We start from the raw sequence: 115,343 nt of genomic DNA, 5'->3' as shown, positions 1-115,343 counted from the left end.
GGTGCTTTCTTCTTCCACTTCGCTGGTCAGCAATGCCAACAGGGTGGCGGCATCGGCGTTCAGCAGGCGTTCAGCCTTGTTCGCCAGCAGCAGGTCACCCAGGTAATTCAGCACCGCCAGCGGTTGCTGGTCGGCTACGGACAGCGTCAGCAACAGCGCCACTTGCTCGCCGTTTTCGTCAAACGCCTGCGCCGGGCGGCTCAGGGTCGCCGCGCTGGTCAGATTGCCTTCGGTGCTGTCGCTCAGCCAGATGCCCTGCCCGAGATTCAACGGCCGACGGGTAATGACGTCGCTGACGAACTGTGCGTTGACCGCGCCGATTTTCTGCAGACGGCCCGCGTTCAGCGCTTGCAACGTCATTAGGTTATCTGCGGCTACGTCGAGTGCGATCAGCGAAGCGTCGAACTGGAATTCAGCCGTCTGCTTTTCGCCCATCAGCAAGCTGCGCAGCTCTTCGGATGAGGTGGTTTTCGCCATCTGTTCGGCCACGCTGTCGTCGCTCAGGACGTGCGTCAGCTGACGCAGCAGCGCCAGGTGTTCATCGGAACGGGCGGCAATGCCGATCACCACATACGCGGTTTGACCTTCACCCCACTCGATGCCCTGAGGGAACTGGAAGACCTGCACGCCGGTATTCAGCACCAGATCTCGGGTATCGGTAGTGCCGTGCGGAATGGCAATGCCGTTGCCCAGGTAGGTTGAGGTTTGCAGCTCACGCTGCAGCATGCCGTCTACATAGGCGGCGCTGACGCAGCCGGCCTCGGTTAGCCCGGCGGCCACCTGGCGGATAGCGTCCTGTTTGCTGCCGGCGGCAGCGCCCAGGTGGATGTCTTGTTGTGATAACTGGAACATGATTCTCCTCTCCTGCTGAATTGAATCGTTTCAGCTTTATTGAGAAAAAGGAGCGTTATCGACACGAAGTCATTGCGGCAATAACGCTGAAACGTTTCAATCAGTGTGTGAGTAGCCCAGACTGAAAGCAAGTTTTCTCAATTTTGATGTGATAAATTTTTGACCTTACGCACACTTTGGCCTATGGGTTATCCGCTACGGCGCAAAAGTGACATACTGTGCTGAAACTTTGCTGACGGAGAGAAGCATGACTGTAGTCGCGGGCGTAGGCGTAATCATCGTTAATGCGCAGGGAGAGATCTTGCTGGGAAAACGCTGCGGTAAACACGCCCCTTTCTGGTCAATTCCCGGTGGACATCTGGATGCCGGCGAGACGTTTGAACAGTGCGCGCAGCGTGAGATCGCCGAAGAAACCGGGTTGATCATCGCCCCGCCGAGCCTGATCGGCATCAGTAACAATCTGCAGACCTGGCGTGCCGAAGGAAAGCATACGGTATCGGTATGTATGGTGACGCAACATCCTGGCGGTGAGGCGCAACTGAAAGAACCGGATAAATGCTCGGAATGGCGCTGGTGTTTACCTGAGGCGCTGCCGGAGCCGCATTTTGAAGCCAGCCGCAACGCCATCCATCTGTGGCTGACCGGCCAATGCTATTTACCGACAGCCTCATTATTGCCGACAAAATAACCATTTCCCATTCAGGGTTTTCATACCCTGTCCGTGATGGCGCTTGCAAGGTCATAATCCCCTGTAAAAACGCGCTATGTAATACAAAATATAACGCTAAAATATTCCCCGAATGGCCTTTTTTCCACTAAAAATAACCCTATAGGGTTAGATGTTTTTACCGATAAACCTTATACTTAATCTGGTTAATTGGCCTTTGGCCAACACCTTTTAGGGAAAAGTTTTCCTTGGTATTTCATAATTATAAGTGGGTTCAATATGAACAAAAAACTAACGGGCTGGGCAACAAAGCGCCGGTGGGGATGGCTGTGGCTACTGCTGCTCGGCATTATCCTCGGCGCGGCGCTATTGGCGGGCACCGCCACCGTGTTCCATAAAACCAGCGACACCACCTTCTGCGTTTCCTGCCACACCATGCAACAGCCTTTGGCTGAATATCAGGGCAGCGTTCACTTCCAGAACACCAAAGGCATCCGCGCCGAATGCGCCGACTGCCACGTCCCGCATGAACCGCTCGATTACCTGTGGACCAAAATCCGCGCGGTAAAAGACATTTACGGCGAAATGGTCGGCACCATCGACACGCCGGAAAAATACGAGGCGCACAAGCTGGCGATGGCCCAGTCGGTGTGGAAAACGTTGAAAGAAAACGACTCCGCCACCTGCCGCTCGTGCCACAGTTTCGACGCCATGGACATCACCGCCCAACGGCCTGAAGCGCGCATTCAGCACCCGGTCGCCATCAAACAGGGCGAAACCTGCATCGACTGTCATAAAGGCGTGGCGCATATCCTGCCGGACATGAGCGGTGAAACTCAGGCCGGCGCCGCCGAACTGGCGAAGGCGGCGGCGGAAACCTCACCTACCGCCACCACACTGTACACCATCGCCACCGAGCCGTTCTTCCTGCAGCCGGACGACAGCCACAATGCCGGTAACCTGATGCCTTCCACCGAAGTTCAGGTGGTGAAACAAGACGGCGACAAAGTGCTGGCCAACGTCTCAGGTTGGCAACAGGACGGCGTGAGCGAAGTGTTTTATGCCGCGCAGGGCAAACGTATCCTCAGCGTGCTGTTGGGTGAAGACGCCCGTAAATTATTGAAAACCGGCAATACTCTGACAGACGCCGAAACCGGCCTGGTATGGCATCAGGTTTCACTGCAGGTCTGGCTGCCACGTAAGCAACTGATCGACGATCAGCAAAAAATCTGGCGCTACGCGGCGGATATGATGTCGGCCAACTGTACCGGCTGTCACGGCCTGACCGCCCTCGATCGCTTCAACGCCAACCAGTGGATCGGCGTGATTAAAGGCATGGCTCCACGCACCTCGCTGACGCAGGAACAGCTGCGCGTTCTGACACAGTACGTGCAGAAACACGCCAGCGACATGGCACCTGCCGCACCAGCCAAGCTTTAAGGGAAAAGCGCAATGAGCAAATATCAACAACATCCGTTAACAATGAGCCGCCGCCGCTTCCTGACCGGCGCCACCGCGCTGGCCGCCGCACCGCTGCTGGCGGGCCTGTGGCCTAAATCTGCGCTGGCGCAAGCCATCAGCCAGGCATTACCGCAGTTTGTGGTACTGCGCCAGGCGCAAAAAGGCATTCTGACCGGCGCGCACTGGGGCGCTTTCGAAGCCATAGTGCAAGACGGCAAAATGGTCGGCGTACAGCCGGTGAAAGACGATCCTTATCCGAACGAGTTGATCACCATGGCGCCCTTCCAGGTGCATGCCGAAAACCGCGTCAAATACCCGATGGTGCGTAAAAGCTGGCTGGAAGGCGGCCCCGGCAGCCGCACTGAACTGCGCGGGCGCGACGAATGGGTGCGCGTCAGCTGGGACAAAGCGATTGAGCTGGTTTGCAACGAGATCACCCGTTTGCAAAAAGATCACGGCCCGCAGTCCATCTACGCCGGTTCCTATGGCTGGAAGAGCGTCGGTATGTTGCACAACAGCCGCACGCTGCTGCAACGCCTGATGAACCTGACCGGCGGTTTCCTCGGCTATGCCGGTGACTATTCTACCGGTGCGGCGCAGGTGATCATGTCGCACGTAGTGGGTTCGATGGAGGTTTACGAGCAGCAAACCGCCTGGCCCAACGTGATTGAAAACAGCCAACTGGTGGTGATGTGGGGCTGTAACCCGATGATCACGCTGAAAAACAGCTGGAACGTGCCGGATCACTACGGCCAGACCGGTTTTGAGGCGTTGAAGAAAAAAGGCACCCGCGTCATCAGCATCGATCCGGTGCACAACGACAGCGCCAAATTTGTCGGCGCGCAGTGGATTGCTCCGCGCCCTTATACGGACGGCGCCATGCTGATCGGCATCGCCCATACGTTGCTGACCGAGAAACTGCATAACCCAGACTTCCTGAAAACCTACACCGTCGGTTTTGACAAGTTCCAGGCCTATCTGCTGGGCGAACACGACGGCATGCCGAAAACCGCCGAATGGGCTGCGGACATTTGCGGCGTAGATGCCGCAGTGCTGCGCCAACTGGCGCGCGACATGGCGAAAAACCGCACCATGATCATGGGCGGCTGGGGCATTCAGCGTCAGCATCATGGCGAACAGCAACATTGGCTGTTGGTCACGGTAGCGGCCATGCTCGGCCAGGTTGGCCTGCCGGGCGGCGGCTTCGGTTTCAGCTATCATTATTCCTCCGGCGGCAGCCCGACGGCGAAAGGCGGCATTATTGCCGGTATTTCCGCCGGCAATTCTCCGAAGAACTCCCCGTCGCCGATCCCGGTGGCACGCATTGCCGAATGCCTGGCCAACCCCGGCAAGACCATTAACTTCAATGGCGCGCAGGTTACCTACCCTGAGGTGAAAATGGTGTACGTGGCGGGCGGCAACACCTTCCACCAGCATCAGGACACCAATAACCTGGTCAAAGCCTGGCAACGGCCGGACACTATCGTGGTGAACGAACCCTACTGGACCGCCACCGCCAAGCACGCCGATATCGTATTGCCGGCCACCACCAGCTACGAGCGCAACGATCTGGAAATGGGCGGCGATTATTCGCAGCTGTACGTGTTCCCGATGCACCAGTGCGTGCCGCCGCAGCATGAGTCGCGCAGCGATTTCGATATCTTCGCAGCGATGGCCGCCAGGCTGGGGGTTCAGGATGCCTTTACCGAAGGCAAAGATGAAACCCAGTGGCTCAAAGGCATGTACGACGACATGAAAACCCAGGCGCGCGCTGCCCGGGTAGCTCTGCCGCCGTTCGACATGTTCTGGCAATCCAACAACTATGTGCGTTTCCCGGTGCCCGAGGCCAATACCCAATGGGTGCGCTTCGCCGACTACCGCGAAAATCCGCTGCTGAATCCGCTGGGCACACCGTCCGGCAAAATCGAGATCTACTCCGACGCCATCGCCAAAATGAAGTATCAGGACTGCCCGGGCATCCCGACCTGGATGCCGCCTCACGAATGGTATCGCGGGCCGGAAGCGGTGAAGTACCCGCTGTCGCTGAACACAGCGCACCCGATCAACCGGCTCCATTCGCAACTCGACAACACGCCGCTGCGTAAAAAATATGCGGTAGCGGATCGGGAAGCGATTGTGATCCACCCTCAGGATGCCCAACTGCGTGGTATCGCCAATGGCGATTTGGTGCGGGCGTTTAACGATCGCGGCCAGATCCTGGTCGGTGCGGTGGTCAGCGAAGACGTGCGCCCCGGCGTGGTGCGCATCAGCGAAGGCGCCTGGTTCGATCCGGCCGATCCTTCCCAACCGGGGTCGCTGTGCAAGAACGGCAACGTCAACTGCCTGACCTTCGACGTGGGTTCCTCCAGCCTGGCACAAGGCAATTGCGGACAGATGGCTCAGTTGCAGATTGAGAAGTATCAGGGCCCGGTGCTGAAAAACACCGCACACGCCGTGCCTGTAGGCGCGTAAACTGCCAGACAGGGCGGCGGCAACGTCGCCCTTTTTACTTAGCCTTATCCAAATAAACGTTTTTTACTGCCAGGAAAAATGAAACCGCTTTTTGTTTTTTTGTTCTTTCTTGATAAATGGGCGTATTATTCACCCGACCTCCTTATCATTCCGACCCTTTACTGACCTCTATGCCTACATCGACTGCGGTAACGCGACGCTCGCCCGATCTCACTTCGCTGGCCTTTCTCGTCGTGGCTTTTCTCACCGGGATTGCCGGTGCCTTACAGACCCCCACGCTCAGCCTGTTTCTGGCGACGGAAGTGCAGGTACGTCCTTCGATGGTGGGCCTGTTTTTCACCGGCAGCGCCGTCATCGGCATTCTGGTCAGCCAGTTTCTCGCCCGCCGCTCGGATCAAAAAGGCGACCGCAAGTCGCTGATTTTCCTCTGCTGCATGCTGGGCGCGCTGGGCTGCGTGCTGTTCGCCTGGAACCGTAATTATTACCTGCTGCTGATCGTGGGCGTGATGCTGACCAGTTTCGGCTCTACCGCCAACCCACAGATGTTTGCCCTGGCGCGCGAACACGCCGATCGCACCGGCCGCGAGGCGGTAATGTTCAGCTCAATTTTGCGTGCGCAGGTTTCCCTCGCCTGGGTAATAGGCCCGCCTATCGCCTTCGCGCTGGCATTGGGCTTTGGCTTTAAGGTGATGTATCTGGCGGCGGCGGCGGCATTTATCCTGTGCGGCGCGCTGGTGTGGAAAATGCTGCCATCAATGCGTAAAACGCAGGTGACAACCCGTGCCACGCTGGAGGCGCCACGCCAGAACCGCCGCGATACGCTGCTGTTGTTTATGGCCTGTACCTTTATGTGGACCGCAAATGGCATGTATTTGATTAATATGCCGCTGTATATGGTGCACGAACTGCAACTGTCGGAAAAGCTGGCCGGGATACTGATGGGCACGGCGGCCGGGCTGGAGATACCGACCATGCTGATTGCCGGCATGGTGGCCAAACGCTTCGGCAAACGTATGTTGATGCGCTGTGCGGTGGTGGCGGGCCTGCTGTTTTATTTTGGGCTGTTGTTTATCACCGGCACCTGGCAACTGATCGCCCTGCAACTGCTTAACGCGGCGTTTATCGGCGTGCTGGCGGGGATCGGCATGCTCTATTTCCAGGATTTGATGCCCGGACAGGCGGGTGCAGCCACCACCTTGTTTACCAACACCACGCGCGTGGGCTGGATTATTGCCGGTTCTGTCGCCGGCGTGGTGGCGGAGATCTGGAGCTATCACGCGGTGTTTTATTCCGCGCTGGCGATGGTTGTCGGCGCGGTACTGTGCCTGTGGAAGCTTAAAGACGCTTAAGGTGCAGTATCCGCTTCCAGCTTGATCAGGTAGATCAATGCCTGGTCGCGGTGGTCATGACACATCTCGCGGCTGGCCTGCAGGCTGCCGCACACTTTGGGCCGCATCGGCGAGTGGAACAGGCCGCAGCGCAGTTGCTCGCTCAGATGAATGCAGCGGGTATTGGCGGGCTTGCCGTTGGGCATTCCGGGGATAGGGCTGGATATTGAAGGCGCGATACAACAGGCGCCGCAGTCGGCACGACAGTCCATCAGCGAGTCTCCCGGTGGGCTGGCGGAATTGAAGCGCGACAATATCAGCACGGCTCATCCGCCGCCAGCATAATCCGGCTTTACCCGCCAATCTTTACACCCTACCTTCATAGCTACAAAGCGGCCATTCGCGCACAGGTTAAAAATACGCCATAAATTGTCCAATTAACGCCAATTAATGCATGAAACAAGCGTATTCGCGGCTTTACATGCACCAATCTCACATGTACCATTGAGCTAGTACAAAAGAACTCACGGCCGACGCGGCCACTCAGGAGCAAAAATGTCCACGGACACCATCCAGAAGCTAGCCCGCCCTTCGGTACTCGGCGGCGCGATGATCATTGCAGGCACCGCCGTCGGCGCCGGCATGTTCTCCATTCCCATCGTCACTTCTGGCGTGTGGTTCAGCGGCTCCGTGGCGCTGTTGATTTATACCTGGGCCTGCATGCTGGTTTCCGGCCTGATGATCCTGGAAGCTACACTGCATTACCCAAGCGGCGCCAGCTTCCATACCATCGTCAAAGATCTGCTGGGCAAAGGCTGGAACGCCATTAACGGCATTTCCATTACCTTTGTGCTGTACATCCTCACCTACGCCTACATTTCCGCCGGCGGCTCGATCATCGCCCACACGCTGGAAGGCATCGTCGGTGTCGGCCAAACCACCGCAGGGCTGGTGTTTGCCATCCTGGTGGCGTTTATCGTCTGGTTGTCGACCCGCGCCGTCGATCGCCTGAGCACCATTCTGATCGGCGGGATGGTGATCACCTTTGTGATGTCGGTGGGCGATATGTTCACCCACGTACAACCGGCGGTGCTGTTCAACCGCGGCGATGATCAGGCCAGCTACCTGCCTTATGCACTGGCGGCGTTGCCCTATCTGCTGACGTCGTTCGGCTACCACGGCAACGTGCCGGGGTTGGTGAAATACTACCAAAAAGACAGCCGTGCAGTGGTGCGCAGCCTGGTGTACGGCACGCTGCTGGCGCTGGCTATCTATATCCTGTGGCAGTATGTGATTCAGGGCAACATCGCCCGCGACGCCTTCAAACAGGTGATTGCCGAAGGCGGCAACATCGGCAGCCTGCTCAAACAAATGGGCAACGTCTCCAGCAGCCAGGCCGTTGGCCAATTGCTGAACGCCTTCTCTTATATGGCGCTGGCCAGTTCATTCCTCGGGGTGTCGCTGGGCCTGTTCGATTATCTGGCGGACTTCTTTAAATTCAGCGATGACACGACCGGGCGCAGCAAAACCGCGCTGGTGACTTTCGCGCCGCCAACGCTGGCCGCCCTGCTGTTCCCGAACGGCTTCCTGTACGCCATCGGCTTCGCCGGGCTGGCGGCCACCATCTGGGCGGTGATCGTGCCGGCGATGTTGGCGCGCGCCAGCCGCCGCCGCTTCCCTCAGGCGCAGTATCGCGCGCCTGGTGGCCACGGCATGATCCTGTTCATCATTCTGTTCGGGGTGATCAACGCCGCCGCCCATCTGCTGGCGTTGCTCGGCCTGCTGCCGGTATTTCAGTAAATCCGCTCAGGGGATGGCATTCGTCATCCCCTTTCCGTCACTGTTTTTGCGCGATCTGCTTGCCTGAAATCGGCGGCGCGAGTAACTTGTCGCAACTTCCCAAATACTCTTCATTGCAGGTTACTTTATATGGCAAAGGCTAACGAAATTAAGCGCGGCATGGCGATCAATTACAACGGCAAACTGCTGTTGGTGAAAGACATCGATGTGCAAAGTCCAAGCGCACGCGGCGCCAGCACCTTATACAAAATGCGTTTCTCCGACGTCCGCACCGGGCTGAAGGTAGAAGAGCGTTTTAAGGGCGACGATATTCTGGACACCATTTCCCTGTCTCGCCGCAAGGTGAACTTCTCTTATATCGACGGGGAAGAATACGTGTTCATGGATGACGAGGATTTCACCCCGTACATCTTCAAGAAAGACCAGATCGAAGACGAGCTGCTGTTTATTCCCGAAGCCGGCCTGCCGGGCATGCAGGTGCTGACGCTGGACGGCCAGGTGCTGGCGCTGGAACTGCCGCAGACCGTGGATATGGAAATTGTCGACACCGCGCCGGGGATCAAAGGCGCCTCCGCCAGCGCCCGCAACAAGCCGGCCACCATGGCGACCGGCCTAACCATTCAGGTACCTGAATACCTCAGCGCCGGCGACAAAATCCGCATTCATATTGCGGAGCGCCGCTATATGAGCCGCGCAGACTAGTCAATGCTCAGGGGCCAATCATTGGCCCCTGTTTTTTATGACAAAGTGGCATCCCTGCGATAATAGCGGGCGCGGCGTGCAACTCCCCTATCCAGTAAATCCTTCAGAGCATTGCCCGCAAGTTTGGAAAACCAAAACGTTACGGCAATTCAGGGAAGAAACGGCGCTTAAGCGCCAGTTCAACGCCGCGCAGCTCCGCCAATCCTTTCAGCCGACCAATCGCCGAGTAACCCGGATTGGTTTTTTTCTTCAAATCATCCAGCATCTGGTGCCCGTGATCGGGACGCATCGGGATCGGCCGGCGATCGCCCGCCTGATGACGCCGTTGCTCCTCGCTGAGGATCGCCTCAATCACCGCAACCATATCCACGTCGCCCTGCAGATGGGCCCCCTCATGGAAACTCTTCGGATTCTCTTCGCGGCAGGTGGCGCGCAGGTGGGTGAAATGGATGCGGTCGCCGAAGGTGTTAATCATCCGTACCAGGTCATTATCCGCACGCACGCCGTAAGACCCGGTGCACATGGTGAAACCGTTATAGAGGCTGTCGACGGTCTGCTTCAGCCACTGCATGTCCTCAATGGTGGACAGGATACGCGGCAGGCCTAGGATCGGCCGCGGCGGATCGTCCGGATGCACCGCCAGACGCACGCCTGCTTCCTCCGCCACCGGTACAATGGCGCGCAGGAACACCGCCATATTTTCGCGCAATTGCGCCTTGTCGATCGCATCGTACTCCGCCAGGCGGGCGCGGAACTGATCGAGCGTGTAACCCTCTTCGGCGCCCGGTAGCCCGGCGATGATATTGCCGGTCAATGTGTTTTTCTCCGCTTCGCTCATGGCAGCGAAATGGGCGGCCGCCTGCGCCTGCTCTTCCGGTGTGTAATCCTGGTCTGCGCCGGCGCGCTGCAGGATATGCAGATCAAAAGCGGCGAAGGCGATGTGATCGAAACGCAACGCTTTCGAACCGTCGGGCAGCAGGTACTCCAGATCGGTGCGTGTCCAGTCGAGAATCGGCATAAAGTTGTAGCACACGGTATCGATACCGCAGGCCGCCAGATTACGCAGCGACTGCTGGTAATTGGCGATATGCCGCGGGTAATTGCCGCTGTGGGTTTTGATCTCTTCATGCACCGGAATGCTTTCCACCACCGACCACACCAGCCCTTTCTCCGCCAACAGCGCCTGACGCGCCTTGATCTCATCGATCGGCCAAACTTCGCCATTCGGGATATGGTGCAGTGCGGTGACGACGCCGGTGGCACCGGCCTGGCGCACATCGTCAAGAGAGACAGGATCGTTCGGCCCGTACCAACGCCATGTTTGTTCCATTGTTTATCCTTGTAAAAATCGCCGGAGGTTGCCGGTTGGTGATCAAGACCGCTCAAACCCGGCAATCTTGTTATACCAAACGAGATAGATATCATTTATCTTTTACCTTACTCCGTCGAGGCGGGTTGTCAAAACAGAAATCGCGCTGGGTTGATCCACTTCACGAATCTGGCTTATTTTGGACTGAGCAATTTTATTGATGCGCAGACAGCCTTACACTGGCGGCAGAGAGCCCGCACGGTAAAGGCTGAAAGCAGCCTCGCATGCCGCCCGAAAAACTGGTCCGATAGCTTTTGCAAAGCTACCGGCCAGCACTTTTTTACTCAGCTTTGGAGCCTTGAATGAAGACTATCGCCAACTCGCCGCTACCGGATGCGGTCCAGCAACCGCGCTACGATCGCCGCGCATTGCAAAGCCGCATGGTGCATATCGGATTTGGTGCTTTCCACCGCGCCCACCAGGCGTTGCTTACCGACCGGGTGTTGAATCGCCAGGGCGGCGACTGGGGTATTTGCGAAATCAGCCTGTCTGGCGGCGTGCCATTGTTCCAGAGCCTGCGCTTGCAAGAGCATCTGTACAGCGTGCTGGAGAAAGGCGCGACGGGTAATCAGGCTATCGTGATAGGCGCAGTGAATGAAAGCGTGCACAGCAAGCTGGAAGGGATCGAGGCCGTGCTGGAAAAGCTGGCGGAACCTCAGGTGGCGATCGTGTCGATGACCATTACCGAAAAAGGCTACTGCATCGAGCCGGGCAGTGGAAAACTGGATCTGCAACACGAGGCGATCCGTGCCGATCTGGCCAATCCAGGCCAACCGGCCACCGTTCCCGGCATTCTGGTGGAAGCGCTGCGTCTGCGTCTTGAACGCGGCCTGCCCGCCTTCACCCTGCTCTCTTGCGATAACATTCCGGAAAACGGCCATGTGCTGCGTAACGCAATAATCGGATTGGCGCAGGAGCGTGACGGCATGCTGGCCGAGTGGATAGCCCGGCAGGTCAGCTTTCCCAGCACCATGGTCGACCGTATTGTTCCGGCCGCCACGCCGGAAACGCTGGCTGACATTGCCGCCGCTCTCGGCGGTGTCCATGATGAGTGCGCCATCGCTTGCGAACCCTTCATTCAATGGGTGGTGGAAGATAATTTTGTCGCCGGTCGCCCGGCCTGGGAACTGGCCGGGGCGCAGTTGGTCGACGACGTGCTGCCGTTTGAACAGATGAAGCTGCGCATGCTGAACGGCAGCCATTCGTTCCTGGCCTATCTCGGTTATCTGGGCGGCTATCAGTACATTAACGACTGCATGGCCGACGAGTCTTATCGCCGCGCCGCCCACCACCTGATGCTGGCAGAACAGGCGCCGACCCTCAGCGTCAGCGGCATCGATCTGGCCGCCTACGCCGCGCAGCTGATCGAACGCTACAGCAACCCTGCGCTGCAGCACCGCACCTGGCAAATCGCCATGGACGGCACGCAAAAACTGCCGCAGCGCATGCTGGATTCAGTCCGCTGGCATTTGCAGCACGGCGGCAGTTATGCCGGTCTGGCGTTGGGCGTCGCCGCCTGGATGCGCTATGTCAGCGGTGTGGATGATGCCGGCCAGTCTATCGACATCCGCGATCCGCTACTGCCTGTACTGCAGCAAAGGGTGGCCGCTACGCCGGACGACGAACAGCGGGTTAAGGCGCTATTGGGGTTGAAAAGCGTTTTCGGTGAACAGTTGCCGGCCGAGGGGGAATTTGTGGCGGCGGTAACCCGCGCTTACCTGTCGCTGCGCGATCGCGGGGCACGCCAAACGGTGAAAGAGTGGGTTGCGACTCAACTGGCCTAAGGAAATGAAAACCATGCCGGGCAAGCTGCGTCCGGCATGGTCGGATAACTTAACGATAAACCACGGTCATGACGGCCAATTTTTTCTGTTGATCCACCCACTGCATTTCCGTCGTGCCTAAATTCAGTGGAAGCTCTTTGCGTGAAACATCGAAGTGCGACAGGGTCTGTTGCCCTTGATAGTGTTGCCCATTGCGGTAACATTTCGTATTGGCCGTTGAACCGGCGATATCCACCGAGCAGGGGCTTTCTACGACAGAACCAACAAAATGAATAACCCCGCCAGTGGTTCCGGCATGGCCTGCCGCCATCCATGAAAACAACATTCCTGCGATCAAAACTAACCGAAAGATGTTCATGGCAACCTCACTTTTGTTAACTCAATTTAAACATAGAGGACTTTCTTAGGAATAATCGCAAGGTAAGGGGGGTTATTTGATGGATATTCCAGCCATTAATAGCGTAAAAACAAGCTACTAACTGCCTGCATACCTGTCTAATAGCGGGTTTTTGTTAGGAATTTTCCGAGCACCAAACGTGGATTTCACCGGTTAAATAACGCATTTTAACGTATTGAATTTGTGACCTGGCGCAGGTTAAACACACTCACACACAGTCAGGCGGCACAGCTTAATTATCGCCCCCTGGACTTTATCAACATCAGGAATCATCAATGACCAAAACCAACCTGATCACCGGTTTTCTCGGCAGCGGTAAAACCACCACCATCCGTCATCTGCTGGCCAACAAGCCGGAACACGAGCGCTGGGCGGTGCTGGTGAATGAATTCGGTGAAATTGGCATCGACGGCGCGTTGCTGGCGGACAGCGGCGCAGTGCTGAAGGAGATCCCCGGCGGATGCATGTGCTGCGTAAACGGTCTGCCGATGCAGGTTGGATTGAATATGCTGTTGCAGCAAAGCAAGCCCGACCGGTTACTCATCGAGCCGACTGGCCTGGGCCATCCGAAGCAAATCCTGTCGTTGCTGACGCAGGACAGCTACGCCGGCTGGATCGATCTGCAGGCCACGCTGTGCCTGTTGGACGCTCGCCAACTCAGCGAGCCGCGCTATCGAGAAAATGAAAACTTTCGCGATCAACTGGCGGCAGCCGACATTATCCTGGCCAGTAAAAGCGACACCTATCAACCGCAGGATCTGCTGGCCTTGCAACAGTGGGCGGCGCAAGATCCCCGCCAGCGGCCGCTTTATCCCATAGAACAAGGCCAGGCAAATGTAGATTGGCTCAACCTGCCTCGCACGAATCGCACAGAATTACCGGATGCGCAGCATCATCATAGCCATGCCAAAACTCAGGGCCTGGCCGCATTGCGGCTGCCGGAAACCTCGCGTTGGCGACGGGCGCTCAATCAGGGCCAGGGGTTTACCAGCTGCGGCTGGATTTTTGATGCGGACACGGTATTCGATACCATTGGCATCATGGAGTGGGTGCGGCTGGCGCCGGTCGAACGCGCCAAAGGCGTGGTCCGCATTGCGGAAGGCACGTTGTTGATTAACCGCCAGGGGCAGGATCTCAATATCGAAACGCGCCCTGTCGCACCGCTGGACAGCCGCATTGAACTGATCCACAGCGACAATGCTGACTGGAACGCCCTGCAATCCCAATTGTTTAACATTCGTTTAAGTTAGAATCTTTACCGTTAGCACCATTTTATTTTTAGACTTACAACAGGTTATGTCATGACACGCCGCAATTTACCCTTCATCATTTTCTTCAATTTACTGGGCATTGCGCTGTTTCTGTCCTGGTTCCTGCCGGCTAACCACGGTTACTGGTTTACTCTGGACTCAGCGATTTTCTTTTTCTTCAACCGCCATCTGGCGACCGATCCCGGCTTTCTGCACCTGGTGGCCATCACCAATAATCGCGCCTTCGACGTGATTTCCCTGATCGCCATGGGGCTGCTGTACCTGTATTTTTATCTCAAGCAGGATGCCGTCGGCCGCCGTCGTTTATGGGTCACCGGCGTTGTCATGTTGCTCACCGCCGTAGTGCTGAACCAGCTTGGGCACCTGTTGCCGGTAAAACACCCCAGCCCGTCGCTCAGCTTCGAGAATATCAACCGCGTCAGTATGCTGACCGGCATTCCCACCAAAGACGCCTCCAGCGACAGCTTCCCCGGCGACCACGGCATGATGCTGATGATTTTTACCTGTTTTATGCTGCGCTATTTTAACCGCCGCGCTTTTGCCGTGGCGTTGCTGATCACGCTGGTTTTCTCACTGCCGCGTGTGATGATCGGTGCCCACTGGTTCACCGATATCGCCGTCGGCTCACTGTCCGTGGTGTTGGTGGGCGTCAGTTGGTGCCTGATGACCCCACTCAGCGACAAGCTGATTAACGGGTTGAACCTCATGCTGCCCGGCAAGCACCGCCCCACCCAGTCATAACAAATCGCTATGACCCGCAGGAGGCCCACAGCCTCCTGATTATTTCCGCGCCGCCTTTTGTCTATTTCCACATCAGCGCGTTAACGCTTTCGTCACCTGATTTCACGTAAAACCAACACAACGGGTAATCGGCGTTTTTTATATGAAGTTTTACATTATGTTACATCACAAATTCATATAAAAAAGGACAGGAAAAGGCTCGCAATCCCTGATTCGTTGCGGTAACCTCGGATGCGTTTGTGCCTGGTTTACCTCGTTTCAGCATTAAATCCGTGAAAAATGTGCGTTCCGCCACGTTTTCAGCGGTAAGCGATTGTCGGGGCAGCAGGTGCAGATTAGGCTCGTTTCGTTTGGCATTTTCAGGTAGCGACTTTCGTCGTTAAGGACTTCAAGGGAAAACAACAACAATGGTCAAATCTCAACCGTTTCTGAGATATTTTTTGCGGGTAGTACCTGCAATTGCCGCAGCGGTAATGCTCTCCGCGTGCAGCTCGACTCACACTTCGAACTTGAATAACGCACAAACTGAGATGCATGCAGTTAATGACAAAAACGGTCTTTTACTGCAAGCCTCTCAGGATGAATTCGAAGCAATGGTCCGTAACGTTGACGTTAAGTCAAAAATTATGGATCAGTATGCAGACTGGAAAGGTGTTCGCTACCGTTTAGGCGGTGAAAGCAAGCGCGGCATTGATTGCTCGGCGTTTGTACAACGCACCTTCCGTGAACAGTTTGGTATGGATTTACCGCGTTCTACCTACGAACAGGAAGACCTCGGCAAGAAAATCGTGCGTACCAAACTGCGTCCTGGCGATCTGGTGCTGTTCCGCGCCGGCTCTACCGGGCGCCACGTCGGCATTTATTTAGGTAACGATCAATTCGTTCATGCCTCTACCAGCAGCGGCGTGATGATTTCTAATCTGAACGATAACTACTGGAATAAACGTTATCGTGAAGCCCGCAGAGTGCTGACCAGCAGCTGACGGCGCAAAATACCTGATTGTCCTGAATACCAAACGAGCAATAAAACGCTGCCCCCGGGCAGCGTTTTTTTTATCCCTAACGTTACGCTGATAAAAAACTCACCTATCATCATCAAATACAATTAAGCGTTTGTTAGCGGATTACCCTGCGTAAATAACGATGAATAATGACTGCACCACCACCATTGGGATATATTAAGCGATCACTCGATAACAAAAACAGAATGATACGCCGTGCTCAGGGGGCAAAGGTTTATGGGCTTGAAAAGGGCATTTGCACGCCATGTTTCGCACAGACGACGCAGCCTGGCTAAAAGCAGCATTGTCGCTCTGGTATTTTTTATCCTGTTTACGGGCATCACACTCCTCCTGATTAATCACCAGCGCACACAATATCAACGCACGGTAGAACAACGTACACAGAAATTCACCCTCGAAAATCTGGATAGTCTGACGGAAATCATGCTGCAATTGATGCCGTTGACGGAACGCTCCTGCGCGTCCAGCCAGCCGGATATTACCTATCAGGCGGCGTTTAATTCCGGCGTGCGGAGCTTCTTGCTGGTGAAAAACGGTTTTGCCTATTGCTCCTCGGCTACCGGCAGCATGATGCTGGCACTGAAAAATATTTATCCGGAAATCGATCCGCGCCAGACGCGGGATCTCAAACTGCAGCAAGGCACCCCTCTTGTGCCGGGAAAACCCGCAGTAGCCGTCTGGTTGCGTCATCCCGGAGAGGAAAACACCGGCGTGTTGGCGACCCTGGATATCAACCTGATGCCCTACCTGCTGTTCGCTTCGCGTGACGCACGCACACCCGGCATTGCCATTATTCTGGGCGATCGCGCCCTGACCACCTTCAGCCCGAACCTGATGCCGGTGGGCCAGTTGCCGAACGATCAGGCCGATCGCTTAGCCATCCCAGGCACGCCGATGACGATTCTGTTTTATAACGAAACGCTGACGCCCAATGATATCCGCCTGACCCTGTTGGGCAGCCTGGTGTTGTCATTGATGATCGGCGTCCTGTGCTACTACATGCTGCTGCTGCGCCAAAGCCCGGAGCGTGCGTTGATGCGCGGCATCAAGCGCAATGAATTCTTTATCGAATACCAGCCGGTGTTCCATACCCGCAAAGGCGCCGTCGCCGGGCTGGAAGCACTGATCCGCTGGCAGCATCCGATTGAAGGGCGTATCCCGCCGGACCTGTTTATCCCCTACGCCGAAAGCGAAGGGCTGATTGTGCCGCTGACGCGCCATCTGTTCCGCCTGATCGCCGAAGACGTCCCACGCCTGGCGACGGTGTTGCCAAAAGGCGCCAAACTGGGTCTGAACATCTCCCCTTCCCATCTGAGCGCCCCCTCCTTCCATCAGGACGTGTACGAACTGCTGGCGCAACTGCCCAGCGACTACTTTACGCTGGTATTCGAGATAACCGAACGCGGCATGGTAGAGGAAGCCAACGCGCTGGCGGAGTTTGACTGGCTGCACCAGCAAGGCATTGAAATCGCCATCGACGATTTCGGCACCGGCCACAGCGCGCTGATTTATCTGGAGCGCTTTACCATGGACTATCTGAAAATAGACCGTGGTTTCGTCAACACTATCGGTCAGGATACGGTCACCGCACCGGTGTTGGACGCAGTGATCTCACTGGCTAAAAAGCTGAAAATGCAAACCGTGGCGGAAGGCGTGGAAACCGCCGAACAATTGCACTTCCTGCAGGAACGGGACGTTAACTTTATGCAGGGGTATTATTTCAGCAAGCCGTTGAGCATCGACAACTTCGTGACATTCTGCACTAACCAGCAGGTCTTTGATTATCAGGCGCAAAAAGCCTGATCTTTACATTACTTCACCCTGCGGCGCGGCAGTGAATGTTATGCTGGCCGCAGACTTAACCGACTTATCAGCAGGAGCTTACCGTCAAGATGTCCGTGCGCGTTTTTGCTGCCCTGGTGCTCTCAGCACTGAGTTTTGGCCTGCAGGCCGAAACCCTCAATGAAAGTTACGCTTTCGCCCTTCTCGGTGAGCCGAAATACGCCACCGATTTCAGCCATTACGACTACGTCAATCCGGCCGCACCGAAAGGCGGCGACGTGCGGATGGCGGCGATCGGCACTTACGATAACTTTAACCGTTACGCCTCGCGCGGCGTACCCGGCGAACGCACCGACGCACTGTATGACTCGCTGTTCACCACCTCGGACGACGAAATAGGCAGCTACTATCCACTGATCGCCGAATCTGCCCGCTTCCCGGCCGATATGCACTGGGTGGAGCTGGACATTAACGCCCGCGCCCGCTTCCACGATGGCAGCCCTATCACCGCAGCCGACGTCGCCTTTACCTTTAACAAGTTTATGACCGAAGGCGTGCCGCAATTTCGCGTGGCGTACAAAGGCATTAAGGTAAAGGCCATCTCCCGCCTGACGGTACGCATCGAATTCCCGCAGCCGGATAAAGACAAGCTGCTTGGGCTGTTTGGGCTGCCGGTGCTGCCGGAGAGTTTCTGGAAAGATCATAAGCTGAACGAGCCGCTGGCAGCGCCGCCGCTTGGCAGCGGCCCGTATAAGGTCGGCAGTTACCGCCTCGGCCAATACATTACCTATCAACGGGTACGCGACTACTGGGCGGCCAACCTGCCGGTCAATCGCGGCCGCTTCAACTTCGACAGCATCCGCTACGACTACTATCTGGATGACAAAGTGGCGCTGGAGGCCTTCAAGGCCGGTGCCTACGACTTCCGCATCGAGGGTTCGCCCAAAAGCTGGGCCACCCAATATCAGGGCGGCAACTTCGCCCGCAACTACATTGTCAAACAGGATGAAACCAACCAGTCGGCGCAGAATACCCGCTGGATGGCGTTCAATATGAAACGCCCTCTGTTTGCCGATCGGCGCGTGCGCGAGGCGATCACGCTGGCCTTCGATTTCGATTGGATGAACAAGGCGCTGTATTACAACGCTTATCAACGTACCAACAGCTATTTCCAGAATACCCCCTACGCCGCCAGCGGCTATCCGGATGCTGCCGAACTGGCGCTGCTGGCGCCGCTGAAGGACAAGGTACCGCCGGAGGTGTTCACCAGCATCTACCAGCCGCCATCCTCCGACGGCAGCGGCAGCGATCGCCAGAACCTGCTGAAAGCCACCCAGTTGCTCAAGCAGGCCGGTTGGGAAGTGAAAAACCAGCAGTTGGTGAACAGTAAAACCGGCAAGCCCTTTACCTTCGAGCTGATGTTGCTGAGCGGCAGCAACTTCCAGTACGTCTTGCCGTTCCAGCACAACCTCAAGCGGTTGGGGATCGAGATGCAGATCCGTGAAATTGACGTCACTCAATTCACCAAACGCATGCGTGACGGCGATTTCGACATGATGCCGACGGTCTATCTGGCAATGCCGTTCCCGAGTTCTTCGCTCCAGACGAACTGGGACTCCGAATACATCAATTCCAGCTGGAATACTGCCCGCGTCACCGATCCGGCGGTCGATAGCCTGGTGCGCAACATCCTGCGACACCAGGGCGACGAAAAAGCCCTGCTGCCGCTGGGTCGCGCGCTGGATCGGGTGCTGACCTGGAACAGGTTCATGCTGCCGATGTGGTATTCCAATCACGATCGCTATGCCTACTGGGACAAGTTCTCCACGCCGGCGATCCGTCCTGCTTACGTGATTGGCTTCGACAACTGGTGGTTTGACGTCAACAAGGCGGCGCGTTTGCCGGCCCAACAACAATAAGGGGTCGGCGATGGCGGCTTATCTGATTCGCAGACTGTTGCTGATTATTCCCACCCTGTGGGCGATCATCACCATTAACTTTTTCATCGTGCAGATCGCGCCCGGCGGCCCGGTCGATCAGGCCATTGCCAACATCGAGATGGGCCAGAGCAGCGGTTTTGGCGGCGGTGGCGCAGGTGAAGGCCTGGGGCACGCGCGGATCGGCGTCGGCAGCGCCACGGATAGCCAGTACCGGGGGTCGCGCGGGCTGGATCCGGAAGTGATTGCCGAAATCACCAAACGCTATGGTTTCGACAAACCGCTGCATGAGCGCTATTTCACCATGCTGTGGAATTATATGCGTCTCGACTTTGGCGACAGCCTGTTTCGCGGCGCGTCGGTGATGCAACTGGTGGGCCATAGCCTGCCGGTTTCCATCACCCTGGGCCTGTGGAGCACGCTGATTATCTATCTGGTGTCGATCCCGCTCGGTATCCGCAAGGCGGTGCATAACGGCAGCGCTTTCGATATCTGGAGCAGCACGCTGATTATCATCGGCTACGCCATTCCGGCCTTCCTGTTCGCCATTTTGATGATCGTGCTGTTCGCCGGCGGCAGTTACCTGGATTGGTTCCCGTTGCGTGGCCTGGTATCCAGCAACTTCGATAGCCTGTCGTGGTATGGCAAGATTACCGATTATCTGTGGCACATCACCCTGCCGGTGCTGGCGACGGTCATTGGTGGTTTCGCCACCCTGACCATGCTGACCAAGAACTCGTTTCTTGACGAGATCCGCAAACAGTATGTAGTCACCGCGCGCGCCAAGGGGCTGGACGAGAACAAAATCCTTTATCGCCACGTATTTCGCAATGCCATGCTGCTGGTGATCGCCGGCTTCCCGGCAACGTTCGTCAGCATGTTTTTCACCGGTTCATTGCTGATTGAAGTGATGTTCTCGCTCAACGGGCTGGGGCTGCTGGGGTATGATGCCACTCTGCAGCGCGACTATCCGGTGATGTTCGGCACGCTGTATATTTTTACCCTGATTGGCCTGCTGTTGAATATCCTCAGCGATATCACCTATACCCTGGTCGATCCGCGCATTGATTTCGAGGCCCGCCAATGAGCCGCTTAAGCCCGATCAACCAGGCGCGTTGGGCGCGTTTTCGCAGTAATCGCCGCGGTTACTGGTCACTGTGGGTTTTCCTGGTGTTGTTTATCCTCAGCCTGGCCGCCAACCTGATCGCCAACGACCGGCCGCTGCTGGTGCGCTACGAAGGCCGCCTGTACCTGCCGTTCATGATCAATTACAGCGAGACCACCTTTGGCGGTGAGCTGAATACCGCCACCGATTACCAGGATCCTTTCGTAAAACAGCAGATCGACCGCCACGGCTGGGCGGTTTGGCCGCCGATTCGCTTCAGTTACGACACCATCAACTTCGCCACTGAGGTGCCCTTCCCCTCAGCCCCCTCGCGCCATAACCTACTGGGTACCGACGGTAACGGCAGCGACGTGCTGGCCCGCGTGCTGTACGGCTTTCGCATTTCGATGCTGTTCGGGTTAGCGCTGACGCTGTTTTCCAGCGTGATCGGCGTTTGCGTCGGCGCGATGCAAGGCTATTACGGCGGGCGTTTTGACCTGTGGGGACAACGCTTTATCGAGGTGTGGTCGGGCATGCCGACGCTGTTTTTGATCATTTTGCTGTCGAGTATCGTACAACCCAATTTCTGGTGGCTGCTCGGTATCACCATTCTGTTTGGCTGGATGAGCCTGGTAGGCGTGGTGCGCGCCGAGTTCCTGCGCACCCGCAACTATGATTACATCCGCGCCGCACGCGCTATGGGGGTGCCGGATCGGGTCATTATGTACCGACATATGCTGCCCAATGCGATGGTGGCGATGCTGACCTTCTTGCCGTTTATCCTCTGCGGTTCCATCACCACGCTGACCTCTCTCGATTTCCTGGGCTTTGGCCTGCCGATCGGCTCTCCGTCGCTCGGTGAACTGTTGCTGCAAGGCAAAAACAACCTGCAAGCGCCATGGCTCGGCATCACTGCGTTCCTGGTGTTGGCGGTGTTGCTGTCTTTACTCATTTTTATCGGCGAAGCCATACGCGACGCCTTTGACCCCAGCAAGGCGCATTGATATGGCTAGTACTCCACTGCTTTCAATTCAGGATCTCAGCGTCGCTTTCCGTCAGGGAGAGCAGTTGAATCAGGTGGTCAACGGCTTGTCGTTGCAGATAGAAAAAGCGGAAACGTTGGCCTTGGTGGGTGAGTCCGGCTCCGGCAAAAGCGTGACCGCACTGTCGGTGCTGCGGCTGTTGCCTTCGCCGCCGGTGGTCTATACCGGGGGGGATATCCTGTTCAATGGTAGCTCGTTGCTGCATGCGCCGGAAGCCGAATTGCGCAAAGTGCGCGGCAACCAGATTTCGATGATTTTTCAGGAGCCTATGGTGTCGCTCAACCCATTGCACACCATTGAGAAACAACTGGCGGAAGTGTTGGCTTTGCACCGTGGCATGCGGCGCGACGTAGCGCGCGGGGAGATTATTCAGTGTCTGGATCGCGTCGGTATTCGCAACGCCAAAGGCCGGTTGAAAGACTATCCGCATCAGCTCTCCGGCGGCGAACGCCAGCGGGTCATGATCGCCATGGCGGTATTGACCCAGCCAAAACTGCTGATTGCCGACGAACCGACCACTGCGCTCGATGTGACCATTCAGGCGCAGATCCTGCTGCTGCTGAAAGAGCTGAAGCAAGAAATGGGGATGGGGCTGCTGTTTATCACTCATAACCTGAATATCGTTCGCCGCCTGGCGGACAATGTGGCGGTGATGCGCAACGGCCAATGCGTAGAGCAGAACAGCCGGGCGGGCCTGTTCAGCCAGCCGCAACATCCCTATACCCAGCAACTGCTGGCAGCGGAAAATGTCGGCGATCCTCTGCCGTTGCCGGCGGACGCCGCCCCGCTGCTGAAAGTGGAAAACTTGCAGGTCAGTTTCCCGATCAAGCGCGGCTTGTTGCGCCGCACGGTTGACCATCATTACGCGTTGAAAGGACTGAGTTTTGAGCTGAAGGCCGGGGAAAGCGTTGGATTGGTGGGGGAGTCGGGGTCGGGTAAAAGCACCACCGGGCTGGCGCTGCTGCGTCTGTTGAGCGCCAGCGGCGCTATCTGGTTTAACGGCCAACCGCTGCACCAGTTCAGCCTGAAACAGATGCTGCCGTACCGCAGCCAGATACAGATCGTGTTTCAGGATCCCTACTCCGCGCTGAACCCGCGACTGAGCGTGTTGCAAATTATCGCCGAGGGGCTGGAGGTACATCAGAAATTGAGCGCCGAACAGCGTGAACAAAAGGTGATGGAAGCCTTGCAAGAAGTGGGGCTGGATCCCGCCCTGCGCCACCGCTACCCTACCGAGTTTTCCGGTGGCCAGCGCCAGCGCATTGCTATCGCACGGGCGCTGATTCTGCAGCCGCAGTTGCTGATTCTGGATGAGCCGACCTCATCGCTGGATAAATCGGTACAGGCGCAAATCCTGACGTTGCTGAAATCTCTGCAACAACGCCATCGGCTGGCATATCTGTTCATCAGCCATGATTTGCAGGTAGTACGCTCACTGTGCCATCAGGTGATCGTATTGCGCCAGGGAGAAGTGGTTGAACAGGGCGACTGCCAGACGATCTTTAACTCGCCTGCCGCCGCTTATACGCAGCAGTTGTTGCAGTTGGCCGATTAGCGGCGGGGGTCAGAAAGGATATTGCGCGCTCAGTGGCTCGGCGATGGCGGCGCCAACGTTTTTTAACCGGCATAAGGTAGCGCTTTCATCGCTGCGGTGCACAAACAGGCAAGCTTCCCCTTCCCACTCCACGATGGCGCAATCGACCTGAATCTCCTGCAAAGACAGCTTAAGCTGTTGCATAACCTGCCAGGCGTCCGCCCCTTCATGGCTGAGCAGTTTCAAGCCAATCAGATTGTTATCTTCGTCTATCCCGCTAAGCGGAATCGGTTCAACCTTGATGCCGGTAAAACCTGATAGCCAACGATAACTTTGCGGCAAGCGATGCACTACCGAAAGTTGGATACTATCCACATGAAATCCCTAGTTTGAAAAGTGAAACAGTTTTTACCTGACAGGGTAACTAAGTTATAGCCGTTGAGAACCGACTCTGCCGAGTGTACATGTTATTTAAATGTAAAATTTGTCACAACTTATTAACCGTACCCTGCGCTTGCTGATATCGTGCTGTTTTGGTGCGCCGCACGGTGTCATTTCACGGCATTTTGCGACTCAGCTCGCATTTTTGCGTTATATGTAACCCTTTCCCGCCACGATCTCAACTCTTTTTTCTTGCAATGCGGTTACTTTTCACTCTTTATAATTTTACATTGCAGAAACATTTAACTTCGCCCTTCAAGGTAAAAAATCGATTTAATTCATTGATTTTAAATAGACAAAACAAAAATCAAACACCCCATCCCGGCAAAGATACCGTGCGGAACCTCTGTAATTATCGTTTCTCAACCTGCGCTTTTTTTAACAAAAAGCACACAGATTGCACGCCAAGCATTTAATTAGCGTACTTATATTTAGCAACAAAATCTGCATTGCCAACGGGATTGATGAGAGTGCGCTGAAAAGAATGGAATAACCCAGGCTCAGCACTAAGCCGGCCTGGGTTATTCAGAGATAAATCGCGGAAGGATCAGGCAAGGTTGCTGCGTGGACGGCTGGCATACAAATAGAACAGCACCGCTACGATACTGCACAGCGCCATGGAAGAGACCATCGGCCAGGCGCTCTTGCCTGGCGCCATCGACAGTACCGCCCCGACCAGAGCGCCGATGCTGAAACGCAGCGTACCGGCCAACGAGGACGCCGTACCCGCCATATGCGGGAAATCATCCAGGATCACCGCCATGGCGTTGGACGAAATCATGGCGATGCAGCCCAGATAGACCGCCACACCGAGCACCAACGCCCAGAAGCCCAGGCCGATGGCACTCACCGCCAGCAACCACAGCCCCATCGCCAACTGAACCAACAAGCCCAGCCGGAACATTTTGATCGCCCCCCGCCGCCGTACGTTGCGGCTATTGACCAAAGTTGTCAGGAACAAAAACACGATATTCAGCGCAAAGTAGTAACCAAAATGCTGCGGCGAAACGTTATTCAATTCGATATACACGAACGGCCCGGCGCTGAGGAACGAGAACATGCCGGCGAACGAGAAGGCGCTGGCCAACATATAACTCAGCACTCGCTTGTGGCGGAACAGCGAAGCAAAATTGCCCAACGTGGTGCGCAGATGGAATTTCTGCCGCCGCTCTTTCGGTAGCGTTTCTTTAATAAAGAACGCCACCAGCAGCGAACCGATCAGCGCCGCTGCGCCCATGGTCCAGAAAATCGCATGCCAGCTGAACCACAGCAGCAGCGCACCGCCGATCATCGGCGCCAGCAAGGGTGCAATGGTCATCACCAGGATGACAAACGACATCATGCGCGAAAACTCGTCCTTGGTGAACATATCGCGCATCAGGGCGTTAATCACCACGCTGGCCGCCGCCGCCGACAGGCCGTGCAGGAAACGCAGGTTGATCAACTGCTCGATCGACTGCGCCATGGCGCAAGCGCCGCCGGCAATGGCGAAGATCAGCGTCCCCCACAGGATCACCGGCTTGCGCCCTATGCTGTCCGACATCGGCCCATAGAACAGCTGCCCCAGGGCAAAACCGAGCATATAGGCGCTGAGCGTCATCTGCACGCTGCCCGACTCGACGCCGAACTGCTTGGCTATCACCGGCATACTGGGCAGATACATGTCGATAGCCAGCGGCATCAGCATGGAAAGCAGGCCCAGAATAAAAATCAAACCGAGGTGAGATGACCGGTTCTGTTGCACGTTCAACGATTCCTTAATCAGCCGCAGCCGTTAGTCCTGCAAATGTGGTGCGCCCACGCTGGCGATTTCTTCTTCAGTCAGCGGGCGGTATTCGCCCGGAGCCAAATCTTCATCCATCACGATGGCGCCAATCCGCTCGCGGTGCAGTTCGACAACCCGGTTGCCAACCGCCGCGAACATGCGTTTCACCTGGTGATAGCGCCCTTCGCTGATGGTCAAACGCACCAGAGTGTCTTCAATTTTTTCCAGTTGTGCCGGACGGGTCAGATCTTTTTCATTATGCAACTGCACGCCTTCGGCAAACTGCTGTGCGGTATCTTCCGCCAGCGGATGCTCCAGCGTGACCAGATAGGTTTTCTCACAATGATGTTTCGGTGAGGTGACGCGGTGCGACCACTGCCCGTCGTCAGTCATCAGCACCAGGCCAGTGGTGTCGATATCCAGCCGACCGGCGGCGTGCAATTTATAAGCGACCGGTTCATCGAGGAAATACAGCACCGTCGGGTGATCGGGATCGTCCGTAGAGCAAACGTACCCCTGAGGCTTGTTGAGCATGAAATAGCGTGGGCCGCTCAGCTGCTGCAGCGGGTTGCCGTCAAACGCCACCTCCTGCTCCGGGGTCAGTTTGACAGCCCCGCTCTTCACCACTTCACCGTCCACGGTGACGCGTTTTGCCCGAAGTTCACGCGCTACCAGCGCGCGGCTAACACCTAACTGCTGAGATAAAAACTTGTCCAGTCGCATTGAATCTGCTTTGCCTGTCGTTGTTATGATCGCATTGATCGTATTGCTAAAATATGACGCCCGCCGTTGCACCAGGTGCAACAGGGCAGGTTCGGAGAGGGGGAAACAGCGATTACTGTGACGGGAGTATAGCGGCGGAAACGGCCCCCTGACAGAGGTAATTTCCGCACTTCTCGCACCGCATGCGCTCACAAGGCATAATAATAGAAATTTTTTAGCCGCCTGAGGAGTAAAATGTCACTGTTTCTGTGGGTTCAGATGTTGCAAAACATGTTCCCGGCGGCCCATTTCAACCAACGGCGTTAATTCATGGCCTTTACTCTACGCCCCTACCAACTGGAAGCGGTCGAAGCCACCATCAAACATTTCCGCCAGCATTCTCAACCGGCGCTGATTGTGCTGCCGACCGGTGCAGGCAAAAGCCTGGTGATCGCCGAACTGGCGAAGCGCGCACGCGGCCGGGTATTGGTGCTGGCCCACGTGAAAGAGCTGGTGGCGCAAAACCACGCCAAATACTGCGCCTACGGGCTGGAGGCGGATATCTTTGCCGCCGGGCTGCAGCAAAAAGACAGCGCCGGCAAAGTGGTGTTCGGCAGCGTACAGTCCGTGGCGCGTAATCTGCCGTTGTTCGACGGCGCATTTTCCCTGCTGATTATCGACGAGTGCCACCGCATCAGCGATGACGATGACAGCCAGTACCAGCAAATTATTCAGCACCTGCAAAAATCCAACCCGCAGTTGCGGCTGTTGGGGCTGACCGCCACGCCTTACCGGCTGGGTAAAGGCTGGATTTATCAGTATCACTACCACGGCTTTACCCGCGGCGATGCCGGCAGCCTGTTTCGCGACTGCATTTATGAACTGCCGCTGCGCTACATGATCAAGAACGGTTATCTGGTGCCGCCGGAACGGCTCGACATGCCGATTGTGCAGTACGATTTCAGCCGCCTGGAGGCCAGAAGCAACGGCCTGTTCAGTGAGGTAGACCTCAACCGCGAGCTGAAACAGCAAAATCGCATCACACCGCACATCATCAGCCAGATCGTCGAATATGCCGAAACGCGCAAAGGGGTGATGATTTTCGCCTCCACCGTTGAGCATGCTCGTGAGATCCACGGCCTGCTGCCGGCCGGTGAGGCCGCGCTGGTCAGCGCCGAAACGCCGGCCGCCGAGCGGGATGCGTTGATTGAGGCGTTCAAACAACAACGGCTGCGCTATCTGGTCAACGTGGCGGTGTTGACCACCGGCTTTGACGCGCCGCATGTCGATCTGATCGCCATTTTGCGCCCCACCGAATCCGTCAGCCTTTATCAGCAAATCGTCGGCCGCGGGTTGCGGCTGGCTCCCGGCAAAGAGGATTGCCTGATCCTCGACTACGCCGGCAACCCGCATGACCTGTTTACGCCGGAGGTGGGCGTCAGCAAACCGCACAGCGACAGCCAGCCGGTACAGGTATTTTGCCCCGGCTGCGGCTTCGCCAACCTGTTCTGGGGAAAATGCACCGAAAATGGCGACATCATCGAGCATTACGGCCGCCGCTGCCAGGGCTGGCTGGAAGACGATGATGGCCATCGAGAACAGTGCGACTACCGCTTTCGTTTCAAGAGTTGCCCGCACTGTGGCGCAGAAAACGACATTGCTGCGCGCCGCTGCCACCAGTGCCAGGAAGTGCTGGTCGATCCCGACGACATGCTGAAAGAGGCGCTGAAACTGAAGGACGCATTGGTTCTGCGCTGCGGCGGTATGGAGTTGCAAAGCGGACGCGATGAAAAAGGCGAGTGGCTGAAGGCCACCTATTACGATGAAGACGGCACCAGCACCAGCGAGCGTTTCCGCCTGCAAACGCCAGCACAGCGCAAAGCCTTCGAGATGCTGTTTCTGCGCCCGCATCAACGCGCGCCGGGGGTGCCGTTCAGTTGGCAAACCGCAGCCGACGTGCTGGCCCAACAGACACTGTTGCGTCATCCGGATTTTGTCGTGGCGCGCAAACGTGGGCAATTCTGGCAGGTACGGGAAAAAGTGTTCGATTATCAAGGCCGCTTCCGCCGGGCCAACGAGCTGTATTGATGCCCGCATCGCGCAGATTCGGGAGGTTTCCATTGCCCTGCCGACGGCTTTCCGTTAAAATGCCGCCCGCTTTAGCTGGGTTCGCCCGGTGCTAAAGTGGTTTATCGAACCTGTTACTGGGTCGCCTTAACAGGGTAAATTTTCTTTTAAGAGAAAAAACAATGTTCACTATCAATGTACAAGTACGTAAAGACCAGGGTAAGGGTGCGAGCCGCCGCCTGCGTGCAGCTAACAAATTCCCAGCTATCGTTTACGGTGGCGAAGAAGCTGCAGTTTCCATCGAATTAGACCATGATTCTGTAAAGAACATGGAAGCTAAACCAGAATTCTACAGCGAAGCAGTAACTCTGGTTATCGACGGTAAAGAAACCAAAGTTAAGGTTCAGGCTGTACAGCGTCACCCGTTCAAGCCAAAACTGACCCACATCGACTTCGTTCGCGCGTAATCGCAACGTATTCGAGCTTTTCGGGACGCCGAAGTAGAAAACGCCGCAATTGCGGCGTTTTTTATTGTCTGCGATTCGGCAAAGGTTACTTGTTGCCGCCGTTTAACCGGCGTTGCAGCTGATCGCGCAGGTTCGGCGGCGTGCCCTTAATCGTCAGCGTATCCGTTGCCGCATCCCAGAACACCCGTTCTCCCAACAGCATGGCGTCAAAGTTCATGCTGATGCCGCCGCCGCTGCCGGCGAACTTGGTCAACTGGCGCAGAGTGCCGCGATCGGCCGGGAAGCTGTCTTCCAGTTGATAGCCCTGTTCGCTGGAGAATTGCAGGAAATCTTTCTCGCCCACCGGCGCGATCTCTTTCGACAGTTCCTGCAGCTCGATTTCCTCGCCGGCCTGCAGCTGTTCGTTGCAATAGCTGTAAACCTGCTGGCGCACCGACTGGCGCTCATTTTTATCCAACTGGGCGTCGGCGCAATAGTCGTCAACCGCCTGCAGCAAGCCCCGGTTCTGCGCTTTGGTGTCCAGCCCTTCGGCCGCCGCCAGGAAATCCATAAAGAAATCGGACACCTTGCGCCCCACCCGGCCTTTCAGGAAGGTCAGGTAACGGGTGGACTCCGGGTTGGTTTCCCATTCGGTCAGATCGATGCGCGCCACGATATCGGCGTGGTTGATGTCCAGATAATGGGTGGTGTTGATATCCAGCTCCTCGTTAACGCGTGAACTGTTGCGGCTGTTGAGCACCGCAATCAGCAAGTACTCTGTCGACAGGTAGCGGTACTGGCCGAACAGCACCACGCCGCCTTCGGCAAACGGGTACTTGCCCAGCTCATCGCGCAGACGGCCGGTTGCCGCGCGACTGAAGGCCAGAAAATCCTTATCGTCCTTGCGGCAGGTGCGCAGCGCATCCGCCAGCTCACTGCCTTCATTGAACAGGCCATAAGCCTTGCTCTTGGCACTGTAGACACGATGCAGTTCCTCCATCATCTCTTCCACCGCCGCATTGGTGGGAAGAAGAGAGTCGCGCAGCACCACGTCCAGCGTTTGTTCGTCGCGTTTTACCAACTGGTGCAGAGCGATCTGGTCGATATCCAGACTCATGATAAATCCTCCTGTTCTTTGAGCGCGTATTCAAGCACCGAAGGCTTCGCCCTGCAACTGTAAAGCGGGATCGGCAAACGATCGTTACCTTAACGGCTACCACGCTATAAAAGAGCGGAAAATCACGGCTCTATACGGTAAGATATGGGACTTTGTCAGGCTTTGAGCGCAATTTTTATGCCACAATCATCCCGTTACAGTGACGAACACGTTGAACAACTGCTCTCTGAGCTGGTCAATGTTCTGGAAAAACACCATACTCCCACCGATCTTTCTCTGATGGTGCTGGGCAACATGGTAACTAATCTGATCAACACCAGCGTTGCTCCCGCGCAGCGGAAGACGTTGGCAAGATCGTTTGCAGAAGCTCTGCAAGCTTCTATTCGTGAAGACAAAGCGCATTAATAATTAATTATGGTGACAAACCGTCAGCGTTATCGTGAAAAAGTCTCCCAGATGATTAGCTGGGGGCACTGGTTCGCCTTATTCAATATTCTGCTCGCCCTCGGGCTGGGCAGCCGCTATCTGTTTGTCACCGACTGGCCCTCCTCCCTGTTGGGCCGGGTTTATGCCCTGGTCAGCTTGCTGGGGCATTTCAGCTTTATCGTTTTCGCCGGCTACCTGTTGGTGATATTCCCGCTGACCTTTGTGGTGATGTCACAGCGGCTGCTGCGGCTTATTTCCGCCGCGCTGGCCACGACCGGGCTAACGCTGTTGCTGGTAGACAGCGAAGTGTTCACGCATTTCCACCTTCACCTTAACCCGGTGGTGTGGGAACTGGTGGTCAACCCGGATCAAAGCGAGCTGGCGCGCGACTGGCAACTGATGTTCATCTGCGTGCCCGTTATCTTCCTGGTGGAGATGTTGTTTGGCACCTGGAGCTGGCAAAAGCTTCGCAGCCTGAACCGCCAACACTTTGGCAAGCCGTTGGCCGTGCTGTTCATCAGCGCCTTTTTTGCCTCGCACCTGATTTATATCTGGGCCGACGCCAATTTCTATCGCCCGATCACCATGCAGCGAGCCAACCTGCCGCTTTCCTACCCCATGACCGCACGTAAATTCCTTGAGAAACACGGCCTACTCGATCCACAAGAGTATGAGCGCCGTTTGGTGCAGCAGGGTAATCCGGAGGCCGTAGCGGTGGAATATCCACTCAACGATCTCAGCTACAACGACAAAGGCAGCGGCTATAACCTGTTGATGATCGTCGTAGATGGCGTTCGCGCCCAGGATATGACGAAGGATATGCCTGCCCTCACCCGCTTCGCGCAGGAAAACGTTCGCTTCAGCGATCACTACAGTTCGGGCAATCATGCAGATACCGGCCTGTTTGGCCTGTTCTACGGCATTTCGCCGACCTATTTGGACAGCATTCTCGCCGCGCGCAAACCTTCTGCCCTGGTGAACGCACTTAGCGCCCAGGGTTATCAGTTTGGCCTGTTCTCGTCCGACGGCTTTAACGCCAGCCTATATCGTCAGGCACTGTTGACCGACTTCTCGTTGCCGACGCCAAGCAGGCAAAACGATGCAGTCACCACTCAACAATGGCAGAATTGGCTGGCCGATCAGAACAACAAGGCTCCGTGGTTCTCCTACATCAACTTCCGTGGCGCTGAACCGGCAGCCAATGAAAAAACACCGGCCCCGGCCGACTTTATTCAACGTTACCGCGCCGGTGCGCAGGATGTGGACACGCAGATTGCGGAGGTGCTCAGCACGCTGAAAGCCCGTGGCGTTCTGGATAAAACGGTCGTGGTGATTACCGCAGAACACGGCGTTGAATTTAATGACAGCGGCAAAGGCTACTGGGGTGCTGGCAGCAGTTATAACCAACAGCAGCTGCAAGTGCCGCTGGTTATCCACTGGCCGGGTACGCCAGCTCAGACCATCAATAAGCTGACCGGCCATAACGATGTGATGCGCACGCTGATGCAGCGTTTACTGCACGTTAAAACGGCCCCTAACGATTACTCGCAAGGTGAAGATCTGTTCACCGCACAGCGCAAGAATAACTGGGTCGCCACCGGTGATAACAACCTGTTGATCATCACTACGCCAACACAAACCCTGGTGCTGGACGGCAATGGCACTTATCGCGCGTACGATAAAAACGACAAAGAAATAAAAGACGAGAAACCGCAGCTTACCCTGCTGTTGCAGGTGCTGACTGACGTTAAACGCTTCATTGCCAACTAACTGCTTAAAATACAAGCAATCAGGCGCTGCTACTCTTGCATTGATTTTGGTTAAGGGTAGTATAATTTGCCATAGCGTCGGCATGTAGCGCAGCTTGGTAGCGCACCGTCATGGGGTGTCGGGGGTCGGAGGTTCAAATCCTCTCATGCCGACCAAACATCCTTAAAGAAACCAACCCTTTGCGGTTGGTTTTTTTATGCCTGCAATTTGTATGTAACGCCCCCCGGCAACCCCATCTACATAACAATAGTCAGTGCCAAATTCAGACATTGCCCCTGTAAACTATCTAAATATGCCATGCTATACTGACAAAAATTCACCTGAATATGGGTAGTTGTTAATGAAATATTGTTCAGAGGGGCTTGCCAATGCAACCTGCTAAGAAATGGTCGCAGGAGCTGGAAGGGTTACGTGGTCTGGCTTCTTTATGGGTCGTTTTGGGCCATATCTGTATATTAACCAGCTTTCGCTTCCCCATACTTTCAGATCCTGGAATCGGGGTTGATCTATTCATCTTGCTTTCTGGCTACCTGATGGCTAAAAATTATGTGGAGCGTAAAGAGAAAGAGCCCTGGACTGAAAGTGCAACCTTCAAGAAATTTTGGCTACGCCGTTTCTTCCGTATTGCCCCGCTTTACTATGTATTACTCATTTTTGCTATTGGTTTTGGCAGTTATTTTGGTGAAGCTCGGGAAACCATCAGCAGTTTTTATAGCGCAACCCAAACTGATAGTTCGCGCTATAGCGATAACTCGTTCTTAAACATTTTTACCCATGTAACGTTTATGTTTGGCTTTCTGCCAAGTTTTTCATTTAATACCGTGCTGCCAGACTGGAGTATAGGGCTGGAAATGCAGTTCTATTTCCTTTTCCCATTCATAATGTTAGCAGTAATGCAGTTAGGCTTCGCGCGGGCCTGTTTGACCGTGATTGCACTGTGCATGATTGCTAAACAGTTGTTGCCTAATTACTTTTCCTCGTTCCCTATGCCATCAATGATACTGATAAAGTTGCATCTTTTTATAGCTGGCATGTTTATTTCTGAAGCTATACGCGGAAAAAGCTTTAAATATGTGTTTTTTGCCTTGGCCACAGCTTGCGTCAGTATTTATATGCAAGATAGTTTTAACAAGATCCGTTTTCTGGCTGAAATTGGCATGCTCTTGATGTTGGCTACGATTCTTTGGCCAAGAGTTGAAGGAAGTCTCTGGGCCAATGTACTGCGTTTCCCTCGCTGGATACTGACCAATAAGATTAGCGTCTTTATGGGGGATGTTTCCTACTCTGTGTATCTGCTGCATCTGTTAATAGTTCTTCCTGTCATCGCTTTCCTGCTGTCAAATCCCCAATTTTCCGGGTTGCCTTCCATAGCAAGATTTATGACTGCATCTATTATCATTTTACCCATAACTTATGGGGTTGCAGTGTTTCTCTATAAATTTATCGAAAAACCGGGTATCAAACTGGGCAAAACAATTATTAGCCGTAAGCTGACCAAAGCCATTGTCTTGCCGTAAAAACAAAGGTAGATGATTCAATATCCCCCCCTGTAATATGTACAAGGGGGGGTAGATAAACCCAGTAAGTTTTCTCCCAATCGATGTCGGTTTAACGATACTGATTAAAAAAATGAAATAAAAAACCCCAGCAATCATTTAGATTGCTGGGGTTTAAGACGTGCTAAACGTCAGTATAACTTAATATGGTGCCGGCTACCGGAATCGAACTGGTGACCTACTGATTACAAGTCAGTTGCTCTACCAACTGAGCTAAGCCGGCTAAATTTGGCGGAAGGACAGAGATTCGAACTCTGGGAGCTGTTACACTCGACGGTTTTCAAGACCGTTGCCTTAAACCACTCGGCCATCCTTCCAATGGGCGCAGATATTAACGATACCGTTATGAAATGTCTACCGTTTCATGCAAAAAAATGCAGTAAAAAGCGCGTTTGCTTAAACTTCATGCGACTGGCGGTTAAAAAATGAAAAACCCCGCCCAAGCGAGGTTTTATTGTTCAGCGCAATGGGGCTTATTTAGGCTGAGAATCGTAGTCTGAACAGGTCTGATATCCTTTGTTCATCACGTGACCGGTGTCGCTGTAACTGACAAAATAGGTTTGCACTTTACCGTCGCGCGGCGCCACAGCGTAGGTGTCGCATGTGCCCTTCGCATTAACCAACGTTGCAGAAGTTGACGGTGGGCCGGCAATTGCCCGCACCTGCTGTTTTGTCATCCCTACTTTTACATCGCTTACCACAGGTTCCTTCACGTAACTGGCGGCCCTGTCGTAAGCGGTACAGCCGGCAAGAATGGAAAATGTCGCGGCGGTGCAAATGGCTAAAACCAGCTTATTAGTCATGGCTTGTCCTCTTGATGTACGTTTATTGTACTCTAAGTGTAGAAGAGGAAAGGCTTTTCTACAAACGTCACTTTGTCGATAGGTGCGGTTCACGTCGCCGCGCCATCAGAAACCGTAATAGATCGCACAGTAAAAAGGCCAACAGGCTAACGCCCATCACCGGCAGGCAAACGCCCAGTAGCAACGTGAGGCTGACGATCAGCAACAGCGGCCCTTTGGGCGTTTTGCGCAGCAACATAAAGGGTGAGCGCAGCGGTTTACGCACTGCCCGAGTGGGCCGGCCGCGCCACCACATCAAATACCCCATCACCACCATCGCCACCAGCCCGGCAGCGAAGGCCACCAACACCAGCTCATTTACCAGACCGAACAAGATACCCATATGCAGATCGATACCCCAGCGCGTCAATTTGGCTGCCAGCGGATACTGTTCGAACCTGACCAGATCAACGATCGCCATCGTCGCGGGATCGATTGCCACGGCATCAACCTGCGTCGGCCACCGGCGATCGATCTCCATCACCGCCCAAGCCTGGCCCGCCGTTGCCGGTTGCCTGATTTCAACCCTGCCGGCATCAATGCCTGCCGTACGTGCGACAGCCAGCGCTCTGTCATACATGGCACTGTCCTGAGGCGACTCAGCCATTGTCATGTGCATCTTGTGGCCACGGTGTTCGGCATGATCATCAGCAGGCAGTGCGCTCTGCCCACCCACTGCCGTAGACAACGAGGGGGTCGCCCAGCCCAGTTGCTGTCGCAACACGCTGATATTCTCACCGGCCCACTGCGACCAGGTCAGCCCGGTGGCGGAAAAGAACAACAGGCCGATGAGCAACAGCACGCCGCTTTTCTCATGCAGCCAACGTAAACCTTTACGCCCTGGCCTCGTCTGTTTGCGCTTGCGCGCGCCCCAGAGCATCAATCCCCCGAGCGCCGCAATCCACAGCCAGGACGCTGCCAGCTCGCTATAATTGCGACCAAAATCCCCCAGCAGCAAACTGCGATGAAATTGATCCAACCAGGTGCGCAGCGGCAATATGCCACTGGTGCCATAAACCGTCATTGCGCCATGCGTTTGCGCGGTCACCGGATCGACAAACACCGCCAACCGTTCAGAGGCCTTTAATCCCGCAACGTCAAACAACACACGAGTATTCTCGCCTTCGCCAGGTGACGGCCTCACCGCCGAAAGCGAAGCCTGCTGCGGTGCTGCCGCCTGAGCGGCGGTTATCTGGCGTTCTAACGGCAGCGTCGGCCCGGTGCTGTCGTTAAATAGCTGCTGGGCATACAGGCGGGATTCAATTTGCGGCGTCAATGCGTAAAATATTCCACTCACTGCGGCAATAAGTAAAAACGGCCCCACAAACAGACCAATATAGAAATGAATCCGCATCATCAACGGAATAAACCAACTGCAGGTGGTTACCTGCTGATTAATATTCTGCGCAGCCGCAGGCGACGCAGAAGTGCGTTCAGACATGATAGGTTATCCGTGGTCAAATAGAATAATGGCGAAATCTACCCGAATTATTTTCATTTAACAAACAGATTTCTTCTCTGTTTAGCTTAATTCTCATTAATGTTACAATGCGGGCACAATTACCGTCATCATCAATCATTTCTCCTCTGACTCTGGAAGACCTTCCTGGTGAAACTGTCCACTCAACATATGCGTACTCTGGCCTGGCTGGGCTTATTCGCTATGTTGATGGTTTTCATCGCGCCGTCCATCTCCTCGCATCTCTCGAAAAACAATATCAATAACATAGAGATGACTATGAATATGCCGATGAGCGGGGAGCATGACGAGCATATGGCGATGATGAATCATCAGCCAGAGGACAGCCCGCCCGCAGGCCACGGCATGGCGGATATGGCCTCCGGCGCCTGTTTTGACCTCTGCGGCTATTGCAGCCTGTTACATCACAACCCGCCGCTGATGGCCCTGATACCTGCGGCACCGCCCCTGTCGATTCAATGTGCCCCCCGTCTCATTCACGCTATTTACCTCGTTATTACTCTGGCCACCTTTCCATTTTATCAAACACGCGCCCCACCGTTATTTCCACCTTCAGCACAGCCACTTTAATTTATATGCTTATTTATTCAGGCAGGGTTTATTACGCCCGAAATAAAATAGCCTAAAACGTAATTAACTTTTACTTTCCAGATTGAAATCCCTTCAATTATTTCTGCGCACAGGTTAGAACTGCGGCCCTATTATCAGTAAACGCGATCAGAAGCCAAAGTCACTCAGGGCCGGAATATCATCCGGTCGGCGGCCAAGCGGCCAATGGAATTGACGATCCTGCTCACGGATCGGCATATCGTTGATACAGGCATGCCGGTTAATCATCTGGCCGTCCGGATTAAACTCCCAGTTCTCGTTGCCAAAGCTGCGGTACCAGTTGCCAGAATCATCGCGCCATTCATAGGCAAACCGCACTGCGATACGCGCGCCATCGAACGCCCAAAGCTCCTTAATCAACCGGTACTCCAGCTCTTTAGCCCACTTGCGCTGCAAGAACTTGCAGACCGCCTCCCGGCCATCAACGAACTCAGCCCGATTGCGCCAATGGGTATCTACAGAATAAACCTGAGATACACGTTCAGGATCGCGGCTGTTCCAGGCATCCTCCGCCAAACGGACTTTCTCGATGGCTGATTCACGGGTAAATGGCGGTAACGGGGGTTTAATGCTCATTGTTCACCTCTGGGCTTGGGATTAAGTAGACAGGTTTGTCTACTCAATTAAGCTAGCGCATGTAGACAGAGTTGTCTACAATCGATCCGATAAATAATTCATGAGGTGCTCTGATGTCTGTTACAACCAGCATTTTGCCTGCGCGCCAGCGTATCCTGCTGACGGCGCACGATCTGTTTTACCGTGAAGGTGTACGAGCGACCGGTATCGATCGCATCATCAGCGAATCTGGCGTAACAAAAGTGACGTTTTATCGGCACTTCCCCAGTAAGAACGATCTGATCGCAGCGTTTTTAGCCTATCGCCATGAGCAGTGGCTGGCCTGGTTTAACCCATCTCTGGAACGGCATGTTGCAGAGCAAGGCAATGTGCTGTCTGCTTTAACGCCCTGCCTTGCTGAATGGTTCAACGACCCGCACTACCGCGGTTGCGCTTTTATCAATACGGCGGTGGAATTAGCGGATATGCTGCCGGAAAGTCTGAACATCGCACGGCAGCACAAAGAGCAGATGGCCGACGCAATTGCACGCCACCTGCCTGTCGGCCCGCGGCAGGAACAGCAAGCGGCAATGCTGGCGATGTTGATAGACGGGGCGATCGTCAAAGTGCAAATTGAGCAGCAACCACAACAGACATTGCTGCTGATGAGTGGAATGCTTGAGGCGTTGGCGCTAGCCTGGCTCGATCAATAATTGGCCCAGATCCCCGGCGTCACCAGCTCCAGCAGGTGGCCGTCGGGATCGCGGAAATAAATACTCTCCCCGCCGTGTTCCCAGGTCATCCGCCCTTCTATCTCTATACCATGCGCCGTCAGATGCTGCTCCCAATGCGGTAACTGTTCTTTCGCCACCGCCAGCCCGATATGCAATGGCCCGTTGCCGTCATGCGGAGGAATATACCCTTCCGGATAATGGGCCCCCTTAAGCGAGTCGCCTTCAATAAACAGCAGCAATACGCTTTGTTCGCCCACGTTGTAGGCACGAAAACGCTCGTTGGCCACCATCGCCGGCAGCTTTAACACCTGTTGGTAAAAAGTGTCGGCGCGTTCGATATCGCGCACATACAGGACCGTTTCAATAACCCGATCTATGCTGAGCTCCATACTAACCTCCTGAGGTGTCTATCTATATAGGTAGAGCTTAGTCACACAAGGGGGCAGTGAAATAGCAATCCGTGCCGGGCAAATATCCATTTGTGCCTAATCGCAGGCAAAAAAAACGCGACCCGAAGGCCGCGTGGTCACTTTCACACTTTGTTGCTTAGAACTGGTAAACCAGACCCAAGGCAACCACGTTGTCGGTGTTGATGCCGGCAGCTTTGGTGAAATTGTTGTCATCCAGAAGGTTGATTTTGTAATCAACGTAAGTGGACATGTTTTTGTTGAAGTAGTAAGTCGCACCCACGTCAACATACTTCATCAAATCCTGATCGCCGTAACCTCGGTCGATGTCCTTGCCTCGCGACTGGAGGTAAGCCACGGACGGACGCAGGCCAAAGTCAAACTGGTACTGTGCAACAACTTCGACGTTTTGCGCTTTGTTGGCGTAGCCGTAAACAGTGCTGCCACTGCTGCCGAAACGGGTAGCGTTGTAAGACTGGGTGTACATCGCCGCCAGGTAAACGTTGTTGGCGTCATATTTCAGACCGCCGCTGTAGGCTTCGGCTTTATCGCCACGGCCTAGGATGTTGCTGTAGTTGCCGTTCATACCATTTTGGTCGTTCGTACGATCGGAAGAGAAGTAAGCGGCTGCAGCGCTGATGCCATAGCCCAGATCGTAGGACGCAGACATGCCATAACCGTCACCGTTCTGCGCCAGCACGTCGCGACCGTTATTGGATTCGGTCGCGCTGTCATTTTTACCTTGGTATTGCAGGGCAAAGTTCAGGCCATCGACCAGGCCGAAGAAGCCGGTATTACGGTAGGTCAGCACGCCGTTGGTGCGCTGGAACATGAAGTTATCTGCACCGTAGGTGTCACCGCCGAACTCCGGCAGAACGTCGGTCCATGCGCCGATGTCATACAGTACGCCATAGTTACGGCCGTAATCCAACGAGCCGTAGTCGCCAAATTTCAGACCGGCGAAACCGACACGGGTAAAGTTATTGTTATCTTCGCTTTCCGCACGATTGAGGTTCGCCTGATATTCCCACTCGCCATAACCGGTCAGTTGATCGCTGATTTGGGTTTCGCCGCGCAGACCAAAACGCATATAAGACTGGTCGCCGTCGGAATTCTTGTTGTCGGAGAAATAGTGAAGACCATCGATTTTACCGAACAAATCCAGTTTATTTCCGTCTTTGTTGTAAATTTCCGCCGCGCCTGCAGTGCCTGCAACCAGCAGAGCGGGTACTATCAGAGAGAGTACTCGAAGTTTCATCGTTATTATCCTCATTAATTATGTCGAGCTATGGCCACTGCCCTTCTGAGCATTATTAGCACGACTGTGCATTACCATTCTGGTAACAGGGGTTATATTAATCCAGAAAGAAAATGATACCAAGTACCCAATAGTGTTTCATTATAATTAACAAATGATTCGAAATGTAAATATGCGCGAACTTCCACAAAACATTACAGACAAAACAAATACAGCACATAATGATAAAAAATACATTAATTGATATAAAATCATGTAGTTATACAAAAATATAAGAAAAAAAAGATAGCCATACAAAAGTAATCGACAATAAGCACATTGTGCCAAAAGCATCCCATCCAACTGGCGCTATAATTGCGCCGCTATCATCATTATTTTCATTATTACCTTCATTATCTATACGATAATTTTTATCCATTTCGACCGGCTTCTGGCCGGTTTTTTATTTATTCATGCACCGACACCCTCCTTCAATCGCATTTTTTGCCAAGAAATAATAACCCATCGATATCATTACCCTAATTAACTGCAGCACAAATCGCTAACATTTCTCATTGGCTGCAGTTTAATCGCATTATTTAAAAAGTATTCGATTGCTTAAATGGCGTTTTTTTTTCAGCACGACCTACGCTCAACCCATTTGTCTACCAGACAGCAAAAATACCCTGCAACAAGAAGACGGTCGAAGATATTTCAATCCGATGAAACGCTATAGCAGCCCCCCCCGCCCTGGCCGATGCCCCCCGACGGCAGCGCGAATCCTTTCGACCCGGATCGCGGATTGTGATAAAAACAGTCCATTACTTTCAATCAGCACTTCCATAACAGATTCTGATGCCCACATGACTTCTACCCTGTGCAATGAACAGCAAAAACCCGGTGTCCCGGCACAGATTGCCACGCGCCTGGCCTTTTTTGTCGCCGGTTTCGGCATGGCCGCCTGGGCGCCGCTAGTGCCCTTTGCCAAAGCACGTATCGGTATTGATGATGGGTCGCTGGGTTTGCTGCTGCTGTGCATCGGTGCCGGTTCCATGCTGGCCATGCCGCTGACCGGTTATCTGACCGGTAGGTTGGGTTGCCGACCGGTGATCCTGCTCGCCGGCCTGGCGTTGTGCATTGATTTACCCTTGCTGGCGCTGATGGACAGCACCGGCGGCATGGCGCTGGCCTTGTTGCTGTTTGGCGCAGCTATCGGCATGATCGACGTAGCGATGAATGTGCAGGCCGTGGTGGTCGAGCGTGCCAGCGGCAAGGCGATGATGTCCGGCTTTCATGGTTTCTTCAGCGTCGGCGGCATAGCCGGTGCCGGCGGTGTCAGCGTGGTGTTGTGGCTCGGGCTGTCGCCCTTGTTGGCAACGCTGATTATCGTACTGACCATTGCAGCCCTGCTGGCGCTCGCCAGTCGCAATTTACTGCGCGAGAGCGGTGGCGAAGAAGGTGGACCCCTGTTCGTGCTGCCGCGCGGCTGGGTGATGTTTATCGGCATCCTGTGCTTTATCATGTTCCTGGCGGAAGGTTCAATGCTCGACTGGAGCGCCCTGTTCCTCACCACCCTGCGCGACGTAGCAAGCAGCCAGGCCGGTTTAGGCTACGCGCTGTTTTCCATTGCCATGACCATCGGCAGGCTGAATGGCGATCGCGTGGTGAACTCCCTGGGCAGGTATAAGGTGCTGTTGCTCGGTAGCCTCTGCGCGGCCATTGGCCTTAGCCTGGCGATTGTCTTCAACAACGCGATGATTTCGCTGGTTGGCTTTATGCTGGTTGGATTGGGCGCTTCCAACGTGGTGCCGATCCTGTTCAGCGCGGCGGGCAACCAGCATGATATGCCGGCAAACCTGGCCATCGCTTCAGTGACCACCGTAGGCTATGCCGGCATTCTCGCCGGGCCGGCGCTGATTGGCTTCATCGCCCAGTTCTTCAACCTGACGGTGGCTTTTGCCTGCGTCGCCGTATTACTCCTGGCGGTTACCGCCAGCGCCAGAGCCGTAACCCGTTGATTCAGGAATGTGCAGTCAACTATGCAAAACAAACAACTGACGATTAGCTCAAGCAATATTACCCGCTTCTTCCTGTTATTTACCGTCCTGCTGACGATTGCCATCGGCCTGTATGGCTACAACTACACCAACGCCTGGCTGGCGGAGAAAAAGTACGCGCTGAACAGCATCGCCAACGGCCTGCAAAAACGCGTAGACAACTATCGCTATATCACCTACCAGATCTACGATAAGTTCGGCACGGTCTCTTCTTTAAGTCCCGATCCCAGCTTGCAGGAAACCCGGCTACGCCCGGATGTCTATTATGTAGAGAAACCGCACAAAAAAACCGATGCGGTGATTTTTGGCAGCCACGACGACAGCACGCTGGCCATGATCGCCAGAATTTCGGATTACCTGGATACCCGTTGGGGCGCCAAATCTGAAAGCTACGCCATGTATTATCTTAATGGCCAGGATAACAGCCTGAGCCTGATCACCACTCAACCGCTGAAAGAGCTGGCCTCACGCTTCAGGGAAAGCTACCTGACATCGTCGGCGGAGGATCGTCGGGCAGAAATGCTGCAACAGGCCAACATGCTCGACGAACGGGAAAGTTTCTCCAGCTTGCGCAAACAGCGCTTCCAAAACGCCTACTCATTTTCAATCCGCACCACTTTTAATCAGCCGGGGCACCTGGCTACGGTCATTGCTTTCGATCTGCCGATCAACGACATCATTCCGATTAATATGGCGCGTTCCAACTTTATGTTGCAGCCCGATGATACCGATTTGGACGACGGCACTCTGCCGGTGGAAACGACCACCAACGCCAGCGTATCCTTGACCTCCAGTTGGGTGGAGTTCAGTGCTCCGCTGCCGAATGCGCCGCTGAAAGTGGTTTACCGCGTATCGGCCCTAAACCTGGCGATTGACCTGCTGCGTAACAATGTGTGGTTGGTCGCCATCAATCTGCTGCTGTTGGTGCTGTCGATGATCGGCATTTACTCTATTCGTCGCCAGTACATCCGGCCGAGCGAAAGCATGGCGGTTGAACTGGAGGCCGAACGCGCGCTGAATCAGGAAATCATTGCCAGCCTGCCTTCCGGCCTGCTGGTGTACAGCTTCGCCAGCAATACGGTGATCGCCAGCAATAAAATTGCCCAACATCTGCTGCCCCACCTCAGCCTGCAAAAAATCGCCCATATGGCCGAGCAACATCACGGCGTCATTCAGGCAACGGTCAACAATGAGGTGTACGAAATTCGCATCTTCCGCAGCCAGCTATCGCCGGAAACTTACCTGTTCCTGCTCAACGATCAGGACAAGGAAGTGATGGTGAATAAAAGGCTGCAGCAGGCCCGCCGCGAATACGATAAAAACGTGCAGGCGCGTAAACTGATGCTGCATAACCTGGGTATCGAACTGAACCAACCGGTGCGCCAAATGCACGATCTGGCCGATCGCCTGCGCACCCAGCCGGATGAGGAACAGCAACAGACGCTGCTGAACCAATTGGTCGAGGAATCGGCATCGGTGTTGGGGTTGATCGAGAACATCACCTTGCTTACCCGCCTGGAAACCCAGGACTGGCAGCCTTCGCGCCAACCTTTCAACCCTGCCGCTCTGATAGATGAGCTGCTGCTGGAAGCCTTGCCGGCCATCAATCAAAAAGGTCTGTCGTTGTTCAACCATGTCAATCTTGACGTCGAACAACACTATATCGGCGACGCAAACGCGCTGCGTAAAATGATCTCACTGCTGGTCCATTACGCCATCATCACTACCGCTTGCGGCAAGATTTCGCTGGTGATCGACCATGAGCCGGAACACCAGGATCGCCTGGTATTCCATATCAATGACACCGGCTCGGGCATTTCCAACGAAGAAATCAGCAACCTGAACTATCCGTTCCTCAGCCAAACGTTGGTGGATCGCTTTAATCATGGTTCTGGCCTCACCTTCTTCCTGTGCAACCAGCTATGCAAAAAGCTCAACGGACAGTTGGACATCCGCAGCAAGGTAGACATCGGGACTCGCTATACCATCCGCGTGCCGATGGAAATGGAGAAAAAGGACACCGAAGCGCAGGAGAAACTGCTCGACGGCGTGACCGCGCTGCTGGACATCACCTCCGAAGAGGTGCGCGGTATCGTCACCACCTTGCTGCACGCTTATGGCGCGAGCTGCATCATTGCCGACGACCGCCAGGTTAATCGCGACTACGACGTGCTGCTGACCGATAATCCGCAAAGGGCCGACGACTATACCCTGCTGCTGGCCAGCGATGAGGCCGGGTGGCAACAGCTTGAAAAGCGTTATATTCGGGTAAACTATAACCTGAGTGGCGCAATGATAGACGCCGTGCTGATGCTGATCGAACAGCAAATGGCCGCGCTGGAACAGGAAGAAATCGCGCTATCGCTGACTACCGATGACATCCAACTCTATGAAAAACAATTGAAATCAAGTGATTACTATGGCCTGTTCGTTGATACAGTACCCGATGATGTCAAAAAACTGTATACTGAGGCGGGCAGCAGTGATTTCAATGCTCTGTCACAGACAGCACACCGCCTGAAAGGCGTGTTTGCCATGTTAAATCTGCTTCCCGGCAAGCAACTGTGTGAATCGTTAGAACAGCACATCGCAGACGGTGATGCGCTCAAGATCGAGAATAACATCAGTCAGATTGATTTTTTCGTCAGTAGACTGCTGCAGCAAGGTAGCCAACAACATGAATAACCTGAACGTAATTATTGCTGATGACCATCCTATCGTACTGTTTGGCATCCGGAAGTCACTTGAGCAAATTGAATGGGTGAATGTCGTTGGGGAGTTTGAAGACTCGACAGCGCTGATCAACAATCTGTCCAAACTGGACGCTAACGTACTGATCACCGACCTTTCGATGCCGGGTGATAAATATGGCGACGGCATCACGCTGATCAAATACATCAAACGTCATTATCCGCAATTGTCGATCATCGTTCTGACCATGAACAACAACCCGGCAATTTTGAGCGCCGTGTTGGATCTGGACATCGAAGGCATCGTGTTGAAACAGGGTGCGCCAACCGACCTGCCGAAAGCGCTGGCCGCGTTGCAAAAAGGCAAAAAATTCACGCCGGAAAGCGTCTCCAAACTGCTGGAGAGAATCAGCGCCAGCGGCTACGGTGATAAGCGTCTGTCTCCGAAGGAGAGCGAAGTTTTGCGCCTGTTCGCCGAAGGTTTCCTGGTGACCGAGATCGCCAAGAAACTCAACCGCAGCATCAAAACCATCAGCAGCCAGAAGAAATCGGCCATGATGAAGCTGGGTGTCGAAAACGATATCGCGCTGCTCAACTACCTCTCCTCCGTCAGCATGGCGCCGCTGGATAAAGAGTAAAACCGTCACGGTTAACCGAGGGCGCGGCATTGTATGCCGCGCCCTTTTGCTTTCTAGGCCTCCCCCGACTCGGCGCGCAGGCGGCGCACCTGCTGGCTGTAGTACGCCAATGTCTGTTCCAGGGTTTCCAGCGTGACCGGTTTCGACAGGCAGTTATCCATTCCCGCCTCCATGCAGCGCTGTTTCTCCTCCGCCAGGGCATTCGCCGTCACGCCAATCACCGGAGAGGTAAAGTGCTGCTGGCGCAGGCGCTGGGTCAGATGATAGCCGTCCATATTTGGCATGTTGACGTCGGTCAGCACGATATCGACGGTATTGCGATTCAACACGTCGAGTGCATCGAGCCCATCGTTAGCAGTAACCACCTGATAACCCAGCGAGCCGAGCTGGTCGGAAAGCAACCGACGGTTAATTGGATGATCATCCACCACCAACAGATGAATATCGCCGTTGTCCACCGTGCTGGCTTTGACCGGTAACGGCAATTGCATCAGGGGGCTGCCGCTTTCAGTGCTGGTGCCAAACAGCCGATTGAGCAACGCCAAGGTTTCGCGCGGCGTCGAGGTGCTATGCATCCAGTAACCCGGCCGGGTTTCCTGCGACGGGCCAATGTGCTCGATGGAAAACTGGATCTGCGCCAGCAGCGGCGTATTGACCATCAGCGGATAGTCGCTGAGCATCACCTCCCCTGCGGCGGTGTCCTGCCCCTGATGGCGCAGCACCGTAGCGCCATAACCGCCAAGGATCTCCATCAGATAGCTTTCCAGCCGCTGATTGCGAATGCTCAGCCACAGGGTTTTGCCTTGCCAGGTATCACTGGCCTGCGGGATCGGGAATTGGGCGTTAAACAGCGGGATACGTATGGTAAACAGGCTTCCCAACCCCGGCTCTGATTCAACGGCAATATCGCCATCCATCATATTGATCAGTTTTTCACAAATCGCCAGCCCCAACCCGGTCCCCTGGAAATGGCGCTGCACACCGCTGCCCACCTGGAAGAAAGGGTCAAACAAACGGGTAATCTCTTTTTCCGGAATCCCGACGCCGGTATCGCGAACGCTGAACTCCAGATAACTGCTGCGCGTGCAGACTTGCAGGATGATGCAGCCGGTGTCGGTAAACTTAATCGCGTTGTTTAACAGGTTGGACAAAACCTGCTGCAACCGCACGGGATCGCCGGAAATACGCTCCGGCACGTTTTGTTCGATAAAACAGTACAGCCCCAGCCGCTTCTTCACCACCAGCGGCAAATAGTTGCCTGCGATGTGGGTGATCACCTCCAGGCAGGAAAACTCGCGCGGCTCGATTTTCAACTGCTCGGATTCAATTTTGGAGAAGTCCAGAATGTCGCTGATGATCTTCAACAGCAGCCCGGACGAGTTGTTCATCGCATTGACCAGACGGTCAACGCCCTGCGGCAACGCCTTGGTTTGCAGTAAATCGAGGTTACCGATAATGCCGTATAACGGGGTGCGCAGTTCGTGACTGACGGTCGCCAGGAACATCGACTTGGACTGACTGGCCTGTTCCGCCGCCGCCGCCATTTCCTGCAGCGACTCCTCCATTTTCACGCGAGCGCTGACGTCTACCAGCACGCAGATCGCCACATCCTCGTTACGGTAGCGGGAGTGAACGAAGCTGATTTGCAGATTATTGTTATTGCTGGTCATCACGTCGACAAAATTCACCTGCTGTTCGCAGATAATACGCGTAATACGGTCACGGTCTTCGTGGGTCAGCAAATTGATGTAGTTATGCGCCAACTCATTGCTCAGAATATTGGTGCCGTCGCTGATGCGCAGAATCAGGATCCCTACCGGCGCCGAGGCGACGATCTTGCGGTTGAACTGTTCATGTTCTTCCAGCCTGAAGGCGTTATTCTCCGCCGGCAGGAACATTTTACGTTCAAACAGCCAGGCCAGGGTGAACAACACAATGGCCGACAACAGGTTCAGCAGCAACGCATTGAGGATCAGCATCTTGAAACGCTCGACCACACTCTTTACCGGCAAGGCATAAACAATGCTGAGCGACGAAGGCTGGAGCACCTTCTTCATAATCAGATGGCGGTAATTATCGTCATAACCAAAATAGGTATGCGCATCCGGGTAGCTATCGAGCGTCGCGGCAGCACGCTCCCCTTCCGCCAGACGCAATATCGGTTCGTTATTCTCATCCAGCAGGGTCACGCCAATCGGCAGGTTGCCTGCAGTGACGAAATCTTCCAGGCGAATGGTCTGCTCTATGCCCAGCAGAGCCTCCAGCTTGTTGCCAATATAGATTGGCGTCAGCACATACAGATAGCCGACATCCGGCCGCTGCTGGCTTGGGCTGATCCAGTACAGGTTATTATCTTTATCCTGATTTTTGGCGTTGCGGTATTTAAGGATGCGCTCATGCAGCGATTTCAACACGTTCTCGCGGTTAGGCACGGCATTGCCGCCACCGAACTCCGCCATGCACAGGCTATCGCCGCCGATGAAAAAAACCCGGTTGAGATCGTAGGCCGCGACGAAATTCTCTTTCCAATACTGGATCAGCCCACTCAGCGAATTGAGCGAACTGCGGTAAGTGGTGTTAAGCGAACAGTTGGACTCCGGATACAGCGGAAGAAACTCCGGCGTGCTGTTCTTGGCGGAAAATATCCCACCGAACATGTCCAGACTGCTGACCGAGCCGTTAAGGCGATTTTCCGCCATATATTTGATATCGCGGATAATATCGGCAGAATGACGGATATAACCCTGCGCCTGATCGAAATCCAGGCTGTATTCTTGCCGGATGTCCGTCTCTTTGTCGTTCAGGATATTCAGGATATAGAAGGTTGTGAGCAGCGCGCCCAGCGACCACAGCATAATCGCCAGCACCCGGAACAGATAGCGGGATATTTTTAACGTGGTGCGAAAAGAAGCTAAATATTTCAATCGGATACCATGAAAAATTAAGTGGCGGCCAGCGCATTCGCCTCAGGGTCGGGATCGCTGATTTTGGCACGGCAATTAAACCATAGAACTGAAAAAGGGCCTAGCATCGCTGCCAGGCCCTGTTTGCATCTGTACGATCAGGGGTCAGCATCGCGCCGCCCCCCTACCGCTTAGGCGTTGTCGTCTTCCGCATCATCTGCGGCTTCAGAATCATCGTCAGCGTCGTCCAGCGGTGCGGCGTCTTCTTCCGCTTCTTCCGCGCCCGGCTCGAGGCTGTCCAACTCTTCGTCTTCCACCGGCTCGGCAACGCGCTGCAGACCGACGACGTTCTCGTCTTCCGCAGTACGGATCAGCGTAACACCCTGGGTATTACGGCCGACCACGCTGACTTCCGACACGCGGGTACGCACCAACGTACCGGCATCAGTGATCATCATGATCTGATCGGTGGTTTCCACCTGCACCGCGCCGACAACCTGACCATTACGCTCGCTCACCTTGATGGAGATTACCCCTTGGGTAGCGCGCGACTTGGTCGGGTATTCGGTGACTGCGGTACGTTTGCCGTAGCCATTCTGGGTCACGGTCAGGATATCGCCTTCACCGCGCGGGACGATCAGGGAAATGACGCCATCGCCTTCACCCAGGTTGATACCGCGAACACCGGTAGCGGTACGGCCCATTGAACGCACCTGCGTTTCCGGGAAGCGCACCACTTTACCGTTGGCGGAGAACAGCATGACTTCGTTGCTGCCGTCGGTCAGGTCAACACCAATCAGCTCATCACCCTCATTGAGGTTGACTGCGATGATGCCGGCGCTGCGCGGACGGCTGAACTCGGTCAAAGCGGTTTTCTTCACGGTGCCGCTGGCGGTTGCCATAAACACGTGACGCCCTTCTTCATACTCGCGCACCGGCAGAATGGCGGTGATACGCTCATTGGCTTCCAGCGGCAGCAAGTTGACGATTGGACGACCGCGTGCGCCACGGCTGGCTTCAGGCAACTGATACACCTTCATCCAGTACAGGCGGCCACGGCTGGAGAAGCACAGGATCGTATCGTGGGTGTTGGCCACCAACAGACGATCGATAAAGTCTTCTTCTTTAATACGTGCGGCTGACTTGCCTTTACCGCCACGGCGTTGCGCTTCATAGTCGCTCAGCGGCTGATATTTCACATAGCCCTGGTGCGACAGCGTAACGACCACGTCTTCCTGGTTGATCAGGTCTTCGATATTGATATCTGAGGTGTTGGCGGTGATCTCGGTGCGACGTCCGTCATTGTACAGCTCTTTGACAGCCACCAGCTCTTCGCGGATCACTTCCATCAGACGATCGGGGTTTTCCAGAATAAAGATCAGCTCAGCGATGAAAGTCAGCAGCTCTTTATACTCGTCCAGCAGCTTTTCATGCTCCAGGCCGGTCAGTTTCTGCAGACGCAGATCCAAAATCGCCTGAGCCTGTTGCTCGGTCAGGTAGTATTTGCCGTCACGGATGCCAAACTCCGGCTCGAGCCACTCAGGGCGGGCCGCGTCGTCACCGGCACGTTCCAGCATTGCGCCCACATTGCCCAGATCCCAGGCTTGAGCAACCAACCCGGCTTTAGCTTCCGCAGGGGTCGGCGCACGACGGATCAGTTCAATGATCGGATCGATGTTCGCCAGCGCGATGGCCAACGCTTCCAGAATATGGGCGCGGTCACGGGCTTTACGCAGTTCGAAGATGGTACGGCGGGTCACCACTTCACGGCGATGACGGACAAACGCCTGCAGAATGTCTTTCAGGTTCAACAGTTTTGGCTGGCCCTGATGCAATGCCACCATGTTGATGCCGAAAGTGACCTGCAGTTGAGTCAGCGAATACAGATTGTTCAGTACCACTTCGCCGACCGCGTCGCGTTTGATTTCAACCACGATGCGCATGCCGTCTTTGTCGGACTCGTCACGCAGCGCGCTGATGCCTTCCACGCGTTTTTCTTTTACCAGCTCGGCGATCTTCTCGATCAGACGCGCTTTGTTCACCTGATACGGGATTTCGTGAACAATAATGGTTTCGCGGCCGGTTTTGGCGTCGGTTTCTACTTCGGCACGAGCGCGCAGGTAGATTTTACCGCGCCCGGTACGGTAGGCTTCTTCGATACCACGGCGACCGTTGATGATCGCCGCCGTCGGGAAGTCCGGCCCCGGGATGTGTTCCATCAGGCCTTCGATGCTGATGTTTTCATCATCGATGTAAGCCAGGCAGCCGTTGATAACCTCAGACAGGTTATGCGGCGGAATGTTGGTGGCCATGCCCACAGCGATGCCCGACGAGCCGTTAACCAGCAGGTTCGGGATCTTGGTTGGCATGACGGCCGGGATCTGCTCAGTGCCATCATAGTTAGGCACGAAGTCGACGGTTTCCTTTTCCAGATCCGCCAGCAATTCGTGAGCAATTTTGGACATGCGTACTTCGGTATAACGCATCGCCGCGGCGGAGTCGCCGTCGACGGAGCCGAAGTTACCCTGACCGTCCACCAGCATATAGCGCAGTGAAAACGGCTGAGCCATACGCACGATGGTGTCGTATACCGCGCTGTCACCGTGTGGGTGGTATTTACCGATCACGTCCCCGACGACACGGGCCGATTTCTTGTATGGTTTATTCCAGTCGTTACCCAATACACTCATCGCGAACAGAACGCGGCGGTGCACCGGCTTCAGTCCATCACGAACATCTGGCAGCGCACGTCCGACAATGACGGACATCGCGTAATCCAGATACGAGTTTTTTAACTCGTCTTCGATGTTTACCGGTGTGATTTCTCTGGCAAGGTCGCTCATGGAGCTGCTATCCCTCTACTAATGATTCATCTGCCCGCTGCCATAGTGGCAAAGGTGTAAAACTATATCACAAAGCACGCTTTACGGGAAAATAACCGCCGCTGTTTCGCTGAAATTGTGCATATATGTGCGGTAAAAATGTATCGGCGCAGGCGACGCTGCGCCGATACATGTATAATCCGCGCAACGAGAACAAGGAGCCAAACACGCCCATGAATGCAGAATCATCCAACCAAACGCAGAACGTTGACCATCAGGAAATCGCCAAGTTCGAGGCAGTGGCCTCACGCTGGTGGGATTTGGAAGGTGAATTCAAACCGTTGCACCGCATCAACCCACTGCGCTTGAATTATATCCTGCAGCGTGCCGGCGGCATTTTTGGCAAAACGGTGCTCGACGTGGGCTGCGGTGGCGGCATTTTGGCGGAAAGCATGGCGCTTGAAGGCGCGCAGGTGACCGGGCTGGACATGGGCGCAGAGCCGCTGCAAGTGGCCCGACTGCACGCGCTGGAAAGCGGCGTAGACGTCACTTATGTGCAAGAAACGGTGGAGAGCCACGCACAGGCCAACCCGCAACGGTATGACGTGGTGACCTGCATGGAAATGCTGGAGCACGTTCCCGATCCTGCCTCGGTGGTACGCGCCTGCGCTCACCTGGTGAAACCGGGTGGCCATGTGTTCTTTTCCACCATTAACCGCAACACCAAAGCCTGGTTGATGGCGGTGATTGGGGCAGAATATATTCTGAAGATGGTCCCGCAGGGCACCCATGATCACAAGAAGTTCATCCGCCCTTCCGAACTGATCGGCTGGGTCGACGGTACGCCGCTGCGCGAAAAACACATGATTGGCCTGCATTACAATCCTGTCACTGACCATTTCAAGCTTGGCCGCAACGTTGATGTGAACTATATGGTACATACTCAGCACGAAGGGTAAGTATCTCAGCCCGCACCGGGACTGGCTCCACCGGATCCGGTGCGCATCTCAATCAGGATAAATGCCCTATTTTCACGATTTCGATCAAAATCGCCGTTGTAAACAGTTTTTAAGAATATTAAATCAGATCAATATCACGTTTTTTTCTAACGTTTAATAAAGCGGCAAACGATCACATTTTTGTGAATCTAAGGAAATTCTTATCACGCTTATTGACAAGCTCGTCGCACCAGTCACAGCGCGCACTCACGGCCGGAAGCCAAATTTCACCCCCAAGTTATCCACAAAATAGGCCGGTTTTGTTCACTTGCAAACGCCCTGTTTTCTCACTATCTTGTTACCTCACCGACATACAACCCCTATATGTAGTGTTTACATACTGAGCAGAGCGACTACACTTCTGCTTGGGGGAATCATACGGACAACCACATGAACCAAAGTCTGCTTGTAACTAAACGCGATGGCCGTAAAGAGCGCATCAACCTCGACAAAATCCACCGGGTCATCGACTGGGCCGCAGAAGGTTTAAATAACGTCTCGGTATCTCAAGTAGAGTTGCGTTCCCATATTCAATTTTATGACGGCATCAAAACCGCCGATATTCATGAAACCATTATCAAAGCAGCAGCCGACCTGATTTCGCGCGACGCGCCGGACTATCAGTACCTGGCGGCACGTCTGGCCATCTTCCACCTGCGCAAGAAAGCTTACGGCCAGTTCGAGCCGCCAAAGCTGCTCGCTCACGTGACGCGCATGGTCGAAATGGGCAAGTACGATAAGCATCTGCTGGAAGACTACAGCTCTGAAGAGTTCGAGCAGATGGACTCCTTTATCGATCACTGGCGTGATATGAACTTCTCCTACGCAGCCGTCAAACAGCTGGAAGGGAAGTATCTGGTGCAGAACCGCGTCAGCGGCGAGATCTACGAGAGCGCCCAGTTCCTGTATATCCTGGTCGCCGCGTGCCTGTTCTCCAACTATCCGCGCGAAACCCGTCTGGACTACGTTAAACGTTTCTACGACGCGATCTCCACCTTCAAGATTTCGCTGCCTACGCCAATCATGTCCGGCGTACGCACCCCAACCCGCCAGTTCAGTTCTTGCGTGCTGATCGAGTGCGGCGACAGCCTGGATTCCATCAACGCCACCTCCAGCGCCATTGTGAAATACGTTTCGCAACGCGCCGGTATCGGCATCAATGCCGGCCGCATCCGTGCGCTGGGCAGCCCGATCCGTGGGGGCGAAGCTTTCCATACCGGCTGTATTCCGTTCTACAAACACTTCCAGACCGCGGTGAAATCCTGTTCTCAGGGCGGCGTGCGTGGCGGTGCAGCCACCTTGTTCTACCCAATGTGGCATCTGGAAGTGGAAAGCCTGCTGGTGCTGAAGAACAACCGTGGCGTTGAAGGCAACCGCGTGCGTCACATGGACTACGGCGTGCAGTTGAACCGCCTGATGTACCAGCGTCTGATCAAGGGCGAAGACATCACCCTGTTCAGCCCGTCTGACGTGCCGGGCCTGTATGACGCGTTCTTCGCCAATCAGGACGAATTCGAACGTCTGTACACCCAGTACGAAAAAGACGACAGCATTCGCCAGAAACGCGTGAAAGCGGTCGAACTGTTCTCACTGATGATGCAAGAGCGCGCTTCTACCGGCCGTATCTACATCCAGAACGTTGACCACTGCAACACCCATAGCCCGTTTGACCCGCAGATCGCACCAGTACGCCAGTCCAACCTGTGCCTGGAAATCGCCCTGCCGACCAAGCCACTGGATGACGTCAACGACGAAAACGGTGAAATCGCGCTGTGCACGCTGTCCGCCTTCAACCTGGGCGCCATCGAAAGCCTGGACGATCTCGAAGAGCTGGCTACCCTGGCGGTGCGCGCGCTTGACGCCCTGCTGGACTACCAGGACTATCCGATCAAAGCCGCTTACCGTGGCGCCATGGGCCGCCGTACTCTGGGCATCGGCGTGATCAACTATGCCTACTATCTGGCGAAGAACGGTGTGCGCTACTCCGACGGCAGCGCCAACAGCCTGACCCATAAAACCTTCGAAGCCATCCAGTATTACCTGCTGAAGGCGTCGAACCGTCTGGCTCAGGAACAAGGCGCCTGCCCGTGGTTCAATGAAACCACCTATTCTCAGGGCATCTTGCCGATCGACACCTACAAGAAAGATCTGGATGTGATCTGCGACGAACCTCTGCATTACGACTGGGAAACCCTGCGTAAAGAGATCAAGGAAACCGGCCTGCGCAACTCCACCCTGTCTGCGCTGATGCCTTCGGAAACCTCGTCGCAGATTTCCAACGCCACCAACGGCATTGAGCCGCCGCGCGGCCACATCAGCATCAAAGCATCGAAAGACGGCATTTTGCGCCAGGTGGTTCCGGAGTATGAGCGTCTGAAAAACGAGTACGAGCTGCTGTGGGAAATGCCGAACAACGACGGTTACCTGCAACTGGTCGGTCTGATGCAGAAGTTTATCGACCAGTCGATCTCTGCCAACACCAACTATGACCCAAGCCGTTTCCCGGCCGGTAAGGTGCCGATGAAGCAGCTGTTGAAAGACCTGCTCACCACCTACAAGTTTGGCGTCAAGACGCTGTACTATCAGAACACCCGTGACGGTGCGGACGATGTGCAGGAAGATTTGTTGCCGGCCAAGGGCGGCGATGACGACTGCGAAAGCGGCGCCTGCAAGATCTAATGTTTGACACAGCGGGCCGGAACTCTTCCGGCCCCTTCATTTAGCCACGTTACGATGGATTCAGGCTTATGGCTTACACCACATTTTCTCAGAAAAAAAACAACCAGCTGCTGGAGCCGATGTTCTTCGGCCAGTCGGTTAACGTCGCGCGTTTCGATCAGCAAAAACATGAAATCTTCGAAAAACTGATTGAGAAGCAGCTGTCCTTCTTCTGGCGTCCGGAAGAAGTTGACGTATCCCGCGACCGTATCGACTATCAGGCGCTGCCGGAACATGAAAAGCACATTTTCATCAGCAACCTGAAGTATCAAACGCTGCTGGATTCCATCCAGGGCCGTAGCCCGAACGTGGCCCTGCTGCCGCTGATCTCAATCCCTGAGCTGGAAACCTGGGTGGAAACCTGGTCATTCTCCGAGACCATCCACTCGCGTTCTTATACTCACATCATTCGTAACATCGTCAACGATCCGGCGCTGGTGTTTGATGACATCGTTACCAACGAAGAGATCCTCAAGCGCGCAAAAGACATTTCCGGCTATTACGACGATCTGATCGAGATGACTGGTTACTATCATCTGTTGGGTGAAGGCACCCATCAGGTCAACGGCAAAACCGTCACCGTTAACCTGCGGGCGCTGAAAAAGCAGCTGTACATCTGCCTGATGAGCGTGAACGCGCTGGAAGCCATCCGCTTCTACGTCAGCTTCGCCTGTTCGTTCGCCTTTGCGGAACGCGAGCTGATGGAAGGCAACGCCAAAATCATCAAGCTGATCGCCCGTGATGAAGCACTGCACCTGACCGGCACTCAGCACATACTGAATCTGATGCGTTCCGGTGCCGATGACCCGGAAATGGCGGAAATCGCCGTTGAGTGTCAGCAACAGTGCTACGATCTGTTCGTGCTGGCCGCCCAACAGGAAAAAGAGTGGGCGGAATACCTGTTCCGCGACGGCTCGATGATCGGCCTGAACAAAGACATTCTGTGCCAGTATGTGGAATACATCACCAACATCCGCATGCAGGCGGTTGGCCTTGGCCTGCCGTTCGAAACCCGCTCTAACCCGATCCCGTGGATCAACGCCTGGCTGGTGTCCGACAACGTTCAGGTTGCTCCGCAGGAAGTGGAAGTCAGCTCTTATCTGGTTGGTCAGATCGACTCGGAAGTGCATGCCGACGACCTGAGCGACTTCGAACTGTAAGCGATGGCATCACCTCTCATCACACTGCGTGCCGCTGGCACGCAGTTATCCTGCCCGAAAAATGAAAGCTGCCTGCTCGACGTACTGGAACTGCACGACGTGCAGGTAGAATACCAATGCCGCTCCGGCTATTGCGGCGCCTGCCGCCTGAAATTGGTAAAAGGCGAAGTGACCTATCACCAACAGCCGCTGGCGTTTATCAATGACGGGGAGATCCTGCCCTGCTGCTGCATGCCGCTGACGGACATCGAGCTGGAAATTTGACGTTGGGTGCCTGAAACCGCGCCTGGTCACCAGAAGGCGGGGTTTCCCCCGCCCGATGATTACCGCTTCACATACAGGTCAACGTCATCAGGATAGTGATATCCTTCTGGTAGATTTCCAATCCGCAAAACCGATCTTTAATCATCCAGATAAATACCAAAACCGTAATACATACAACCGTTAACGCGTATAGCGCATGCTTTTTATACATGGCTTGCCTCCTTGCTGTGAAGGGGCTACCATACCGGTGTCTAGGCGGTATGTGCAGCCCCATTCTGATTGAGAGTCAGTTTGGGGCTTTCACTTATCCGCCTTGCCACACAATGCTCAAGACGAACAGTCTCAAGCACCCGCAGCGATTGTAACAGCCTGTCCCAACCAAGATAACCCCTTATAATATTATGATTAATAAGGGATATATCACTAAACCTGACGAGTCCTTACTCGATAATCTCCACTATCTCCAGCCAGCCGTTTTTGCCGCAGACCTGTTCGCCGTTGAGCCAGCGCCGCAGCATGTCGAGCGCCAGCATCGCCACCGATTCCTGCCGCAGACGCAAGCCATGGCGCGCCGCCCGGTAGCGTAACGTCTGGCCGATCCCCCCCTTCGGCGTGTGCAACGCAACGCTTACTCGATCCTCACTCATCGCGCTGACCGCCAGCGCCAATTGCGCCCCTGCCAGCTCTGCCAACGAACGGGCGCGAGCCAACGTGGTTTCCAGGGTTTCCACACAATGCGACGGCAACAGCTCACCGCCGGCCAACGGTGCGCCTTCGCTCTGCAATTGCAGATTGATCAACCCGGCGCTGAACTGTTCGCTCAGCGCCAGCTTCAACCCTTGTTGGGTTAACCGCTGTGCCAGCGTCGCCGGCAAGCCTATCGTGCCTTCAAAAATGGTGTTTTCACCCGCCACCTGACGCACTCGCTCCCATGCCTGTTCCATCGCAGCGCGCTGGCTCTCCGGGCCGGTCAGTTTCAGTTCAATGATCGGGCTGGAAGAACGGTAGCCGAGCACCACTTCCGGCGGCAACGGCATGCCGTCCAGCTCGGTGGCCAGATCGCTTTCCGAGGTGCCAAAGGTGGTTAAACGCAGACACAGCGGCGGTGCCGGCAGGGAAAAACGTTGACGCAGGCGGGGAACGATTTGCTGCTCGACCATCACTTTGAATTCGGAAGGTACGCCGGGAGTGAAAAACATCGTGCACTTGTTCAGCTTGAGCGCAAAACCACAGGCGGTGCCGACCGGGTTATCGAGCATTTCGGCGTTGGCCGGGATCTGCGCCTGTTTGCGGTTTGAAGCCGCCATCGGCCGGCCGCGCTCGGAAAAATAAGCCTCGATGCGCGCCATCCATTCAGCATGCTCAACCAGCTCGACGCCGCAGGCGGTAGCCGCCGCCTGCGCGCTGAGATCGTCGCTGGTCGGCCCCAGCCCACCGTTAACGATCAGAACATCAGCGATATGGCTGCGTTCCTGCAGCGTTTCGATCAGAGAGGAGAGACTGTCCCCCACCGTTTCACGGCCGCTCATCGGCATACCCTGCTGGAACAGATAATCTGCCAGCCAGGCGGCGTTGGTATCTATAATTTGCCCATGCAGCACCTCATCGCCGGTGCTGAGCATCTCCACCCTTAACATTGATCTCTCCCTTATTTTCCAGTCATTCCACTATAGAAGCCCGTAAATAAGTTTTCACTATGCATCACAGGTTAATTTCTGTTGAAGGCATTTTTGCGGTACCGTGCGGCCCGTACGGATGTAAACATAACTTAACACCACCCATAACGCATGTTTGACACGAAATAGTCAATCTACTATCCTGCCGCACTCAGAATTAGTTATCTATAATTTTCCCAAATCTTTGGCTGGTAGAGAAAAAAGTGAAGAATCGCACTCTGGGCAGTGTTTTTATCGTGGCAGGCACCACCATTGGTGCCGGGATGCTGGCGATGCCACTGGCGGCGGCCGGCGTAGGCTTCGGTGTCACGCTGGCCTTGCTGGTCGGGCTGTGGCTCTTGATGTGTTACACCGCGCTGTTGCTGGTGGAGGTTTATCAGCATGAACAGGCGGATACCGGTCTGGGTACCCTGGCAAAACGTTACCTCGGCGGTGGCGGCCAATGGCTGACCAGCTTCAGCATGATGTTCCTGATGTACGCGCTGACCGCCGCCTATATCAGCGGTGCAGGTGAATTGCTGGCAGCCAGCATCAGCCAATGGACCTCACAGGATTTCCCCACCACGCTCGGCGTATTGCTGTTTACTCTGGTGGCAGGCGGCGTGGTTTGCATCGGCACCCATTCGGTCGATCTGTTTAACCGCATATTGTTCAGCGCTAAAGTGGTGTTTCTGATCGTCATGCTGGGCCTGATGCTGCCGAACATTCACCGCACCAATCTGATGACATTGCCGCTGGAACAGGGGCTGGCACTGTCGGCCATCCCGGTCATCTTCACCTCATTTGGCTTCCACGGCAGCGTGCCCAGCATCGTTAACTACATGGGCGGCAACATCCGCAAGCTGCGCTGGGTGTTCATCATCGGCAGCGCCATTCCGCTGGTGGCCTATATCTTCTGGCAATTGGCCACGCTCGGCGCCATCAGTTCTACCACCTTCGTCGGCATTCTGGCGCAACAAGCCGGGCTAAACGGCCTGTTGCAAGCGGTACGCGACGTGGTGGCGTCACCGCACGTAGAGTTGGCGGTACATCTGTTTGCCGATCTGGCATTGGCTACGTCCTTCCTTGGCGTAGCGCTCGGGCTGTTCGATTTCCTGGCCGATTTATGCAAGCGCCAGAACAACGTGCGCGGCCGTTTGCAAACCGGGGCCATCACTTTCCTGCCGCCGCTGGCGTTCGCTCTGTTCTATCCACGCGGTTTTGTGCTGGCGCTGGGGTTTGCCGCCATTGCGTTGGCGGTGCTGGCGCTGTTGCTGCCGTCATTGCTGGTCTGGAAGACGCGTCAACGGCATCAGGCGCAATACCGCGTCTGGGGCGGCACACCGGCGCTGGCGCTGGTGTTTGTTTGCGGGGTTACGGTGATTGCCATTCAGTTGGGTATCGCCAGCGGCCTATTGCCGGCAGTGGGGTAACAGCGGACTTTCATTGAAACAAGGGGGCCGTGGCCCCCTTTTTGCTGCGTTAGAAGCTCAGACCAACGCCGATGTACGGGCCATCGGCAAGCGTGTTGTCACGACGCCCGTCCTTCCCTTCCATCTGTATGTAGCGGTAACCCACATCTACGCTGAGCGGGCGGAAAATATTCCAACGCAAGCCACCACTGGCTTCGTTATAGGCTTTCACACCGCTGGTCAGCGAATCCGGTGCAAAATAGCCTTCGCCGTGCAGGCTAAAGTAACGGCTGATAGCCCAGTCCAGGCCGCCGCCCAACGCCAAAGCACCACCGCTATCGCCGTCTTTCGGGCTCAAATACACAGCCTTGCCGCCCACCGTAGCGGTCAAAGGCCCAAGCGGCAGGCCGAAATTCAGCCCCAGACTACCGACGTTACCGTCATGATCGCTGCGCGACCAGTTGCCCGTTAACCCCAATCCGGTGCTACCGGTGTCTTGGCCGAAACCAAGGTTGGTGTAATGCTGCCCGGCTTCGCCCGACAGGCTGATAGCGCTCGCCGTACCGGTCACAAACAGCATACCGGCTGCGCACGCGACCAAAGTTTTTTTCATCATTTTTCCCTCTCGTTTTTTATCCGTTCAGAATGGCTTGAGCCAACCCTTAATAATACGGTCACGAGTCTATACCAAAGCACAACGAGTCTTTAAGGGATAAGGGCGAAAAAAAACCTTCGGATATCAGATAATTGTAAAGTTTTGCAAGTGAAAGGCGAATTCAGGCTGACGACGCCAACGATAACTCAGACCTATTTGCCGCCATCGCCTAATAGAACTACAAATAGTATTGGCATTAATCAACGTCAGGAGAGAACCCCCGGCAGAACTACCATGATGAACGCTTAAGCCACCCGAGTCTTAACGCAATGGCAATACGATAAGGAGCAAGTGATGAGCAAGAAAGGATTGACCACCGCAGCCGGCGCCCCGGTTGTCGATAACAATAATGTGATCACCGCAGGAAAACGCGGGCCGATGCTGCTGCAGGACGTCTGGTTCCTGGAAAAACTGGCCCATTTCGATCGCGAAGTGATCCCCGAGCGCCGCATGCACGCCAAAGGCTCCGGCGCCTACGGTACTTTCACCGTCACCCATGATATTACCCAATACACCCGCGCAAAAATCTTCGCTGAAATCGGCAAGCAAACCGACATGTTCATCCGCTTCTCCACCGTAGCCGGTGAACGCGGCGCAGCAGACGCCGAGCGCGACATTCGCGGTTTTGCCATGAAGTTTTACACCGATGAAGGCAACTGGGATCTGGTAGGCAACGACACGCCGGTATTCTATCTGCGCGATCCGCTGAAGTTCCCCGATCTTAACCACGTAGTAAAACGAGATCCGCACACCAACCTGCGCAACCCGGTGTACAAATGGGATTTCTTCTCCCATCTGCCGGAATCTTTGCATCAATTGACCATCGATTTCAGCGATCGCGGTATCCCGAAATCCTATCGCCACATGCATGGTTTCGGCAGCCACACCTTCAGCTTTATCAATGCCAATAACGAGCGTTTCTGGGTGAAATTCCACTTCCGCTGCGAACAGGGCATTGAAAACCTGATGGATGACGAAGCGGAAGCGATCATCGCCAAAGATCGCGAAAGCTCGCAGCGCGACCTGTTCGACGCAATCAAGCGCGGTGATTTCCCTCGCTGGAAGCTGCAAATCCAAATCATGCCTGAACACGAAGCCTCGCAGACGCCCTACAACCCGTTCGATCTGACCAAAGTATGGCCGCATGGCGACTACCCGCTGATGGACGTCGGCTTCTTCGAACTGAACCGCAACCCGGACAACTATTTCTCAGAAGTTGAACAGGTGGCGATGAACCCGGCCAACGTGGTTCCGGGCGTCAGCTTCTCGCCGGACAAAATGCTGCAGGGCCGCCTGTTCTCTTACGGGGATGCGCACCGTTATCGCCTGGGCGTTAACCATCACCAAATCCCGGTTAACGGCGCCAAATGCCCGTTCCACAACTATCACCGCGACGGCGCGATGCGCGTGGACGGCAACAGCGGCAACGGGGCGACCTACGAACCGAACAGCTTCGGCCTGTTCCAGGAACAACCGGACTTCAGCGAGCCGCCGTTGAGCATCGAAGGCGCAGCCGATCACTGGAATCACCGCGAGGATAAGGATTATTTCAGCCAGCCGCGCGCGCTGTTTAACCTGCTGAGTGCCGAAGAACACCAGCGCATGTTCACCCGTATCGCCGGGGAGCTGTCGCAGGTGCCGGAACAGATCCAGCGGCGTCAGGTCGATCTGTTTACCCAGGTGCACCCGGACTACGGCGCCGGCGTCGCCAGGGCGCTGGGCCTGAAGTAATCGGCCTTGTTTACCGCCACGGCCGCCTTCGGGCGGCTTTTTCATGCCGTTGAAAGTTGCTCCGCCACCCATTGCTGAAGCAGACGGCGCGAAATCTTGATACCGCCGGCTTTCAGCTCGTCGGGTAAAGCGAACAGCGCCATCGGGCGCTGGAAGTTGGCCAGCTTGCCCTGTGACCACGTCAGCAATTCATCCAGCGAGAGGGCGCCTTTACTGTCGATCACCGCCACCGGCCGCTGACCAAACTCAGCATCTTCCACCGGCACCACAAACACCTGCGTAATCTGCGGATGAGCCGTCAGCACGCGCTCAATATCCTCCGGTTGCACACCTTCCCCCCCGCTGAAAAACAGGTTGTCCAGCCGCCCGATAATACGCAGCTCGCCCTGCGCCATCTCACCGCGATCGCGGGTATGAAACCAGCCTTGCTCATCGGCAAGCGGCTGCAAAGCGCCGCAATGCCAGTACCCCAACGCCAGGCTCTGCGCGCGGATCCACACTTCCTCATCCACCAGCCGGATTTCACGGCCAGCCAACGGCAACCCGACGCCCGGCCGTATATCGGCGCGCTTGGCGCACACCGTAGAAGCCAGTTCGGTCAGACCATAGCCGCACCAGCAGCGAATTCCCGCCGCCTCTGCCTGTTCGGTCAGCGAAACCGGGATCATCGCACCACCCAGCAGCACCTCTTTCAGCGACAGATCGTCCAGCGGCTGCCCCAACAGCCGCCACAGTTGCGTCGGCACCAACGAGGCATGGGTACAGCCCGCCAACGCATCGGCCAAGGGAGACATATTACGCACCACCAGCGTGGCGCCGGCAGCCAGCCAGCGCCAGACAATGCCCTGGCCGGAGACGTGAAACAGCGGCAGGGAAAGCAACCAACGATCCTGCGGCTGAAAATCCATCAGCCGCAGCACTCCTTCTGCGCTGGCTAAATGCCCGGCGCAGTTATGCGCTGCGGCCTTTGGCATACCGCTGGAGCCGGAGGTCAGCGTCAGCGTCGCCAACCGCTGCGGATCCCAGGCGGGCAAAGTCAGCCTACGCGGTTCGGTAGAGGGCGGGGTCAACGGAATAAGGGCGACCGGCAACGCCGGCAAGGGATCCGGGCTGAAGACAAACGCCATATCCAGTTCAGGCAACAGCGTTTCCAACAGAGAAACAGGCAATGCCGGATTCAACGGCAACAGCCGCGCACCGCACTGCAGCAGCGCCAGATAGGCCAGCAGCAGCGGATAGCTGTTCTTGCCGCACAGCGCGACCCCGCAACCGGGTTCGACGCCCTGATGCTGAAAATCGGCCGCCAGCTCATCGACCTGGCGTTGCAGCGCCTGCCAGTCAATCGGTTGTCGCCCGACAATGACCGCCGTCGCCTGCGGTTGCCGCTGCGCCCAATGCCGCCACGGCCAGTCGTTCAACTGCGCCATAGGCATTCCATCGTTTGCAGATCCCGCAACGGCAGGCGGCTGCCCGGCCAACACCGCAGCAACTGCGCCTGCATCAAATCGAGCGTATCCAGCCCGGGGACGGTAGCCGGCGTCAGCCAGTGCGCGATGCGCGCCAGTTGGGTCAACCCCAGACTGGATTCGAGGCTGGAACTGATCACCGCCGTCAGCCCTGCCGCATGGGCCTGCTCTACCAGAGCCTGGCAGCGGCTCAGGCTGCCGACCAACGTGGGCTTGACCACTATCGCCGCCACGCCCGGTTCGGCCTGCACCACAAAATCCGCCTCGCGCACGCTCTCGTCCCAGGCGATGGCTATGCCGGTCGCCAACGCGAAATCCCGCGATTCATCACGGGTTTTGCAGGGTTCTTCGAGAAAAGCGATGCGATCGCGCAGCGCCGGGTTGACGTATTTGGCGAAACCCTCGGCTTTGGCTCGGGTCCAGCTGCGGTTGGCGTCCAACCGTAAGCGCAAATCCGGCAGCGCTTCCAGCAGCACGTTAACGATCATGCCGTCACGCACCGCCTCATACAGCCCAACCTTCACCTTGGCGACCTTCTCGCCCGGCAGCGCGCTCAATACCTCGAACAGCTCATCGGGGTCGCCGGTGCACAGCGGTGCTTTGCGGTAATCGGCCTGCTGCGGCAGGCGCTGTTCCAGCTCGGCCAGCGCGCAGCTGGTGCCGAACGCCACCGAAGGCAGCGGGCTGTCTGCCGGCAACAGCCCCGCCTGCCAACCTTGCAGCCAGGCCAGCACAGCCTGTTCGGCTTCGGCCAGCGTTTCCTGGCTGAACTCCGGCAGCGGCGCAATCTCGCCCCAGCCTTCCTGCTCGCCCTGCTGCAGATGAATCAGCAGGCCATCACGGGTTTTCAGCCGCTGGTTACGCAGCACCACTCCCGCCTCCATCGGCAGGCAGTAACGATAAACCGCGGCGTTGCGGATCGGCGCGTTCATTACGGGTTACGCTTGAATTTGCTGAAGTCCGGCTGGCGCTTTTCGTTAAACGCGTTGCGCCCTTCCTGGCCTTCGTCGGTCATGTAGAACAGCATGGTGGCGTTGCCCGCCAACTCTTGCAGGCCGGCCTGACCGTCGCAGTCGGCATTCAGTGCCGCTTTCAGGCAGCGCAGCGCCATCGGGCTGTTCTGCAGCATTTCACGGCACCAGCGCACGGTTTCTTTTTCCAGGTCCGCCAACGGCACTACGGTGTTGACCAGGCCCATGTCCAGCGCGGCGGCAGCGTCATACTGGCGACACAGGAACCAGATCTCGCGCGCTTTCTTCTGGCCGACGATGCGCGCCATATAAGAAGCCCCCCAGCCGCCGTCGAACGAACCGACTTTCGGGCCGGTCTGGCCAAAGATAGCGTTGTCCGCCGCAATGGTCAGATCGCATATCATGTGCAGCACGTGGCCGCCGCCGATCGAATAACCGGCCACCATCGCCACCACCGGCTTCGGGCAGGTGCGGATCTGGCGTTGGAAGTCGAGCACGTTCAGGTGATGCACGCCGCTGTCGTCCTGATAGCCGCCGTAGTCACCGCGCACTTTCTGATCGCCGCCGGAGCAGAAGGCTTTGTCGCCGGCGCCGGTGAGGATAATGGTGCCGATACCGTCGTCGTAGCGGGCATTGGCCAGCGCTTCCAGCATCTCTTTCACCGTATGCGGCCGGAACGCGTTGCGCACCTGCGGGCGGTTGATGGTGATTTTGGCGATGCCGTCGGCGGATTTGTGATACAGGATGTCCTCGAAATCACCGGAGCAATCCTGCCAGTCGATGGCGGCATACAGTAGTTCTTCATTCGGATAAAGCATGTTCTGTTCCTTAACCAGGGTTAACGAGAAAGGCCTGCAGCTCGGCGACGAAATCCTGCGGGTTAGCCAGATGCGCATTGTGTCCGGCCAGCGGCACGGTGCGTAACGGCAACCCGGCGTCGCGCGCCAGCCGTTGAAATTTGGGGTCGTTTTCGCCGCACAACACCATCAGCGGCACGGTCAATTGCTGCAACTGCGGCGCCAGATAAGGCTGTTGGCCGAGCGAGGTGGCTTGCAGCATGTCGGCCACCGCCGGGCCGCTGTTGTCGGATCGCGCGGCAATCAACGCATCGCGATGCACCCCGCTGAGTTCGGTGAATACCGGCTGCTGATACCAGTCCGCCAGCACCTCGGCAATCGGCTGATGGCGGAACCGTTCCGCCCAGGCGGCATCCTGCGCACGGCGGTGGCTGCGCAGCTCTTCGCTGTCCAGCCCCGGATTGCCGCCCTCGACAATCACTCCCAGCAAGCCGTCGGTTTGACCATGACAGGCGTGATACATGGCGATGCGCCCGCCCAGCGAATAGCCCACCAGCCAATAGCGTTCGATGTTATGCATCTGCAAAGTGGCGCTGATTTGCGCGCTGATATCGTCAAAACCGCGGCATGCCACGGCAACCGAATCGCCGTGGCCGGGCAGATCAATCGCCAGAGACGGCCATTGCGGACAGTGCGCGGCGATGACTCGCCACTCATTGTTGTTACCCAGCAGGCCGTGCAACCAAATCAGCCAAGGGCGATCCGGTTCGCCTCGTTGTAAAATACGTGTCGCCAGCATCATTGCACCGCCATTTGTTGCACCAGGTGCCGTAACGTCTCGGCACCGTCGCTCGGTGGCACCTGCAGCTCAATCAAGGTAGCGCCACCCTGACGCCAGCCTTGTTCGACCGCCTGCCTCAGTTGCCCCCAGTTTTCCGGCCGCGCATAGTTCAGTTGGAACATCGCTGCGGCATGGCTGAAATCCACGTCCTGCGGCATGCAGTAGAAACGCTGACGATCTTCTTCCGGCGTCGGCAACAGTGAAAAAATCTGACCGCCGTTGTTATTCACCACAATCAGCACCGTGGGTGCAGAACACTGCCGCAGCAGCGCCAGCGCATTCAGATCGTAGAGCGCGGAGAGATCCCCCACCACCGCCAGCGTCGGTTTGGCCGTTGCACGCTGTACGCCTGCTGCGGTAGAGATCAGGCCATCGATGCCGCTGGCGCCGCGATTGCTGAAGACCGGATAACCGGCCGGCAGTCGGGTCAAGGCATCAATCAGCCGCACGACCAGGCTATTGCCGAGGAACAGTTGACCATTTTCCGCCAGCAGTTCCGGCAGGCGGTGCGCCAATTGCGCCTCGCCAAAGCGGTTCACCAGATAGCCGGAGACGCTGTCCAGAGCCTGATCAGCCAGTTGCGCCAGCTCTTGCGCCCAAGGGGAACGCGGCTGCGCCGGATGCAGTTCGAGCCATTGCGCCACGCCAGAGCGGATGCGGCGGCCACGGTGATGCGCGGGATCGAGCCGGCCCGGCAAATCATCGATCAACCAATACTCCTGTGGCCGGCATTGCTCCTGCCATTGCAACAGGCGTTTGCCGGTCAGGCTGCTGCCAAATTGCACCACCAGTTGCGCGTCTTGCAAGATGCGCTGCGCCTGAGGCTGAGCCAGCCATAAATCGGCACAGGGCAGCGGCTGGCCGGTCTGGGACAGCACGTCGCCAATCAATGGCCAGCCAAGCGTTGCGGCCCATTGCGCCAACTGCTCACCCTCTTGCGCGCTCATGCGCCCGGCCACCACCACGCCGCGTTTTTGCCGCCAGGAGAACCAATCCGGTTGTTTCAGCACCGCATGGGGATCCATTTCCCGCAGCCAGGGCAGGCTGTCTTGCCACCAGTCGCCGAGCGCCGCCGACCAGTCGGCGTAGTGTTGTTCATCGCCGCCGTACAGCGGTTCGGCAAACGGGCAGTTGATGTGTAAAGCGCCGTGCTGCAAGCGCGCCATGGCGCTGTCGACGGTGGATGCCAGCCAACTGGCGGGGATATCCGGTGTCGGGCGCGGCAGTTCGATGCTCAGCGCCGGATGGCTGGAATAAAGGCCGGTTTGGCGGATAGCCTGATTGGCGCCGCAGTTGATCAACTCTGGCGGCCGATCGGCGGTGAGAAACACCAGCCGTTCACCGGTCAGCCCGGCTTCAATCAGCGAGGGATAGAGATTGGCGGCGGCGGTGCCGGAAGTGACGATCACCGCCACCGGCTCCCGCGACGCCTTCGCCAGGCCAAGCGCCAGATGGCCCAGCCCGCGTTCATCAAAATGGGTATGGCAGATAAAAGACCTGTTAGCCGCTGCGGCCAGCGTCAACGGCGTAGAGCGCGATCCCGGAGCGATACAAACATGCCGCACTCCGTGGCGGGCCAGCGCTTCCAACAACAGCGCTGCCCATCGGCGATTAAAAACACTTGTCGACATAATTCGCTCACAAGTCGGTTAACAGAATCAGCCTTTGACGCCCGCCATTGGGCGGCGTGCCAAAAATTATGTTCTGTAGTATATGAGTAGTTATCTCTACGACTTTTGCGCCAGCGCAAAAACGCCGTATATCCCTGTGACTTTATGGCGGACAATTTATTGATTTAGAACAAAAAACAAACATAAAGATCACGAGTAGTTTACACTCGCCGCCCCTGCCGCTCAATAAATCCGGATAATAAATAGGGAAATTCAGCCCGAATTGGTCGGCTGTAACAAGGTCAGCAACCCGGCGGCCTTGTTTTCGACCTCCTGCCACTCTTCGGTGGCATCGGAACCGGCCACGATACCGGCACCGGCATACAGCCTTAACCCTTTCTCCTCTAACTGCGCACAACGTAGCGCAACGCAAAACTCACTGAGGGAAGAAGAAAGATAGCCGGCCGATCCGGCGTACCAGCCGCGGGAGAAAGGTTCATGTTGCAGGATAAATTCGCGCGCCGCCTGACGCGGCAACCCGGCAACCGCCGCCGTCGGTTGCAGCCGCTGCAAGCAATCGGCGTCGTCGCTGCGATTGAGCAACCCTTCGATACGGCGCCGCAAATGCTGCACCTTACGTAAACGCACCACTTCCGGCGGCAGCACGTCCAGCGAACCGGCGCCCCCTTGCAGACGCTGGCAGATATCGTCCACCACCAGCAGGTTCTCATGCTGGTTTTTAGCGTCGCCCTGCAACCACTGCGCCAGCGCCTGCGCGCGCTGTTGATCCGGATGATTGGCCACGGTGCCCGCCAGCGCTTCGGTCAGTAGTTGCAGGCCATTTCGCCGGTACAGCCTTTCCGGGCTGGAACCGAGAAATGCGGAATGTGCATCAAATCTCAGCATAAAGTGGTAGCATCGGTGATTCACCCTACGGCTGGCGTCCATCATCGCCGGCGCGGACAGCGGGCCATCCAGCGTCAGCAACGTGCTGCGCGCCAACACCACCTTCTCCATCTGTTGCCGATCGATCGCTTTCAGCGCTTCGTGCAACATGATTTCCCACCCGGCACGTTCCGGTTGATGCTGCACCTTGCCCACGTCAGCCTTTAATGGCGCGATTGGCCGTGCAGCCACCACCTTTTCCAACCAGCGACCGGCTGCGTCCGCATCGTCACGCAGCGAGCTTTCAGAAAACAGATTAAGCGTTAGCTGAGTTTCACCTTCGCGACTCAGAATTTCCAGACGTGGCAAGAATAAATGCGCAGCGCCGTCAAAAGCGTTCAGCCCCCATATGCGCGCGCCCTGATACGCCCTGATAAATGCCTGCGCCTCTTTCGCTTGCGTAAACAGCCGCAGTGCGCCACAGGCTGCCGCTTCTTCATGGCCGTCGCGATGGTGCCAGTAAAACTGCGGGAATGCCGGCTGCGCTGCCAGCCACTCCAATAAGGTGGCGGCCAGCGATGCGGGCACGGGAAGGGAAAACTGGCGGAAACCGCCCCCTACGGAAAAAGGGGATTCAAGCTGTCGGCGCAATCGCCTCAGCAATCCCGAAAGTTGTTCCACGGCCACCTCAATAACCAAACTTAATGTAGGGAATTATACGGTAAATCAAGGCTGAACGGCGGAAAAATAGCGGCGTTAAGTCAAGGCTCACGCTCAAAAATTGTTTATAAAATCTAAACAATTAGTTCAAAAAACGGCCGACCGGGCATTCTGCGACTATACTGAGAAAGCATGTTCCTGCCTGCTGCGAACCCACGTCAGATCTGCCCGGCGTAAAAAACAGGATGTTCACGATCTCCCGGCGGTTTCACCGGCTGTCCTTTGGGTCAGATGTAAGGAGCTTTTGTGTGAAAGAAATACTAATCAATTGGTTAAAAAAGCAACGAAAAACTGCAAAAATAAAACCGTTGCCGCTGCGGCGTAATAAAAACGCCCCCGAGACCAACGGAGGCACCATCAAGGCAGAACTGTTTTCTGTCGATCAAATGGAACGCTATGGCCAGCGCCTGGCGCGCTCACACAAGCTGGCGACGCGCAAGACCCCCTATTTTTTGCTGAAACGGTTGGATGAAAACGAACGCATACTGGCGGATAGCTGCCACCAGTTAAGCAACGGCAAGAAATCCAGCATGACCCCCGCCGGCGAATGGCTGCTCGATAACTACTATCTGATCGAAGAACAAATTCGCGTCGTGCGTCACCATTTGCCGAAAACCTTTGGCCGCGGCCTGCCGCAGTTGGCGGCGCCCTATAACTGCCCGCGAATCTATGACGTGGCCGCCGAAGCCATTGCGCACGGCGATGGCCGCTGGGACGCCGAAAGCCTCACGCGGTATATCGCCGCCTATCAAAAAGAAGTCAATCTGACGATGGGCGAACTCTGGGCGTTGCCCGGCATGCTGCGTCTGGCACTGATCGAGAATCTGCGGCGCGTTAGCGTTGAAGTGGCACAAGCGCAAAGCGAGCGCAATCTGGCCGACAGCTGGGTGACCAAAATGCTGGAATCGGCGGAAAACGATCCGGCTAACCTGATCGTGGTGATTGCCGACATGGCGCGCTCCAATCCCCCGCGTTCCAGCGCCTTTGTCGCCGAGCTGGTCCGTCGTTTACAGGGCCACGGCACCATGCTGGCGCTGCCGCTCACCTGGGTTGAGCAGCGCTTGGCTGAGGTCAGCCTGAGCTCGGCTGAACTGATCCACCGCTTTAACCAGCAGTTGGCCGTCAGCCAGCTGTCGGTCAGCAACAGCATTTCCGGCCTGCGCCAGCTCAGCGAAATGGACTGGGCCGAGTTTGTCGAAACCATGAGCCAGGTCGATCAAACCCTGCGCGACGATCCGGCGGGGGTTTACCCGTTGATGCACTTCGACACCCGCGACCACTACCGCCACGTGATCGAAATGCTGGCGCGCCACTGCTCGCGCAATGAAGTGCAGGTCGCCCAACACGTACTGAATATGGCGCGGGTGGCGGCCGAAGATCCGTCCAGCGATCCACGCCGCAACCACGTTGGCTACTACCTGATTGACGATGGTCGACCGGAGCTGGAACAACAGCTTGAGGTTCGGCTCGGGCGCATTACCCGTTTGCGCCATGCATTAAATCAGGCGCCGTTGCTTTCCTGGCTAGGCAGCCTGAGCCTGATCACCACCGCCTGCTGTGCGGAGTTGCTGCGCCATGCCTACAGCACCGGCATCAGTTGGGGGCTGGCGCTGCTGTTCTTCCCGATGGCGGCGGTGGTCAGCCAGTTCGTGCTCAACCTGCTTAGTGAGGTCACCACCCGCAGTCGCACACCGCAACCTCTGCCGAGGCTAGATTTCTCCTGCGGCATTCCCGCCGAGTTCCGCACCCTGGTGGTGATACCGACGCTGATCGGCAGCAAAAGCGGCGTCGATAAGCTGATCAACGCGCTTGAGGTCTATTATCTGGGCAACGCAATGAAACATCTGCACTTTGCCCTGCTCACCGACTTCAACGATGCGCCGCAAAAGCAGCACGCGGACGATGCCAATCTGCTGGCCTATGCCTGTCAGCAAATGGAAGCGCTCAACGGCCGCTATCCCTGTGAAGGCCCCAGCCACTTTTTCCTGTTTCACCGCGACCGCGAGTGGAATGAAAAACAGGGCATATGGATGGGGCTGGAACGCAAACGCGGCAAGCTGAATGCGCTGAACGACTGGCTGCGCAACCGGGGCAACGCATTTTGCACCCAGGTTGGCGCCGGGTTGGAAGTGCTGAAAAACGTGAAATACGTCATCACTCTCGACAGCGACACCGTATTGCCGCGCGAAAGCGCCCACCAGTTGATCGCCGCCATGGCGCACCCGCTGAATCAACCGCAGTACGACGCACGTCAACAGCGGGTGGTAGAGGGCTACGCCATCCTGCAGCCGCGCATGGCGGAGGAAATACCGACTTACGGCCAGGGCCGCTACGCTGCGCTGTGCAGCAGCACGCCGGGCAACGATCCCTATACGTTAATGGCTTCGGACATCTACCAGGATCTGTTTGGCGAAGGATCCTTTATCGGCAAGGGCATCTACGATGTCGACGTGTTCTCGCACAGCCTCAAAGGCACCTGCCCGCCGAATCTGGTGCTGAGCCACGATCTGCTGGAAGGCTGCTACGCTCGCTCCGGCCTGCTAAGCGACGTATTGTTGTACGAACAGTATCCCAGCAACTATCTGGTGGACGTCGCGCGCCGCACGCGCTGGATCCGTGGCGATTGGCAACTGCTCAACTGGCTGCTGCCACGGGTAAAAACCGAAGACGGTACACGCACGGCCAACCCATTGAGCACCCTGTCACGCTGGAAGCTGTTCGATAACCTGCGCCGTAGCCTGACGTCGCCCAGCCTACTGCTGCTGCTGTTTTGCGGTCTTGTCTGGCTGCCGAACACCCGCTATTGGCTGGCGTTCTTCGCCATCATCCTGCTGTTGCCTACCCTGCTGGCACTGGCGCAGGATGTTGTCCGCAAACCACCCCGCAGGCCCTTCCTGCAACACCTGCAGTTGGCGATGAACGGCGCGCTGCATCGGCTGGCTCAAGTCGGCCTGCGGCTGGCGACGCTGCCGCATGAAGCGCTGTACAGCCTGAAAGCGATCGCCATTACCCTGTGGCGCCTGCTGATCAGCAAACGCAACCTGCAAGAGTGGACCAGCTACGCTCAATCCGGCGCCCGCCGGCAGGTTACTCTGGCAAACTTTTACCGGGCGATGTGGATCAATCCGCTGGCCGGTGTGGCGTTGCTGCTGTTTAGCTATCTGCATAATCCGATGGCGCTGTTTATCACGTTGCCCTTCGCCACCCTGTGGTGCCTGGCGCCGTTCCTGCTGTGCTATCTCAGCCATGAACCGCAGCGCAGTAAAAACGCGCTCGACGACGAACAGCGCCGCTTCCTGCGCCACACCAGCCGCCAGACCTGGGACTTCTTCAGTACCTTCGTCAATCAGCAGGAAAACTGGCTGCCGCCGGATAACTATCAGGAGATACCGGAACCGGTGGTCGCGCACCGCACTTCGCCGACCAATATCGGGCTGTCGCTGCTGGCCAACCTCACCGCCTATGATTTCGGCTATCTGACGCTCAGCGAGGCGCTGCGGCGTACCGAGCTGACACTCAACACGCTGGACCGCATGGAGCACTATCGCGGTCACCTGTACAACTGGTACGACACCCGTACCCTGGAACCGCTGAACCCGCGCTATATCTCCAGCGTAGACAGCGGCAATCTCGCCGGTCACCTGCTGACGCTCAGCGCCGGCCTGCCCGCGCTGGCTCGCCAGCCGGTCATCAGCCCGCAATTAGTGCTGGCCGGGCTTGGCGACAGCCTGCAACTGCTGGAACAACATTGGGGAGAGGCCGCCCACAAAAACCTGCCGAAGCTGCGTAACCATTTTGAACAGGCGTTAAACAGCCATCCCACCGCGCTGCAGGCCGAACTGAACGCCATGCGCAACTACAGCAACGGGTTGCAGGAACCGGCGCTGAATCACGACGAAGAAACCAAACGCTGGGCCGGTGCGCTGCATCAGCAACTCAACGAACTCTGCGCGGAATGGGCGCTGTGGTTCGGCTGGCTGAGCGACAGCGTACCCGAGATGGAGCCGGCGCCAAGCCTGCACTGGCTGGCCAATCCGCCGGCACAGCTGATGCTGTCGGCAGAGCAGCAAAGCCTGCTTGACGCCGCCAGCGCATTGGCTCAGGAACGGCTGACGCAGTTGTATAGCCTCCAGCAGCGGCTGGAAAAAATGGCGCAGATGGACTTTAACTTCCTGTATGACGAAGCGACCCATTTCCTGGCCGTCGGCTTTAACTGCGATCAAAACCGCATGGACAGCAGTAAATACGATCTGTTGGCATCGGAAATTCGCCTGACCAACTACGTCGCCATCGCCACTAATCAGGTGCCTCAGCGCAGTTGGTTTGCCCTCGGCAGACTGTTTACCGTGATCGAAAATGAGCCGGCGCTGATGTCGTGGAGCGGCTCAATGTTTGAATACCTGATGCCGCAACTGGTCATGCCGGCCTACCCTGACTCCCTGCTGGTGCAAATGTGCCGCGCCGCAGTGGAACGGCAAATCGCCTGGGGCAAGGAGCGCGGCGTGCCCTGGGGCATCTCCGAATCCGGCTATTTTGGCTTCGATGCCGATCAAAACTACCAGTATCACGCCTTTGGCGTACCGGGGCTGGGCCTGCGTCGCGGGCTGGGCGACGATATGGTGGTCGCGCCCTACGCGACGGTGATGGCGCTGATTGTCGATCCGGATGCCGCTTGCAGCAACCTCGTCGCTCTGGAAAAAAATGGCGCCAAAGGCCGCTACGGGTTTTACGAGGCGCTGGATTACACCACCGTGCGCCTCAGCCGTGGTCAGTTGTACGTGATCATCCGCTCCTATATGGCGCACCATCAGGGCATGAGCTTCCTTGCCCTGTCCCATCTGCTGCTGGATGCCCCTATGGTGGCGCGCTTCGCGAATTATCCCGCCTTCCAGTCGACGCGTCTGTTGCTGCAAGAACGGGTGCCGGATGCGGTTGAGCTGTACAGTACCCGCCGCCATTTCGAAACCCATGAGGGCACCATTACCCCGGCCAGCTTCATTGCACGTGAGTTCAGCCGGGTGGATTCGCCGATCCCGGAAGTGCAGTTGCTGTCCAATGCCAACTATCACCTGATGCTGACCCAAGCCGGCGGCAGTTACAGCCGCTGGCAAAACCTGGCCCTGACCCGCTGGCGCGAGGACGCGACCTGCGACAACTGGGGGGCCTTCTGTTACCTGCGCGATCCGCAAACCGGCGAAGTGTGGAGCAACACCTGGCAACCGATCGGGGGGGCAGCCAAGGGATACAGCGCGGTGTTCAACGATGCCGGCGCCGAATATCAACGCCGTCAGAGCTTACTGTCGGTCAAAACGCAGGTTGTGGTATCACCGGAGGACGATATCGAGCTGCGGCGCATCACCCTGGTGAACCGCAGTAAACAGTCGCGCACCATTGAAATCACCAGCTATGCGGAAGTGGTACTGGCGCCGGCCGGCAACGATTTGGCTCACCCGGCGTTCAGCAATTTGTTCGTTCAGACCGAATTGCTGCCGGATCAGGACGCGATTCTGTGTCACCGCCGCCCGCGCGAGCCAAACGAAAAATGCCCGTGGCTGCTGCATATGATGACGGTACAGGGCCGTTCCAGCCAGACCTCGTTCGAAACCGATCGCGCCAAATTTATCGGCCGTGGACGTACCCCGGCCAACCCGCAGGCGCTGTATCAGAATACGCCGTTGACCAACAGCGCCGGGCCGGTCATCGATCCGATTATCGCTATCCGCCAGCGCGTGGTGCTGGAGCCTAACGTGCCGCTGACACTGGATATTTTCTACGGTGTCTGCGAAGACCGCGTCAGCAGCCTGGCCATGCTGGAAAAATACCGCGATCGTCATCTGGCCGACCGCGTGTTTGAACTGGCCTGGTCGCACAGCCAGGTGGTGCTGCGTCAGTTGAACGCCAATGAGGAAGATGCCAACCTGTTCAATCGGCTGGCGAGCGCGGTGGTGTTCCCGGCGCAGGAAATGCGCGCCGCCAGCAGCGAAATCATCCAAAATCGCCGCGGCCAGTCGGGGCTGTGGGGGCATTCGATCTCAGGCGATCTGCCGATCGTTCTGTTGACGGTGACCGATGGCGAGAACATCGGGCTGGTGCAACAGCTGATTCAGGCGCACAACTACTGGCGGCTGAAAGGACTGCCGGTGGATCTGGTGATCCTTAACGAGGACGCCGGCGGCTACCGTCAGGAGCTGCAAAACCAGATAATGGGCCTGATCGCCGCGGGTATGGAATCAACCCAGACCGATAAACCGGGCGGCATTTTCGTGCGTACCAGCGAGCATATGTCACCGGAGGATCACCGCCTGCTGCTCAGCGTGGCGCGTATTTACCTCGACGATCGGCGTGGCGGATTAAATGAACAGCTAAACCAACGGCTGCAACTGCCGCAGATCCAGCAGCAGCCGCTGTCGCCGGTCACCGCCTCGTCGAAACTGGCGACGGTGAACAATCTGCCGCGCAACCTGCATTCGCCGCAGTTGCCCGCCATCGACACGCTGCAGTTCTATAACGGCCTCGGCGGCTTCTCGGAGGATGGCCGTGAATATGTGATCGCCATGAACGAGAGCAAGATCACTCCTGCGCCCTGGTCAAACGTCATGGCCAACCCGATGTTCGGCTCGGTTGTCTCGGAAAGCGGCCAGGCCTACACCTGGTACGAAAACGCCCACGAATACCGCCTTACGCCTTGGGAGAACGATCCCATCTGCGACCGCAGCGGCGAAGCTTTCTATCTGCGTGACGAAGAGAACGGCCACTTCTGGTCACCCACGCCGCTACCCACCCGGGGACGCGGCCACTATCTGACACGCCACGGCTTCGGTTACAGCGTGTTCGATCATCGTGAAAGCGGCATTGACAGCCAGTTCACCGTATTGGTCGCTAAAGAAGCGCCGGTGAAACTGTTCCTGCTGACGTTGACCAACACCTCCGGGCGCACGCGCAAGCTATCGGCTACCGGTTACGTGGAGTTTATCCTCGGCGATCTGCGGCAAAAAACGGCCATGCACATCGTCACGCAGGCGGCAACGCCCGAAAGCGGATGCGGCGTGCTGGCCACCAATCACTACGGTGGCAACGGTTCTGAGCGCACCGCCTTCTTCGGCGTCTCCGGCGCACATTGTTCAGTCAGCAGCGATCGGCGCGAATTCATTGGCCGCAACGGCTCGCTGACCAGCCCGGCGGTGCTGAAGCTGCGGCGCTTATCCGGCAAAGTGGGCGCCGGCATGGATCCCTGCGGTGCCGTGCAGTCGGCGATCAGCCTGATCGATGGCGATCAGCGCAGCTTTGTGTTCGCCCTCGGCCTGGGCCAAAATGCCAATGAGGCCGAAGCGCTGCTGCAAAAATACCTGCAAGAAGAGGCACTGCAAAATGAGTTGCTGCAGGTGACGGCGCATTGGGATGACATTCTCAACAAAGTACAAATCGGCACGCCGCAGCCGGCGGTCGATCTGCTGGCCAACGGCTGGCTGCTGTACCAGACCCTCTCCTGCCGCATTCAGGCCCGCAGCGGCTACTACCAATCCGGCGGCGCCTTTGGCTTCCGCGATCAACTGCAGGATACGCTGGCGCTGACCCACGCCGCTCCTGAGCGGCTGCGCCAACAGATCCTGCTGTGCGCATCGCGCCAGTTTGTCGAAGGCGACGTGCAGCACTGGTGGCATCCGCCGCAGGGCAATGGCGTTCGCACGCTCTGTTCGGATGATTATCTGTGGTTACCGTTGGCGATTTGCCACTACCTGGACGCCACCGACGATAAAACCATTCTGGAGGAACAGGTCGGCTATCTGGAGGCGCGCAAGCTGGCGCCAGGCGAGGAATCGTCCTACGAACAGCCGGCGCTGAGCGCGACGCAGGAAACCCTGTATCAGCACGGCGTGCGCGCATTGAAACACGGGCTGAACTTCGGCGAGCATGGCCTGCCGCTGATGGGGGCCGGAGACTGGAACGACGGCATGAATATGGTCGGCCTGGAGGGGCGCGGCGAAAGCGTGTGGCTGGGTTTCTTCCTGTTCCATATTCTGCAACGTTATGGCGAACTGGCGACCGCCCGCAACGACAAGGAACTGGCGACGCTGTGCCGCCAACAGGCCGCCACCCTGCGCGACAATCTGCGTGACCATGCCTGGGACGGCGAATGGTATCGCCGGGGTTACTTTGACAGCGGGGAGCCGCTGGGCTCCCATGAGTCGGCGGAGTGTCGCATCGATGCCATCGCCCAAAGCTGGTCGGTGCTGTCCGGCGCCGGGGATAAACCGCGCAGCCTGCAGGCAATGCAGTCGCTGGATAAACACCTGGTCGACAACCAGGCCGGCCTGATCAAACTGCTGACGCCGCCGTTCGACGGCAACGGCCCAAACCCGGGTTATATTCGCGGCTATCTGCCCGGCGTACGCGAGAACGGCGGCCAATATACCCACGGTGCGGTCTGGGCGGTGATGGCCTTCGCCGAAATGGGCAATATCGAACGCGCCTGGGAATTGATGGCGCTGATTAACCCCATCAACCACAGCCTGGACAGTACCGCCGCCGAACGTTACAAGGTCGAGCCTTACGTAGTCACCGCCGATATCTACGCGGTGGCGCCGCATGTCGGCCGCGGCGGCTGGAGTTGGTATACCGGCTCCGCCGGCTGGATGTACCGGTTAATCGTCGAATCCCTGCTGGGGGTGAAACGCCACGGCGATCGGCTGACCGTCAATACCCGTCTGCCTGCAGACTGGCCGCAGGTAACGCTTAACTACCGCGAAGGCGGCAGCGAATATCGGTTGACGATCCGTCAGGGTCAGGGCGAAGCGCTGGTCACTGTGGACGGTGAAAAACAGCCTGAGGCGGCGATAACGTTGGTTGACGATGGGAAGATCCATCAGGTGGAGGTCACGCTGGGGCAGTAAATATTGGGGGCGCGGCGATTGCCGCGCCCAACTTCAACAGGCCGTTATTTGCGTGCCAGCAACAGGCCAAGCACCAAACCGACCGTGGCGCCAATACCGACGCTGTGCCAGGGTTTTTCGCGCACGTAGCCGTCAGTGCGGCATACGGCATCCTTGGCCCGCGCATAGTAGGACTCGGTGGTGTCAGTCAGCCGCGACTTTACTTCGCTCAGCGCCTGTTCCGCATGGGCCTTGATATCGATATAGGCCTGATCGGCGCGATCGCCGGAGTACTTCAACACTTCTTCCAGCGTGTCACTCAGCATTCTCAGATCATCATCCAGCGTGGTTTGATCCGCATCCGTATTTCTCGCCATGTTAAATTCTCCGTGGTTAAAAAATTAAACGGTTCTTAACTATAGACAAGGATCGTCGGTCCACGCCATCAGACTATTGGCTAAAATCAGAACACTAATTGCACCTTGGCAGCCAGGCTCTTGTCACCGGCAAACTCCAGCGCCTGCGCCAGTTGCCGGTTATCGAACTCGGCGGAAAGCAGCGGCAGCGGATCGACTGTCCCTTCGGCCAGCCAGGTCACCGCCAACGAGAATTCCTCAACAAAACGAAACGATCCCAGCAGGTTCAGTTCTTTGGCAATCAGCAGCATCAGCGGGAAATCCGGGAAACTGCCGCCCATGCCCACCTGCACCACCGTCCCTTTGGCACGGGTGATTTCCAGACAACGCTGTAGAGACGACGGGTGGCCGGAAACCTCAAAAGCGATATCAAAATACCCTTTTTCCTGCAGATAACCGCTGAAGTCGTCGTCGGCGGCGTGCAAACGGACGTCGGCCCCCATTTCACCGGCAATATCCAGGCAACGCGGGCTGAGATCGGCGCAGACAATTTCACCGGCACCCAGCGCCTTCAGCGCCGCGACCAGTAAGCAGCCTATCGGGCCGACACCGGACACGAACACCTTTTTCCCTTTGACTTCACCGGGCTGCTTCGCGGCGTGGATCGCCACCGCCAGGGGTTCGGCAAACACCATCACCTTTTCGTCGCGATCGGCGTCGAACGCAATACACTGTGCGCTATCGACCACCTTGTATTGGGTGAACGCGCCGTCAACATGCGGGAAATACATCGCGCTGCCGAAAAAACGCATTTGGGTACATTGGTTTTGCTGATTCGCCAGACAATACTTGCACTGCCCGCATGGCTTGCTGGGGTTCAGCGCCACTTTCTGGCCCGCGGTCAGCAGCGCCGAATCGCTGGCCACCACTTCGCCGATCACCTCATGGCCAAGCACCATCGGCTGACGCACCTGAAAACTGCCGACCTTACCTTCCTGATAATAATGCAGATCTGAACCGCAGATTCCGCCACGAGTGATTTTCACCAGCGTGCCGGTTCCCTGATATTCCACCTCTTGCTCCACCACCGCCACATCATATTTGCCGTTGACCACACAGGACCGGGTTTGAATTTTCATCATGATTTTCCGTTGAACAGGTCGCTATACCGCAGCGGACATGCCGCCATCGACAAACAGCAAATGGCCATTAACAAAGTCCGACGCTTTGGACGACAAAAACACCGCCGCGCCAATCAACTCCTGCGGATCGCCCCAGCGTGCGGCCGGGGTGCGTTTGGTCAGCCAGGCGGTAAACTCCGGATTGTCCGCCAACGCCTGGGTCATTTCGGTTTTGAAATAGCCCGGCGCGATGCCGTTGACCTGAATGTTGTAACGCGCCAGCTCCACGCACATGCCGCGCGTCAGCATTTTCACCGCACCTTTGGAGGCGGCATAGGGCGTAATGGTGTCGCGCCCCAGCTCACTCTGCATCGAGCCGATGTTGATAATTTTGCCGCTTTGGCGCTGCACCATATGGCGCGCCACAGTTTGCGACACCATAAATACCGCTTTCTGATTGACGGCGATAATGTCGTCCCAGTCTTTTTCCGGGAATTCGGTAAAGGGATGGCGCCGCTGGATACCGGCGTTGTTAATCAGCACATCAATCGCGCCCATTTCCGCCTCAATCTGCTCAATGGCGGCATGAATAGCCTGCGAGTCGGTCACGTCAAAAGGGGCGGCATCGGCACTGAAACCTTCACGCCGCAGCGCATCCACCGCGCGCTGCGCGTTTTCCCGGCTGGTGGCGTTGACCAGAATGTGCGCGCCGTACTGCGCCAGCCCGCGCGCCAGCAGAAAACCAATGCCCCGTGACGCGCCGGTAATCAGTATTTTTTTATTATCCAGCGAAAATAAGTTGTTCATGAGGTTCCCCGATCCCTGTCATTCAGTTAGAACAGGCGCCTATCTCACCGGATTGCCGCCGGCAAAAACGTGAGCTGCATCACTTAAAATCATGTTACTAAAAGCTGTTACCTTTAACGTGACGCCGCGCAGTCGCACAGGCCAGACAATTGACATATTCCATTGATAAATAGGATTTTTATACTTTATGACGTCGATTGTTATCACCAAATCGATTTGCTAACATGGGGTTATCCGCGATTTCTCCGCCCCACCCTGCTAAGGCTCCAGAATGAAGAACCAACGCGTTACGCTGCAAGATATCGCGCTGCTCGCCGGTGTGACCAAAATGACCGTCAGCCGCTATCTGCGTACGCCGGAAAAGGTGGCGGCCGACACCGCCGCGCGCATCGCCGACGTGATGAAAGAGGTGAACTTCACCGACACGGATGAAGCGCGTTCCAACCAAAAACCGCGCATCGGCGTGTTAGTCCCCTCCTTCAACAACCAGATCTTTGCCGATCTGCTGGCCGGCATAGAATCCGTCACTCTGGATCAGGGTTATCAAACGCTGGTGGTGAACTATGACTACAGCCGCGAACGCGAGGAAGAGCACATCGTCCAGTTGCTGGCCTACCCGATCGCCGGGCTGATCCTTACCGATTCACAACACACTCTGCGGGCGGAAAAGTACCTGACGGCGGCAAAAATCCCGGTGGCGCAGGTGATGGATCTTGAAGGGCCGGCAGGGCGAATTGCCGTGGGGTTCGATAACTATCAGGCGGGTTATGACATGACCGAAGCGCTGCTTGCCAGCGGTAAACGCCAGGTGGTCTATTTCGGCGCCATGTCCGATGCACGCGACTTGAAACGCTTTCAGGGCTATTGCCGGGCGATGGAAAATCAGGGATTGCCCCCACGCCAGATCACGCCGCATAAGGTTTCATCGGTCTCGGTCGGCTCCGATATGCTGGCAATGGCGCGTCGGCTTTATCCTGATCTGGACGGCATACTCTGCACTAACGACGATCTGGCGGTAGGCGTGTTGCAAGAGTGCCTGCGGCTTGGGTTGAAGATCCCGCAGGACATCGCTCTGTCAGGTTTTCACGGTCTGGATATCGGTAAAGCCACCACGCCGGGCATCGCCAGCGTGATTACTCCCCGCTTTGATATCGGCAAGGTAGCCACCGAGATCCTGCTGAAGCGCATAAAAGGGGTGCCGTGCATTGAGCGCGTTGACTTGCACTACCGCATTTCACTCGGCGGCACTATTTGAATGCGCGGTAGCCACGTCAGGCATTTTCGCCTTCTCGCTGCGCGCCGCCAGCCACAGCCCGCTGTTTTTCATCGCGTAACCAAACACCAGCCCCACCAGTAAAGAGGCCGTCACCAGCGGCCAGTCGCCCCCGCCGGCAAAGGTAGCGCAAGCGCCGATAAAGGTGCCGGGCACAAACCCCAACCACTGCTGTTTGGCCTGAATGCACATCAGGAAGGCCACTATACCGGTCAGCAAGTAGCCGAGCATGCTCCAACCCGGCGCTAGGTCGCTGCCGTGAATAATCGCCATCGCCCAAAACACCCCGCTACAGCTGGTCAGCGTGCTGATCAACAACCCTTTCAGCCCACCCTGCGGACAGGCGAAATAGGCGGTGCAACCGAGGAAGCCGGCCCAGCCGATCAGCCCCAGGCTGACGGCAACCCATCCCCAGACGCCGGACAGAATTCCGGTAGTGACAGCAATGGCGAAAATAACGTTCATAAATCGACCCGGCAGAAAAGAAAGCGCGCAGTGTACTCGAAAATCGGCAAATTTATGTGATAAAAATCACAAAAAATATGCAATGAGAGAAATGGAAATTACAGACTTGTGGAATTTGTCACAAAAAAAACCAGCGTGGCAAGCACGCTGGAAATGACACACAACAACACCAGGGAAATCGTCCGCCACATTGCGTGGCTAAAGTATTCTTTCTTATACCCTATGAACATCAAGTTGCAGCCAACCACGCGGTGGCTTTACAAGCGGCGGGTATCAGCGCGGGAAGCCCGCGCGGGTCACCATGAAGCTCAGAATCAAGCACACCAGGGTACTGACCACAAATAACAGGTTGACCGCCAGGTGCAGGCTCGCATGGTCGATCACTACCCCCAACAGAATGGGTACCCAGTTGGCGATATAAGCAATAACGTAAAACAGCGAAATCAGTCTTGCGTGGCTGGCCTTCGGTGAAATCAGATTCACCAGCGTGGCGCTGCCGACAAAAATGGCGCCGTAGGCATAACCGGCAATCACCATCCCGGCGGCTGCCAGGCCCAGCGAGTGGATCTGAATCGCCTCGGCGAACACCACCACCGACAACGCCTGCGCCAGGCAACCAAACATCAGCGAGTGCCGCGCATTAATGCGGCGACTGAGGATCTGGCTAATGCCGGCAATCACCAGGTACACGGCAATCACATAACCGTAAACACCACGGCTGTGCATGCCCAACAGCTTTTCCGATACGCTCGGGCCAATCGCCAGAATACTGGCAGCGACCGCCCAACAGATGAACAACGCACCGGCACACAAGAAGAACTTGCCGCCCGTGGCGCGCAGGCCGTCCGCCAACGAACTCTTTTCGGGCACTGCCGCCGGCTCCCCGCTTACCGGCACAACCACCACTTCACCCGGCCATTTCAGCATCACGCCCAGCGCGGCGACTGCCGCCACCGCCATGATGATAATGAAGGGCAATGACGTAGTATGGAATCCGGTTTGCAGCGCCACACCGCTGAAAATCGGCCCCAACGCCAGGCCGAGAGTAAATGACAGCGTAGCGATCAGCGCCGCATTCTTACCGCCGTCTTTCGGCCCAAAACGCACCAGCGCAATATTGGCCGCCCCGGTCAGCGCACCGGTCCCAATCCCGGCCAGCAACCGTGCCATAAACATCATCAAAAACGAATCGGCCATCGAAAACAACAGCGCGCCGGCTAACACCACCAGCAGCGCCGGCACAATCATGCTGCGCAGATCTTTCACCTTGCCGGCCATGTTGCCCACGCCAAACAGTGAAATCAGCACCCCTGCCGCATAAGCGCCATAAATAATTGTCAGACTGACCGAGCTTAAACCCAATTCATGTTGATAAAGCGGATAAAGCGGCGTCGGTGCACTGCTATTAAGCAACGCAGACATTAATGCCAGCGCTAAAAAAAGCAGAATGGCAAAATGCGACGTGCCCGAATTCGTTTTAGCTGCTTGATTAACAGCGACACCTTCAGACATTTTTCTCTCCCGAAACAAGCTGGATAAACATTCTGTCCTGAAAACCAAACTCAATCAGGAAACGCGTTCATCATACCGTTTGGGTATAAGAGCAAAAATAGCCAAGAATGCATCACAGTGATTCATTAATGCATGAGCAGGGCAAATATGATCGTTTAATGCAACACGCGAACTGGCTGTCGGCGCGGCCAAATGCCGCAAATACCCAAGGCCAAACCATATACGACATGGTTGACCAGACTAGCCACCAGCAGACCTGTGCCGTTAGTGGCGCTGCCGAAAAAGCCCAATCCTACCGAGGGATAAATTAAACATAGCGATATAAGCGAACAAATCAGGCCATAAATAACGGCCCGGCATAGAGCACCGCTGCGCGGGTGATAAACAGAAAAAACAAAATAATAAAAAAGAAGCGCCAGGAAGATACCGGCAAAATAATGCGCACTGTAGCCCAATAATAATGCGTGCGGCGCCGGGGGAATATCGCCAGGCCGCAGGAACAGGAATTGCCCATGCCACCATTGATTGGCTAAATTGCCGATAAAAACCAGGTTCAGTTTACTGATAACCCCGGCGGACGCGGCAATAAAATTGACCAGGTCCATACCGACGGTCGCCACAATGCCATACAATCCATAACGTGCCAGTTCCCTGGCTGGGCTTACATCCAATTGTCTCTCTCCTTATGGTTAAACTGCCGCAGCCTTCGAGGCTTTCGCCGGACTGCGTTTCAAAATGGCCAATGCGCCGGAAAGAATAATCAACGCCATACCGGCTGCAGCAATATAAGACAGCTTTTCGCCAAACAGCAGATAACCGAGTAGCGTGGAGAAAATGATGGTGCTGTAGGACAGGATGCTGACAATCACCGCATTGCCGCTACCGTAAGCGCGGGTCATGGTGATTTGCCCCAAACTGCCGAATACACCGATAGCGCCTACGCACAGCATCATGGCGCTGTCCAGGGCCGTAAAGCCCACCACCGCAGTCATCACACAGCCAATCACCGTGCCCACCAGCGAGAAATAGAACACCACCCGCAGCTCCGGCTCACCACTGCGCACCAGTTTACCGACATTGAAATAGGCCAGCGCAGTCAGCAGGCCGGATAAGAGGCCAATCAGAGTAGCGACATACTCGCCATTCGGCGTGTCCGGGCGCAGCAACACCAGTATGCCGATAAACCCCAACAGCACGGAAAACAGCAGTTTGCCGGTCAATTGGCCTTTGGAGGTAACGAAGGCGATCGCCGACTGAAAGATCGGGTTGGTGTAACCCAGCGTGGTGGCGGTAGCGATCGGCAGGTGGATCAGCGAATAAAAACCGCAATACATCGCCGCATTGCCGATGGCGGCGCGTTTCATATGCAAACCGAGGTGCTGCGTGCGGAAACCGAGATTTTTAACCTTAATCAGCGCGGCGACGATCAGTACGTTAATAAACGAACGATAAAAAATAATATCGAAAAAGCCGACTTTGGCCGAAGCCAGTTTAACACTGGCCCCCATCAGCGCGAAAAACCCGCTGGCGACGACCATCCACAAAGCAACCATGATTTCCTCGGAATGCGACCCAAACGGGCGGCAAAAAATGATCTATACCCTGTACGGACAGGCTGCCCCAGAGTGGGCCAGTGCCTCCGTATGCTGCACCCGTATCAAACGGGGCGAACATATTCGCCCCCTACGGGCAGTGCAGTCAACAACGCCGCAGCTTGAAAGACACTATTATTCGGCGGTTTTCACCGTCAGTGGTTTGTTGTCGGCACAAGCGAAGAACACCAGCATCTCTGCCCCTTTATCGCCGGAAACGCCCTGATGAACGATATCTACCGTGTCGGTAAAGGAATCCCCTTGCTTAAAGGTGTGCTTCAAGCCGGTTTTTTTTACCGTGAGAGAAACGCTGCCGCCGGTCATATATACCGCGCTGATGCACGGATGCGTATGCCAGGCGAGCACCTTATTCGGCTCCACCGTCACTTTCAACATGGTGATCTGTGGGGCGCCGGCCGGATACTGCCCGTACGGCGTGCCCTCCCACGAGGTTTCGGTTCTCAGCAGGGTCTCTTTGCTGATCCCTTCGCCGTGATCTTCAGCCGCCTGCGCGCTCCCCTGAAATGCCATCGTTAATGCCAGAAGTATCAATTTATACATTGTTATCGCTCCATGACTCTGTGAATAAGAACAGAAATAGCGAGATACAAAGGATAATTAACGACGGCCTCAGGGACGCGCCCTTACAACCCTTTGATACGCTGTTCGTATTCTACGATGCTCTCGGCATAGTATCGATTGGGTGCGACATGATTTCCGACGATCACTTCGATCAGGAACGGGCCCTCATACTCGGCCGCGGCGGCCAGCGCCTCGTCCAGTTCCTCCAGCGTCGTCGCCTTCGCGGAGGCAACGCCCAGGCTGTTGGCGAAGGACTTCCAGTCGTGGCTCGGCAGAGCGGTGTAATCAGCCGATACGCCACGGTTCTGAAGCGTGTCGATATGCATGGCACCATGGGCGCTGTTGTTCATTACGACAAAGGTCATTTTGACCTGATAACGAGCGGCGGTCTGGATCTCCATGCCATGCATCAGCATGCAGCCGTCACCGGTCACCACCACGCAGTCGCGGTGCGGTGCCGCCAGTTTGATGCCAATACCGGCGCATATCGCCCAGCCCATCGGCGCCAGGGAGCTTGAGGTGTGGTAATCACCGCGCCCGCTGGCCAGCCAGTGGTGGGCCATAAAGATACGGTGCGCCCCGGAGTCAACCACCACGTTGGTGTCCTCGTCCATGCGGCTGCGGATGCGTTTGATGACATCACCGGGATACATGTTGGCTTCACCTGCGGCCTGGCGCGCCTGCAAGTCAGGCAGTTGCTGTTCAAGCGGCAATTGACGCACCTGTTCAAGCCAGCCATCGCGCAGCGCCTTGATACCGGCCAGGTGCGCGTCGTCGTCGCTGACCGCATCCAGCAGGTGTTGTACCCCACCGGTCAGGCTGGAGAAAATCTGCATGTCCGGCTGATAGTGCGAACTGACCTTGTCAAAGTCTTCGTCAATCACCACCAGCGTTTTGGTGCCGTGCAGCCGCGGGTTCCAGTTCAGGCTGTCACGCTGGCTAAGGTCGCATCCCAGCACCAGCAGTACGTCCACGTCATCGCCGTTGATGGTTTCCACCGCACGAGTATGGCCGGCGAATCCATACAGGCCAAGCGCCAGCTCGTGCCCTTCAGGGAACGCCCCCTTGCCGGACAGCGTGGTGGCGACCGGCAGACGATACTTCTCCGCCAGGCGCAGCAGCAGTTCGGCATCCTGCGGATTATTCATGCGGTTGCCCACCAGGCAGGCAACTTTCAAGCCGCGCAGCAGGTAATCGTCCAGCACCTGATCCAACCCTTGCTGGTCGATCGCCGCTTCGCGGCACTGTGGTGTGCGCTGTGGATCTGCAGCATGACTGCCGGCCACCGCTTTCTTTTGCATGTCGACCGGTACGCTTAAATAAGCGCGGCCTTTACGCTGGGTGTTCAGGCAAGACAAACTGCGCCGCAGTTCATGCTGCAACGTCAGATTATTTTTCACTTCGATGGCGGCGGAAAGCAGAGGTTTGACGATAGTCAGCTCATCGATGCCACTATTGCTGCCGTCCTGAAAAGCGCCCTGCGCTTCATGATAGGTAGCGATGCCGCCGGCCAGATACAGCACCGGGATCTTATCGGCCTGAGCCGCAGCCATCGCCGGCAGGAAATTCATGGTGCCCGGGCCGGAGATGCCGAGGCAAACGCCGAACTTGCGGCTGGCACGGGCGTAACCATCGGCCATAAAACCGCAGGCAGTTTCATGAGCGCCGACGATGCCGGTAATGCCGGAATGTTCAATGGATTTAATTAGTGGGTACACGAGCTTGCCCGGTACCAGGAATATGTATTGAATGCCGCGTGCTTCAAGACCCTGGATAATCACATCAGCGTTGCTTCTCTCTGCCGCTTTCGCGCCAGGCGTCGCAATAACCCTGATACCATCCGCAGTTGCCAGTGCTACGGGGGTGTATAACTTCTCTGCGTGAGACTCCATTTTTCATGTCCAGTCGTGGTGGGCCAACCTGATTCAGAGTCAATCCCACCAGGCGGTTAGCCCACAGAGACAGGCTCTCATGCGCATCTGCTTACGCGTTAGGGTAACATTGATACAAAAATGTGCGCCAGATCACAGCATAAACGTTGATAAGCATAAAGATTGTTTAGTAAAAATAAAGATGCAAAACTGCTTCACGTTGATGCATTTATTCATATCCTGAAACATAATAAATAATTATGATACGTGGGCTTCATTTGCAGCCAAAACCAGAGCCAAAGCGGCTGCGCGAGAATGAACACTGATAAGACCGATAAGCCTGTACAAAGGAAATGGCATGATGAATTGGGATGACGCACGCTTCTTCCTGGCAGTAGCACGCTGCGGTACTTTACGAAAAGCCGCCAATGAACTACACGTCGACCAGGCCACTGTCGGCCGACGCATTACCGCGTTTGAAGAAAGCCTGGGATCGAAGCTGTTTATCCGCACGCCGAAATCATTTTCCCTCAGTCCGCTGGGCGAGGAAATGCTGGCGGACGTAATGAATATGGAAAACTCGGTGCAGGCAATTGGCCGCAAAGCCACCAGCGGCGACGACAGCCTGTGCGGTAACGTGCGCATCGCCACCACCGACACCATGGCCGAGGCCTTTGTCATTCCGGCGTTGAAGGATTTGCGTGAGCAGCACCCATTAATCACCGTCACACTGCTGACGGCGGTTAATATCTCCGATATTTCTTATCGCGGCGCGGATCTGGCGATCCGTGGCGCACGGCCCGATTCTGATGAGTTGATTATCAAGCGCATGGCGACCATCGAAATGGGGATGTACGCGACGCAAGACTATCTCGATAAACACGGCCAGCCAACCAAAGGCGACCACCTGCGCGGCCACGATTTGCTGATGTTTCCGCGCGAACTGGTGCCGCGCCACTGGAATAATTTCTGTGGCGAGGCGCTGATCGATCCCAACGTCGTTTTGCAATGCAATTCACAGTTGCTGCTGCGCTCGGCGACGCGGAGCGGTTTGGGGATTGGTCTGCTGTCCTCCTTCCTGGCGGATAAGGATCCGGACCTGGTGCGCATCTTCCCGGAAAATAAGGACTGGGTGGATATCTGGCTGGTGCTGCACCCCGACCTGCAGCGCGCTGCGCGGGTGCGCGCCGTCGTGCAGGCGCTGGAAGCGTCGTTTAAAAATAACCCAGGCTGATTCTCTCACCCGTCCCTGCCCCGCCCCAATAGAAAAAGGTCGCCGAAGCGACCTTTTTTACTGCCTTGATGCCTATCAGAACATCGGCTGCGCCATCTGCACCAGCGTAATCAGCGGCTGAGGGTAGACACCCAACAGCAGCACCAACGCGGCGGAGATCAGCACTACCACACCGCCTGCAGTCAACGCCCAGTTGTTCGGGGTATCGCGTTGCAGAGCTTCCGGCGCGCTGAGGAACAGGCTGACGGTCACACGCAGGTAGTAGTACAAACCGATGGCACTGCCCAGTACCACAGCACCGGTCAGCCACCACAGGTGAGCGCTGACGCCCATCGCGATAACGAAGAACTTACCGATAAAGCCCAAGGTCATCGGGATACCGGCCAGAGACAGCATCATCACCGTCATGACCGCGGAAAGAATCGGCTTATGCCAGAACAGACCACGGTAGGAGAACAGCGAATCGGCGTCCGGGCCACGGTACGGGCTGGACATCAGGCTAACCACACCGAACGCGCCCAGGCTGCTGAACAGGTAACCGGCCAGGTAAACACCGGCGGTTTCCAGCGACAGTTGATGGGTTTGCACCGCAATCAACGCCACCAGCAGATAACCCAGGTGGGCGATCGACGAGTAACCCAGCAGACGCTTGATGTTGGTCTGGCTGATGGCCATCAGGTTGCCGAACAGAATTGAACCGACGGCAATGATCGACAGCACCATACGCAGCGCTTCGCTGTCGGCGGCCGGGGCATACAGGAACAGACGCATCACTACGGCGAAGATCGCAATCTTGCTGGCAGTGGCCAGGAAGGTAGAGACCGGCGCAGGCGCCCCCTGATACACATCCGGCGTCCACAGTTGGAACGGCACCAGAGACAGCTTGAAGCCCAGACCCACAATCATCATGCCCATACCGGCCAGGATCAGCGGTTGATGCATCATGTTTTCGTGCAGGCTCTTGCCCAGACCGGCCAGCGACAGATCACCGGACTCGGCATACAACAGCGCCATACCGAACAGCAGGAATGACGAAGCCGCAGCGGACAGCAGCATGTACTTGATAGCGGCTTCCAGCGGACGCTTCTGGCGGTAGGCGTAACCCACCAGGCCGAACAGCGGCAGCGAGATCAGTTCAATACCGAGGAACAGCGACGCCAGGTGGTTGGCGCTAGCCAACAGAATGCCACCCAGCGTGGCAATCAGCACCAGCAGGTAGAACTCTTCGCGGTTGTCCGGGTAACCCACCAGCCATGGATAGGCGAAGGTACAGGTCGCCAGGCTCGCCAGTATCACCAGCCCGGTATAGAACATCGAGTAGCCGTCAACCCGCAGCAGCGGGGTGACGTCCATTGGGCCTGCCTGGCCGACAAAATACAGCGAAAGCAGCGCCAGGTTTAGACCGATCACGGTCAGTGTGGCGTTGATAAAGTGGTCGCGTCGCCACGCAATGCCTAGCATCACAACCACCACCGTCAATCCGACGATCAACAGCGGTAGCAGTGCGATCAGTTGTTGAGGAGTTATTGTCATGGCGAATTACGGCCTTGTTGTTGAAATTGCTGAAACTGACGAACCAAACCAGTGTTGCACGTTGCTCATCGCCGCATTAGACGTGTCCAGAATCGGCTGCGGGTAAACCCCCAGCAGAACCAGCAACACCACCAACAGCAGAATGATGAACAGTTCGCGCGCGGTCATGCCCGGCAACGGTTGCTCCGATTTAGCTTTGCCGTAATAGGCGCGCTGCATCATGATCAACGAGTAAACCGAAGCAAACACCAGACCGAAGGTAGAAATCACGGTGATCACCGGCACCACCTGGAAGCTGCCGAACAGGATCATGAATTCGCCGACGAAGTTACCGGTCCCCGGCATCCCCAAGGTGGCTACCGCGAAGAACAGCGACAGCGCAGGGATGTACTTGATACGCCCCCACAGGCCGCCCATCTCGCGCATGTCACGGGTATGCAGACGTTCGTACAACTGGCCACAGATGATGAACATGCCGGCCGCAGACAGGCCGTGCGCAATCATCTGAATCACCGCGCCCTGGTAAGCCAGTTGGCTGCCAGTGTAGATGGCGATCAGCACAAAGCCCATGTGCGATACCGAGGTGTAAGCGATCAGACGTTTAATGTCGGTCTGCGCGAACGCCATCCAGGCACCGTAGAAGATACCGACCACGCCCAGCCACATGGCGATTGGCGCAAACTCGTGTGACGCTTCCGGGAACAACGGCAGGCTGAAACGCAGCATGCCGTAGGCCGCCGTCTTCAGCAAGATCCCCGCCAGGTCAACGGAACCTGCGGTTGGCGCCTGGCTATGCGCATCAGGCAGCCAGCCGTGCAACGGCACCACCGGCATTTTCACCGCGAAGGCGATGAAGAAGCCCAGCATCAGCAGATATTGCACGTTGTGCGACATTGGCGTTTGCAGCAGATCTTCATAATCGAAGGTCCACACGCCGGTCGCATTGTAGTGCACGAACACCAGGCCCATAATCGCAATCAGCATCACCAGACCGCTGGCCTGGGTATAGATGAAGAATTTGGTGGCCGCGGTGATACGGGTTTTACCGTCCGACGCCTTGTGGCCCCACAGGGCGATCAGGAAGTACATCGGCACCAACATCATTTCCCAGAAGAAGAAGAACAGGAACATGTCGATGGCGAGGAACACGCCGATTACCCCACCCAGGATCCACAGCAGGTTCAGGTGGAAGAAGCCCTGGTATTTCTGGATTTCACGCCAGGAACAGAGGATAGCCAACACACCCAGCAGGCCGGTCAGCACCACCATCAGCAGTGAAAGTCCGTCCAGCGCCAGGTGGATGGAAATACCGAAGCGAGGGATCCACGGCAGCAGGAATTCAGACTGCCATTGCGGGATGCCTTTCGGCGTAGTCAACGTGTAGCCACCCTGCATCCACAGATGCAGAGAAAGCGCCAATGTCAGCCCCATTGCGATCAACGCAATCCAGCGCGGCACCTTAGTACCGAAGCGCTCAAACTGCCAGCACAGCAGACCGCCAATAAAGGGGATAAGAATTAGCCAAGGTAATAGCATGGCGTTTTGTGTCCCTTATTCTACCGTTGTCTTTCACGCTGTAGCCTTGTTGGCTGCGGGCGTTTACCCCTGTCACTTACCTAAGTAAGCCCCAGGGGATGCTCGCACTTGCCGCCTAGCTACAACGCGAAATCCATACGGTATAAAACATTGTACATAGCACAGAGCTATGCCCGATAAATGCTTTAAATTATTATCAACAGCGCCAATACGACCACTGCACCCACACCCATAGACGCTATATACCAACGCACCTGGCCGTTCTCGCTCACCGTCAGGCCACGGTTCCCCCAGCGGGAGAAAATGGCCGGCAGGTTCATCATCGAGTTCAGCGGATCGCGCTGCAGCAGTTTCGCAATGCCCAGGTAAGGCTTGACGAAGACTTTGTCATACAGCCAATCGAAGCCCCAGGCATGGAACCACCAGGTCGAGAAGAAACGCCCCGGCGCGCTTTTAGCGATGCTGGTGACCAGGCTGCGTTTGCCCAACCACAGCGCTGCCGCCAGCAGGATACCGGCGATAGCCACCACGCCTGAGGTAATTTCCAGTTGCAGCACGCTGCCGTGCGCCAGCTCGGTGGTATCCGGCAGTACGCCCTGCAATGGCGGAACGATCATCGCGCCAACGAAGGTGGACAGAACCAGCAGAACCAACAGCGGCAGGTGGTGAGTGATGCCTTTACCGGCATGCGCTTTGATTTTCTCTTCGCCATGGAACACGATGAAAATCATACGGAAGGTGTAGAGCGAGGTCATGAACGCCCCGACCAGACCGGCAATCATCAGGTTGAGGTGACCGTTCGCCATTGCGCCCGCCAGGATCTCATCCTTACTGAAGAAGCCGGCGGTGATCAGCGGCAACGCCGACAGCGCAGCGCCACCCACCAGGAAGCAGACGTAAACCAGCGGAATGCTCTTGCGCAGGCCGCCCATCTTGAAGATGTTCTGCTCATGATGGCAGGCCAGGATCACCGAACCGGAAGACAGGAACAGCAACGCCTTGAAGAACGCGTGGGTCATCAGGTGGAAGATCGCCGCATCCCACGCCTGCACGCCCAACGCCAGGAACATGTAGCCAATCTGGCTCATGGTGGAGTAAGCAAGCACGCGTTTGATGTCGGTCTGCACCAGCGCGGCAAAGCCGGCCAGCACCAGGGTCACAGCCCCGACGATACCCACCAGATGCAGCACTTCCGGCGCCATCAGGAACAGGCCGTGAGTACGGGCAATCAGGTAAACACCGGCGGTTACCATGGTCGCAGCGTGGATCAGCGCTGAAACCGGGGTTGGGCCCGCCATTGCGTCAGCCAGCCAGGTCTGCAACGGCAGCTGCGCCGATTTACCGACCGCGCCGCCCAGCAGCATCAGGGTAGCCCAGGTGATGGCGGTATCGCCGACGGCCAGCTTCTGCGGTGCCAGAATCATCAGTTCGCGGATGTTCAGCGTGCCCAGCTCGTTGTAGAGAATGAACAGCGCGAACGCCAGGAACACGTCGCCGACGCGGGTCACGATAAAGGCTTTCATCGCCGCCGCGCCGTTGGCCGGATCCTTGTAGTAGAAACCGATCAACAGGTAGCTGCACAGGCCCACGCCTTCCCAGCCCAGGTACATCAGCAACAGGTTGTCTGCCAGTACCAATATCACCATGCTGGCGATAAACAGGTTGGTGTAAGCGAAGAAGCGCGAATACCCCTCTTCACCGCGCATGTACCAGGAAGCGAACATGTGGATGAAGAAACCGACGCCGGTAACCACAGACAGCATGGTCAGCGACAGGCCGTCCAGCGTCAGCGTCACGCCGATATTGAAGTTGCCGACGGTCATCCAGTTCCACAGGCTTTGCTCAAACAGCTGCACGCCGGTGGCTTTCTGGGCGAAGAAATCCATCGCCACATGCACCGTAACCAGCGCAGCCAGGCCGATAGAGCCTACCCCGACGGTCGCCGAGACGTTTTCAGACCAGCGGCCACGGGAAAATGCCAACAGCAGGAACCCGATCAGCGGTAGCAGAATAGTTAAATATAATAGGTTCATCCGCGCATCTCACTGACAGTATCGATATTCAGGGTATGACGACGACGGTAGAGCTGCAGCAGCAACGCCAGGCCAATGCTGGCCTCGGCAGCCGCCAGGCTGATCGCCAGGATATACATCACCTGCCCGTCCGGTTGGCCCCAATAGCTGCCCGCCACGATAAACGCCAAAGCTGCGGCGTTAATCATCACTTCCAGGCTGATCAACATAAACAGCAGGTTGCGACGGAGCGTCAGCCCGGTCAGGCCGAGCACGAACAGGATCGCCGCCAGGATCAGACCATGTTGAAGAGGGATCATGCTTGCTCCTCCGATTTTCTTCTCGCCATTTCGCTACTGGCCGGCGCGTTGCTCAACACTTCGCCCGGTTTGTGCTCGCGGCCAATGTGGAAGGCAACAACCAGACCTGCCAACAGCAGCATTGAAGCCAGTTCAACCGCCAGAACGTAAGGACCGAACAGGCTGATCCCCACAGCTTTAGCGTCAACCATCTCACCGCTGATGCCCTGATCGGACAGGCTGCGGATAGCGACAATCAGCACCACCAACAGCGCCAGCGACATCAGACCAGGCCCGATCCACACCGACGGCTTCAGCCACTCGCGCTCCTGCTGCTGTACCGCGTTGCCGAGGTTCAGCATCATCACCACGAACACGAACAGCACCATGATGGCACCGGCGTAAACGATGATTTCCAGCGCGGCGGCAAAGTACGCGCCGAGTGAGAAAAAGACTGCAGAGATCGCCAGTAACGAGACGATCAGATACAGCAACGCATGCACAGGATTGGTATGCGAGATCACGCGAATCGTCGCGACAATCGCAATCAACCCTGCCAGATAAAAGGCAATTTCCATGCTTGCTGGCTCCTTAAGGCAACAGACCTTTGACGTCGATCGGTTTGGCTTCATTTTCGGCTTCGCCCTTGGCTTTGCCGTCAATCGCCATACCGGCCATCCGGTAGAAGTTATATTCCGGATATTTACCCGGCCCCGAGATCAACAGATCTTCTTTTTCGTACACCAGATCCTGGCGCTTGAACTCACCCATTTCGAAATCCGGCGTCAGCTGGATTGCGGTGGTCGGGCAAGCTTCTTCGCACAGGCCGCAGAAAATGCAGCGCGAGAAGTTGATGCGGAAGAACTCCGGATACCAACGGCCGTCTTTCTGTTCTGCTTTTTGCAGCGAGATACAGCCAACCGGGCAGGCAACCGCACACAGGTTACAGGCCACGCAACGCTCTTCGCCGTCCGGATCGCGCGTCAGCACGATGCGGCCACGGTAGCGCGGCGGCAGGTAAACAGGTTCTTCCGGATACATCTGGGTTTCGCGCTTGGCGAAGGCGTGCAGGCCTATCATCCAAATGCTGCGCACCTGGGTGCCGAAACCAACCAATAACTCTTTCAATGTCATGGTTTATTCACCCCTTATTGAGCGTTGTACAAAATGACGGCGGCGGTCGCCAGCATGTTCAGCAGCGTCAGCGGCAGGCACACTTTCCAGCCGAAAGACATCACTTGGTCATAGCGCGGACGTGGCAGAGCAGCACGAATCAGAATGAACATCATCATGAAGAAAGCCGTTTTCAGCGCGAACCAGATGAATGGCGGCAGGAACGGACCCTGCCAGCCGCCGAAGAACAACGTCACAATCAGGGCGGAAACGGTGACGATACCGATGTATTCACCCACGAAGAACAGACCGAACTTCATGCCGGAATATTCAATGTGGTAGCCGTCAGCCAGTTCCTGCTCGGCTTCCGGTTGGTCAAACGGGTGACGGTGACACACCGCAACCCCGGCAATCGCAAAGGTAATAAAACCAAAGAATTGCGGAATGACGTTCCAGACGTGAGCCTGCGATTCAACGATGGCCTGCATGTTGAACGAATCAGCCTGCATCACAACGCCCATCAGCGACAGGCCGAGAAACACTTCGTAGCTCAGGGTTTGCGCAGAAGCACGCATCGCCCCCAACAGCGAGTATTTGTTGTTGCTCGACCAGCCGGCGAACAGCACGGCGTAAACCGCCAGGCCGGCCATCATCAGGAAGAACAGAATACCGATGTTGAGGTCGGACACCGCCCAGGTCGGGCTGACCGGGACGATGGCAAATGCCAGCAACAGGGAAGTAAAGGCGATCATCGGCGCCAGGGTGAAGATCACCCGGTCGGAGAATTTCGGTACCCAGTCTTCCTTGAAGAACATTTTGATCATGTCGGCGACCAGCTGCAACGAGCCGCCCCAGCCGACACGGTTCGGTCCATAACGGTTCTGGAACAGGCCGAGCAGACGGCGTTCGCCGAAGCTCATGAATGCCCCACAGCTCACTACGACCAGCAGGATCACTACCGCTTTAAGAATGGAGATCAGAATGTCGATCACCTCAGGGGTAAACCAGCTCATCGTGTTGCCTCCCGCAGATTTTCAACCGTTGCGCCCACCAGCACCGGTGGGATCCCTGGCAAGCCAAGCGGCAAACCAACCTGGCCCTGGGTCAGAGTTTCACTCAGACGCACCGGCAGACGAAGCTGCTGGCCCGCACAGCTGAACTCCACCAGCGCACCGGCATTGACGCCAAGCGCAGCGGCATCGGCCGGGTTCACCATCACATAAGCTTCTGGCATACGCTGCTGGATCACACCGGAACGCTGTGACATTTCATCACTGCCGAACAGGTGGTAATACGGCGCGACACGCCAGCCTTCCGCATGATTAAAGGCGGCAGGCACGTGGGTGAAGTAGCCCAGGTTACCCTCCCCTGCTTCGATCAGGCGGATACCCGGATCGCCATGACGCAGCTTGCCACCCACTTCGGCCTGGAACTTGTTCCATGCCTGCGGTGAGTTCCAGCCTGGCGCCCAGGCGAACGGGATCTGCTGACGATCGGCCAGCGGGCTGTTGTTCCCTTCCATCGAGAAGGAGAACATGGTGTCTTTATCCTGCGGCTGACGCGGTTCATGCACGCTGATGTTGGCACGCATGGCGGTACGGCCACTGGAGCGGTGCGGAGAACGGGCCAGCTTCTGGCCGCGAATGCGGAAACTTGCATCCGGCGCAGCCTCCACAATGCCCTGCAACTGCGGTAGCGCCGCGACGCAGGCGGCGATCACGTCGTCAAGCTGCGTCCAGTCCACGTGGCGGCTGGTGTAGGTGGAGTGCAGCGAGTGCATCCAGCGCCAGCTTTCCAGCATCACGGTGTAAACGTCTTTCTTCGCATCGTCGTAGTAAGCCGGATCGTAAACCTGGAAGAAGCGCTGCGCGCGACCTTCCTGGTTGACCAGCGTACCGTCGCTTTCAGCGAAGCTGGCCGCTGACAGGATAAGGTTGGCCTTATCCATGATCGCGGTGCGCTGGTGATCGGCCACGATCAGGTTGCTGACCTTCGCCAGTGCAGCGTCCACTTTCGCCGCCGGTGCGTGACGGTAAAGATCGTTTTCCATCACGATGGCAGTGTCGGCTTCGCCGCTTTCCAGTTTCGCCAAGGCTTCATCGAGCGAACCGCCGCCGATCATCGACAGACCGACGCTGTTGGCGGCGCTGGCGACGAAGGTAATGCCAACGTCAGAACCGCGATCCTTCAGCGCCTTGGCGATGTTGGCCGCCGCTTCGATGATGGCTTCGCTGCCGGCGTTGCTGCCGGTAACGATCAGCGGTTTGCGCGCATCGGTCAGTGCCTGCACGATGATGTCAACTTTCTTGTTCAGGTCGGCAGCCAAATCGCTGACCGCCGGCGCTGCGTTGTCCAGCGCATGGGCAATGGCAAAACCAAAGCGAGCCTGATCGTCCACCGGCGCACGGTAGTTCCACGCCGCGATGTCGTCCAGACGGGTGTTATCCACGTTGGTGACGAACAGCGGGTGTTTGGCGCGTTGACCGATGTTTTGTATTGCCGCAATCTGCCAGTCGGCAACGCGCTGTGCCGCAGCCATCGCACGTGCCTTGCCCTTCACGGCCTGGCGAACCGACAGCGCGATGCGTGCGCCGGTCTGGGTCAAATCTTCGCCCAGAACCAGAACGGCATCGTAGTCTTCGATTTCGCGCAGCGCCGGGGTGTAAACGCCGCTGTTTTGCAGCACATTCAGCATCAGGTTCAGGCGTGCCTGCTCAGACTGGGCAATACCGGTGTAGAAATTCTCGGCGCCAACCAGTTCACGCAGCGCAAAGTTGCTTTCCAGGCTGGCGCGTGGCGAGCCGATACCGATGGTTTTCTTTGCCTGACGCAGAATGTCCGCCGCGCCCTGCATCGCCTGTTCGGCGTTCAGGGTGATCCAGTCATTGCCGCGCAGTTGCTGCGGCTGACGCGGACGATCTTTCTGGTTCACATAGCCATAGCCAAAGCGGCCGCGGTCACACAGGAAATAGTGGTTCACGCTGCCGTTGTAGCGGTTTTCGATACGACGCAGTTCGCCATAGCGCTCGCCTGGGCTGGTGTTACAACCGATGCTGCACTGCTGACAGATGCTTGGCGCAAACTGCATATCCCACTTACGGTTATACCGCTCGGAGTGAGTTTTGTCGGTGAACACGCCGGTCGGACACACTTCCACCAGGTTACCGGAGAACTCGCTTTCCAGCGTGCCGCTTTCCGTACGCCCGAAGTAGACGTTGTCGTGCGCGCCGTACACGCCGAAATCGGTACCATCCGCGTAATCTTTGTAGTAGCGCACGCAACGGTAACAGGCGATACAGCGGTTCATCTCATGCGAGATAAACGGCCCCAGCTCCTGATTGTTGTGGGTACGCTTACTGAACCGGTATTTACGGAAGCTGTGGCCGGTCATTACTGTCATATCCTGCAGGTGACAGTTACCGCCTTCTTCACATACCGGACAGTCGTGCGGGTGGTTGGTCATCAACCACTCGACCACGCTTTCGCGGAACTGTTTGGCTTCGGAATCGTCGATGGAAATAAAGGTTCCATCCGATGCCGGTGTCATACAAGACATCACCAAACGGCCACGCGTATCTTCCGCGTTTTGGTATTGCTTTACCGCACATTGGCGGCAAGCGCCGACGCTTCCCAGCGCCGGATGCCAGCAAAAGTAAGGAATATCGAGCCCGAGGGAGAGACAAGCCTGCAGCAGGTTGTCGGCGCCATCTACGTCGTATTCTTTGCCGTCTACATGAATCGTAGCCATAGTCAGCATGCTTCCAAGTGGCCTGCCTTGCGGCAGGCGTTAATCAAAAATTCTGGCCGTGTTGTCGGAACGAGCCGGCTTACCAGCGTTGCTTCAGCAGATTGTTCGGCTGGATACCGCCAATCGCATGCGCGTTGCTGAAGTGCTTAACGGCTATGCCCGCTTCAAACTCTTCACGGAAATATTTAATCGCGCTTTGCAGTGGCTCTACGGCACCTGGCGCATGAGCGCAGAAGGTTTTACCTGGGCCAAGAGAACGGCACAGCTGCTCGAGGGTTTCGATATCCCCCGGCTGCCCTTCGCCATTCTCCAGCGCGCGCAGGATCTTCACGCTCCACGGCAGGCCATCGCGGCATGGCGTGCACCAACCGCAAGACTCGCGTGCGAAGAACTCTTCCAGGTTACGCACCAGCGGAACCATGCCGATTTCGTGATCCACCGCCATCGCCAGCGCGGTGCCGAGACGGCTGCCGGCTTTGCCGATGCTCTCGAAATCCATCGGCAGATCGAGGTGATCGGCGGTCAAAAAGTCGGTGCCCGCGCCGCCTGGCTGCCAGGCTTTGAAGCGCAGACCGTCACGCATGCCGCCGGCGTAATCTTCCAGAATTTCACGTGCGGTGATGCCAAACGGCAGTTCCCAAACGCCTGGGTTTTTCACCCGGCCCGAGAACCCCATCAGTTTGGTGCCGGCATCCTTGCTTTTGCCACCGTTGATCCCCTGATACCACTCAATGCCGTTCGCCAGGATTGCCGGAACGTTGCACAGGGTTTCTACGTTGTTTACGCAGGTTGGCTTGCCCCAGACGCCGGAGGAAGCCGGGAAAGGCGGTTTGGAACGCGGGTTGGCACGACGGCCTTCCAGCGAGTTGATCAGAGCGGTTTCTTCGCCGCAGATATAGCGGCCGGCGCCGGTATGGACGATCAGTTCGAAATCGAAGCCGCTGCCCATGATGTTTTTGCCAAGCAGGCCCGCTTCGGTCGCTTCAGCGATGGCGCGACGCAGATGCACCGCCGCCTCGATATATTCGCCACGCAGGAAGATGTAGCCGCGATAGGCTTTCAGCGCGAACGCGGAAATCAACATGCCTTCCACCAGCAGGTGCGGCAGTTGCTCCATCAGCAAGCGGTCTTTATAGGTGCCCGGCTCCATTTCATCGGCGTTACACAGCAGGTAACGGATGTTCATGGATTCGTCTTTCGGCATCAGGCTCCACTTCAAACCGGTGGAGAAACCTGCGCCGCCACGGCCTTTCAGCCCGGCGTCTTTCACCAGGTTGACGATCTCGTCCGGGGCCAGGCCCTTGATGGCTTTCTCAGCGCCTGCATAACCGTTTTTGCTGCGGTATTCATCCAGCCAGACCGGCTGTTTGTCATCGCGCAGCCGCCAGGTCAGCGGGTGCATTTCGGGAGTGCGTACAATGTCTTTAATCATTGATACTGCTCCAGTAGCTTCTCGATATCTTCAGGCTTCAGCTGACTGTGAGTATCCTCATCAATCATCATGGTTGGCCCTTTATCGCAGTTGCCCAGGCAACAGGTCGGCAGCAGTGTGAAGCGACCATCAAAGGTGGTTTGACCCGGTTTGATGCTCAGTTTTTTCTCGATGGCGGCCTGAATGCCCTGGTACCCGGTGATGTGGCAGACAACGCTGTCACAATAACGGATCACGTGACGCCCTACCGGCTGACGGAAAATCTGGCTGTAGAACGTGGCCACGCCTTCTACGTCGCTGGCAGGAATGCCCAGCACTTCCGCGATGGCGTAAATCGCACCGTCCGGAACCCAACCGCGCTGCTTCTGCACAATTTTCAGTGCTTCGATGGAGGCGGCGCGTGGATCCTCGTAATGGTGCTTTTCGTGCTCGATCGCATCACGTTCTTCCGCGCTCAGTACAAATGCATCAGCGCCGCTCTGGGGAGCGGCTGCATTGATTGGCTCAAGCGCATCGTTGACTGCGTGATTGTCTTTTTGAGAGTGCATAGTTAGCGGTCCACATCTGACATTACAAAATCGATACTGCCCAGATAGACGATCAGGTCGGAGACCAGGCTGCCACGGATTACCGCAGGGATTTGCTGCAGGTGAGCAAAACTTGGCGTACGTACCCGGGTGCGGTAGCTCATGGTGCTGCCGTCGCTGGTCAGGTAGTAGCTGTTGATCCCTTTAGTGGCTTCAATCATCTGGAATGATTCGTTGGCTGGCATCACCGGGCCCCAGGAAACCTGCAGGAAGTGGGTGATCAGCGTTTCAATATGCTGCAGCGTGCGCTCTTTCGGCGGCGGCGTGGTCAGCGGGTGATCGGCCTTGAACGGGCCTTCCGGCATGTTGTTCAGGCACTGTTCGAGGATGCGCAGACTCTGGCGCAGCTCTTCCACCTTCAACATTACGCGGGTGTAGCAGTCGCTGTTGCCGTCGCCGACCGGGATTTCGAAGTCGAAATTCTCATAGCCGGAATACGGGCGCCATTTGCGCACGTCGAACTCGATGCCGGTGGCTCGCAGGCCGGCGCCGGTCACGCCCCATTCCAGCGCTTCTTTGGCATTGTAGGACGCAACGCCGACAGAACGGCCCTTCAGGATGCTGTTCTTCAACGCGGCCTTGACGTAAGAATCCAGACGTTTCGGCATCCACTCGAGGAACTCACGCAGCAGGCGATCCCAACCGCGCGGCAGATCATGCGCGACGCCGCCGATGCGGAACCAGGCCGGGTGCATACGGAAACCGGTGATCGCTTCAACCAGATCGTAGATTTTCTGACGGTCGGTAAAGGCGAAGAACACCGGGGTCATTGCGCCGACGTCCTGAATGAAGGTACTGATGTACAACAGGTGGCTGTTGATGCGGAACAGTTCAGACAGCATTACGCGGATGGTGTCAACGCGATCCGGCACCTTGATCCCGGCCAGTTTCTCAACTGCCAGCACATAAGGCATTTCGTTTACGCAGCCACCGAGGTATTCGATGCGGTCGGTGTACGGAATGTAGCTGTGCCAGGACTGGCGTTCGCCCATTTTCTCGGCACCGCGGTGGTGATAACCGATATCCGGCACGCAGTCGACGATCTCTTCGCCGTCCAGCTGCAGAATAATACGGAACGCACCGTGCGCAGACGGGTGGTTCGGACCGAGGTTGAGGAACATAAAGTCCTCGTTTTCGGTGCCGCGTTTCATGCCCCACTCTTCCGGTTTGAAAGTCAGCGACTCCATTTCCAGATCTTCTTTCTGTTTGGTCAACACAAAGGGATCGAACTCGGTGGCGCGTGCCGGGTAATCTTTACGCAGTGGGTGGCCTTCCCAGGTCTGCGGCATCATGATGCGCGTCAGGTGCGGGTGGCCGTCGAAGGTAATACCGAACATTTCCCAGGTTTCACGCTCATACCAGTTGGCATTCGGGAATACCTTGGTCGCCGTGGGCACGTGCAGGTCTTTTTCAGACAGCGCCACTTTCAGCATGATGTCGCGGTTACGTTCGATGGAAATCAGATGGTAGAAAACAGAAAAATCCGCGGCAGGCAAACCGTCGCGGTGGGTGCGAAGACGCTCGTCTACGCCATGCAGATCGAACAGCATGACATAAGGCTTCGGCTGTTTTCTCAGGAACGTCATTACTTCCAGTAACTGGTCAGGTTTAACCCATACCACGGGCATTCCGGTACGGGTGGGCTGAACAGTAAAGGCTTCCGGCCCAAAGCGGTTGCGCAGTTCGCCAATCACCGGATCGTCTTGGTGATCCCTGGTTTGCCATGATGGCAGGGCGTCGTGCGTCGTTGAATCTGTCATAATTTTTTTTCACCACACTAAAGGGTTATTTCGCCGCAAGTTCACTTTTCGCTGTGTTAACCAATAGCGCACTAAGATGGACGTTAAATGAACGTCTTAAATCTCGTCAGGCGTCCGAAGGTTGGTCACCGCGATACGCTCGCCGTGTTTACGCTCTCTTTCAGACTGCATATTGGCGCGGTACACGCCCTGATCGCCGACAACCCATGACAACGGACGACGTTCCTTACCAATGGATTCCTGCAACAGCATCAGCGCTTGCATGTAGGCTTCCGGGCGCGGTGGGCAGCCAGGAATGTACACGTCGACAGGCAGGAACTTGTCCACGCCCTGCACGACGGAATAGATATCGTACATGCCGCCGGAGTTGGCGCAGGCGCCCATCGAAATAACCCATTTTGGCTCCAGCATCTGTTCGTACAGGCGCTGAATAACCGGGGCCATCTTGGTGAAGCAAGTACCGGCCACGACCATCAGGTCAGCCTGGCGTGGCGATGCACGCAATACTTCAGCACCGAAACGCGCCACGTCGTGAACGGCGGTAAACGACGTCACCATCTCCACGTAACAGCACGAAAGGCCGAAGTTATATGGCCAAATAGAGTTCTTACGCCCCCAGTTCACCATGTCATGCAGCGCATGCTCGAGTTTACCCATGTAAACCGTGCGGTGAACCTGTTGGTCCAGGGGATCGGCGACGATCTCCTGTTTTTGCAGGGGGTAACGGTCATTCTCACCGTTCGGGTCTATGCGGGTGAGCGTATAGTCCATCTTAATGCCTCGTTTTTAACCACAAATGACTACTGCGGATGACGGTTGGTGTTAGTGATTGTGCCTGGTTTACTGAGACGTTTGGAACGCGACGGCGTCCAATCCAATGCGCCGATACGCACCAGATAAACCAAACCGGCCAATAGCACCAAAATGAAAATGGCGGCTTCGATAAAGCCCACCCAACCACTCTCGCGAACGGAGACCGACCAGGCATACAGGTACAAGGCTTCAACATCGAAAATGACGAAGAACATGGCGACCAGGTAGAACTTGGCGGACAGACGCATGCGCGCCGTACCGACCGAGTCGATCCCGGATTCAAACGGGGTGTGTTTGGCGCGCGCGCGGGCTCTCCCGCCCAGGAAAAACGCACCCAGCAGCATAAGGCCGCAAAGCCCGATAGCCATGACAAGAAATACGGCGAACGCCCAGTGATGAGCGATAACTTCAGTGGTTGTTGACATACTCTATGCTTACTCATCAAAAGTGGCGTCGATCGCACTGCTCTTGTAACTGGCAGTTAGTGCACCACATCGATTTAAGGGAAGGATAAATTAACCACACAAACAAACTGCTTTTACAGAGAGTTAGGCAGCGTTTTACTGTGGGCTTTTTACTCCTTTCTATAACCTTTTGTCAACTTTGACAAAAGTATCTACACACTAGTTTACATACCCATCATTTAATTAACATTTGATGCGACTGGCTTAGGCTAAATCGTGTCAGTCAATTGCCGTGTAGAAACAGATAGATATAAACCAACATGCTTATTTCAGTTTTACTATACCATTGTCTCAGGAATCTCCTGTTCTTCCACTCACTACCTAGGGGTATTTTTTTGATCCAGGACACGTTTTCAGCATAATTCCTCAAAAAAAGTGTGGGCCTTTAACAAATTTTGTCAAATTCAGACGTAAAAACACCTGCAATAAATTACCAAAATAACCATATTAATTCCAGGCCTTTACGCGCATTCCCACAAGTTCAAAAAACAAACAAAACCATTTATTCACCATCTGATAACGGTTCTCATTACCGAAAATAGTTAAACAAATAACCATTTCGCCTAACAAATCCACGCTAACCTTCATAAAATCAATTTTTCCGAAATTACGGCCAAAAAAAACCTCCACCGAAGCAGAGGTTTTAACGTGCAGCTTAACGCGCCGGGAGGTTATTCCTCGCCGTCGGCCAGGCAAGTATCATCCTGCTGGGATGAACTCGCTCCATTGAAGCTGTAACTGTCGTTGCCGTTTTGTACGACGCTGAAAATCGCCATCGCCAGTTCGTTGCCACACTGCGTGTCCTTGCACAGGGCATATTGGGTATCTGGCAATGGTGGCAAGCCTTCTACCGCACCCAGCACCCGCAAATCAGGACTCATCATCTCGATCGGCCGGACCGTGATCCCCAAACCGGCCTTGCAGGCGGCACGAACGGCTGAAAGCGTCGAGGCCACATAAGCGATGCGCCATGGGATCCCGGCATCATCCAGGTGTTTGATCGCCATCGAGCGGAACGGGCTGGGTTCGTCCATCACCACTAATGGGATCGGCTCACCGGCCTGATAACGGTAATCCGCAGAGCAATACCACAGGGTCGGCGAGGTGCGCAGCACAATGTGCGGATGCCCCTCGGTTTCCACCGTCGTAATCGCCAGATCGACTTCGCCGTTTTCCAGCATATCGAGCATAAACGGGCTGCGTTTCACCCGCACATCAATCGCCAGCTTAGGATAAACCGACGTGACGCGGTTAAGCAGGAAAGGCAGGATGGTATCGGCGGTATCATCAGAAGCGCCGATAGTCAAAACACCTTTTATATTGTTGTACATCAGAGAGGTACAGGCTTCATCGTTGAAGCGCAGGATTTTCCTGGCGTAGCCGAGAAGCTGAATACCGTGTTCGGTCAATAATTTGTTGCGCCCATGACGGGCAAACAACTCTTTGTCAACCAGTTGCTCTAACCGCTGCATTTGTTGACTGACGGCTGATTGGGTACGACAAACGGCTACTGCCGCCGCCGCAAAGGTGTTCAAATCAGCAACAGCTACAAAGGTTCTAAGCAGATCGAGGTCGAGATTAAGTATCGGACGATTTGCAGTTGTCATAGTGTTTTCTTCACTTTTTGAATTCTAATTTACAAACTACCCTGGTGTGTTTCTAAGACATCGTTTAAAGGGACGATGCCTGACATGACAGTACCCCACTCATTAGTGGAGGGCAAAAAAATTACTTATATTTCGTTACCTCTATCGCCTTTTAAAATGCGATCTATCGCGGATGCTTATAGAACGCTGTGCTTTATTACTAGTGAAAGTGTTTAATTTTTACCAAACCAAAGATTTTACTCATTCACAATGCTGGATTGCCACACCAATCGTGCTGCGTGATTTCCGCGATCTGACAGGCTTTAGCTCCCCAATCCTCGAGAAGAAGTAAGTTATTTACTGCGTTGCGCAGGTTCATCTCTTAATGATTTTAATAAATTCAATTAGTAACATTTCCCACGTGAATAATATGGGAACAATCAGTTAAATTTTACTTAAGAAAGAGACTGAAATATTACTAATGTAATATCTCCATATTACTCAGTTTGGGTTGCCGATTGACAACCCGCTATCAGACTACTCCGGTATTATCATTTCTTTACAGTTTATCCGGGTAATCCTTCCCTCTGGCTTATCAGTGCGCAAGGATCTGCAGCCCCCAGCGTTCTGAACAAGGTCAATAATGTTAACACCACGCCATCATAACAGGATAAAAAACCACAAAACCATTTTTATTGGATATTAAAAACCAAATAAATACTTTACCCTTGCTTATCAGCGCTGAAATTGGCCTTTGGACCACTCGTTTGCACCAAAGGCGTGCATAACCCTTCAAAAGCGCCAGCGCCAGGAGTACATTGAGCTGGTTGCGGTGTTCCACGGTAGGAACGCCCCCATTCCAGCAAAAGGCCCAACTTTCTATGTCCCCCATTGAGAAATCCCATAAACTGGACAACGTCTGTTATGACATTCGCGGCCCGGTGCTCAAAGAAGCTAAACGTCTTGAAGAAGAAGGCAATAAAGTCCTCAAACTGAACATCGGCAACCCTGCCCCGTTTGGTTTCGACGCCCCTGATGAAATCCTGGTCGATGTGATCCGCAATCTGCCGACGGCGCAAGGCTATTCCGATTCCAAAGGGCTCTTCTCGGCGCGTAAAGCGATCATGCAGCACTACCAGGCGCGTAACATCCGTGACGTGACCGTTGAGGATATCTACATCGGCAATGGGGTTTCTGAGCTGATCGTGCAATCCATGCAGGCGCTGCTGAACAGCGGTGACGAAATGCTGGTGCCGGCACCGGATTACCCGCTGTGGACTGCCGCTGTGTCACTGTCCGGCGGCAAGGCCGTGCATTACCTGTGCGATGAGCAGGCGGGCTGGTTCCCGGATCTGGACGACATTATCAGCAAAATCACGCCACGCACCCGCGGCATTGTGATCATTAACCCGAACAATCCGACCGGCGCGGTATACAGCAAAGAACTGCTGGAGCAGATTGTCGAGATCGCCCGCCAGCACAACCTGATCATCTTCTCGGATGAGATTTACGACAAGATTCTGTATGACGAAGCCGAACACCATTCTATCGCCGCGCTGGCACCGGATCTGCTGACCGTCACCTTCAACGGGCTGTCCAAAACCTACCGCGTTGCGGGCTTCCGTCAGGGCTGGATGGTCCTGAACGGGCCGAAGAAACATGCCAAAGGCTATATCGAAGGGCTGGAGATGCTGGCGTCCATGCGCCTGTGCGCCAACGTGCCGATGCAGCACGCGATCCAAACTGCGCTGGGTGGCTACCAGAGCATCAGCGAGTTTATTCAACCCGGCGGCCGCCTGTATGAACAGCGTAACCGTACCTGGGAACTGCTGAATGACATTCCAGGCGTTTCCTGCGTGAAGCCTCAGGGCGCGCTGTATATGTTCCCGCGCATCGATGCCAAACGCTTTAACATTCATGATGACCAGAAAATGGTGCTGGATCTGCTGCTGCAGGAAAAAGTGCTGCTGGTGCAAGGCAGCGCATTCAACTGGCCGTATCCCGACCACGTGCGTATCGTTACCCTGCCGCGCGTCGATGAACTGGAAATGGCCGTGGGCAAACTGGGCCGCTTCCTGGAAAGTTATCGTCAGTAATCTCAACGGGCGCAGCCGGTTGCTGCGCCCCTTCCCTGCACGCCCCGGTTGCATAACCCGTCGTCACTGCTCACAATGGAACCCTCACTTGCCGTTGTAGAAGAGAGCACCATGAGCCAGAGCCATTTCTTTGCCCACCTGTCCCGCTTGAAACTGATCAACCGCTGGCCGCTGATGCGCAACGTACGTACCGAGAACGTTTCCGAACACAGCCTGCAAGTGGCGTTTGTCGCCCATGCGTTGGCGGTGATCAAAAACCGAAAATTCAATGGCAACCTGAGCGCCGAGCGCGTCGCCCTGCTGGCGATGTACCACGATGCCAGCGAAGTGATTACCGGCGATATGCCAACGCCGATCAAGTACTACAATCCGCAGATCGCCCACGAATATAAGAAAATCGAAAAAATCGCCCAGCAGAAGCTGCTGGATATGATCCCGGCGGAATTACGTAACGATTTCCGGTCGATTCTCGATGAGCATTACTACACCGAAGACGAAAAGCTGGTGGTGAAACAGGCCGATGCGCTGTGCGCCTACCTGAAATGCCTGGAAGAGCTGTCTGCCGGCAACAACGAATTCAAGCTGGCGAAAGCCCGACTTGAAAAGACCCTGCAACAGCGCAGCAGCCCGGAAATGGATTATTTCATGAATGTGTTTATCCCCAGCTTCAGCCTGTCACTGGATGAAATCAGCCTGGACTCTTCCCTGTAACTGCCCTGGCGCAGCCCGCTGCGCCGTTAAAATGCATACAGCCACGGCACAATAATCACGCTGACCAACATGACCAGCAGCGTGAACGGCACGCCGATCCGCACAAAATCACCGAACTTATAGTTCCCCGGCCCCAGTACCAGCGTGTTCACCGGCGAAGAGACCGGCGTCATAAAGGCGGCCGAGGCGGCAATGGCGATAATCATGGCGAACGGGTATGGCGAAACGCCCATCTCGCGCGCAGCGGCAATGGCGATCGGCGCCATCAGCACGGCGGTGGCGGTGTTGGAGATAAACAGACCTATCGCGGCGCACAGCGCAAACAGGCACACCAGCATCACACGCGGCCCGGCACCGCCGGCAACGTCCATCAACCCACGCACGATCAAGTCCACCCCACCGGTTTTCTGCAGCGCTTGGGCGAACGGCATCATGCCGACAATCAAAATGATGCTCGGCCAGTGAATCGACTTATAGGCGCTTTCCATATCGATGCAACGGAATTTTCCCATCAGCAAGCAGGCGATCAGCGCGGCGATCGGATTGGGGATTTCATCGGTCAGCATCATCGCCACCATCAGCGCCAGGCAAAACAGCGCGTGCGGTGCCTGGGTGATGGCCGGTGCTACCTCGTCCACCTCTGCCGGCAAATTGAGGACAATAAAATCATGGGTTTTTGCCTGCAGTTGGCGGATTGCCTTCCAGTCGCCAATCACCAGCAGGATATCGCCCAACGTCAGCGATTCATCCACCAGTTTGCCCGACAGGGTTTCGCCATGGCGGCGAATGCCGACCACGTTCAAATCATAGCGACTGCGGAACGTCGATTCGCGCAGGCTTTTACCCAGTAGCGTCGAATCCGGAATCAACGACACCTCCGCCATGCCGACGTTGCGCGCCTGTTCGGAGAAATAGTCGCCGCGCAGCACCATCGGCTCCAGTTGCTGCTCGCTGCAAAACTCGCGCAAGTCGATCTGGCTGTCCGACATGTCGATCAACAGTACGTCGCCTTCTCGCAGTTCGGTACTGCCGGATGCGCTGACCATCACCCGCCGGAAGCGCTTCCAGCGTTCGATCCCCACCACGTTGGCCCCGTAGCGGGCGCGCAGATGCAATTCATCCAGCGAGCGGCCCACTAGCGGCGATCCGCTGCGGATCGCCAACCGGCGCGCCCTGCCGGTCAGTTTGTAGTCGCGGATCAGATCGCGGAAGGTGCGGCGTTGCCAGGTTTCCCGGCTTTTATCCCCGTCGTTATTGCCCAGCCAGCGCCGCGCCACCAGCATGTATCCCACGCCCAACACCAACACCACCAGCCCAACCGGCGTCACGCCAAAGAAACCGAAGCCGCCGATACCTTCACGCACCAGTTCGCTGTTCACCACCATGTTCGGCGGTGTTGCCACCAGCGTCATCATCCCGCTGATCAGGCCGGCAAAACTCAGTGGCATCATCAACCTGCCCGGCGCGATTTTCATCCGTGCCGCCACGCTGAGCACCACCGGGATAAAGATCGCCACTACGCCGGTCGAGCTCATAAACGCCCCCAACCCGGCTACGGTGATCATCAACAACATCAGCATTTTGGTTTCACTACTGCCGGCGACTTTCACCAGCCAGTCGCCCACCTGATAGGCCACGCCGGTACGCACCAGCCCTTCGCCAATCACAAACAACGCGGCAATCAGGATCACATTGGGATCGCTGAAACCCACCGTCGCTTCCTGCAGGGTCAGCGTACCGCTCAACACAAAAGCGATGATCACCAGCAGCGCCACCACGTCCATCCGCAGCTTGTTGGTGGTAAACAGCACGATGGCAATCAACAGTAAACTCAGCACCCACAGTAATTCGCTGTTCAAAACGGCCTCATCCGGCAGACATAGTCAAGGTCTTAAAAATTAGCATAAAAAAACCCCGCCGATGCGGGGTCTAATCAATTTGGGTGAAGATAAGGCCCGTCAGGCAACCCGATCGATTGCGGCGCCCTGCTCTGTCTTCCTCACCGCGATTTGCTCCAGGGATGACAGCAGCAGATCGACCTGATCCAACTTGGGCGCATCGGCCGGGGCGTTCACCGCGATCACCTGGCAGCCTGCCGCCAACCCGGAAAGGATCCCGGCAGCCGCATCTTCAACCACCACGCAATCCTGCGGTGCCAGCCCCAGTCGCTCGGCGCCCAACAGATAGGCGTCCGGCTGAGGCTTGCCATGTTTTACCTGCTCGGCGGTGATAAACACCTCCGGCTGCGGCAAACCGCCGGCGTTACGGCGGGCAGTGGCGACCGGAATAGAGCCGGAAGTGACGATCGCCCACGGAATGTCGAGCGCATTCAACCGCGCCAGCAAGGCCGCGGCCCCCGGCAGTGCGGTGACGCCGTCGGTATCCTGCGCCTCTACCTGTTCCAGCAGCAGAAACTCCTGCTGAATGGCAGCCTCACTTTCACCGGGCATAAAGTGGCGCAACGAGGTAATGGCCTGTTTACCGTGAATAAAATCCAGTACGTCCTGTGGATTAATGCCACGGCGTTTGGCCCAGTTAACCCAGGCACGTTCCACCGCCGGCAGAGAATCAACCAACGTCCCATCAAGATCGAACAGAAAACCCTTACACTCCACAGGAAACCTCTTTTAATCAGGCATTGATAATTTGCGCAATCTCAACGGCGCTCAGGTGATACTGACGTGGGCATGACAGCCAGATTACCAACATACGCTGGTATTTTTCCCACATTTTGGTTTGGGCGTTAAAGCCGTGGCTGCCGGAATCGAAATGAGTATAGCGCCCCTCGGTGGTAACAAGGAAACGCACATAGCTCAGATAGCGCGCTTCAGTGGCGGCATCAAAGCCGAGAAAAGCCAGGCGACGCGCCTCGATACCCTGTTTGTCTTTCAGATTATCCCAGGAGACCTGCAAGGCGTGGTGCATCTCCATCACGTTGATGATAGTGCGGCACACCTCTTCGCTCATTTCGCCAAAATCGCGATCCAGCTCGCGCATCTGCAAACCAAAACCACGCTCGATGATCGTCTGCAAACGGCGGTAACGTTCAGTGTTGTCCGGGTCGAGCAGCGTCATCATCTTGTACTGGTTCGACAGGATCAGTCGTTGGGCATGGGTCATTTCCATCATAATTTCCTCGGTAAATTGCTTATGACGAAAGCATCGCACAGCGCAATATCGCAGGAAATCACAACTCGACCGTTCTTTGATTTAAACCGGGGTTATTGGCGTTATCACGAAAAAGGCCGCTATCGCTGCGGCCCTTTAACGTTTAAAGATCGTCCAGGAAGGTTTTATCCAACTGCTTGAAGGCACGTTTCAGCAGATCCGCCAGCGTTTGATAGGTCGGGGTCCCTTCCACCGGCGCTACCGCCTGACCGGCCTCCGTCAGCCTGTTGCGCACTTCATGGAACCACTGCAGCAGCGTTGGCGGCAACGGCGTGACCGAACGACGCCCCAACCACCACAGGCCCTGCATCGGCATGCTGCAGGCGAACAACGCGGTGGCGATCGCCGGGCCGAGCTGGCCGCCCAGCGCAATCTGCCAGGTCAGGGTAAACACCGCCAGCGGCGGCATAAAGCGGACGGCAAAACGGGTGGCGCTCGCAACGCGATTCTCCGGAAAGACCGGAGCCAGACGTTTGTCTGACGGCCAGGTTTTCATATAATGCTGCCCGCGCTGGAAGACCTGAAACCAGCTTACGGAACCAGACGGTTTGCTCGTCATCGCGTACCTCAACGTCACGTAGTAAAAATGGGGGTACTGCAAACACAATACTAAAAAATTTGAAGCTTTAAATTTATTTTGTGTTTGCTGCAGGCTATCGGTATCCTAGGCCGGCCTTTTGGCCGGTAGAAGATGACAATAATTCTGTCAACTTTTAGCCCTATAAAAATGAAGATTACTTAAACCGCAGAGAAATCATCGGTTTTTTCATCATCATGTGATTTGTGCACTTCACATGATGTTAATCATAAATGTCAACGGCATTATGCGCTACGCTTGTTGTCTGATTGACGATTAATTCACCACGTGTTTTGGTTTTCCTTTAACAACACGAACTATTTAAGTAGGTACTTCCATGTCGAGTAAGCTAGTACTGGTCCTTAACTGCGGCAGTTCTTCCCTGAAATTCGCTATCATCGATGCTGTCAACGGTGAAGAACACCTCTCCGGCCTGGCCGAATGTTTCCACCTGCCTGAGGCTCGCCTCAAGTGGAAGATGGACGGCGCCAAACACGAAGCGGCCTTGGGTGCCGGCGCTGCGCACAGCGAAGCACTGAACTACATTGTTAATACTATTCTGGCACAAAAACCGGAGCTTTCTGCACAGCTGACCGCTATCGGTCACCGCATTGTGCACGGCGGCGAGAAGTTTACCGCTTCTGCCGTGATCAACGATGAAGTCTTGCAGGGTATCAAAGATTCGGTGCCATTTGCACCACTGCATAACCCAGCGCACCTGATCGGTATTGCTGAAGCACTGAAATCCTTCCCTAACCTGGCGGATAAAAACGTTGCCGTGTTCGACACCGCATTCCACCAGACCATGCCGGAAGAATCTTTCCTCTACGCCCTGCCGTACAGCCTGTATCGCGATCACGGCGTTCGCCGCTATGGCGCGCACGGCACCAGCCACTTCTACGTGACCCAAGAAGCCGCGAAGATGCTGAACAAGCCGGTTGAAGAAGTGAACGTGATCACCTGCCACCTGGGTAACGGCGGTTCCGTTACCGCAGTGCGCAACGGGAAGTGCGTTGACACTTCCATGGGCCTGACTCCGTTGGAAGGCCTGGTGATGGGTACCCGCAGCGGTGACATCGATCCGGCGATCATCTTCCACCTGCACGACTCCCTGGGCATGAGCGTTGATCAAATCAACAAAATGCTGACCAAAGAATCCGGCCTGCTGGGCCTGACCGAAGTCACCAGCGACTGCCGTTATGTTGAAGACAACTACACAAGCAAAGCCGACGCCAAGCGTGCAATGGATGTGTTCTGCCACCGTCTGGCCAAATACATCGGCGCTTACAGCGCACTGATGGAAGGCCGTCTGGACGCAGTGATCTTCACCGGCGGCATCGGCGAGAACGCCGGCATGGTGCGTGAGCTGACCCTGGACAAACTGGGCCTGCTGGGCTTCGAGATTGACCACGAGCGCAATATGGCCGCCCGTTTCGGTAAATCCGGCGCCATCACCAAAGACGGCAGCCGCCTGGCACTGGTTATCCCGACCAACGAAGAGTTGGTCATCGCGCAAGACGCATCCCGTCTGACCGCGTAACGCTCTCCGACACCGTCAGCCAAGGCTGGCGGTGCTGTTTTAGCCTCATGTTAATCGTGAAGAGGACTATTCTGTGTCACGTACAATTATGTTGATCCCCACTGGCACCAGCGTCGGTCTGACCAGCGTCAGCCTGGGTGTCATCCGCTCCATGGAGCAGAAAGGCGTTCGTCTGAGCGTGTTCAAACCTATCGCCCAGCCACGCACCGGCGGCGACTCTCTCGACCAGACCACCACCATCATCCGCAGCAACTCCACCATTCCGGCGGCCGAACCGCTGCGCATGAGCTACGTTGAGGGCTTGCTGAGCTCCAACCAGCAGGATGTGCTGATGGAAGAGATCGTAGCGCGCTACCATGAGAACACCAAAGACGCGGAAGTGGTGCTGATCGAAGGCCTGGTGCCGACCCGTAAACACCAGTTCGCCAACGCGCTGAACTACGAAATCGCCAAAACCCTGAATGCGGAAATCGTCTTCGTCCTGGCGCTGGGCAACGATTCCCCGGCACAGCTGAAAGAACGCATTGAGCTGGCACGCAGCAGCTTCGGCGGCAGCAAAAACAAAAACATCACCGGCGTCATCATCAACAAATTGAATGCTCCGGTTGACGAGCAGGGCCGCACCCGCCCTGACCTGTCCGAGATCTTCGACGACTCCACCAAAGCCAGCGTGACTAACGTTGATCCTGCTCAGCTGTTTGCCAACAGCCCGCTGCCGGTACTGGGCTGCGTGCCGTGGAGCTTCGATCTGATCGCCACTCGCGCCATCGACATGGCTCGCCACCTGAAGGCTACCGTGATCAACGAAGGCGATATCATGACTCGCCGCGTGAAGTCCGTGACCTTCTGTGCGCGCAGCATTCCGCACATGCTGGAACACTTCCGTCCGGGCTCCCTGCTGGTCACCTCGGCAGACCGTCCTGACGTGCTGGTTTCCGCCTGTCTGGCGGCGATGAACGGCGTGGAAATCGGCGCCATTCTGTTGACCGGCGGCTACGCCATCGATGCGCCAATCAAAAAGCTGTGTGAACGCGCCTTCCAGACCGGCCTGCCGGTATTTATGGTCGACACCAACACCTGGCAGACTTCGCTCAGCCTGCAAAGCTTCAACCTCGAAGTGCCGGCGGACGATCATCAGCGCATCGAGAAAGTGCAGAACTACGTGGCCAGCCACATTAACGCAGAGTGGATCGAGTCGCTGACCGCCACCTCCGAGCGTTCACGTCGTCTGTCTCCACCGGCGTTCCGTTACGAGCTGACCGAACTGGCGCGTAAAGCCGGCAAACGCATCGTACTGCCGGAAGGCGACGAGCCACGCACCGTGAAAGCGGCGGCCATCTGTGCCGAACGCGGTATCGCGGAATGCGTCCTGCTGGGCAACCCGGACGAAATCCAGCGCGTAGCTGCAGCTCAGGGCGTTGAGCTGGGCAAAGGCATCGAAATCGTTGATCCGGTCGCCGTGCGCGAGCAATACGTGCCGCGTCTGGTGGAGCTGCGTAAAAGCAAAGGCATGACCGAAGTGGTTGCGCGCGAGCAGTTGGAAGATAACGTGGTTCTCGGCACTCTGATGCTGGAGAAAGGCGAAGTCGACGGTCTGGTTTCCGGCGCGGTTCACACCACCGCCAACACCATCCGCCCACCGCTGCAGCTGATCAAAACCGCTCCGGGTAGCTCGCTGGTGTCCTCCGTGTTCTTCATGCTGCTGCCTGACCAGGTTCTGGTCTACGGCGACTGCGCGATCAACCCGGACCCAACCGCCGAGCAGTTGTCTGAAATCGCGATTCAGTCTGCAGACTCTGCCGCCGCCTTCGGTATCGAGCCGCGTGTGGCGATGATCTCCTACTCTACCGGCAACTCCGGTGCGGGCAGCGACGTCGAGAAAGTGCGCGAGGCAACCCGCCTGGCACAGGAGAAACGTCCTGATCTGATCATCGATGGCCCGTTGCAGTACGACGCCGCTATCATGGCCGACGTCGCGAAATCCAAAGCACCGAACTCGCCGGTTGCAGGCCAGGCTACCGTGTTCATCTTCCCGGATCTGAACACCGGTAACACCACTTATAAAGCGGTACAGCGTTCTGCTGACCTGGTATCCATCGGGCCAATGCTGCAAGGCATGCGCAAGCCGGTGAATGACCTGTCACGCGGCGCACTGGTCGACGATATCGTTTACACCGTGGCATTGACCGCCATTCAGTCTGCACAGGCTGATGCGGCCGCCAAAGCCTGATAGCCCCAGGGTTATCGGATAAAAAAAGCCGGTCATATGAC

Annotated in this window: 90 protein-coding genes and 3 tRNA genes (1 of these 93 running past the window's edge); 39 read left to right on the top strand and 54 right to left on the bottom strand. The window is 56.1% G+C overall.

The features are described from left to right. Positions 1 to 852, bottom strand: the 5' portion of a protein-coding gene (gene fruB, locus SPL01S_RS00470; RefSeq protein ID WP_063196879.1) for a fused PTS fructose transporter subunit IIA/HPr protein. The gene continues 282 nt to the left of window position 1, outside the view; the window shows 852 of its 1,134 coding nt (coding positions 1-852); its start codon is at positions 850 to 852; the stop codon falls past the left edge of the window. A gap of 247 nt (positions 853 to 1,099) precedes the next feature. On the opposite strand from fruB, the gene SPL01S_RS00465 reads away from it, so the two are divergent. From SPL01S_RS00465 to SPL01S_RS00450, 4 genes are all read left to right on the top strand, one after another. Next, positions 1,100 to 1,540, top strand: a complete 441-nt coding sequence (locus SPL01S_RS00465) for a nucleotide triphosphate diphosphatase NUDT15 (protein WP_063196877.1) — start codon at positions 1,100 to 1,102, stop codon at positions 1,538 to 1,540. Between the two features lie 258 nt (positions 1,541 to 1,798). Then, positions 1,799 to 2,959 (top strand): NapC/NirT family cytochrome c, encoded by a 1,161-nt coding sequence (locus SPL01S_RS00460; RefSeq protein WP_004947044.1) that lies wholly within the window; start codon positions 1,799 to 1,801, stop codon positions 2,957 to 2,959. Between the two features lie 12 nt (positions 2,960 to 2,971). Further along, the gene (torA, locus tag SPL01S_RS00455; protein WP_063196875.1) at positions 2,972 to 5,452 is read left to right on the top strand and encodes a trimethylamine-N-oxide reductase TorA; all 2,481 of its coding nucleotides are present in this window, start codon (positions 2,972 to 2,974) and stop codon (positions 5,450 to 5,452) included. Positions 5,453 to 5,622: 170 nt separating this feature from the next. Continuing rightward, positions 5,623 to 6,801, top strand: coding sequence for a sugar efflux transporter (locus SPL01S_RS00450; RefSeq protein ID WP_063197216.1), 1,179 nt, complete (start codon positions 5,623 to 5,625; stop codon positions 6,799 to 6,801). On the opposite strand, the gene SPL01S_RS00445 is transcribed toward SPL01S_RS00450, so the two are convergent. Then, a complete protein-coding gene (locus tag SPL01S_RS00445; RefSeq protein WP_063196873.1) occupies positions 6,798 to 7,052 on the bottom strand; it encodes a YkgJ family cysteine cluster protein in 255 nt (84 codons plus the stop codon). The genes SPL01S_RS00450 and SPL01S_RS00445 overlap by 4 nt on opposite strands. A 283-nt stretch (positions 7,053 to 7,335) precedes the next feature. On the opposite strand from SPL01S_RS00445, the gene mtr reads away from it, so the two are divergent. Both mtr and yeiP read left to right on the top strand, forming a co-directional pair. Continuing rightward, entirely contained in the window at positions 7,336 to 8,580 is a 1,245-nt protein-coding gene (gene mtr / locus SPL01S_RS00440) for a tryptophan permease (protein WP_062868054.1), read from the top strand. A gap of 129 nt (positions 8,581 to 8,709) precedes the next feature. Next, positions 8,710 to 9,282, top strand: a complete 573-nt coding sequence (gene yeiP / locus SPL01S_RS00435) for an elongation factor P-like protein YeiP (RefSeq protein ID WP_013813782.1) — start codon at positions 8,710 to 8,712, stop codon at positions 9,280 to 9,282. A gap of 139 nt (positions 9,283 to 9,421) precedes the next feature. Here yeiP and uxuA read toward each other — a convergent pair whose 3' ends face one another. Continuing rightward, on the bottom strand, positions 9,422 to 10,612 hold the full coding sequence (gene uxuA, locus SPL01S_RS00430; RefSeq protein WP_062868055.1) for a mannonate dehydratase: 1,191 nt from the start codon (positions 10,610 to 10,612) through the stop codon (positions 9,422 to 9,424). A gap of 341 nt (positions 10,613 to 10,953) precedes the next feature. On the opposite strand from uxuA, the gene SPL01S_RS00425 reads away from it, so the two are divergent. Continuing rightward, on the top strand, positions 10,954 to 12,435 hold the full coding sequence (locus tag SPL01S_RS00425; protein WP_063196870.1) for a mannitol dehydrogenase family protein: 1,482 nt from the start codon (positions 10,954 to 10,956) through the stop codon (positions 12,433 to 12,435). Between the two features lie 49 nt (positions 12,436 to 12,484). Here the strand turns inward: SPL01S_RS00425 and SPL01S_RS00420 are convergent, their stop codons facing one another. Then, positions 12,485 to 12,793: a YmdA family protein gene (locus SPL01S_RS00420; protein ID WP_063196868.1), complete on the bottom strand. Its 309-nt coding sequence runs from the start codon at positions 12,791 to 12,793 to the stop codon at positions 12,485 to 12,487. 314 nt (positions 12,794 to 13,107) lie between these two features. On the opposite strand from SPL01S_RS00420, the gene SPL01S_RS00415 reads away from it, so the two are divergent. From SPL01S_RS00415 to yejF, 8 genes are all read left to right on the top strand, one after another. After that, positions 13,108 to 14,082 (top strand): CobW family GTP-binding protein, encoded by a 975-nt coding sequence (locus tag SPL01S_RS00415; protein WP_006326746.1) that lies wholly within the window; start codon positions 13,108 to 13,110, stop codon positions 14,080 to 14,082. A 51-nt stretch (positions 14,083 to 14,133) separates the two neighbouring features. Then, complete coding sequence (locus tag SPL01S_RS00410) at positions 14,134 to 14,844, top strand: phosphatase PAP2 family protein (protein WP_063196866.1); 711 nt, start codon at positions 14,134 to 14,136, stop codon at positions 14,842 to 14,844. 407 nt (positions 14,845 to 15,251) lie between these two features. Then, positions 15,252 to 15,827 (top strand): bifunctional murein DD-endopeptidase/murein LD-carboxypeptidase, encoded by a 576-nt coding sequence (gene mepS / locus SPL01S_RS00405; RefSeq protein ID WP_004947077.1) that lies wholly within the window; start codon positions 15,252 to 15,254, stop codon positions 15,825 to 15,827. 255 nt (positions 15,828 to 16,082) lie between these two features. Then, the gene (gene pdeN, locus SPL01S_RS00400) at positions 16,083 to 17,669 is read left to right on the top strand and encodes a cyclic di-3',5'-guanosine monophosphate phosphodiesterase PdeN (protein ID WP_062868058.1); all 1,587 of its coding nucleotides are present in this window, start codon (positions 16,083 to 16,085) and stop codon (positions 17,667 to 17,669) included. A gap of 89 nt (positions 17,670 to 17,758) precedes the next feature. Beyond that, positions 17,759 to 19,567, top strand: coding sequence for an extracellular solute-binding protein (locus tag SPL01S_RS00395; RefSeq protein WP_063196864.1), 1,809 nt, complete (start codon positions 17,759 to 17,761; stop codon positions 19,565 to 19,567). A gap of 10 nt (positions 19,568 to 19,577) precedes the next feature. Further along, a complete protein-coding gene (locus SPL01S_RS00390; protein WP_013813790.1) occupies positions 19,578 to 20,672 on the top strand; it encodes a microcin C ABC transporter permease YejB in 1,095 nt (364 codons plus the stop codon). After that, positions 20,669 to 21,694 (top strand): ABC transporter permease, encoded by a 1,026-nt coding sequence (locus SPL01S_RS00385; RefSeq protein WP_006326758.1) that lies wholly within the window; start codon positions 20,669 to 20,671, stop codon positions 21,692 to 21,694. The genes SPL01S_RS00390 and SPL01S_RS00385 overlap by 4 nt, the downstream gene beginning before the upstream one ends. A gap of 1 nt (position 21,695) precedes the next feature. After that, positions 21,696 to 23,288, top strand: a complete 1,593-nt coding sequence (gene yejF, locus SPL01S_RS00380; protein WP_063196861.1) for a microcin C ABC transporter ATP-binding protein YejF — start codon at positions 21,696 to 21,698, stop codon at positions 23,286 to 23,288. Between the two features lie 9 nt (positions 23,289 to 23,297). Here the strand turns inward: yejF and SPL01S_RS00375 are convergent, their stop codons facing one another. The 3 genes from SPL01S_RS00375 to rsuA all read right to left on the bottom strand — a co-directional run bounded on the left by SPL01S_RS00375 (position 23,298) and on the right by rsuA (position 26,196). Continuing rightward, a complete protein-coding gene (locus SPL01S_RS00375; protein ID WP_004947098.1) occupies positions 23,298 to 23,642 on the bottom strand; it encodes a YejG family protein in 345 nt (114 codons plus the stop codon). A 613-nt stretch (positions 23,643 to 24,255) separates the two neighbouring features. After that, the gene (locus SPL01S_RS00370; protein WP_062868061.1) at positions 24,256 to 25,452 is read right to left on the bottom strand and encodes a Bcr/CflA family multidrug efflux MFS transporter; all 1,197 of its coding nucleotides are present in this window, start codon (positions 25,450 to 25,452) and stop codon (positions 24,256 to 24,258) included. A gap of 30 nt (positions 25,453 to 25,482) precedes the next feature. Next, entirely contained in the window at positions 25,483 to 26,196 is a 714-nt protein-coding gene (gene rsuA / locus SPL01S_RS00365) for a 16S rRNA pseudouridine(516) synthase RsuA (protein ID WP_004947102.1), read from the bottom strand. 309 nt (positions 26,197 to 26,505) lie between these two features. Between rsuA and radD the strand changes: the two genes are divergently transcribed. Beyond that, the gene (gene radD, locus SPL01S_RS00360; protein WP_062868062.1) at positions 26,506 to 28,263 is read left to right on the top strand and encodes a DNA repair helicase RadD; all 1,758 of its coding nucleotides are present in this window, start codon (positions 26,506 to 26,508) and stop codon (positions 28,261 to 28,263) included. Between the two features lie 161 nt (positions 28,264 to 28,424). After that, positions 28,425 to 28,709: a 50S ribosomal protein L25 gene (gene rplY, locus SPL01S_RS00355; RefSeq protein ID WP_004947109.1), complete on the top strand. Its 285-nt coding sequence runs from the start codon at positions 28,425 to 28,427 to the stop codon at positions 28,707 to 28,709. 85 nt (positions 28,710 to 28,794) lie between these two features. On the opposite strand, the gene yejK is transcribed toward rplY, so the two are convergent. Then, a complete protein-coding gene (yejK, locus tag SPL01S_RS00350; protein WP_004947114.1) occupies positions 28,795 to 29,805 on the bottom strand; it encodes a nucleoid-associated protein YejK in 1,011 nt (336 codons plus the stop codon). A 177-nt stretch (positions 29,806 to 29,982) separates the two neighbouring features. On the opposite strand from yejK, the gene SPL01S_RS00345 reads away from it, so the two are divergent. The 4 genes from SPL01S_RS00345 to SPL01S_RS00330 all read left to right on the top strand — a co-directional run bounded on the left by SPL01S_RS00345 (position 29,983) and on the right by SPL01S_RS00330 (position 33,518). Beyond that, on the top strand, positions 29,983 to 30,210 hold the full coding sequence (locus tag SPL01S_RS00345) for a YejL family protein (RefSeq protein WP_006317912.1): 228 nt from the start codon (positions 29,983 to 29,985) through the stop codon (positions 30,208 to 30,210). Between the two features lie 9 nt (positions 30,211 to 30,219). Continuing rightward, positions 30,220 to 32,001 (top strand): LPS biosynthesis-modulating metalloenzyme YejM, encoded by a 1,782-nt coding sequence (gene yejM, locus SPL01S_RS00340; RefSeq protein ID WP_063196859.1) that lies wholly within the window; start codon positions 30,220 to 30,222, stop codon positions 31,999 to 32,001. A gap of 78 nt (positions 32,002 to 32,079) precedes the next feature. Continuing rightward, positions 32,080 to 32,156, top strand: a tRNA-Pro gene (locus tag SPL01S_RS00335). Positions 32,157 to 32,369: 213 nt separating this feature from the next. Next, positions 32,370 to 33,518, top strand: coding sequence for an acyltransferase family protein (locus SPL01S_RS00330; RefSeq protein ID WP_063196856.1), 1,149 nt, complete (start codon positions 32,370 to 32,372; stop codon positions 33,516 to 33,518). 186 nt (positions 33,519 to 33,704) lie between these two features. On the opposite strand, the gene SPL01S_RS00325 is transcribed toward SPL01S_RS00330, so the two are convergent. The 4 genes from SPL01S_RS00325 to SPL01S_RS00310 all read right to left on the bottom strand — a co-directional run bounded on the left by SPL01S_RS00325 (position 33,705) and on the right by SPL01S_RS00310 (position 35,840). Then, a tRNA-Thr gene (locus SPL01S_RS00325) sits at positions 33,705 to 33,780 on the bottom strand. A gap of 6 nt (positions 33,781 to 33,786) precedes the next feature. Next, positions 33,787 to 33,874: transfer RNA gene (locus SPL01S_RS00320), tRNA-Ser, on the bottom strand. Positions 33,875 to 34,030: 156 nt separating this feature from the next. Next, positions 34,031 to 34,360, bottom strand: a complete 330-nt coding sequence (gene osmE / locus SPL01S_RS00315; protein ID WP_063196854.1) for an osmotically-inducible lipoprotein OsmE — start codon at positions 34,358 to 34,360, stop codon at positions 34,031 to 34,033. A gap of 67 nt (positions 34,361 to 34,427) precedes the next feature. Then, positions 34,428 to 35,840 carry a PepSY-associated TM helix domain-containing protein gene (locus SPL01S_RS00310; RefSeq protein WP_063196852.1) on the bottom strand — a complete coding sequence of 471 codons (1,413 nt, stop codon included), beginning with the start codon at positions 35,838 to 35,840 and terminating at the stop codon, positions 34,428 to 34,430. Positions 35,841 to 36,008: 168 nt separating this feature from the next. On the opposite strand from SPL01S_RS00310, the gene SPL01S_RS00305 reads away from it, so the two are divergent. Then, positions 36,009 to 36,449, top strand: coding sequence for a DUF2946 domain-containing protein (locus SPL01S_RS00305; protein WP_063196849.1), 441 nt, complete (start codon positions 36,009 to 36,011; stop codon positions 36,447 to 36,449). A gap of 147 nt (positions 36,450 to 36,596) precedes the next feature. Here SPL01S_RS00305 and SPL01S_RS00300 read toward each other — a convergent pair whose 3' ends face one another. Continuing rightward, positions 36,597 to 37,064, bottom strand: a complete 468-nt coding sequence (locus tag SPL01S_RS00300; RefSeq protein WP_004947138.1) for a nuclear transport factor 2 family protein — start codon at positions 37,062 to 37,064, stop codon at positions 36,597 to 36,599. Positions 37,065 to 37,177: 113 nt separating this feature from the next. On the opposite strand from SPL01S_RS00300, the gene SPL01S_RS00295 reads away from it, so the two are divergent. After that, positions 37,178 to 37,756: a TetR/AcrR family transcriptional regulator gene (locus SPL01S_RS00295; RefSeq protein ID WP_063196847.1), complete on the top strand. Its 579-nt coding sequence runs from the start codon at positions 37,178 to 37,180 to the stop codon at positions 37,754 to 37,756. Here the strand turns inward: SPL01S_RS00295 and SPL01S_RS00290 are convergent. The 3 genes from SPL01S_RS00290 to SPL01S_RS25070 form a co-directional block, all read right to left on the bottom strand. Beyond that, entirely contained in the window at positions 37,750 to 38,166 is a 417-nt protein-coding gene (locus tag SPL01S_RS00290) for a VOC family protein (RefSeq protein WP_063196845.1), read from the bottom strand. The two genes, SPL01S_RS00295 and SPL01S_RS00290, sit on opposite strands and share 7 nt — an antisense overlap. A gap of 157 nt (positions 38,167 to 38,323) precedes the next feature. Beyond that, positions 38,324 to 39,442, bottom strand: a complete 1,119-nt coding sequence (locus tag SPL01S_RS00285; RefSeq protein WP_013813857.1) for a porin OmpC — start codon at positions 39,440 to 39,442, stop codon at positions 38,324 to 38,326. 259 nt (positions 39,443 to 39,701) lie between these two features. Beyond that, positions 39,702 to 39,860 carry a hypothetical protein gene (locus SPL01S_RS25070; RefSeq protein WP_006326773.1) on the bottom strand — a complete coding sequence of 53 codons (159 nt, stop codon included), beginning with the start codon at positions 39,858 to 39,860 and terminating at the stop codon, positions 39,702 to 39,704. A 424-nt stretch (positions 39,861 to 40,284) separates the two neighbouring features. Here SPL01S_RS25070 and SPL01S_RS00280 point away from each other — a divergent pair, with 424 nt between their 5' ends. From SPL01S_RS00280 to rcsB, 3 genes are read left to right on the top strand one after another with little or no spacing between them, the layout of a single operon-like run. Continuing rightward, a complete protein-coding gene (locus tag SPL01S_RS00280) occupies positions 40,285 to 41,439 on the top strand; it encodes an MFS transporter (RefSeq protein ID WP_063196843.1) in 1,155 nt (384 codons plus the stop codon). Between the two features lie 21 nt (positions 41,440 to 41,460). Next, the gene (gene rcsD, locus SPL01S_RS00275; protein ID WP_063196840.1) at positions 41,461 to 44,163 is read left to right on the top strand and encodes a phosphotransferase RcsD; all 2,703 of its coding nucleotides are present in this window, start codon (positions 41,461 to 41,463) and stop codon (positions 44,161 to 44,163) included. Beyond that, positions 44,156 to 44,806, top strand: coding sequence for a response regulator transcription factor RcsB (rcsB, locus tag SPL01S_RS00270; RefSeq protein ID WP_004947156.1), 651 nt, complete (start codon positions 44,156 to 44,158; stop codon positions 44,804 to 44,806). Before rcsD ends, rcsB begins: the two co-directional genes overlap by 8 nt. A 53-nt stretch (positions 44,807 to 44,859) precedes the next feature. Here the strand turns inward: rcsB and rcsC are convergent, their stop codons facing one another. Then, complete coding sequence (gene rcsC / locus SPL01S_RS00265) at positions 44,860 to 47,730, bottom strand: two-component system sensor histidine kinase RcsC (protein WP_063196838.1); 2,871 nt, start codon at positions 47,728 to 47,730, stop codon at positions 44,860 to 44,862. A 170-nt stretch (positions 47,731 to 47,900) separates the two neighbouring features. Next, a complete protein-coding gene (gyrA, locus tag SPL01S_RS00260) occupies positions 47,901 to 50,552 on the bottom strand; it encodes a DNA topoisomerase (ATP-hydrolyzing) subunit A (RefSeq protein ID WP_004947160.1) in 2,652 nt (883 codons plus the stop codon). 212 nt (positions 50,553 to 50,764) lie between these two features. Here gyrA and ubiG point away from each other — a divergent pair, with 212 nt between their 5' ends. The 4 genes from ubiG to yfaE all read left to right on the top strand — a co-directional run bounded on the left by ubiG (position 50,765) and on the right by yfaE (position 55,671). Then, positions 50,765 to 51,490 carry a bifunctional 2-polyprenyl-6-hydroxyphenol methylase/3-demethylubiquinol 3-O-methyltransferase UbiG gene (gene ubiG / locus SPL01S_RS00255; protein ID WP_020439480.1) on the top strand — a complete coding sequence of 242 codons (726 nt, stop codon included), beginning with the start codon at positions 50,765 to 50,767 and terminating at the stop codon, positions 51,488 to 51,490. 429 nt (positions 51,491 to 51,919) lie between these two features. After that, positions 51,920 to 54,208 (top strand): class 1a ribonucleoside-diphosphate reductase subunit alpha, encoded by a 2,289-nt coding sequence (gene nrdA, locus SPL01S_RS00250; protein ID WP_013813862.1) that lies wholly within the window; start codon positions 51,920 to 51,922, stop codon positions 54,206 to 54,208. Positions 54,209 to 54,276: 68 nt separating this feature from the next. Beyond that, entirely contained in the window at positions 54,277 to 55,407 is a 1,131-nt protein-coding gene (gene nrdB, locus SPL01S_RS00245) for a class Ia ribonucleoside-diphosphate reductase subunit beta (RefSeq protein ID WP_006317935.1), read from the top strand. A 3-nt stretch (positions 55,408 to 55,410) separates the two neighbouring features. Next, positions 55,411 to 55,671 (top strand): class I ribonucleotide reductase maintenance protein YfaE, encoded by a 261-nt coding sequence (gene yfaE, locus SPL01S_RS00240; protein WP_062868081.1) that lies wholly within the window; start codon positions 55,411 to 55,413, stop codon positions 55,669 to 55,671. A gap of 67 nt (positions 55,672 to 55,738) precedes the next feature. Here yfaE and SPL01S_RS00235 read toward each other — a convergent pair whose 3' ends face one another. Next, positions 55,739 to 55,882, bottom strand: a complete 144-nt coding sequence (locus tag SPL01S_RS00235) for a Hok/Gef family protein (RefSeq protein WP_063196836.1) — start codon at positions 55,880 to 55,882, stop codon at positions 55,739 to 55,741. A 229-nt stretch (positions 55,883 to 56,111) separates the two neighbouring features. Then, complete coding sequence (locus SPL01S_RS00230; RefSeq protein WP_063196834.1) at positions 56,112 to 57,308, bottom strand: nicotinamide mononucleotide deamidase-related protein YfaY; 1,197 nt, start codon at positions 57,306 to 57,308, stop codon at positions 56,112 to 56,114. A gap of 242 nt (positions 57,309 to 57,550) precedes the next feature. On the opposite strand from SPL01S_RS00230, the gene tyrP reads away from it, so the two are divergent. After that, complete coding sequence (gene tyrP / locus SPL01S_RS00225) at positions 57,551 to 58,759, top strand: tyrosine transporter TyrP (protein WP_004947176.1); 1,209 nt, start codon at positions 57,551 to 57,553, stop codon at positions 58,757 to 58,759. A gap of 49 nt (positions 58,760 to 58,808) precedes the next feature. Here the strand turns inward: tyrP and SPL01S_RS00220 are convergent, their stop codons facing one another. After that, positions 58,809 to 59,351: a YfaZ family outer membrane protein gene (locus SPL01S_RS00220; protein ID WP_062868083.1), complete on the bottom strand. Its 543-nt coding sequence runs from the start codon at positions 59,349 to 59,351 to the stop codon at positions 58,809 to 58,811. A gap of 336 nt (positions 59,352 to 59,687) precedes the next feature. Here SPL01S_RS00220 and SPL01S_RS00215 point away from each other — a divergent pair, with 336 nt between their 5' ends. Continuing rightward, entirely contained in the window at positions 59,688 to 61,124 is a 1,437-nt protein-coding gene (locus SPL01S_RS00215; protein WP_063196832.1) for a catalase, read from the top strand. Between the two features lie 41 nt (positions 61,125 to 61,165). Here the strand turns inward: SPL01S_RS00215 and menE are convergent, their stop codons facing one another. From menE to menF, 6 genes are all read right to left on the bottom strand, one after another. Continuing rightward, entirely contained in the window at positions 61,166 to 62,551 is a 1,386-nt protein-coding gene (menE, locus tag SPL01S_RS00210) for an o-succinylbenzoate--CoA ligase (protein ID WP_063196830.1), read from the bottom strand. Then, positions 62,539 to 63,522: an o-succinylbenzoate synthase gene (gene menC, locus SPL01S_RS00205; protein ID WP_063196828.1), complete on the bottom strand. Its 984-nt coding sequence runs from the start codon at positions 63,520 to 63,522 to the stop codon at positions 62,539 to 62,541. Before menC ends, menE begins: the two co-directional genes overlap by 13 nt. After that, complete coding sequence (gene menB / locus SPL01S_RS00200) at positions 63,522 to 64,379, bottom strand: 1,4-dihydroxy-2-naphthoyl-CoA synthase (protein WP_063196826.1); 858 nt, start codon at positions 64,377 to 64,379, stop codon at positions 63,522 to 63,524. Before menB ends, menC begins: the two co-directional genes overlap by 1 nt. 10 nt (positions 64,380 to 64,389) lie before the next feature. Next, positions 64,390 to 65,160, bottom strand: coding sequence for a 2-succinyl-6-hydroxy-2,4-cyclohexadiene-1-carboxylate synthase (gene menH / locus SPL01S_RS00195; protein WP_063196824.1), 771 nt, complete (start codon positions 65,158 to 65,160; stop codon positions 64,390 to 64,392). Then, positions 65,157 to 66,830 (bottom strand): 2-succinyl-5-enolpyruvyl-6-hydroxy-3-cyclohexene-1-carboxylic-acid synthase, encoded by a 1,674-nt coding sequence (gene menD / locus SPL01S_RS00190; protein ID WP_063196822.1) that lies wholly within the window; start codon positions 66,828 to 66,830, stop codon positions 65,157 to 65,159. Before menD ends, menH begins: the two co-directional genes overlap by 4 nt. Before the next feature lie 252 nt (positions 66,831 to 67,082). Next, positions 67,083 to 68,375, bottom strand: a complete 1,293-nt coding sequence (menF, locus tag SPL01S_RS00185) for an isochorismate synthase MenF (RefSeq protein WP_063196820.1) — start codon at positions 68,373 to 68,375, stop codon at positions 67,083 to 67,085. 287 nt (positions 68,376 to 68,662) lie between these two features. Here menF and SPL01S_RS00180 point away from each other — a divergent pair, with 287 nt between their 5' ends. Further along, on the top strand, positions 68,663 to 77,305 hold the full coding sequence (locus SPL01S_RS00180; RefSeq protein ID WP_063196818.1) for a glycoside hydrolase family 94 protein: 8,643 nt from the start codon (positions 68,663 to 68,665) through the stop codon (positions 77,303 to 77,305). A 44-nt stretch (positions 77,306 to 77,349) separates the two neighbouring features. On the opposite strand, the gene elaB is transcribed toward SPL01S_RS00180, so the two are convergent. The 3 genes from elaB to idnO all read right to left on the bottom strand — a co-directional run bounded on the left by elaB (position 77,350) and on the right by idnO (position 79,568). After that, entirely contained in the window at positions 77,350 to 77,661 is a 312-nt protein-coding gene (elaB, locus tag SPL01S_RS00175) for a stress response protein ElaB (protein ID WP_004947209.1), read from the bottom strand. 86 nt (positions 77,662 to 77,747) lie between these two features. Then, positions 77,748 to 78,779, bottom strand: a complete 1,032-nt coding sequence (gene idnD, locus SPL01S_RS00170) for an L-idonate 5-dehydrogenase (RefSeq protein WP_062868092.1) — start codon at positions 78,777 to 78,779, stop codon at positions 77,748 to 77,750. 24 nt (positions 78,780 to 78,803) lie between these two features. Continuing rightward, positions 78,804 to 79,568, bottom strand: coding sequence for a gluconate 5-dehydrogenase (gene idnO, locus SPL01S_RS00165; RefSeq protein WP_063196816.1), 765 nt, complete (start codon positions 79,566 to 79,568; stop codon positions 78,804 to 78,806). Positions 79,569 to 79,839: 271 nt separating this feature from the next. Between idnO and SPL01S_RS00160 the strand changes: the two genes are divergently transcribed. Continuing rightward, positions 79,840 to 80,823 (top strand): LacI family DNA-binding transcriptional regulator, encoded by a 984-nt coding sequence (locus SPL01S_RS00160; protein WP_063196814.1) that lies wholly within the window; start codon positions 79,840 to 79,842, stop codon positions 80,821 to 80,823. Here SPL01S_RS00160 and SPL01S_RS00155 read toward each other — a convergent pair. The 6 genes from SPL01S_RS00155 to SPL01S_RS00130 form a co-directional block, all read right to left on the bottom strand. Then, entirely contained in the window at positions 80,803 to 81,306 is a 504-nt protein-coding gene (locus SPL01S_RS00155; protein ID WP_006326800.1) for a DUF1097 domain-containing protein, read from the bottom strand. The genes SPL01S_RS00160 and SPL01S_RS00155 overlap by 21 nt on opposite strands. A gap of 273 nt (positions 81,307 to 81,579) precedes the next feature. Continuing rightward, positions 81,580 to 82,818 carry an MFS transporter gene (locus SPL01S_RS00150; RefSeq protein ID WP_063196812.1) on the bottom strand — a complete coding sequence of 413 codons (1,239 nt, stop codon included), beginning with the start codon at positions 82,816 to 82,818 and terminating at the stop codon, positions 81,580 to 81,582. 155 nt (positions 82,819 to 82,973) lie between these two features. After that, positions 82,974 to 83,438, bottom strand: coding sequence for a DUF6789 family protein (locus SPL01S_RS00145; RefSeq protein ID WP_232246898.1), 465 nt, complete (start codon positions 83,436 to 83,438; stop codon positions 82,974 to 82,976). Positions 83,439 to 83,507: 69 nt separating this feature from the next. After that, the gene (locus SPL01S_RS00140) at positions 83,508 to 84,371 is read right to left on the bottom strand and encodes a DMT family transporter (RefSeq protein ID WP_004947227.1); all 864 of its coding nucleotides are present in this window, start codon (positions 84,369 to 84,371) and stop codon (positions 83,508 to 83,510) included. 174 nt (positions 84,372 to 84,545) lie between these two features. Further along, positions 84,546 to 84,971, bottom strand: a complete 426-nt coding sequence (locus SPL01S_RS00135; protein WP_063196810.1) for a cupin domain-containing protein — start codon at positions 84,969 to 84,971, stop codon at positions 84,546 to 84,548. An 83-nt stretch (positions 84,972 to 85,054) separates the two neighbouring features. Then, positions 85,055 to 86,884 carry a thiamine pyrophosphate-binding protein gene (locus tag SPL01S_RS00130; RefSeq protein WP_063196808.1) on the bottom strand — a complete coding sequence of 610 codons (1,830 nt, stop codon included), beginning with the start codon at positions 86,882 to 86,884 and terminating at the stop codon, positions 85,055 to 85,057. Positions 86,885 to 87,221: 337 nt separating this feature from the next. Between SPL01S_RS00130 and SPL01S_RS00125 the strand changes: the two genes are divergently transcribed. Continuing rightward, positions 87,222 to 88,097 (top strand): LysR family transcriptional regulator, encoded by an 876-nt coding sequence (locus SPL01S_RS00125; RefSeq protein WP_062868099.1) that lies wholly within the window; start codon positions 87,222 to 87,224, stop codon positions 88,095 to 88,097. 75 nt (positions 88,098 to 88,172) lie between these two features. Here the strand turns inward: SPL01S_RS00125 and nuoN are convergent, their stop codons facing one another. The 14 genes from nuoN to lrhA form a co-directional block, all read right to left on the bottom strand. Continuing rightward, positions 88,173 to 89,630 (bottom strand): NADH-quinone oxidoreductase subunit NuoN, encoded by a 1,458-nt coding sequence (gene nuoN / locus SPL01S_RS00120; protein WP_004947238.1) that lies wholly within the window; start codon positions 89,628 to 89,630, stop codon positions 88,173 to 88,175. Positions 89,631 to 89,636: 6 nt separating this feature from the next. Continuing rightward, on the bottom strand, positions 89,637 to 91,166 hold the full coding sequence (nuoM, locus tag SPL01S_RS00115) for an NADH-quinone oxidoreductase subunit M (RefSeq protein WP_004947242.1): 1,530 nt from the start codon (positions 91,164 to 91,166) through the stop codon (positions 89,637 to 89,639). A 185-nt stretch (positions 91,167 to 91,351) separates the two neighbouring features. Beyond that, positions 91,352 to 93,199 carry an NADH-quinone oxidoreductase subunit L gene (gene nuoL, locus SPL01S_RS00110; RefSeq protein ID WP_013813889.1) on the bottom strand — a complete coding sequence of 616 codons (1,848 nt, stop codon included), beginning with the start codon at positions 93,197 to 93,199 and terminating at the stop codon, positions 91,352 to 91,354. Beyond that, positions 93,196 to 93,498 carry an NADH-quinone oxidoreductase subunit NuoK gene (nuoK, locus tag SPL01S_RS00105; protein WP_004947249.1) on the bottom strand — a complete coding sequence of 101 codons (303 nt, stop codon included), beginning with the start codon at positions 93,496 to 93,498 and terminating at the stop codon, positions 93,196 to 93,198. The genes nuoL and nuoK overlap by 4 nt, the downstream gene beginning before the upstream one ends. Continuing rightward, positions 93,495 to 94,055, bottom strand: a complete 561-nt coding sequence (gene nuoJ / locus SPL01S_RS00100) for an NADH-quinone oxidoreductase subunit J (protein WP_013813890.1) — start codon at positions 94,053 to 94,055, stop codon at positions 93,495 to 93,497. The genes nuoK and nuoJ overlap by 4 nt, the downstream gene beginning before the upstream one ends. Before the next feature lie 13 nt (positions 94,056 to 94,068). Further along, positions 94,069 to 94,611, bottom strand: coding sequence for an NADH-quinone oxidoreductase subunit NuoI (nuoI, locus tag SPL01S_RS00095; RefSeq protein WP_004947256.1), 543 nt, complete (start codon positions 94,609 to 94,611; stop codon positions 94,069 to 94,071). A 14-nt stretch (positions 94,612 to 94,625) separates the two neighbouring features. Continuing rightward, positions 94,626 to 95,603: an NADH-quinone oxidoreductase subunit NuoH gene (nuoH, locus tag SPL01S_RS00090; protein ID WP_062792113.1), complete on the bottom strand. Its 978-nt coding sequence runs from the start codon at positions 95,601 to 95,603 to the stop codon at positions 94,626 to 94,628. Next, positions 95,600 to 98,338 (bottom strand): NADH-quinone oxidoreductase subunit NuoG, encoded by a 2,739-nt coding sequence (gene nuoG, locus SPL01S_RS00085; protein WP_120978395.1) that lies wholly within the window; start codon positions 98,336 to 98,338, stop codon positions 95,600 to 95,602. The genes nuoH and nuoG overlap by 4 nt, the downstream gene beginning before the upstream one ends. Positions 98,339 to 98,417: 79 nt before the next feature. Next, the gene (nuoF, locus tag SPL01S_RS00080; RefSeq protein WP_004947269.1) at positions 98,418 to 99,770 is read right to left on the bottom strand and encodes an NADH-quinone oxidoreductase subunit NuoF; all 1,353 of its coding nucleotides are present in this window, start codon (positions 99,768 to 99,770) and stop codon (positions 98,418 to 98,420) included. Further along, positions 99,767 to 100,318, bottom strand: coding sequence for an NADH-quinone oxidoreductase subunit NuoE (nuoE, locus tag SPL01S_RS00075; RefSeq protein WP_062868101.1), 552 nt, complete (start codon positions 100,316 to 100,318; stop codon positions 99,767 to 99,769). The genes nuoF and nuoE overlap by 4 nt, the downstream gene beginning before the upstream one ends. A 2-nt stretch (positions 100,319 to 100,320) precedes the next feature. After that, positions 100,321 to 102,117, bottom strand: coding sequence for an NADH-quinone oxidoreductase subunit C/D (gene nuoC / locus SPL01S_RS00070; protein ID WP_004947275.1), 1,797 nt, complete (start codon positions 102,115 to 102,117; stop codon positions 100,321 to 100,323). 96 nt (positions 102,118 to 102,213) lie between these two features. Continuing rightward, positions 102,214 to 102,888 carry a NuoB/complex I 20 kDa subunit family protein gene (locus SPL01S_RS00065; protein ID WP_004947278.1) on the bottom strand — a complete coding sequence of 225 codons (675 nt, stop codon included), beginning with the start codon at positions 102,886 to 102,888 and terminating at the stop codon, positions 102,214 to 102,216. Positions 102,889 to 102,917: 29 nt separating this feature from the next. Next, complete coding sequence (locus SPL01S_RS00060) at positions 102,918 to 103,355, bottom strand: NADH-quinone oxidoreductase subunit A (protein ID WP_004947282.1); 438 nt, start codon at positions 103,353 to 103,355, stop codon at positions 102,918 to 102,920. 710 nt (positions 103,356 to 104,065) lie between these two features. Beyond that, positions 104,066 to 105,001: a transcriptional regulator LrhA gene (gene lrhA, locus SPL01S_RS00050; protein ID WP_063196803.1), complete on the bottom strand. Its 936-nt coding sequence runs from the start codon at positions 104,999 to 105,001 to the stop codon at positions 104,066 to 104,068. A gap of 860 nt (positions 105,002 to 105,861) precedes the next feature. Here lrhA and SPL01S_RS00040 point away from each other — a divergent pair. Then, on the top strand, positions 105,862 to 107,076 hold the full coding sequence (locus SPL01S_RS00040; RefSeq protein ID WP_004947286.1) for a pyridoxal phosphate-dependent aminotransferase: 1,215 nt from the start codon (positions 105,862 to 105,864) through the stop codon (positions 107,074 to 107,076). Positions 107,077 to 107,187: 111 nt separating this feature from the next. Beyond that, positions 107,188 to 107,787 (top strand): 5'-deoxynucleotidase, encoded by a 600-nt coding sequence (gene yfbR / locus SPL01S_RS00035; protein ID WP_006317020.1) that lies wholly within the window; start codon positions 107,188 to 107,190, stop codon positions 107,785 to 107,787. A 26-nt stretch (positions 107,788 to 107,813) separates the two neighbouring features. Here yfbR and SPL01S_RS00030 read toward each other — a convergent pair whose 3' ends face one another. The 4 genes from SPL01S_RS00030 to yfbV all read right to left on the bottom strand — a co-directional run bounded on the left by SPL01S_RS00030 (position 107,814) and on the right by yfbV (position 111,514). Beyond that, positions 107,814 to 109,646, bottom strand: coding sequence for an SLC13 family permease (locus SPL01S_RS00030; protein ID WP_004947289.1), 1,833 nt, complete (start codon positions 109,644 to 109,646; stop codon positions 107,814 to 107,816). 99 nt (positions 109,647 to 109,745) lie between these two features. Continuing rightward, positions 109,746 to 110,402 carry a sugar phosphatase gene (locus SPL01S_RS00025; protein WP_063196799.1) on the bottom strand — a complete coding sequence of 219 codons (657 nt, stop codon included), beginning with the start codon at positions 110,400 to 110,402 and terminating at the stop codon, positions 109,746 to 109,748. A gap of 16 nt (positions 110,403 to 110,418) precedes the next feature. Then, positions 110,419 to 110,913 (bottom strand): YfbU family protein, encoded by a 495-nt coding sequence (locus tag SPL01S_RS00020; protein WP_063196797.1) that lies wholly within the window; start codon positions 110,911 to 110,913, stop codon positions 110,419 to 110,421. Positions 110,914 to 111,058: 145 nt separating this feature from the next. Beyond that, positions 111,059 to 111,514 (bottom strand): terminus macrodomain insulation protein YfbV, encoded by a 456-nt coding sequence (yfbV, locus tag SPL01S_RS00015; protein WP_004947297.1) that lies wholly within the window; start codon positions 111,512 to 111,514, stop codon positions 111,059 to 111,061. A 355-nt stretch (positions 111,515 to 111,869) separates the two neighbouring features. Here yfbV and ackA point away from each other — a divergent pair, with 355 nt between their 5' ends. Together ackA and pta are read left to right on the top strand one after the other, a co-directional pair. After that, entirely contained in the window at positions 111,870 to 113,072 is a 1,203-nt protein-coding gene (gene ackA / locus SPL01S_RS00010) for an acetate kinase (protein WP_062792110.1), read from the top strand. A 73-nt stretch (positions 113,073 to 113,145) separates the two neighbouring features. Then, positions 113,146 to 115,302, top strand: coding sequence for a phosphate acetyltransferase (pta, locus tag SPL01S_RS00005; protein WP_062868104.1), 2,157 nt, complete (start codon positions 113,146 to 113,148; stop codon positions 115,300 to 115,302). Positions 115,303 to 115,343 lie beyond the last annotated feature (41 nt).

The sequence above is a fragment of the Serratia plymuthica NBRC 102599 genome (genome assembly GCF_001590925.1).
Taxonomy (GTDB): Bacteria; Pseudomonadota; Gammaproteobacteria; order Enterobacterales; family Enterobacteriaceae; genus Serratia; species Serratia plymuthica.
Note: the sequence above shows the minus strand (reverse complement) of the source record. Positions and strands in the feature narration are given on the sequence as shown.

Coding starts and splice junctions, on each gene's coding strand:
- SPL01S_RS00465 (WP_063196877.1), top strand. CDS start 1,100: ATGACTGTAGTCGCGGGCGTAGGCGTAATCATCGTTAATGCGCAGGGA.
- SPL01S_RS00460 (WP_004947044.1), top strand. CDS start 1,799: ATGAACAAAAAACTAACGGGCTGGGCAACAAAGCGCCGGTGGGGATGG.
- torA (WP_063196875.1), top strand. CDS start 2,972: ATGAGCAAATATCAACAACATCCGTTAACAATGAGCCGCCGCCGCTTC.
- SPL01S_RS00450 (WP_063197216.1), top strand. CDS start 5,623: ATGCCTACATCGACTGCGGTAACGCGACGCTCGCCCGATCTCACTTCG.
- SPL01S_RS00445 (WP_063196873.1), bottom strand. CDS start 7,052: ATGGACTGTCGTGCCGACTGCGGCGCCTGTTGTATCGCGCCTTCAATA.
- mtr (WP_062868054.1), top strand. CDS start 7,336: ATGTCCACGGACACCATCCAGAAGCTAGCCCGCCCTTCGGTACTCGGC.
- yeiP (WP_013813782.1), top strand. CDS start 8,710: ATGGCAAAGGCTAACGAAATTAAGCGCGGCATGGCGATCAATTACAAC.
- uxuA (WP_062868055.1), bottom strand. CDS start 10,612: ATGGAACAAACATGGCGTTGGTACGGGCCGAACGATCCTGTCTCTCTT.
- SPL01S_RS00425 (WP_063196870.1), top strand. CDS start 10,954: ATGAAGACTATCGCCAACTCGCCGCTACCGGATGCGGTCCAGCAACCG.
- SPL01S_RS00420 (WP_063196868.1), bottom strand. CDS start 12,793: ATGAACATCTTTCGGTTAGTTTTGATCGCAGGAATGTTGTTTTCATGG.
- SPL01S_RS00415 (WP_006326746.1), top strand. CDS start 13,108: ATGACCAAAACCAACCTGATCACCGGTTTTCTCGGCAGCGGTAAAACC.
- SPL01S_RS00410 (WP_063196866.1), top strand. CDS start 14,134: ATGACACGCCGCAATTTACCCTTCATCATTTTCTTCAATTTACTGGGC.
- mepS (WP_004947077.1), top strand. CDS start 15,252: ATGGTCAAATCTCAACCGTTTCTGAGATATTTTTTGCGGGTAGTACCT.
- pdeN (WP_062868058.1), top strand. CDS start 16,083: ATGGGCTTGAAAAGGGCATTTGCACGCCATGTTTCGCACAGACGACGC.
- SPL01S_RS00395 (WP_063196864.1), top strand. CDS start 17,759: ATGTCCGTGCGCGTTTTTGCTGCCCTGGTGCTCTCAGCACTGAGTTTT.
- SPL01S_RS00390 (WP_013813790.1), top strand. CDS start 19,578: ATGGCGGCTTATCTGATTCGCAGACTGTTGCTGATTATTCCCACCCTG.
- SPL01S_RS00385 (WP_006326758.1), top strand. CDS start 20,669: ATGAGCCGCTTAAGCCCGATCAACCAGGCGCGTTGGGCGCGTTTTCGC.
- yejF (WP_063196861.1), top strand. CDS start 21,696: ATGGCTAGTACTCCACTGCTTTCAATTCAGGATCTCAGCGTCGCTTTC.
- rsuA (WP_004947102.1), bottom strand. CDS start 26,196: ATGCGACTGGACAAGTTTTTATCTCAGCAGTTAGGTGTTAGCCGCGCG.
- radD (WP_062868062.1), top strand. CDS start 26,506: ATGGCCTTTACTCTACGCCCCTACCAACTGGAAGCGGTCGAAGCCACC.
- rplY (WP_004947109.1), top strand. CDS start 28,425: ATGTTCACTATCAATGTACAAGTACGTAAAGACCAGGGTAAGGGTGCG.
- yejK (WP_004947114.1), bottom strand. CDS start 29,805: ATGAGTCTGGATATCGACCAGATCGCTCTGCACCAGTTGGTAAAACGC.
- SPL01S_RS00345 (WP_006317912.1), top strand. CDS start 29,983: ATGCCACAATCATCCCGTTACAGTGACGAACACGTTGAACAACTGCTC.
- yejM (WP_063196859.1), top strand. CDS start 30,220: ATGGTGACAAACCGTCAGCGTTATCGTGAAAAAGTCTCCCAGATGATT.
- SPL01S_RS00330 (WP_063196856.1), top strand. CDS start 32,370: ATGCAACCTGCTAAGAAATGGTCGCAGGAGCTGGAAGGGTTACGTGGT.
- osmE (WP_063196854.1), bottom strand. CDS start 34,360: ATGACTAATAAGCTGGTTTTAGCCATTTGCACCGCCGCGACATTTTCC.
- SPL01S_RS00310 (WP_063196852.1), bottom strand. CDS start 35,840: ATGTCTGAACGCACTTCTGCGTCGCCTGCGGCTGCGCAGAATATTAAT.
- SPL01S_RS00300 (WP_004947138.1), bottom strand. CDS start 37,064: ATGAGCATTAAACCCCCGTTACCGCCATTTACCCGTGAATCAGCCATC.
- SPL01S_RS00295 (WP_063196847.1), top strand. CDS start 37,178: ATGTCTGTTACAACCAGCATTTTGCCTGCGCGCCAGCGTATCCTGCTG.
- SPL01S_RS00290 (WP_063196845.1), bottom strand. CDS start 38,166: ATGGAGCTCAGCATAGATCGGGTTATTGAAACGGTCCTGTATGTGCGC.
- SPL01S_RS00285 (WP_013813857.1), bottom strand. CDS start 39,442: ATGAAACTTCGAGTACTCTCTCTGATAGTACCCGCTCTGCTGGTTGCA.
- SPL01S_RS25070 (WP_006326773.1), bottom strand. CDS start 39,860: ATGGATAAAAATTATCGTATAGATAATGAAGGTAATAATGAAAATAAT.
- SPL01S_RS00280 (WP_063196843.1), top strand. CDS start 40,285: ATGACTTCTACCCTGTGCAATGAACAGCAAAAACCCGGTGTCCCGGCA.
- rcsD (WP_063196840.1), top strand. CDS start 41,461: ATGCAAAACAAACAACTGACGATTAGCTCAAGCAATATTACCCGCTTC.
- rcsB (WP_004947156.1), top strand. CDS start 44,156: ATGAATAACCTGAACGTAATTATTGCTGATGACCATCCTATCGTACTG.
- gyrA (WP_004947160.1), bottom strand. CDS start 50,552: ATGAGCGACCTTGCCAGAGAAATCACACCGGTAAACATCGAAGACGAG.
- ubiG (WP_020439480.1), top strand. CDS start 50,765: ATGAATGCAGAATCATCCAACCAAACGCAGAACGTTGACCATCAGGAA.
- nrdA (WP_013813862.1), top strand. CDS start 51,920: ATGAACCAAAGTCTGCTTGTAACTAAACGCGATGGCCGTAAAGAGCGC.
- nrdB (WP_006317935.1), top strand. CDS start 54,277: ATGGCTTACACCACATTTTCTCAGAAAAAAAACAACCAGCTGCTGGAG.
- yfaE (WP_062868081.1), top strand. CDS start 55,411: ATGGCATCACCTCTCATCACACTGCGTGCCGCTGGCACGCAGTTATCC.
- SPL01S_RS00235 (WP_063196836.1), bottom strand. CDS start 55,882: ATGTATAAAAAGCATGCGCTATACGCGTTAACGGTTGTATGTATTACG.
- SPL01S_RS00230 (WP_063196834.1), bottom strand. CDS start 57,308: ATGTTAAGGGTGGAGATGCTCAGCACCGGCGATGAGGTGCTGCATGGG.
- SPL01S_RS00220 (WP_062868083.1), bottom strand. CDS start 59,351: ATGAAAAAAACTTTGGTCGCGTGCGCAGCCGGTATGCTGTTTGTGACC.
- SPL01S_RS00215 (WP_063196832.1), top strand. CDS start 59,688: ATGAGCAAGAAAGGATTGACCACCGCAGCCGGCGCCCCGGTTGTCGAT.
- menE (WP_063196830.1), bottom strand. CDS start 62,551: ATGGCGCAGTTGAACGACTGGCCGTGGCGGCATTGGGCGCAGCGGCAA.
- menC (WP_063196828.1), bottom strand. CDS start 63,522: ATGAACGCGCCGATCCGCAACGCCGCGGTTTATCGTTACTGCCTGCCG.
- menB (WP_063196826.1), bottom strand. CDS start 64,379: ATGCTTTATCCGAATGAAGAACTACTGTATGCCGCCATCGACTGGCAG.
- menH (WP_063196824.1), bottom strand. CDS start 65,160: ATGATGCTGGCGACACGTATTTTACAACGAGGCGAACCGGATCGCCCT.
- menD (WP_063196822.1), bottom strand. CDS start 66,830: ATGTCGACAAGTGTTTTTAATCGCCGATGGGCAGCGCTGTTGTTGGAA.
- elaB (WP_004947209.1), bottom strand. CDS start 77,661: ATGGCGAGAAATACGGATGCGGATCAAACCACGCTGGATGATGATCTG.
- idnD (WP_062868092.1), bottom strand. CDS start 78,779: ATGAAAATTCAAACCCGGTCCTGTGTGGTCAACGGCAAATATGATGTG.
- idnO (WP_063196816.1), bottom strand. CDS start 79,568: ATGAACAACTTATTTTCGCTGGATAATAAAAAAATACTGATTACCGGC.
- SPL01S_RS00160 (WP_063196814.1), top strand. CDS start 79,840: ATGAAGAACCAACGCGTTACGCTGCAAGATATCGCGCTGCTCGCCGGT.
- SPL01S_RS00155 (WP_006326800.1), bottom strand. CDS start 81,306: ATGAACGTTATTTTCGCCATTGCTGTCACTACCGGAATTCTGTCCGGC.
- SPL01S_RS00150 (WP_063196812.1), bottom strand. CDS start 82,818: ATGTCTGAAGGTGTCGCTGTTAATCAAGCAGCTAAAACGAATTCGGGC.
- SPL01S_RS00140 (WP_004947227.1), bottom strand. CDS start 84,371: ATGGTTGCTTTGTGGATGGTCGTCGCCAGCGGGTTTTTCGCGCTGATG.
- SPL01S_RS00135 (WP_063196810.1), bottom strand. CDS start 84,971: ATGTATAAATTGATACTTCTGGCATTAACGATGGCATTTCAGGGGAGC.
- SPL01S_RS00130 (WP_063196808.1), bottom strand. CDS start 86,884: ATGGAGTCTCACGCAGAGAAGTTATACACCCCCGTAGCACTGGCAACT.
- SPL01S_RS00125 (WP_062868099.1), top strand. CDS start 87,222: ATGATGAATTGGGATGACGCACGCTTCTTCCTGGCAGTAGCACGCTGC.
- nuoN (WP_004947238.1), bottom strand. CDS start 89,630: ATGACAATAACTCCTCAACAACTGATCGCACTGCTACCGCTGTTGATC.
- nuoM (WP_004947242.1), bottom strand. CDS start 91,166: ATGCTATTACCTTGGCTAATTCTTATCCCCTTTATTGGCGGTCTGCTG.
- nuoL (WP_013813889.1), bottom strand. CDS start 93,199: ATGAACCTATTATATTTAACTATTCTGCTACCGCTGATCGGGTTCCTG.
- nuoK (WP_004947249.1), bottom strand. CDS start 93,498: ATGATCCCTCTTCAACATGGTCTGATCCTGGCGGCGATCCTGTTCGTG.
- nuoJ (WP_013813890.1), bottom strand. CDS start 94,055: ATGGAAATTGCCTTTTATCTGGCAGGGTTGATTGCGATTGTCGCGACG.
- nuoI (WP_004947256.1), bottom strand. CDS start 94,611: ATGACATTGAAAGAGTTATTGGTTGGTTTCGGCACCCAGGTGCGCAGC.
- nuoH (WP_062792113.1), bottom strand. CDS start 95,603: ATGAGCTGGTTTACCCCTGAGGTGATCGACATTCTGATCTCCATTCTT.
- nuoG (WP_120978395.1), bottom strand. CDS start 98,338: ATGGCTACGATTCATGTAGACGGCAAAGAATACGACGTAGATGGCGCC.
- nuoF (WP_004947269.1), bottom strand. CDS start 99,770: ATGATTAAAGACATTGTACGCACTCCCGAAATGCACCCGCTGACCTGG.
- nuoE (WP_062868101.1), bottom strand. CDS start 100,318: ATGCACTCTCAAAAAGACAATCACGCAGTCAACGATGCGCTTGAGCCA.
- nuoC (WP_004947275.1), bottom strand. CDS start 102,117: ATGACAGATTCAACGACGCACGACGCCCTGCCATCATGGCAAACCAGG.
- SPL01S_RS00065 (WP_004947278.1), bottom strand. CDS start 102,888: ATGGACTATACGCTCACCCGCATAGACCCGAACGGTGAGAATGACCGT.
- SPL01S_RS00060 (WP_004947282.1), bottom strand. CDS start 103,355: ATGTCAACAACCACTGAAGTTATCGCTCATCACTGGGCGTTCGCCGTA.
- lrhA (WP_063196803.1), bottom strand. CDS start 105,001: ATGACAACTGCAAATCGTCCGATACTTAATCTCGACCTCGATCTGCTT.
- SPL01S_RS00040 (WP_004947286.1), top strand. CDS start 105,862: ATGTCCCCCATTGAGAAATCCCATAAACTGGACAACGTCTGTTATGAC.
- yfbR (WP_006317020.1), top strand. CDS start 107,188: ATGAGCCAGAGCCATTTCTTTGCCCACCTGTCCCGCTTGAAACTGATC.
- SPL01S_RS00020 (WP_063196797.1), bottom strand. CDS start 110,913: ATGGAAATGACCCATGCCCAACGACTGATCCTGTCGAACCAGTACAAG.
- yfbV (WP_004947297.1), bottom strand. CDS start 111,514: ATGACGAGCAAACCGTCTGGTTCCGTAAGCTGGTTTCAGGTCTTCCAG.
- ackA (WP_062792110.1), top strand. CDS start 111,870: ATGTCGAGTAAGCTAGTACTGGTCCTTAACTGCGGCAGTTCTTCCCTG.